The 114,777-nt window shown below is 67.2% G+C and carries 104 protein-coding genes and 6 tRNA genes (1 of these 110 only partly in view); 70 read left to right on the top strand and 40 right to left on the bottom strand.

Annotated elements, in window-relative coordinates; translation table 11 throughout:
• The 7 genes from B5G02_RS03225 to B5G02_RS03190 all read left to right on the top strand — a co-directional run.
• Window positions 1-267 carry the 3' end of a 5-formyltetrahydrofolate cyclo-ligase gene (locus tag B5G02_RS03225; protein WP_241146147.1) on the top strand. The gene continues 429 nt to the left of window position 1, outside the view, so 267 of the gene's 696 nt are visible here — the last part of the coding sequence; its start codon lies off the left edge, out of view; it ends in the stop codon at window positions 265-267.
• Window positions 268-518: 251 nt separating this feature from the next.
• Window positions 519-1,901, top strand: a complete 1,383-nt coding sequence (locus tag B5G02_RS03220; RefSeq protein WP_094335158.1) for a bifunctional folylpolyglutamate synthase/dihydrofolate synthase — start codon at window positions 519-521, stop codon at window positions 1,899-1,901.
• A 96-nt stretch (window positions 1,902-1,997) separates the two neighbouring features.
• Complete coding sequence (locus B5G02_RS03215; RefSeq protein ID WP_019238653.1) at window positions 1,998-2,429, top strand: double zinc ribbon domain-containing protein; 432 nt, start codon at window positions 1,998-2,000, stop codon at window positions 2,427-2,429.
• Between the two features lie 291 nt (window positions 2,430-2,720).
• Window positions 2,721-4,484 (top strand): threonine--tRNA ligase, encoded by a 1,764-nt coding sequence (thrS, locus tag B5G02_RS03210; RefSeq protein ID WP_094335157.1) that lies wholly within the window; start codon window positions 2,721-2,723, stop codon window positions 4,482-4,484.
• Between the two features lie 700 nt (window positions 4,485-5,184).
• Entirely contained in the window at window positions 5,185-7,104 is a 1,920-nt protein-coding gene (tet(W), locus tag B5G02_RS03200) for a tetracycline resistance ribosomal protection protein Tet(W) (RefSeq protein ID WP_000691721.1), read from the top strand.
• 142 nt (window positions 7,105-7,246) lie between these two features.
• A complete protein-coding gene (locus B5G02_RS03195) occupies window positions 7,247-8,374 on the top strand; it encodes a PLP-dependent transferase (RefSeq protein ID WP_094335156.1) in 1,128 nt (375 codons plus the stop codon).
• A gap of 119 nt (window positions 8,375-8,493) precedes the next feature.
• Window positions 8,494-9,066 carry a manganese efflux pump MntP family protein gene (locus tag B5G02_RS03190; RefSeq protein WP_094335155.1) on the top strand — a complete coding sequence of 191 codons (573 nt, stop codon included), beginning with the start codon at window positions 8,494-8,496 and terminating at the stop codon, window positions 9,064-9,066.
• A gap of 51 nt (window positions 9,067-9,117) precedes the next feature.
• Here the strand turns inward: B5G02_RS03190 and B5G02_RS03185 are convergent, their stop codons facing one another.
• On the bottom strand, window positions 9,118-10,119 hold the full coding sequence (locus B5G02_RS03185; RefSeq protein ID WP_094335154.1) for a hypothetical protein: 1,002 nt from the start codon (window positions 10,117-10,119) through the stop codon (window positions 9,118-9,120).
• An 869-nt stretch (window positions 10,120-10,988) separates the two neighbouring features.
• On the opposite strand from B5G02_RS03185, the gene B5G02_RS03180 reads away from it, so the two are divergent.
• The 57 genes from B5G02_RS03180 (at window position 10,989) to hflX (ending at window position 76,223) form a co-directional block, all read left to right on the top strand.
• On the top strand, window positions 10,989-12,503 hold the full coding sequence (locus B5G02_RS03180; protein WP_094335153.1) for an IMP dehydrogenase: 1,515 nt from the start codon (window positions 10,989-10,991) through the stop codon (window positions 12,501-12,503).
• A gap of 190 nt (window positions 12,504-12,693) precedes the next feature.
• A complete protein-coding gene (locus B5G02_RS03175; RefSeq protein ID WP_094335152.1) occupies window positions 12,694-13,518 on the top strand; it encodes a hypothetical protein in 825 nt (274 codons plus the stop codon).
• Between the two features lie 102 nt (window positions 13,519-13,620).
• Window positions 13,621-16,212, top strand: coding sequence for a leucine--tRNA ligase (gene leuS, locus B5G02_RS03170; RefSeq protein ID WP_094335151.1), 2,592 nt, complete (start codon window positions 13,621-13,623; stop codon window positions 16,210-16,212).
• A 200-nt stretch (window positions 16,213-16,412) separates the two neighbouring features.
• Window positions 16,413-16,907: a ribosome maturation factor RimP gene (gene rimP, locus B5G02_RS03165; RefSeq protein WP_094335150.1), complete on the top strand. Its 495-nt coding sequence runs from the start codon at window positions 16,413-16,415 to the stop codon at window positions 16,905-16,907.
• A 1-nt stretch (window position 16,908) separates the two neighbouring features.
• Complete coding sequence (gene nusA / locus B5G02_RS03160; protein WP_094335149.1) at window positions 16,909-18,150, top strand: transcription termination factor NusA; 1,242 nt, start codon at window positions 16,909-16,911, stop codon at window positions 18,148-18,150.
• A gap of 84 nt (window positions 18,151-18,234) precedes the next feature.
• Window positions 18,235-20,886, top strand: a complete 2,652-nt coding sequence (infB, locus tag B5G02_RS03155) for a translation initiation factor IF-2 (RefSeq protein ID WP_094335148.1) — start codon at window positions 18,235-18,237, stop codon at window positions 20,884-20,886.
• A gap of 21 nt (window positions 20,887-20,907) precedes the next feature.
• Window positions 20,908-21,354, top strand: coding sequence for a 30S ribosome-binding factor RbfA (rbfA, locus tag B5G02_RS03150; protein WP_094335147.1), 447 nt, complete (start codon window positions 20,908-20,910; stop codon window positions 21,352-21,354).
• Window positions 21,332-22,411, top strand: a complete 1,080-nt coding sequence (locus B5G02_RS03145) for a DHH family phosphoesterase (RefSeq protein WP_094335146.1) — start codon at window positions 21,332-21,334, stop codon at window positions 22,409-22,411. The genes rbfA and B5G02_RS03145 overlap by 23 nt, the downstream gene beginning before the upstream one ends.
• Window positions 22,412-22,445: 34 nt before the next feature.
• Window positions 22,446-23,372 (top strand): tRNA pseudouridine(55) synthase TruB, encoded by a 927-nt coding sequence (gene truB, locus B5G02_RS03140; protein ID WP_094335145.1) that lies wholly within the window; start codon window positions 22,446-22,448, stop codon window positions 23,370-23,372.
• Window positions 23,369-24,394, top strand: a complete 1,026-nt coding sequence (gene ribF / locus B5G02_RS03135; protein WP_094335144.1) for a riboflavin biosynthesis protein RibF — start codon at window positions 23,369-23,371, stop codon at window positions 24,392-24,394. Before truB ends, ribF begins: the two co-directional genes overlap by 4 nt.
• Window positions 24,375-26,366: a DNA primase gene (dnaG, locus tag B5G02_RS03130; RefSeq protein WP_094335143.1), complete on the top strand. Its 1,992-nt coding sequence runs from the start codon at window positions 24,375-24,377 to the stop codon at window positions 26,364-26,366. The genes ribF and dnaG overlap by 20 nt, the downstream gene beginning before the upstream one ends.
• A 130-nt stretch (window positions 26,367-26,496) precedes the next feature.
• The gene (gene rpoD / locus B5G02_RS03125) at window positions 26,497-27,843 is read left to right on the top strand and encodes an RNA polymerase sigma factor RpoD (RefSeq protein WP_094335142.1); all 1,347 of its coding nucleotides are present in this window, start codon (window positions 26,497-26,499) and stop codon (window positions 27,841-27,843) included.
• A gap of 342 nt (window positions 27,844-28,185) precedes the next feature.
• Window positions 28,186-29,295 carry a hypothetical protein gene (locus tag B5G02_RS03120; protein WP_094335141.1) on the top strand — a complete coding sequence of 370 codons (1,110 nt, stop codon included), beginning with the start codon at window positions 28,186-28,188 and terminating at the stop codon, window positions 29,293-29,295.
• An 82-nt stretch (window positions 29,296-29,377) separates the two neighbouring features.
• Window positions 29,378-29,452, top strand: a tRNA-Asn gene (locus B5G02_RS03115).
• Between the two features lie 339 nt (window positions 29,453-29,791).
• On the top strand, window positions 29,792-30,373 hold the full coding sequence (gene pyrR, locus B5G02_RS03110) for a bifunctional pyr operon transcriptional regulator/uracil phosphoribosyltransferase PyrR (RefSeq protein ID WP_019238636.1): 582 nt from the start codon (window positions 29,792-29,794) through the stop codon (window positions 30,371-30,373).
• 4 nt (window positions 30,374-30,377) lie between these two features.
• Window positions 30,378-31,322, top strand: a complete 945-nt coding sequence (locus B5G02_RS03105; protein WP_094335140.1) for an aspartate carbamoyltransferase catalytic subunit — start codon at window positions 30,378-30,380, stop codon at window positions 31,320-31,322.
• Window positions 31,306-32,595 (top strand): dihydroorotase, encoded by a 1,290-nt coding sequence (locus B5G02_RS03100; RefSeq protein WP_094335139.1) that lies wholly within the window; start codon window positions 31,306-31,308, stop codon window positions 32,593-32,595. The genes B5G02_RS03105 and B5G02_RS03100 overlap by 17 nt, the downstream gene beginning before the upstream one ends.
• Window positions 32,596-32,764: 169 nt before the next feature.
• Window positions 32,765-33,532, top strand: coding sequence for a dihydroorotate dehydrogenase electron transfer subunit (locus tag B5G02_RS03095; protein WP_094335138.1), 768 nt, complete (start codon window positions 32,765-32,767; stop codon window positions 33,530-33,532).
• The gene (locus B5G02_RS03090; protein WP_094335137.1) at window positions 33,532-34,455 is read left to right on the top strand and encodes a dihydroorotate dehydrogenase; all 924 of its coding nucleotides are present in this window, start codon (window positions 33,532-33,534) and stop codon (window positions 34,453-34,455) included. The genes B5G02_RS03095 and B5G02_RS03090 overlap by 1 nt, the downstream gene beginning before the upstream one ends.
• Complete coding sequence (pyrF, locus tag B5G02_RS03085) at window positions 34,449-35,168, top strand: orotidine-5'-phosphate decarboxylase (protein WP_094335136.1); 720 nt, start codon at window positions 34,449-34,451, stop codon at window positions 35,166-35,168. Before B5G02_RS03090 ends, pyrF begins: the two co-directional genes overlap by 7 nt.
• Window positions 35,169-35,378: 210 nt before the next feature.
• On the top strand, window positions 35,379-35,687 hold the full coding sequence (gene mihF, locus B5G02_RS03080) for an integration host factor, actinobacterial type (protein ID WP_019238630.1): 309 nt from the start codon (window positions 35,379-35,381) through the stop codon (window positions 35,685-35,687).
• A gap of 1 nt (window position 35,688) precedes the next feature.
• A complete protein-coding gene (gene gmk, locus B5G02_RS03075) occupies window positions 35,689-36,258 on the top strand; it encodes a guanylate kinase (protein ID WP_094335135.1) in 570 nt (189 codons plus the stop codon).
• 6 nt (window positions 36,259-36,264) lie between these two features.
• Window positions 36,265-36,567 carry a DNA-directed RNA polymerase subunit omega gene (locus B5G02_RS03070; protein ID WP_019238628.1) on the top strand — a complete coding sequence of 101 codons (303 nt, stop codon included), beginning with the start codon at window positions 36,265-36,267 and terminating at the stop codon, window positions 36,565-36,567.
• 3 nt (window positions 36,568-36,570) lie between these two features.
• A complete protein-coding gene (gene thiI, locus B5G02_RS03065; protein ID WP_094335134.1) occupies window positions 36,571-37,800 on the top strand; it encodes a tRNA uracil 4-sulfurtransferase ThiI in 1,230 nt (409 codons plus the stop codon).
• A 324-nt stretch (window positions 37,801-38,124) separates the two neighbouring features.
• A complete protein-coding gene (locus tag B5G02_RS03060; protein ID WP_094335133.1) occupies window positions 38,125-38,847 on the top strand; it encodes a ComEA family DNA-binding protein in 723 nt (240 codons plus the stop codon).
• A complete protein-coding gene (locus B5G02_RS03055; RefSeq protein WP_241146146.1) occupies window positions 38,844-41,207 on the top strand; it encodes a DNA internalization-related competence protein ComEC/Rec2 in 2,364 nt (787 codons plus the stop codon). Before B5G02_RS03060 ends, B5G02_RS03055 begins: the two co-directional genes overlap by 4 nt.
• Window positions 41,208-41,266: 59 nt before the next feature.
• Window positions 41,267-42,223, top strand: a complete 957-nt coding sequence (holA, locus tag B5G02_RS03050; protein WP_094335132.1) for a DNA polymerase III subunit delta — start codon at window positions 41,267-41,269, stop codon at window positions 42,221-42,223.
• Window positions 42,224-42,398: 175 nt separating this feature from the next.
• On the top strand, window positions 42,399-42,662 hold the full coding sequence (gene rpsT / locus B5G02_RS03045) for a 30S ribosomal protein S20 (RefSeq protein WP_019238623.1): 264 nt from the start codon (window positions 42,399-42,401) through the stop codon (window positions 42,660-42,662).
• 185 nt (window positions 42,663-42,847) lie between these two features.
• Window positions 42,848-44,656 (top strand): translation elongation factor 4, encoded by a 1,809-nt coding sequence (gene lepA / locus B5G02_RS03040; protein WP_094335131.1) that lies wholly within the window; start codon window positions 42,848-42,850, stop codon window positions 44,654-44,656.
• Window positions 44,657-44,683: 27 nt separating this feature from the next.
• Entirely contained in the window at window positions 44,684-45,760 is a 1,077-nt protein-coding gene (gene dusB / locus B5G02_RS03035) for a tRNA dihydrouridine synthase DusB (RefSeq protein WP_094335130.1), read from the top strand.
• Between the two features lie 2 nt (window positions 45,761-45,762).
• Complete coding sequence (hemW, locus tag B5G02_RS03030) at window positions 45,763-46,944, top strand: radical SAM family heme chaperone HemW (RefSeq protein WP_094335129.1); 1,182 nt, start codon at window positions 45,763-45,765, stop codon at window positions 46,942-46,944.
• Between the two features lie 140 nt (window positions 46,945-47,084).
• Complete coding sequence (locus B5G02_RS03025) at window positions 47,085-48,203, top strand: DnaJ domain-containing protein (RefSeq protein WP_094335128.1); 1,119 nt, start codon at window positions 47,085-47,087, stop codon at window positions 48,201-48,203.
• Window positions 48,204-48,310: 107 nt separating this feature from the next.
• Window positions 48,311-49,447, top strand: a complete 1,137-nt coding sequence (gene dnaJ / locus B5G02_RS03020; protein WP_094335127.1) for a molecular chaperone DnaJ — start codon at window positions 48,311-48,313, stop codon at window positions 49,445-49,447.
• A gap of 17 nt (window positions 49,448-49,464) precedes the next feature.
• A complete protein-coding gene (locus tag B5G02_RS03015) occupies window positions 49,465-50,787 on the top strand; it encodes a MiaB/RimO family radical SAM methylthiotransferase (protein ID WP_094335126.1) in 1,323 nt (440 codons plus the stop codon).
• A complete protein-coding gene (locus B5G02_RS03010; RefSeq protein ID WP_094335125.1) occupies window positions 50,787-51,788 on the top strand; it encodes a PhoH family protein in 1,002 nt (333 codons plus the stop codon). The genes B5G02_RS03015 and B5G02_RS03010 overlap by 1 nt, the downstream gene beginning before the upstream one ends.
• Window positions 51,788-52,345 carry an rRNA maturation RNase YbeY gene (gene ybeY / locus B5G02_RS03005; RefSeq protein ID WP_094335124.1) on the top strand — a complete coding sequence of 186 codons (558 nt, stop codon included), beginning with the start codon at window positions 51,788-51,790 and terminating at the stop codon, window positions 52,343-52,345. Before B5G02_RS03010 ends, ybeY begins: the two co-directional genes overlap by 1 nt.
• The gene (locus B5G02_RS03000; RefSeq protein ID WP_094335123.1) at window positions 52,342-52,719 is read left to right on the top strand and encodes a diacylglycerol kinase family protein; all 378 of its coding nucleotides are present in this window, start codon (window positions 52,342-52,344) and stop codon (window positions 52,717-52,719) included. Before ybeY ends, B5G02_RS03000 begins: the two co-directional genes overlap by 4 nt.
• A 65-nt stretch (window positions 52,720-52,784) precedes the next feature.
• Window positions 52,785-53,786: a GTPase Era gene (gene era / locus B5G02_RS02995; protein ID WP_094335122.1), complete on the top strand. Its 1,002-nt coding sequence runs from the start codon at window positions 52,785-52,787 to the stop codon at window positions 53,784-53,786.
• 20 nt (window positions 53,787-53,806) lie between these two features.
• Entirely contained in the window at window positions 53,807-54,565 is a 759-nt protein-coding gene (gene recO, locus B5G02_RS02990) for a DNA repair protein RecO (protein ID WP_094335121.1), read from the top strand.
• Between the two features lie 48 nt (window positions 54,566-54,613).
• Complete coding sequence (locus tag B5G02_RS02985) at window positions 54,614-55,387, top strand: transposase (protein WP_094335120.1); 774 nt, start codon at window positions 54,614-54,616, stop codon at window positions 55,385-55,387.
• 171 nt (window positions 55,388-55,558) lie between these two features.
• Window positions 55,559-55,837 (top strand): 30S ribosomal protein S15, encoded by a 279-nt coding sequence (rpsO, locus tag B5G02_RS02980; protein ID WP_019238610.1) that lies wholly within the window; start codon window positions 55,559-55,561, stop codon window positions 55,835-55,837.
• 230 nt (window positions 55,838-56,067) lie between these two features.
• On the top strand, window positions 56,068-58,293 hold the full coding sequence (locus B5G02_RS02975; protein WP_094335119.1) for a polyribonucleotide nucleotidyltransferase: 2,226 nt from the start codon (window positions 56,068-56,070) through the stop codon (window positions 58,291-58,293).
• Between the two features lie 278 nt (window positions 58,294-58,571).
• Window positions 58,572-60,239, top strand: a complete 1,668-nt coding sequence (locus tag B5G02_RS02970; protein WP_094335118.1) for a ribonuclease J — start codon at window positions 58,572-58,574, stop codon at window positions 60,237-60,239.
• A gap of 1 nt (window position 60,240) precedes the next feature.
• Complete coding sequence (locus tag B5G02_RS02965; RefSeq protein ID WP_206383734.1) at window positions 60,241-62,925, top strand: DNA translocase FtsK; 2,685 nt, start codon at window positions 60,241-60,243, stop codon at window positions 62,923-62,925.
• Window positions 62,925-64,154, top strand: coding sequence for a helix-turn-helix domain-containing protein (locus B5G02_RS02960; protein WP_094335117.1), 1,230 nt, complete (start codon window positions 62,925-62,927; stop codon window positions 64,152-64,154). The genes B5G02_RS02965 and B5G02_RS02960 overlap by 1 nt, the downstream gene beginning before the upstream one ends.
• Window positions 64,155-64,185: 31 nt before the next feature.
• Window positions 64,186-64,683: a YajQ family cyclic di-GMP-binding protein gene (locus B5G02_RS02955; RefSeq protein WP_019238603.1), complete on the top strand. Its 498-nt coding sequence runs from the start codon at window positions 64,186-64,188 to the stop codon at window positions 64,681-64,683.
• Between the two features lie 42 nt (window positions 64,684-64,725).
• Window positions 64,726-66,078, top strand: a complete 1,353-nt coding sequence (gene rimO / locus B5G02_RS02950; RefSeq protein ID WP_094335175.1) for a 30S ribosomal protein S12 methylthiotransferase RimO — start codon at window positions 64,726-64,728, stop codon at window positions 66,076-66,078.
• A gap of 10 nt (window positions 66,079-66,088) precedes the next feature.
• On the top strand, window positions 66,089-66,715 hold the full coding sequence (gene pgsA / locus B5G02_RS02945) for a CDP-diacylglycerol--glycerol-3-phosphate 3-phosphatidyltransferase (RefSeq protein ID WP_019238601.1): 627 nt from the start codon (window positions 66,089-66,091) through the stop codon (window positions 66,713-66,715).
• A gap of 10 nt (window positions 66,716-66,725) precedes the next feature.
• Window positions 66,726-67,217 (top strand): CinA family protein, encoded by a 492-nt coding sequence (locus B5G02_RS02940; protein WP_019238600.1) that lies wholly within the window; start codon window positions 66,726-66,728, stop codon window positions 67,215-67,217.
• A gap of 309 nt (window positions 67,218-67,526) precedes the next feature.
• Window positions 67,527-68,642 (top strand): recombinase RecA, encoded by a 1,116-nt coding sequence (gene recA, locus B5G02_RS02935; protein ID WP_019238599.1) that lies wholly within the window; start codon window positions 67,527-67,529, stop codon window positions 68,640-68,642.
• A gap of 11 nt (window positions 68,643-68,653) precedes the next feature.
• Window positions 68,654-69,349 (top strand): regulatory protein RecX, encoded by a 696-nt coding sequence (locus tag B5G02_RS02930; RefSeq protein WP_232385467.1) that lies wholly within the window; start codon window positions 68,654-68,656, stop codon window positions 69,347-69,349.
• A 230-nt stretch (window positions 69,350-69,579) separates the two neighbouring features.
• Complete coding sequence (rny, locus tag B5G02_RS02925; protein WP_019238596.1) at window positions 69,580-71,133, top strand: ribonuclease Y; 1,554 nt, start codon at window positions 69,580-69,582, stop codon at window positions 71,131-71,133.
• Between the two features lie 9 nt (window positions 71,134-71,142).
• Window positions 71,143-72,225, top strand: a complete 1,083-nt coding sequence (locus B5G02_RS02920) for an ATP-binding protein (RefSeq protein WP_094335116.1) — start codon at window positions 71,143-71,145, stop codon at window positions 72,223-72,225.
• 81 nt (window positions 72,226-72,306) lie between these two features.
• Window positions 72,307-72,627 carry a stage V sporulation protein S gene (locus tag B5G02_RS02915; protein WP_019238594.1) on the top strand — a complete coding sequence of 107 codons (321 nt, stop codon included), beginning with the start codon at window positions 72,307-72,309 and terminating at the stop codon, window positions 72,625-72,627.
• A gap of 1 nt (window position 72,628) precedes the next feature.
• Complete coding sequence (gene miaB, locus B5G02_RS02910; RefSeq protein ID WP_094335115.1) at window positions 72,629-73,999, top strand: tRNA (N6-isopentenyl adenosine(37)-C2)-methylthiotransferase MiaB; 1,371 nt, start codon at window positions 72,629-72,631, stop codon at window positions 73,997-73,999.
• Window positions 73,996-74,916 (top strand): tRNA (adenosine(37)-N6)-dimethylallyltransferase MiaA, encoded by a 921-nt coding sequence (gene miaA / locus B5G02_RS02905; protein ID WP_094335114.1) that lies wholly within the window; start codon window positions 73,996-73,998, stop codon window positions 74,914-74,916. Before miaB ends, miaA begins: the two co-directional genes overlap by 4 nt.
• Window positions 74,916-76,223: a GTPase HflX gene (gene hflX, locus B5G02_RS02900; RefSeq protein WP_094335113.1), complete on the top strand. Its 1,308-nt coding sequence runs from the start codon at window positions 74,916-74,918 to the stop codon at window positions 76,221-76,223. The genes miaA and hflX overlap by 1 nt, the downstream gene beginning before the upstream one ends.
• An 89-nt stretch (window positions 76,224-76,312) precedes the next feature.
• Here the strand turns inward: hflX and B5G02_RS02895 are convergent, their stop codons facing one another.
• The gene (locus B5G02_RS02895; RefSeq protein WP_241146145.1) at window positions 76,313-77,074 is read right to left on the bottom strand and encodes a heparan-alpha-glucosaminide N-acetyltransferase; all 762 of its coding nucleotides are present in this window, start codon (window positions 77,072-77,074) and stop codon (window positions 76,313-76,315) included.
• A 7-nt stretch (window positions 77,075-77,081) separates the two neighbouring features.
• On the bottom strand, window positions 77,082-77,720 hold the full coding sequence (lexA, locus tag B5G02_RS02890; RefSeq protein WP_094335112.1) for a transcriptional repressor LexA: 639 nt from the start codon (window positions 77,718-77,720) through the stop codon (window positions 77,082-77,084).
• A 154-nt stretch (window positions 77,721-77,874) separates the two neighbouring features.
• On the opposite strand from lexA, the gene B5G02_RS02885 reads away from it, so the two are divergent.
• The 5 genes from B5G02_RS02885 to B5G02_RS02865 all read left to right on the top strand — a co-directional run bounded on the left by B5G02_RS02885 (window position 77,875) and on the right by B5G02_RS02865 (window position 81,941).
• The gene (locus B5G02_RS02885) at window positions 77,875-78,405 is read left to right on the top strand and encodes a LysM peptidoglycan-binding domain-containing protein (protein WP_094335111.1); all 531 of its coding nucleotides are present in this window, start codon (window positions 77,875-77,877) and stop codon (window positions 78,403-78,405) included.
• Between the two features lie 128 nt (window positions 78,406-78,533).
• Window positions 78,534-78,977: a transcriptional regulator NrdR gene (nrdR, locus tag B5G02_RS02880; RefSeq protein WP_019238588.1), complete on the top strand. Its 444-nt coding sequence runs from the start codon at window positions 78,534-78,536 to the stop codon at window positions 78,975-78,977.
• A gap of 3 nt (window positions 78,978-78,980) precedes the next feature.
• The gene (gene dut, locus B5G02_RS02875; RefSeq protein WP_094335110.1) at window positions 78,981-79,424 is read left to right on the top strand and encodes a dUTP diphosphatase; all 444 of its coding nucleotides are present in this window, start codon (window positions 78,981-78,983) and stop codon (window positions 79,422-79,424) included.
• A gap of 52 nt (window positions 79,425-79,476) precedes the next feature.
• On the top strand, window positions 79,477-80,817 hold the full coding sequence (locus B5G02_RS02870) for an NCS2 family permease (RefSeq protein ID WP_094335109.1): 1,341 nt from the start codon (window positions 79,477-79,479) through the stop codon (window positions 80,815-80,817).
• Window positions 80,818-81,002: 185 nt separating this feature from the next.
• On the top strand, window positions 81,003-81,941 hold the full coding sequence (locus B5G02_RS02865) for an NAD(P)/FAD-dependent oxidoreductase (protein ID WP_094335108.1): 939 nt from the start codon (window positions 81,003-81,005) through the stop codon (window positions 81,939-81,941).
• 203 nt (window positions 81,942-82,144) lie between these two features.
• Here the strand turns inward: B5G02_RS02865 and B5G02_RS02860 are convergent, their stop codons facing one another.
• On the bottom strand, window positions 82,145-82,993 hold the full coding sequence (locus tag B5G02_RS02860) for a DegV family protein (RefSeq protein WP_094335107.1): 849 nt from the start codon (window positions 82,991-82,993) through the stop codon (window positions 82,145-82,147).
• A gap of 167 nt (window positions 82,994-83,160) precedes the next feature.
• Between B5G02_RS02860 and B5G02_RS02855 the strand changes: the two genes are divergently transcribed.
• Window positions 83,161-83,793 carry a DUF1836 domain-containing protein gene (locus B5G02_RS02855; protein ID WP_241146144.1) on the top strand — a complete coding sequence of 211 codons (633 nt, stop codon included), beginning with the start codon at window positions 83,161-83,163 and terminating at the stop codon, window positions 83,791-83,793.
• Between the two features lie 109 nt (window positions 83,794-83,902).
• Here B5G02_RS02855 and B5G02_RS02850 read toward each other — a convergent pair whose 3' ends face one another.
• The 36 genes from B5G02_RS02850 to pyrH form a co-directional block, all read right to left on the bottom strand.
• Window positions 83,903-85,021, bottom strand: coding sequence for a C40 family peptidase (locus B5G02_RS02850; protein WP_241146143.1), 1,119 nt, complete (start codon window positions 85,019-85,021; stop codon window positions 83,903-83,905).
• A gap of 196 nt (window positions 85,022-85,217) precedes the next feature.
• Entirely contained in the window at window positions 85,218-85,751 is a 534-nt protein-coding gene (locus B5G02_RS02845) for an adenine phosphoribosyltransferase (RefSeq protein ID WP_094335106.1), read from the bottom strand.
• Between the two features lie 14 nt (window positions 85,752-85,765).
• Window positions 85,766-86,629, bottom strand: coding sequence for a MerR family transcriptional regulator (locus B5G02_RS02840; RefSeq protein ID WP_094335105.1), 864 nt, complete (start codon window positions 86,627-86,629; stop codon window positions 85,766-85,768).
• 2 nt (window positions 86,630-86,631) lie between these two features.
• Window positions 86,632-87,039 carry an FHA domain-containing protein gene (locus B5G02_RS02835; RefSeq protein ID WP_019238579.1) on the bottom strand — a complete coding sequence of 136 codons (408 nt, stop codon included), beginning with the start codon at window positions 87,037-87,039 and terminating at the stop codon, window positions 86,632-86,634.
• A 97-nt stretch (window positions 87,040-87,136) separates the two neighbouring features.
• Window positions 87,137-87,856, bottom strand: a complete 720-nt coding sequence (locus tag B5G02_RS02830; protein WP_094335104.1) for a CDP-alcohol phosphatidyltransferase family protein — start codon at window positions 87,854-87,856, stop codon at window positions 87,137-87,139.
• Between the two features lie 122 nt (window positions 87,857-87,978).
• A tRNA-Pro gene (locus B5G02_RS02825) sits at window positions 87,979-88,055 on the bottom strand.
• Between the two features lie 91 nt (window positions 88,056-88,146).
• Window positions 88,147-89,334 carry a bifunctional phosphopantothenoylcysteine decarboxylase/phosphopantothenate--cysteine ligase CoaBC gene (gene coaBC, locus B5G02_RS02820; protein WP_094335103.1) on the bottom strand — a complete coding sequence of 396 codons (1,188 nt, stop codon included), beginning with the start codon at window positions 89,332-89,334 and terminating at the stop codon, window positions 88,147-88,149.
• The gene (locus B5G02_RS02815; protein WP_094335102.1) at window positions 89,331-90,059 is read right to left on the bottom strand and encodes a zinc ribbon domain-containing protein; all 729 of its coding nucleotides are present in this window, start codon (window positions 90,057-90,059) and stop codon (window positions 89,331-89,333) included. The genes coaBC and B5G02_RS02815 overlap by 4 nt, the downstream gene beginning before the upstream one ends.
• Complete coding sequence (locus B5G02_RS02810; protein ID WP_094335101.1) at window positions 90,056-90,874, bottom strand: Nif3-like dinuclear metal center hexameric protein; 819 nt, start codon at window positions 90,872-90,874, stop codon at window positions 90,056-90,058. The genes B5G02_RS02815 and B5G02_RS02810 overlap by 4 nt, the downstream gene beginning before the upstream one ends.
• Window positions 90,871-92,046, bottom strand: a complete 1,176-nt coding sequence (locus tag B5G02_RS02805; protein WP_094335100.1) for a cysteine desulfurase family protein — start codon at window positions 92,044-92,046, stop codon at window positions 90,871-90,873. The genes B5G02_RS02810 and B5G02_RS02805 overlap by 4 nt, the downstream gene beginning before the upstream one ends.
• Entirely contained in the window at window positions 92,043-92,723 is a 681-nt protein-coding gene (gene rpe, locus B5G02_RS02800) for a ribulose-phosphate 3-epimerase (RefSeq protein ID WP_094335099.1), read from the bottom strand. Before rpe ends, B5G02_RS02805 begins: the two co-directional genes overlap by 4 nt.
• Before the next feature lie 59 nt (window positions 92,724-92,782).
• Window positions 92,783-93,790, bottom strand: coding sequence for an NAD(P)H-dependent glycerol-3-phosphate dehydrogenase (locus B5G02_RS02795; RefSeq protein ID WP_094335098.1), 1,008 nt, complete (start codon window positions 93,788-93,790; stop codon window positions 92,783-92,785).
• A gap of 3 nt (window positions 93,791-93,793) precedes the next feature.
• A complete protein-coding gene (gene plsY / locus B5G02_RS02790) occupies window positions 93,794-94,456 on the bottom strand; it encodes a glycerol-3-phosphate 1-O-acyltransferase PlsY (protein WP_094335097.1) in 663 nt (220 codons plus the stop codon).
• A gap of 1 nt (window position 94,457) precedes the next feature.
• Window positions 94,458-95,798, bottom strand: coding sequence for a ribosome biogenesis GTPase Der (gene der, locus B5G02_RS02785; protein WP_019238569.1), 1,341 nt, complete (start codon window positions 95,796-95,798; stop codon window positions 94,458-94,460).
• Window positions 95,799-95,834: 36 nt separating this feature from the next.
• A complete protein-coding gene (locus tag B5G02_RS02780; RefSeq protein ID WP_094335096.1) occupies window positions 95,835-97,223 on the bottom strand; it encodes a DUF512 domain-containing protein in 1,389 nt (462 codons plus the stop codon).
• 5 nt (window positions 97,224-97,228) lie between these two features.
• Window positions 97,229-98,080, bottom strand: a complete 852-nt coding sequence (locus B5G02_RS02775) for a 4-hydroxy-3-methylbut-2-enyl diphosphate reductase (RefSeq protein ID WP_094335095.1) — start codon at window positions 98,078-98,080, stop codon at window positions 97,229-97,231.
• 2 nt (window positions 98,081-98,082) lie between these two features.
• Window positions 98,083-98,808 (bottom strand): lysophospholipid acyltransferase family protein, encoded by a 726-nt coding sequence (locus B5G02_RS02770; RefSeq protein WP_094335094.1) that lies wholly within the window; start codon window positions 98,806-98,808, stop codon window positions 98,083-98,085.
• 2 nt (window positions 98,809-98,810) lie between these two features.
• Window positions 98,811-99,488 (bottom strand): (d)CMP kinase, encoded by a 678-nt coding sequence (gene cmk, locus B5G02_RS02765; RefSeq protein WP_094335093.1) that lies wholly within the window; start codon window positions 99,486-99,488, stop codon window positions 98,811-98,813.
• A gap of 72 nt (window positions 99,489-99,560) precedes the next feature.
• Window positions 99,561-100,355, bottom strand: coding sequence for a pseudouridine synthase (locus B5G02_RS02760; RefSeq protein WP_094335092.1), 795 nt, complete (start codon window positions 100,353-100,355; stop codon window positions 99,561-99,563).
• A complete protein-coding gene (gene scpB / locus B5G02_RS02755; RefSeq protein WP_094335091.1) occupies window positions 100,336-101,061 on the bottom strand; it encodes an SMC-Scp complex subunit ScpB in 726 nt (241 codons plus the stop codon). Before scpB ends, B5G02_RS02760 begins: the two co-directional genes overlap by 20 nt.
• A gap of 11 nt (window positions 101,062-101,072) precedes the next feature.
• Window positions 101,073-101,909 (bottom strand): segregation and condensation protein A, encoded by an 837-nt coding sequence (locus B5G02_RS02750; protein WP_094335090.1) that lies wholly within the window; start codon window positions 101,907-101,909, stop codon window positions 101,073-101,075.
• A 62-nt stretch (window positions 101,910-101,971) separates the two neighbouring features.
• Window positions 101,972-102,643: a site-2 protease family protein gene (locus B5G02_RS02745; RefSeq protein ID WP_094335089.1), complete on the bottom strand. Its 672-nt coding sequence runs from the start codon at window positions 102,641-102,643 to the stop codon at window positions 101,972-101,974.
• 8 nt (window positions 102,644-102,651) lie between these two features.
• Complete coding sequence (locus tag B5G02_RS02740; RefSeq protein ID WP_019238560.1) at window positions 102,652-102,948, bottom strand: hypothetical protein; 297 nt, start codon at window positions 102,946-102,948, stop codon at window positions 102,652-102,654.
• Entirely contained in the window at window positions 102,935-104,968 is a 2,034-nt protein-coding gene (locus B5G02_RS02735; RefSeq protein WP_094335088.1) for an ABC-F family ATP-binding cassette domain-containing protein, read from the bottom strand. Before B5G02_RS02735 ends, B5G02_RS02740 begins: the two co-directional genes overlap by 14 nt.
• Window positions 104,969-105,107: 139 nt before the next feature.
• Window positions 105,108-105,182, bottom strand: a tRNA-Val gene (locus tag B5G02_RS02730).
• Window positions 105,183-105,370: 188 nt separating this feature from the next.
• A tRNA-Ile gene (locus B5G02_RS02725) sits at window positions 105,371-105,446 on the bottom strand.
• A 47-nt stretch (window positions 105,447-105,493) separates the two neighbouring features.
• Window positions 105,494-105,566, bottom strand: a tRNA-Ala gene (locus B5G02_RS02720).
• Between the two features lie 101 nt (window positions 105,567-105,667).
• Window positions 105,668-105,743, bottom strand: a tRNA-Ala gene (locus tag B5G02_RS02715).
• A 78-nt stretch (window positions 105,744-105,821) separates the two neighbouring features.
• A complete protein-coding gene (locus B5G02_RS02710) occupies window positions 105,822-107,540 on the bottom strand; it encodes a proline--tRNA ligase (protein WP_094335087.1) in 1,719 nt (572 codons plus the stop codon).
• 189 nt (window positions 107,541-107,729) lie between these two features.
• Window positions 107,730-108,794 (bottom strand): flavodoxin-dependent (E)-4-hydroxy-3-methylbut-2-enyl-diphosphate synthase, encoded by a 1,065-nt coding sequence (gene ispG, locus B5G02_RS02705; protein ID WP_094335086.1) that lies wholly within the window; start codon window positions 108,792-108,794, stop codon window positions 107,730-107,732.
• 13 nt (window positions 108,795-108,807) lie between these two features.
• A complete protein-coding gene (locus tag B5G02_RS02700; RefSeq protein ID WP_094335085.1) occupies window positions 108,808-110,178 on the bottom strand; it encodes a M50 family metallopeptidase in 1,371 nt (456 codons plus the stop codon).
• Window positions 110,179-110,235: 57 nt separating this feature from the next.
• Window positions 110,236-111,387 (bottom strand): 1-deoxy-D-xylulose-5-phosphate reductoisomerase, encoded by a 1,152-nt coding sequence (gene dxr, locus B5G02_RS02695; protein WP_241146142.1) that lies wholly within the window; start codon window positions 111,385-111,387, stop codon window positions 110,236-110,238.
• The gene (locus tag B5G02_RS02690) at window positions 111,384-112,268 is read right to left on the bottom strand and encodes a phosphatidate cytidylyltransferase (protein ID WP_232385464.1); all 885 of its coding nucleotides are present in this window, start codon (window positions 112,266-112,268) and stop codon (window positions 111,384-111,386) included. Before B5G02_RS02690 ends, dxr begins: the two co-directional genes overlap by 4 nt.
• Before the next feature lie 15 nt (window positions 112,269-112,283).
• Window positions 112,284-113,078, bottom strand: a complete 795-nt coding sequence (locus B5G02_RS02685; protein ID WP_019238553.1) for an isoprenyl transferase — start codon at window positions 113,076-113,078, stop codon at window positions 112,284-112,286.
• Window position 113,079: 1 nt separating this feature from the next.
• The gene (gene frr / locus B5G02_RS02680) at window positions 113,080-113,613 is read right to left on the bottom strand and encodes a ribosome recycling factor (protein ID WP_019238552.1); all 534 of its coding nucleotides are present in this window, start codon (window positions 113,611-113,613) and stop codon (window positions 113,080-113,082) included.
• 1 nt (window position 113,614) lies between these two features.
• Window positions 113,615-114,334 carry a UMP kinase gene (gene pyrH / locus B5G02_RS02675; RefSeq protein ID WP_019238551.1) on the bottom strand — a complete coding sequence of 240 codons (720 nt, stop codon included), beginning with the start codon at window positions 114,332-114,334 and terminating at the stop codon, window positions 113,615-113,617.
• Window positions 114,335-114,777 lie beyond the last annotated feature (443 nt).

Here is a 114,777-nt window from a genome sequence, read left to right as displayed (position 1 = left end):
GTGGTACCCGGCCTCGCCTTCGATGCCCGGGGCTTTCGCCTGGGGTATGGCGGCGGCTACTTCGATGCGTTCCTGTCCTCGTTTCGCGGCACTTCGGTGGGGCTCTGCCGCGAGGCGCAGCTCGTCGAGAGCCTGCGGGCACTTGGTGCCGTCGATGCGCACGACGTGCCGGTGGGCCTCGTCGTCACGGAGGCGCGCGTGCTCGCGCCGGCACAACCCGCGCAGATACGGGACATGCGGGGCATACGAGGCATACGGGATGAATGACGCTCGGAGCCAAAATCGAGCACTTCTGCCCCCAAAATGTGCTCGAAATTGGCTCCTATGGCTGAGGGTGCAAGCAGCATCCGAGTTGCGGTACCATCGGCGGGCAGCATGTTTCGGTGCGCGGCCTCCCGCGAGGATGCGCGCGTGCCGCCCATGCCCCGTGCGGTACCCAGCGAAGCGCCCCCCATGCCGCCCGCGCCCCGTGCGCGCCCCATCCCGTCCCGACGATCGACAGAAAGCCCTGTTGCCCGATGACGCATAACTCCCAAGCATCCCCGTATACCCCGCCCTTCGCGGTGCCCGAGCTCCCCTTTGAGGAGGCCGTGCGGCGCGCGGCGGACACGGGGACCATCCCCGGTGACGCCGGCCCCTTGCTCGAGACCGTGGTCGACATGCTCGACGAGCTCGACCGCCCGGACAAGCACTTCGACGTGCTCCAGGTCGCCGGGACGAACGGGAAGAGCTCCACGACGCGCTTCGCGGCGGCGATCCTCGCGGGCGAGGGGCTCCGCACGGCGCTCTACACCTCGCCGCACCTCGTGCGCTACCCGGAGCGCATGGAGGTCTGCGGCCGCGTCGTCTCGGATGCGACCTTCGCCCACGGCGTGTCGGCGGCCTTCGAGGCGGGCCGGCGCGTGAACGCCCGCCGGCAGCACGCGGGGCTTGCGACCTACACCATCACGCCCTTCGACCTGCTCACCGTGGCCGCGCTCGTCATCTTCGCCGAGGCCGAGGTCGATGTCGCCGTGCTCGAGGTGGGGCTCGGCGGCCGCTGGGACGCCACGAGCGCCACGAACCCCGTGGGCGTGGCGGTCACGGGCATCGGACTCGACCATATGCGCATCCTGGGCGACACGCTCGCCCAGATTGCCGCCGAGAAGGCGGCCGTCATCCAACCGGGCCGCTTCGCGGTGCTCGGCGAGGGCGTGCACCAGCCCGAGGTCTGGCCGGTCATGCGCGGGCGCTGCGCGGAGGCCGGCGTCGTCCCGGACGTGCCCGTCTTCCGTGTGCTCCACGAGCCGGCGACGCTCGGCGACGAGCTCCGCATCGAGGTGCGCACGCGCCGCGCCGCCTACGAGGTCGCCCTCGTAAAGCCGCTCTACCAGGCGCAAAACGTCGCATGCGCCATCCAGCTCGCCGAGCGCTACCTCGACCGGCCGCTCGACGCGGGGGCGCTCTCGCGCAGTCTCGCCGCCTGCCCCACGCCCGGCCGCTTCGAGGTCGTGCGCCGCGAGCCGCTCGTGCTCATCGACGCCTGCCATAACCCGCAGTCGTGCACCTCGTTCATATCGTCGGTGGGGGAGATCGAGCCCGCGCGCGCCGAGCGCCCCACGCTTCTCATCGCCGCGCTCGCGGACAAGGACGCCGAGGGCATCGTGCGCGCCCTCGTCCCGGCCTTTCCGCACGTGCGCGTGACGCAGACGGACTCGCCCCGCGCCCGTCCCGTCCGGGAGCTCGCCGCTCTCGTCGCCGACGAGCTCGCGCGCGAGGGGCGCCCGCCGGAAGACCTCGTCGCGACGCATGCCTCGGTCACCGAGGCGCTCGACGCCGTCACGCGCGCGGGCGAGGCCATCCTCGCCGCCGGCACCATCACGCTCGCCGGCGAGGTTGCCGCGCGCTTCGCGGCATGGTGATTTCATCCCGGGTGTTGGATATCCACCGTTTGGTATACAATGCCATATTGGTATACGCCCGTTCGCGTTCGAGCAGCTGAAAGGTATTGATCGCTCATGATGGAATATATCCAGGAGCTCATGACGCCGCAGGTCATGTTCGTCATCTATCTCTTCCTCGCGTTCATCGTCGCACTGTACGTGCTGTCTGTCGTCTACGTCTTCATCGACGCGCGGCGCCGCGGCTCGCAGTACTTCTGGGCGTGGGGGCTGCTCGCGCTCATCCCGTTCGTCGGCCTCATCGCCTACAACGTCCTGCGCCCGAGCACCTACCTCGCCGACCGCGAGGAGCAGGAGCTCGACATGGCGCTGCGCGAGCGCCAGCTCGCCCAGTACGGCACCTGCCCGCGCTGCGGCTCGCCCATCGAGAAGGACTTCGTCGTGTGCCCCGTGTGCAACACGCAGGTGCGCAACGTCTGCCCCAGCTGCCATCGCCCGCTCGACGCGCATTGGAAGGTGTGCCCGTACTGCCGGACGCACATCCAGTAAGGTTTCGGAAGCCCCCGCGCGCGGGGGCTTTCTTTATGGCGCGGGGGTCGGGTTGCCCGTTGGGTATGGGCAACGCCGCCCGGTTGTGGTAAACCTGTACCTGTTCGCGAGGAAAGGATCGAGCGCGTGATTCGCCGCTTGCTTGAACAAGGTATCCGAACTCAGACTATCTAGGCGTCTGTCCATCCCGCTGGCCTCGCGCCAGGGGCAGGCGCCACATGCCGCTCGTGCCCTTCGGCCGGGCGCTTTTTGTTTTCGACCATCCATCATCCGATCATCGAGGAGCGAGCAATGAAGGTTCTATACAACGACGGCCATGTGGACGAGTGCCCGACTGACGAGGTCACCCATGTGGTGCGGCACAGCGCGGCGCACATCATGGCGCAGGCCGTGAAGCGCCTCTACCCCGAGGCGGACTTCGCCTACGGCCCCGCCACGGATAACGGCTTCTACTACGACATCGACCTGCCCGAGGGCCAGAAGATCTCCGAGGACGATTTCCCCGCCATCGAGGCCGAGATGAAGAAGATCGTGAAGGAGAACCTCAAGTTCCAGGTCTTCGAGCTCCCGCGCGAGGAGGCCATCGCCCTCATGGAGGAGCGCGGCGAGAAGTACAAGGTCGAGCACATCGGCGACCTGCCGGATGACGCCCGCATCACCTTCTACCAGCAGGGCGAGTACATCGACATGTGCGTGGGCCCGCACCTCACCTACACCAAGGCGCTCAAGGCCTTCAAGCTCACGGGCGTCTCGGGCGCCTACTGGAAGGGCGACAAGGACAACAAGATGCTCACCCGCGTGAACGGCACGGCCTTCGCCACGAAGGAGGAGCTCGACGAGCACCTGCGCCTCATCGAGGAGGCCAAGAAGCGCGACCACCGCAAGATCGGCCGCGAGATGGACATCTTCATGATGCGCGACGAGGCACCGGGTTTCCCGTTCTTCCTGCCGAACGGCATGATCTTGAAGAACGAGCTGCTCAACTACTGGCGCGAGATCCACCACAAGGCCGGCTACGTCGAGATCTCGACCCCGCAGATCATGAGCAAGAGCCTGTGGGAGACCTCCGGCCACTGGGACCACTACAAGGATAACATGTACTCCACCATCATCGATGACGAGGAGTACTGCATCAAGCCCATGAACTGCCCGGGCGGCGTGCTCGTGTACAAGTCCAAGCCCCATAGCTATCGCGAGCTGCCCATCCGCGCCGGCGAGATCGGCCTCGTGCACCGCCACGAGCTGCGCGGTGCGCTGCACGGCCTGTTCCGCGTGCGCTGCTTCAACCAGGACGACGCGCACCTGTTCGTCCGTCCCGACCAGCTCACGGACGAGATCGTGGGCGTGGTGAACCTCATCGACTCGGTGTACCAGAAGTTCGGCTTCACCTACCACCTCGAGCTCTCCACGCGCCCCGAGGATTCCATGGGCTCCGACGAGGATTGGGAGCGCGCCGAGGCGGGCCTGCGCGAGGCGCTCGAGCGCCTGGGCAAGGACTACGTGGTGAACGAGGGCGACGGCGCCTTCTACGGCCCCAAGATCGACTTCCACCTCGAGGACTCGCTCGGCCGCACCTGGCAGTGCGGCACCGTGCAGCTCGACTTCCAGATGCCGCTCAACTTCGACCTCGAGTACACCGACGCCGACGGCTCCAAGCAGCGCCCCATCATGCTGCACCGCGTGTGCTTCGGCTCCATCGAGCGCTTCATCGGCATCCTCATCGAGCACTTCGCGGGCAAGTTCCCCACGTGGCTCGCGCCGGTGCAGGTGAAGGTGCTGCCCGTGTCCGAGAAGAGTCGCGACTACGCGCGCAGCGTGACCGACGCGCTCGAGGCCGCCGGCATCCGCGCCGTGCTCGACGAGCGCGATGAGAAGATCGGCTACAAGATCCGCGAGGCGCGCAACATCGACCGCCCGCCCTACATGCTCATCCTGGGCGAGCAGGAGGTCGAGGCCGGCAACATCTCCGTGCGCGACCGCTCGAACGAGACGCACGTGCGCGAGCTCACCGAGTTCATCGCCGACGTGAAGGACGAGATCGCCGAGCGCCGCTAGGAGTCATTGGGGACGGGTTCATTTGACTCACTGAGTCAATGCTCATGTACGGTAAAGAAGCAAGCAACCGAAAACAATAGATAGACCGCCAGCACTACACTATTCCGAACCAAAGACCAAAAGATAAGCATTTTGAGAAAATCTAAACTTTTGGATTTTCCTACAATGCCGACTACGGCGGAATCCCTCCCACTCCTTATATATTTCTTTCTGTATACATTGAATTTGTATTTAGTAAAATGCAGACAACACCACGGATCGGCTTTTGGCTGGACAATTCCAACCAAACACCGCAGCAGACAGTAGAAACCATTCTGAACGTTAGGAAGCCGGTATGATTGTTACATATAAGGGGAAGAAAAATTTCTTTTAGATACTTGTTTTCCTAAAACTGATGTGATATAATAATTCAATACCAGAAAAGGAGTAAAAAATATGCGGCAAGGTATTCTTAAATAAAACTATAATCAAATAGTGGGAACAAAGGACTATGATAGTCCCTTTTGTAGGGGCTTAGTTTTTTGTACCCAATTTAAGAATACTTTTGCCTTATCAATTTTGACATATCCCCAAAAACAGCACTCACAAACAGGTGTAAGCTGTATATGTGTATGTCCGCAAATTATCATCCCCAGTGGTAAAAGTATTTTACTGCTGGGGATTTTTATGCCCTTCGGGGCAGTAAAGGGAGGACAATCACATGAAAATAATCAATATTGGAATTCTTGCCCATGTAGACGCTGGAAAGACGACCTTGACGGAGAGCCTGCTATATGCCAGCGGAGCCATTTCAGAACCGGGGAGCGTCGAAAAAGGGACAACGAGGACGGACACCATGTTTTTGGAGCGGCAGCGTGGGATTACCATTCAAGCGGCAGTCACTTCCTTCCAGTGGCACAGATGTAAAGTCAACATTGTGGATACGCCCGGCCACATGGATTTTTTGGCGGAGGTGTACCGCTCTTTGGCTGTTTTAGATGGGGCCATCTTGGTGATCTCCGCTAAAGATGGCGTGCAGGCCCAGACCCGTATTCTGTTCCATGCCCTGCGGAAAATGAACATTCCCACCGTTATCTTTATCAACAAGATCGACCAGGCTGGCGTTGATTTGCAGAGCGTGGTTCAGTCTGTTCGGGATAAGCTCTCCGCCGATATTATCATCAAGCAGACGGTGTCGCTGTCCCCGGAAATAGTCCTGGAGGAAAATACCGACATAGAAGCATGGGATGCGGTCATCGAAAATAACGATAAATTATTGGAAAAGTATATCGCAGGAGAACCAATCAGCCGGGAAAAACTTGTGCGGGAGGAACAGCGGCGGGTTCAAGACGCCTCCCTGTTCCCGGTCTATTATGGCAGCGCCAAAAAGGGCCTTGGCATTCAACCGTTGATGGATGCGGTGACAGGGCTGTTCCAACCGATTGGGGAACAGGGGAGCGCCGCCCTATGCGGCAGCGTTTTCAAGGTGGAGTATACAGATTGCGGCCAGCGGCGTGTCTATCTACGGCTATACAGCGGAACGCTGCGCCTGCGGGATACGGTGGCCCTGGCCGGGAGAGAAAAGCTGAAAATCACAGAGATGCGTATTCCATCCAAAGGGGAAATTGTTCGGACAGACACCGCTTATCCGGGTGAAATTGTTATCCTTCCCAGCGACAGCGTGAGGTTAAACGATGTATTAGGGGACCCAACCCGGCTCCCTCGTAAAAGGTGGCGTGAGGACCCCCTCCCCATGCTGCGGACGTCGATTGCGCCGAAAACGGCAGCGCAAAGAGAACGGCTGCTGGACGCTCTTACGCAACTTGCGGATACTGACCCGCTTTTGCGCTGCGAGGTGGATTCCATCACCCATGAGATCATTCTTTCTTTTTTGGGCCGGGTGCAGTTGGAGGTTGTTTCCGCTTTGCTGTCGGAAAAATACAAGCTTGAAACAGTGGTAAAGGAACCCACCGTCATTTATATGGAGCGGCCGCTCAAAGCAGCCAGCCACACCATCCATATCGAGGTGCCGCCCAACCCGTTTTGGGCATCCATCGGACTGTCTGTTACACCACTCCCGCTTGGCTCCGGTGTACAATACGAGAGCCGGGTTTCGCTGGGATACTTGAACCAGAGTTTTCAAAACGCTGTCAGGGATGGTATCCGTTACGGGCTGGAGCAGGGCTTGTTCGGCTGGAACGTAACGGACTGTAAGATTTGCTTTGAATACGGGCTTTATTACAGTCCGGTCAGCACGCCGGCGGACTTCCGCTCATTGGCCCCGATTGTATTGGAACAGGCATTGAAGGAATCAGGGACGCAACTGCTGGAACCTTATCTCTCCTTCACCCTCTATGCGCCCCGGGAATATCTTTCCAGGGCTTATCATGATGCACCGAAATACTGTGCCACCATCGAAACGGTCCAGGTAAAAAAGGATGAAGTTGTCTTTACTGGCGAGATTCCCGCCCGCTGTATACAGGCATACCGTACTGATCTGGCCTTTTACACCAACGGGCAGAGCGTATGCCTTACAGAACTGAAAGGGTATCAGGCCGCTGTCGGCAAGCCAGTCATCCAGCCCCGCCGTCCAAACAGCCGCCTGGACAAGGTGCGCTATATGTTTCAGAAGATAATGTAACGTCTTGCGCAATGCAAGCGTTCATTGCTGGCTATTGCGAAATATCATTGCGTGCGATCGGTTGCATCGCGGGCCATGTCGTTGGCGGCGGGCGGCGCTTGTCGCTATACTGGTCGAGTCGCGTTTTGGAAAGGGGGAGTGCATGTCGCAGCAACTGAGTGAGCTTTGTGACAGATACGCGGCTGCCCACGGTGCGCGCGCCACGTGGATCGTCCGGGCGGGCGACGCCGCCGATGTGCTCGCGCAGACGGGGATCGTCGGCGCGCACGACCGCATCGTGGCGTTCTGCGGCTCGGGTCGCGCGCGCTGGACGGAGCTGTTCCGCTGGCAGCACCTCTCCTTTGCCGATGAGCTCACTCCTCAGGCGTTCTTCGCCGCCTCCGAGCTGGTCGATGCCGAGCAGGCCGAGCGCGACCGCCTCGTCCCGCAGGGCTCTCCCGCCTCGTATGCGCACCCCGCGGGTATCTCGTCGGGTCGGCTCTTCTGGTTCGTCCCCTCGATCGACGCCGCGACCCTGCGCGTGGCCGATATCCGCGCGCTCGCCGCGGCGGCGCAGACGGTCGGTGCCATCCTCGTGATCGATAACACCTTGCCCACGCCCTTCGGCTGCCGCCCGCTCGCCCAGGGGGCGCACATCGTGGTCGAGGCGCTCGAGAGCGTGGCGCCGGGTATGCTCGCTTCGCCGCTCGTCGCGGTGTCCGTCGCCCGTTCCCAGGTGGCGCATGGCAGGCATCGGTCGGCGAACCCCGTTGCCGAGGACGCCTTCCGCCTCCTCTCCTTCGGGCTGGGCGCACCGGGAACCGCGTCTGCCGCCTGCGCCCCGAGCGCATCCGACGTCGCCGCCCTCAGTGCCGCGCTCGATACCCTCGCCGCCCGCGAGCAGGCGTGTTTCGACCATGCGCGCGCCATCGCCTCCTACCTGTCCTGCCACCCGGCCGTGGGCTTCGTGCGCTACCCGGGCCTCGCGACGCATCCCGACTGCGGCATCGCCGCGCGCACGCTGGAGCACGGGTTCGGCGCGGCCGTGGGCTTCTGCCTTACGGGTAGCTGCGATGAGGCGCCCCGAGCGCGCTGCGAGCGCTTCCGCGCCCTCTTCGAGCATGTCCATGCCGCGCGGCGCAGCTTCGAGGACGCGCGCGCGAGCATCTCGATCGTCGATACGGACGAAGCCTGCTACCTGCAGCTGTTTGCCGGCGTCGATGACCCCATCGATGTCGTCGACAGCCTCGACCAGGCGCTTCGCCTCTTCTGCAATCCCCCCGAGCCGTAAAGCCGGTGCGGGTTCGCCCCGCTTCCCGCTCGATACGCTCATCTTGGCGCGGAGTCTCGGCTCTGCGCCCGTTTCGCGTGCACGGCGCCGTCGTCGTGCCCGGTTCGAAGGGATTCATCATGCTGGGATTCACCCTCGCAAACCTGATCGAGAGCCTGTTTCTGGGCGTCGCGCTCGCCATGGACGCCATGGCGGTGACGCTTTCGAACACGCTCTGCGAGCCCGACATGCCCGCCGGCAAAAAGCTCGCCATGCCCGTGCTCTTCGCGCTCTTCCAGATGGCCATGCCCATCGCCGGCTTCTTCGGCGGGACGCTCATCGCGCCTATCATCGAGGCGTACGCGGGCATCGTCTCGCTCGCGATCCTCGCGTTCGTGGGCGGGAAGATGATCGTCGAGGCCGTGCGCGAGCTGCGCGACCCCGAGGCCTGCTCGACGACGCGCCTCACATACGCCACGATCCTTGCCGAGGCCGTCGCGACCTCCATCGACGCCTTCGTGGTAGGCGTCTCCCTCGCGGCGAGCGGCGCGAACATCGTGCTCTACGGCGGGATGATCGGCATCGCTACGTTCGCCTGCTGCGTCGCGATGCTCATCGCGGGTCGCCGGCTCGGCGCGCGCTTCGGCAGCCATGCGCAGGTCGCGGGCGGCATCGTGCTCATCATCATCGGCCTCAAGGCGTTCTTCGGGTAGCCTCGGCTCAGGGCGCGGGCGACCGCGTGGCGCGCGGGCTTCGCTCGGAGGCTACCGCACGGTGGTTTCCGCGCTGAGCAACCGCTCCCATAGCGCGCGCTGCTTGTTCCGAATCCCTGGTGTCGCAGGGTGCCGGTGGAACGCGCCGTCGCGCTCCAGGCCGTCCATGAGCGCGTTGAGCGCCTCCCATGACGCGAGCTGCCCGTTCGTAATGGACATGAGGCGGACGCCCATCATCTTGAGGGCGTTGATCTTGCGAGCGTCGCGCTCGTGCGCCTCGCGCGTGAGATGGAAGTCGTCGCTGTCGTACTCCAGGACGAGGCCGAGCGCCTCGATGTACATGTCGACCTCGAGGTACGACCGGTCGGCCACGGTGCGCGCGGCGGGCGTGAGCTCGAGCCTGCGGTTGAGTGCAATGCCCGGGATGCCCCAGCCGCCCCACCGGCGGGGGAGGCGCGCGAGTGCGGCGAGCTGCGCCTCGCGGGGCGAGCGCGCGCCCGGGGTGAGAACCTCTAGGATACGCCGGGCGGGGGCTTTGCGGCATGGGGTTGCGGATGCTTCGAAGAACGTGTCGAGCGCGGCGGGCGTCGTGAGCGGTACGCGCCCATGCATTCCGTCGCCCTCGATCTCGAGCGCGTAGCAGCCGACGAGCTCCATGGCGAGCATCCATGCGCGCGCGGTATCGGCGCCCCGGGCGAGCTGATAGTAGACGAGCTCGGGGGAAGCGAGGTATATCGACGGCTCGAGCTCAATGAAGGACGCGACGTGCACGGGATCCGCATCGAGCGATGTGGTGGCGCCGCTGTGCTTCCTGCGGTCGCGGGAGCGCACGACCAGCGTGTCGAGTGGAAGCGGGATGCGATACATCGCGGCGATGGCCTGGCAGGTCTTCGCGGTCGGCGCCGTCGGGCGGGGGAGGCGGGGCGTTGCCCGGCGCGTTCGTTGGTAGAGGAGCCGGGAGATATGCGCCAGCTCCGTTTGGGGGCGGTAGATGTGCAGCGCTGAGCGCCCGCAGATGAAGATGTTTCCCAAGCCGGTTTCGCTCATACCCATGGTCGCTCCGATCCCGCGGACGGGTAGGGAAGCCCATCGTGCTCCGTCGAGCCCCATTGCGCAAGGGGCGTGCAAGGTTTATTCGGTAAAGGGTTTCCGCAGGTACCAGTGGTACAAACCTTGCCAAAATCTGACATGGGGCGCGTGGCGAGCCCTGCGCGATCCGGTGACCATGTGACCTACGAAGGCACGGGTGGAATGGCGGCGTAATTGGTTACGCTTACACCCGTCACGTTATCGCCCAGCGCGTTTCCTCATTCGTCCCTTCTGCGTGGCGATTATTCGCCACGTTGACGTGACGAATTGCAGGCCGAACATGCGAGTGAGAAAATCGCTGATAGACGAGTCGATATTACCAGGCAGATCGCCACATGGAAGGGATGAGTTGCAGGAGCGCCACACAGGGCGGATGAATGGGATGCGAGCGCAGTGTTCGCCACGCTGAGCGGACGAATGGCGCCGCCGAGCGCCCGCGTGCCACGCTGAGCGGACGAATGACGCCGCCGGGCGCCCGCGTGCCACGCTGAGCGGACGAATGACGCCGATGCACGCCTACGCGTCACGTAGGGGGAGGTGAGTGGCGCTGCCGCGTGCTCTTGCGCCACACGAGGTGGACGAGCGCCGCCGCCCTCCATGCTCCGCCCGCCGCACCCCCTCACGCCGCGCGGGGGGAGGGGAACGTCGCCCCTCCGTCGCTCCGTGCAGGTTTTTCGCAGCCCGGCAGGGTCGTGCGAGCCGCGTCCGGCCTGCGCTACAATGGCCAGCGAGGTCGCTCGGTCAGGCGGCCCCATTCGCGAAGACGCGCGACGTGGAGGCGGCGCCGCTGAGCCCGCCCCTGGATCGCGCCCAACCCCAGAGGAGGAGTATCCATGGCCATGTTCTTTCCCGGTGAATCCCACACGTTCTCTGAGTACCTGCTGGTGCCCGGCTACTCGTCCTCGGAGTGCATCCCGGCGAATGTGAACCTCAAGACCCCGCTCGTCAAGTTCAAGCGCGGCGAGGAGTCCGCCATCAGCCTGAACATCCCCATGGTCTCGGCCATCATGCAGTCCGTCTCCGGCGAGGAGATGGGCATCGCGCTCGCCACCGAGGGCGGCATGAGCTTCATCTACGGCAACCAGACCCCCGAGTCCGAGGCCGCCATGGTCAAGGCCGTGAAGGATCACAAGGCGGGCTTCGTCGTGTCCGACTCCACCCTCACGCCCGACATGACGATGGCCGAGGTCATGGACCTCAAGAACCGCACCGGCCATTCCACCATGCCCGTCACCGAGGACGGCACGGCGCACGGCAAGCTCCTCGGCATCGTGACGAGCCGCGACTACCGTCCCAGCCGCGACGACCCGAACATGAAAGTCGCCACGTTCATGACCCCGCGCGAGCAGCTCATCGTGGGCGACAAGAACATCACCCTCAAGAAGGCCAACGACGTCATCTGGGACAACAAGCTCAACGCGCTTCCCGTGGTGGACGAGAACGACCACCTCGTGGGCATCGTGTTCCGCAAGGACTACGACAGCCACAAGTCCAACCCCAACGAGCTCCTCGATGCGAACAAGCGCTACATGGTGGGCGCGGGCATCAACACGCGCGACTACGAGAAGCGCGTGCCGCTGCTGCTCGAGGCCGGCGCCGACGTGCTGTGCATCGACTCCTCCGAGGGCTTCAGCGAGTGGCAGAAGCGCACCATCGAGTGGATCCGCGCCTGCTACGGTGACGACGTCAAGGTCGGCGCCGGCAACGTCGTGGACGGTGACGGCTTCCGCTTCCTCGCCGACTGCGGCGCGGACTTCGTGAAGGTGGGCATCGGCGGCGGCTCCATCTGCATCACGCGCGAGACGAAGGGCATCGGCCGCGGCCAGGCCACGGCGCTCATCGACGTGTGCCGCGCGCGCGACGAGTACTTCGAGGAGACCGGCGTCTACGTGCCCGTCTGCTCCGACGGCGGCATCGTCTACGACTACCACATGACGCTCGCGCTCGCCATGGGCGCCGACTTCATGATGCTCGGCCGCTACTTCGCCCGCTTCGACGAGAGCCCCACGGCGCGCGTGAACGTGAACGGCCAGTACATGAAGGAGTACTGGGGCGAGGGCTCGGCGCGCGCCCGCAACTGGCAGCGCTACGATCTTGGCGGCGCCTCGAAGCTCGCCTTCGAGGAGGGCGTCGACTCCTACGTGCCCTACGCCGGCTCGCTCAAGGACGGCGTGAACGCCACGCTCTACAAGATCAAGTCGACGATGTGCAACTGCGGCGCCCTCTCCATCAAGGAGCTCCAGCAGAAGGCGCGCCTCACGCTCGTCTCGGCCACCTCGATCGTCGAGGGCGGCGCGCACGACGTCGTCGTGAAGGACCGCAACCATCAGACGGTGAGCTACCAGTAAGCGCGCACCGTTCCGCTCGGATCGGGCGGTGGGCGAACTACGACGGCAGCACGGGGCGTCCGGGAGGGCGCCCCGTTTCCGTTCGGCGCCTCAAACGGCCGTTCAGCGCGGCCCCGCGACGCCCGCGCACGCTGCCGGTGGCGGGAGATTTGCTACACTGGGTTCCATCGCATGCCGAAAGGGGGCTGCCATGGAGTGGGATCAGGAAGAGGACGGGCTCGCGTCGCCCGCCGCAGCCGATGACGGCGCGCCCGCTGTAGCGGATGATGGCGCACCCGCCGACGTTGACGCAGACATCGAGGGCGATGACGCGTTCGAGGCCGGACAGCGCGCGCTCGATGACGCCCTCTTCGACGCCGACTTCGTCGACGCCATCCTGAACGACGACCCCTTCGAGCCCGACCCGGATGCCACCCTTCCGGACGACGATTCCGCAGAAGCCGACCCTGCTGCAGACCCTGCCTCCGAGGATGGCGACGCCCCCGCAGCCCTCCGCCGCCTGCGCGCGCTCACCGCCCGGCACGGGACGGCGTCGCTCGTCATCGCCGCCGTGGCCGTCCTCGCGCTCGTGCTCGGCTGCTTCGCCCTCGTGTACGGCGCCGTGCTCTCCAGCGTGACGGTGGAGAAGGACGCGCCCGCCGATGCGTCCGAGGCGCTCCAGCCGGTCGAGAACCACGAGCTCCCGCACCTCGCCCTGCGGGTGACGGACATCTCCGCGAGCCAGTACCCCGTCGTCGCGGTCACCCTCGCCCTCAGCGCGGACGACGGGAGCGCCGTCCCCGCGCTCGACGCGTCGTCGTTCTCCATCGCGGCCAGCGATGCGGGCGGCGCCGAGGTCGAGGCATCCATCGAGGGCGTCGAGGCGGCGGGCGCCGATGCGGTGCGCGTCCTGTGCCGCCTGGGTGCGGCCGCGCCCGGCACGGAGCAGCGCATCGACCTTACGCTCGACCCCTCGTGCGGCTACCGCGGGGGCGTGACGCCGGGATTCATCGTTCCCGGCGAGCCGGCGGCATAGCGCGCAGCCCGCGTCACCGCGCGCTTCGGTTCAAGAGGGCACGTCCCGAGAAAACCTGCTAGAATCTCGAACGTTACCGTTTTTGACCCAAGGAGCGCCCGCATGTGCGATCATTGCAGCGATTCGCAGAAACCCGGCGAGATCCCCGCCTATGATGCCCAGGCCATCGAGGCCAAGTGGCAGAAGGCGTGGGAGGACGAGAACCTCTTCGCCGTGGATGAAGACCCCGCCAAGCCCAAGAAGTACGTCCTCGAGATGTTTCCATACCCCTCGGGCGACCTGCACATGGGCCACGCGCGCAACTACACCATCGGCGACGCCATGGCGCGCCAGGCGCGCATGCGCGGCTTCGACGTGCTGCACCCCATCGGCTTCGACGCGTTCGGCCTGCCGGCCGAGAACGCCGCCATCAAGCACAACACCCAGGCGGGCGAGTGGACGTATAAGAACATGGACCAGGCGCTCGCCACGATGAAGCGCATGGGCTTCTCCTACGACATGGACCGCCTCGTGAAGACCTGCGACCCCGACTACTACAAGTGGGGCCAGTGGATCTTCGAGAAGCTCTGGGAGCGCGGCCTCGTCTACCGCAAGAAGAGCCCGGTGAACTGGTGCCCCAGCTGCAACACCGTGCTCGCCAACGAGCAGGTCACGGAGGGGCATTGCTGGCGCTGCGGCTCGGTGCCCGAGAAGCGCGACCTCGAGCAGTGGTACTTCAAGATCACCGACTACGCCCAGGAGCTCCTGGACGACCTCGAGAAGCTCCCCGGCTGGCCCGAGCGCGTGAAGCAGATGCAGGCCAACTGGATCGGCCGCTCGGAGGGCGCGGAGGTCGACTTCAGGCTCTGCGACGCCGACGGCCAGCCCATCCCCGGCGACGAGGGCAAGATCACCGTCTTCACCACGCGCGCCGACACGCTCTTCGGCTGCACGTTCTTCCTGCTCGCCCCCGAGTACAAGGGCCTTCTCGACCTCGTCGAGGGGACGGAGTACGAGGCCGATGTGCGCGCCGTCATCGCGCGCGCCGAGAAGGTCTCGGCCGTGGAGCGCGCCCAGGGCGCCCTCGAGAAGCACGGCGCCTTCACCGGCCGCTACGTGGTGAACCCGGTCTCCGGCCAGAAGGTGCCCGTCTGGGTGGCCGACTACGTCGTCTCCGATTACGGCACGGGCGCCGTCATGGCCGTGCCCTGCGGCGACCAGCGCGACTTCGAGTTCGCCCGCAAGTACGGCCTGCCCATCGTGCCCATCATCCTCATGGACGACGAGCGCGCCGCCCTCGAGGAGGCGGGCGAGTCCATCGACACCTACCACGCCGAGACCGTCGACTGGGACGAGGCGCATGTGGCGGAGGGCACGCTCGTGCAGAGCGGCAAGTACACCGGCATGCGCGGCGGCAAGCACTCCGAGGGCGAGGCCGCGATCGTGGCCGACCTCGAGGCCGCGGGCACCGGCCGCCGCAAGGTGGAGTACCGCCTGCGCGACTGGCTCATCAGCCGCCAACGCTACTGGGGCAACCCCATCCCCGCCGTCCACTGCGAGCACTGCGGCATCGTCCCCGTGCCCGAGGACCAGCTGCCCGTGATGCTGCCCGCGAACCTCGACCTGGGCGCCGGCGAGACGCTCGCCGAGTGCCGCGAGTTCTATGAGACCACGTGCCCGGTGTGCGGGCGCCCGGCGCGGCGCGAGACCGACACCATGGACACCTTCACGTGTTCGAGCTGGTACTACCTGCGCTACTGCGACCCGCACAACACCGAGCTGCCGTTCTCCCGCGAGGCGGCCGCGCGCTGGATGCCCGTCGACAACTACATCGGCGGCATCGAGCACGCCATCCTGCACCTGCTCTACTCGCGCTTCTTCACGAAGGCCCTGCGCGACCTGGGGATGCTCGATGTGGACGAGCCCTTCACCAACCTGCTCTGCCAGGGCATGGTGAAGGACGCGAACGGCGAGACGATGTCCAAGAGCAAGGGCAACGTCGTGCCGCCGTCCTCGGTCATCGAGCCGTACGGCGCGGACACCATGCGCCTCGCGATCCTGTTCATCGCGCCGCCCGAGAAGGACTTCGATTGGGACGAGGACGCCGTGGCCGGCGCGAACCGCTTCATCAAGCGCGCCTGGCGCATCGTGTGGCAGCTCGCCCAGGCGGGCGACGCCTCCGCGCGCCTCAACCCCGGCTCGCTCGACGCGGCGGCCAAGCAGCTCTACCGCGAGCGGCACCGCACGCTCGCCAAGTGCACCGAGGACTTCGACCGCCAGCAGTTCAACACGGCCATCTCCGCCATCATGGAGCTCGTGAACGCCGCGAGCGCCTACCTCAACGCCACCGAGACCGACCCGGCGTCGCGCGATGCCGCGCTCTCGTGGCTCGTCGCGACCGACATCGTGAGCGTGCTCGCGCCCATCTGCCCGTTCTGGGCGGACGAGCTCTGGCACGCGGCGCTCGGCCACACCGAGAGCGTCTACACGGCGCCGTGGCCGGAGTTCGACCTGGCGGAGGCCGCGAGCGACACCGTGGAGATCGCGGTGCAGGTGCTCGGCAAGGTCCGCGCGCGCGTGGAGGTCTCCACCAACGCGACCCAGGACGAGATGCGCGCCGTCGCGGAGGAGGCCGCCGCGAAGTGGATCGAGGGCAAGACCATCGTCAAGGCCATCTGCGTGCCGGGCAAGCTCGTGAACCTCGTGGTGAAGTAGGTTTTGGCGCGCATGTAAAATAACCCCTGGGGTAATTTTACATGTGGAGCTATTGAGGAGACGGATGCCTCCCCGGGGCGCGCGCAGGCGCAGATGTTACCTGTCTGACCTGCTTGTGCTATAGTTTTACACGGTAATTGACGTGTTGTGAGAGGAGTGCGGGTTTTGCCCGTGCTCCTTTTTCTTGCAAGGAGGTGCACATGGTCAAGAGCAAGACCGAGCAGCTCATCATCGACGAGCTCGAGCGGCTCGCCCCGACCCATGGCGTCGACATCGTCGACGTCGAGATCACCGGTGCCACGAAGGCGCCCTGCGTCCGCGTGCGCCTCGAGGGGGAGGGGGGTGCGTCGCTCTCGCTCGACGAGGTGTGCGCGCAGACCGCCTGGGTGAGCGACGCCGTCGAGGCGCTCGATCCCATCGCGAGCCCCTATACGCTCGAGGTGTCCTCGCCGGGCCTCGACCGTCCGCTGCGTCGCCCGAGCGACTTCATGCGCTTCCAGGGTGAGACCTGCGAGCTCACGACCACCGCGACCGAGGGGCGCCGGCGCTTCAAGGGCGTCATCGCCGCCGCGTCCGACACCTCCGCCACGCTCGAGCTCGAGGACGGGGAGCGCCTCGAGTTCGCTTTCGATGACATCAAGAAATGCACCCTGAAGCCGGTCTTCGACTTCAAGCAGAAGGAAGGGAAGAACTAACATGGCATCCGAGATGATGGAAGCTCTCATGGAGCTCTGCCAGGAGAAGCACCTGAACCAGCTCGCGCTCATCGACGAGCTCGAGCGCTCGCTCGCCGAGAGCTACCGCACCATCCTGCACCTCCCCTTCGGCGCCGAGGTCACCATCGACCGCGCGAGCGGCAAGATCTACGTCTACGAGCTCGTGCCCGTCGAGGAGTCCTACAACGAGGAGACCGACGAGTACACCGAGTTCACCAAGCGCGACGTGACCCCCAAGGACACGAGCCGCATCGCCGCCAAGCACGCGAAGGAGGCCATCAACACCCTCGTGCGCAGGTCCGCTCGCGAGCAGATCTACGAGGAGTTCTCCGACCGCATCGGCGACATCATCACGGGCACGGTGCTGCAGTCCACGCCCGACTTCACCATCGTGAAGATCCGCGAGGGCGTCGAGGCCGAGCTGCCCCACTTCGACCAGCGCCGCTACCCCGAGGAGCGCAACGAGCGCCCCGCGGGCGAGCGCTACCTGCACAACCAGCGCCTGCGCGCCGTCATCATCGACGTCCGCGACCCCAACTCCACCGAGCCCGCCACCAAGGGCGAGCACTCGCGCCCGCCGATCGTCATCTCCCGCACCCACCCGGCGCTCATCCGCTGCCTCTTCGAGCTCGAGGTGCCCGAGATCTACGAGGGCACGGTCGAGATCAAGTCCATCGCCCGCGAGCCCGGCCGCCGCTCGAAGGTCGCCGTCCGCTCGCTCGACGACCGCCTCGACCCCGTGGGCGCCTGCGTGGGCCCGAAGGGCAGCCGCGTGCGCACCGTCGTGTCCGAGCTGCGCGGGGAGCGCGTCGACGTAATCCTGTGGGATGCGGACCCGGCCCGCTACGTGGCCAACGCGCTCTCGCCGGCGAAGGTCTCGCGCGTGCTCATCGACGCCGAGAAGGGCTACGCGGGCGTGATCGTCCCCGATGACCAGCTCTCGCTCGCCATCGGCAAGGACGGCCAGAACGCCCGCCTCGCCGCCCGCCTCACCGGCTGGCACATCGATATCAAGAACGAGCGCCTCGCGGCCGAGATCCTCGGCAACCTCCACATGGGCGACGAGGCCGACGACGACCTCATCGGCGAGGACGACGAGGATAACCGCTGCGCGTTCGTGAGCGCCGACGGCATCCGCTGCCGCAACCAGGCGCGCCCCGGCTCCCGGTTCTGCGGCGTCCATGACCCGGAGGCCGCGGACACCGAGGAGGAGGGGATCTAGCGGGTCGGGTGCCCCGGCACCCCGCATCGCAGACCCGTTGGATGTCACGGCGCGCACCGCGCGCGAGAGGTAGGTGATTGGCACATGGCGAACGTTCGCATCTCAAGCCTGGCCAAAGAATTCGGAATGTCGTCCAAGGAGCTCCTGGAGCACCTGGATCGGTTGATGATCCCGGCGAAGTCGGCGTCCTCCACGCTGAGCCAGCAGTACGTCTCGCTGGTCCGCAAGGAGCTCGCTCCCGTGCTCAAGGCGCGCGAGGCCGAGATCGAGGCCCAGCGCCGCGCTGAAGAGGAGCGCGCCGCCGCGGAGGAGGCCGCCGAGGCGGCCAAGGAAGAGGAGCGGCGCCTGGCCGTCGAGGCGCGCCGCGAGGAGGAGCGCCGCCTCGCCGCGTCCGCCCGCGCCGCGGAGGAGGCCGCCCGCGCCGCCGAGGCCGAGGCCGCCCGCCAGGAGCGCGAGCGCAAGAAGGCCGAGGAGCTCGAGCAGAAGCGCCGCGCCGTCCCCGCGTCGGATTCCGGCTCGCGCTTCCGGTCGCTGCTCGACCAGATCGCCCAGCAGGAGACCGTACTCGAGGAGCGCAAGAAGGCTGAGGCCGCGAACAAGCAGGCCGAGTCCCAGGCGCCGCGCGGCCGCAAGGGCGACCGTCGCGGCAACCGCGGCTCCGAGCAGGAGCGCACGCGCACGCGCCACACCTCGCATGCGCCGTCCATCCCCGCCGGCATGGACGTCCCCGCGCCCGAGAAGGCTGGCAAGGGCCGCAAGGGCCGCAAGGGCCATGACGAGGGCGACCGCTACAGCCGCATGGCGCGTGAGGCCGAGGAGTACAGCCGCGAGCGCGTGCTCGAGGAGGCCCGCGCCGCCGTCGAGGAGGCGTCGCGCGAGTCCACCGGCCGCCGCAAGAAGCGCAAGGAGAAGCGCGAGCGCGAGGCCGCCGAGGCCGCCCGCGAGCAGAAGCTCGAGCAGGCCAAGGCGCAGGGCATCTCCGTCGAGGAGCTCGACGCGGTGCGCGTCTCCGAGGGCGTGACGGTGGCCGAGCTCGCCGAGGCGCTCGACGTCCCCGCCAACGACATCATCAAGCGCCTGTTCCTGCTGGGCAGCCCGCTCACCATGACGCAGTCCATGTCGAACGACCTCGTCGAGCTCGTCGCCGACGACCTCGGTCGCCAGATCAAGATCATCACGCCCGAGGAGGAGAACTCCTTCACGTTCTACGACGACCCCGAGGACCTCAAGCCGCGTCCGCCCGTGGTCACGGTCATGGGTCACGTCGACCACGGCAAGACGAGCCTGCTCGACGCCATCCGCCACACCGGCATCGCCGCGCACGAGGCGGGCGGCATCACGCAGCACATCGGCGCCTCCCAGGTTGAGATCAACGGCCGCCAGATCACCTTCGTCGACACCCCCGGCCACGAGGCGTTCACCGCCATGCGCGCCCGCGGTGCGAAGATCACCGACGTCGTCGTGCTCGTCGTCGCGGCCGACGACGGCGTCATGCCGCAGACGGTCGAGGCCATCAACCACTCCAAGGCCGCCGGCGTGCCCATCGTCGTGGCGGTGAACAAGTGCGACAAGCCCGACGCGAACCCCGACCGCGTGCGCCAGGAGCTCGTGGAGTACGGCGTCATCCCCGAGGAGTGGGGCGGCTCGAACATGTTCGTGAACGTGTCTGCCAAGACCCACCAGGGTATCGACGACCTGCTCGAGACGATCCTGCTCCAGGCCGACGTGCTCGAGCTCAAGGCCAACCCCGACACGTTCGCCTCGGGCTACATCATCGAGGCCAAGCTCGACCGCGGCCGCGGCCCTGTGGCCACGGTGCTCGTGAACCGCGGCACGCTCCATGTGGGCGACGCCCTCGTGGCGGGCACGAGCTTCGGCCGCGTGCGCGCCATGATCGACCAGCACGGCGAGCACAAGACCGCCGCCGTGCCCTCGGACGCCTTCGAGATCCTCGGCCTCGACTCCGTGCCCACGGCCGGTGACGAGTTCCGCGTCTTCGAGGACGATCGCGACGCCAAGAAGCTCGCCGACGAGCGCGCCCTCAAGGCTCGCATCGAGGAGCAGAACAAGGTCAAGCACGTCACGCTCGAGACGCTCTTCTCCGAGATGAACGAGAACGAGCTCAAGGAGCTCAACCTCGTCGTCAAGGCCGACGTCCAGGGCTCCATCGAGGCGCTCGCGGACTCGCTCGCCAAGATGGACCAGTCCGAGGTGCGCATCAACATCATCCACTCCGCCGTCGGCGCGATCTCCGAGACCGACGTCATCCTCGCGGCGGCCTCGAACGCGATCATCGTCGGCTTCGGCGTGCGCCCGCAGGCCAAGGCTCGCGACCTCGCCGAGCGCGAGAACGTGCAGATCAAGACCTACTCGATCATCTACAAGGCGATCGAGGACATCGACGCCGCCCGCATCGGCATGCTCAAGCCCACGGAGGAGGAGGTCCAGACCGGCGTCGCCGAGGTCCGCGAGCTCTTCCGCGTGCCCAAGGTCGGCGTCGTGGCCGGCTGCATGGTCATCGAGGGCGAGATCTCCCGCGACGACCAGGTGCGCGTCGTGCGCGACGGCGTCGTGGTGTTCGACGGCAAGTTCGCCTCGATGCGCCGCTTCAAGGACGACGTCAAGTCCGTCCGCTCCGGCTACGAGTGCGGCTTGGGCATCGAGCGCTTCCAGGACGTCCATGTGGGCGACCAGCTCGAGGCGTACAAGGTCGTCGAGGTCGCGCGCACCGAATAGCGATGGTAGGAGGGCAGAACCGTGAAGCAGACACCCGCTACGCGCCGCCTTTCCGAGCAGCTGCGTGAGAAGCTCGGCTACATCTTGCTCTACGAGATCGCCGACCCCCGGCTCGACCTCGTGACGATCACCGGCGTCGAGGTGGCGCAGGACCGCTCGTACGCGCGCATCTTCGTGTCGTGCGACGCCGACCGCTACGAGGAGGTGCTCGGCGCGCTCGCCCAGGCGAAGGGCCATATCCGCAGCCTTCTGGCGCGCGCCCTCGACTGGCGCATCGTGCCCGAGCTCGATTTCCGCATCGACCGCTCGACGGACGAGGCCATGCGCATCGCCGCGGCGCTCGAGAACGTCCCGCCCACCATCGGGGTGGCGAAGGACGAGGAAGGCTACCCCGTGCAGGGCGAGGGCGCTGCCGAGGACGAGCCCGCCGGCGACGCGTCGTCGGATACGGGTGAGCTCGATGGCTAGCGATGCCGTAGGCGCCGCTCAGGTCATCCTCGACGAGCGCGCCGTGCAGCTCGCCTATGCGGACGAGTACTGGTCGATCTTCGAGGCCATCGACGCCGCGGACACCATCGCCATCTCGGGGCACACCTCCCCGGATGGCGATGCCCTCGGCTCCACGCTCGGGCTCGGCCTCGCGCTTCGCGCGCGCTTCCCGCAGAAGCGCATCGCGTTCCTGCTCGCCGACGAGGCGCCCGTGCCGCGGATCTACCGCTTCCTGCCGGGAGCGGACGAGCTCGTGCCCGCGGCGCGCTACGACGAGGCGCCCGACCTCTTCATCTCGGTTGACTGCCCCGTGCTCGACCGGCTCGAGGATGCTGCCGAGGTCGCCCGTCGCAGCGCCCGGATCGTCTGCTTCGACCACCATCCGGCGCGCGCTGAGTTCGCTTCCATCGTCGTGCGCCGCCCCGAGGCCGCGGCAGCCTCGGTCCTCGTCGAGGAATTCCTCTCGTTCTGCAACATCCCGCTCACACCGGAGGTCGCGAACTGCCTGTTCTGCGGGCTCGTGACGGATACCGGGCGCTTCCAGTACCAGAACACGGACCCGGAGAGCTTCGTCGTGGCGTCGCGCCTCGTCGCGGCAGGTGCCGAGCCCGCGCGCATCTCGCTCGAGGTGTACCAGAGCCAGCGGATCGAGTACCTGCACCTCGAGTCGATCGTGATGGGGCGCATCCGCACGGTCGCGAACGGCAGGGTGGCCTACAGCTATGCCTATGCCGACGACCTCGCGCGCTGCGGGGTCTCGACCGACGAGTGCGACGGCCTCGTCGACCTCGTGCGCTCCGTGGGCGGCGTCGAGGTGTGCGTCTTTTTGAAGGAGCTTGACGACGGGCGCGTCCGCGGCAACCTGCGGTCGAAGTCCGCGATCGACATCTCCGGCGTCGCTGCCGCGTTCGACGGCGGTGGCCATGCGGCGGCGGCCGGCTTCACGTTCGAGGGCACGGTCGAGGAGGCCCTCGCGAGCGTCCTGCCGCTGCTCTCCGCGCTCGTGGACGGCGATTCCGAGCCTTCCGCGCGCTAACACACCTCGCTATACGCTTGCAAAAGGGGGCATCGTGGCTCGACGCAAGGTCGCACAGCTGAACGCGCTCGTCGCGGTCGACAAGCCGCTCGGGATCACCTCGCACGACGTCGTGGCGCGCGTGCGCCGCGCGGTGGGGGAGCGGCGCGTGGGCCATGCCGGCACGCTCGACCCGCTCGCCTCGGGCGTCATGGTGGTCGGCATCGGCCAGGCGACGCGCCTGCTCGGCATGCTCGCCCTCGATGAGAAGTCCTATCTCGCGCAGATCCGCTTCGGCGCGGAGACCGCGACCGACGACGCGGAGGGCGAGGTCACGCGCCGCGCCCCGGTGCGTCCCGAGCTCTTCGACACGGCCTTCGCCGCGCGCGCCGTCGCCGGCCTTGTGGGGGCGCACCTGCAGGTTCCCCCTGCGTACTCCGCGATCTCCGTCGACGGGGTGCGCTCCTATGCGCGCGCCCGCGCGGGCGAGGAGCTCGAGCTCGAGGCGCGCCCGATCGAGGTGCGCGAAGCGACCCTCTTCGGCATCGCCGATGACGCGGGCGCGCCCGTGTGGACGGTCGGCTTCACGGTGAGCAAGGGGACCTACATCCGCGCGCTCGCCCGCGACCTGGGGCGCGCGCTCGATTCCGCGGCCCATCTCGCGGGGCTCCGCCGGACAGCCTCGGGCTCGGTTGATGCCGCACGCTGCGTCGCGCTCGATGACGTCACGGTCGAGGCCGTGCGAGAGGCGGCTCTCGACCCCGTGGCGGCGCTCGGCCTGCCCGCGCTTCCCGTCGATGAGGCCCTCATGGGCGATATCCTCTGCGGCAAGGCGGTCCCCGTGCGCGGCGCGGAGGCCCTCGAGGGCGGACGCGCGGCGCTCACCTGCGCGCAGCGCCTCGTCGCCCTCGCCGACATCGAGTTCGGGCGCGCCCGCCCGCGCGACGTCTTCCCCCAGCCCATCGAGGGAGTGCGCCCATGATGCCCTCTCTCGGCGAGCTGCGCCGCGACCTCATCATCCCGAAACCCGGTGCTACAACGGCGCCCGTCGTCCCGTGGGCGCCCGGCGCGCTCTCCGCGCTCGGCGCCGCCGTCGCCGTGATCGGCGCTTTCGACGGCGTGCACCGCGGGCATCGCGCGCTCATCGATGCCGCGGTCGCAGACGCCCGCGCGCGGGGCATGCGCGCGGTCGCCGTCACCTTCGACCCCGACCCCGATACGGTCGTTGCGCCCCGCCCCGCGCCGAAGCTCACCGCGGCTGCCGACCGCCTTGCGCTGCTCGCCGCATCGGGCGTGGACGCGGTGCTCGTCATCCCCTTCACGCGCGCGCTCGCGCGCCTCGATCACGCCGCTTTCTTCACGGACGTGCTCCTTGCATGCTGCGATGTGCGCGCCGTCCACGTGGGGAGCGATTTTCGCCTGGGGCGCGGCGGCGCCTCGACGGTCGCGGTCATGCGGGGCTGGTGCGCCGAGCGGGGCATCGAGCTCTTCGGCCACGAGCTGCTCCGCAGCGGCGACGAGGTCGTTTCCGCCTCGAACATCCGCGCGCACCTTGCCGCGGGCGAGCTCGATGCCGCTTCGTGCGAGCTCGGCCGTCGCTACCTGCTGCGCGGCACGGTGGTGCACGGGCGCGGCGAGGGGGCGGGCATGGGCTTTCCCACCGCGAACATCGCCTACGACCCTGCCCTGCAGGTGCCCGCCGAGGGCGTATACGGGGGCATCGCGCTCGTGGGCGGCGTCGCCTGGCCGACCGCGGTGAACGTCGGCGTTCCCCCCATGTTCGCCCATAACGCCGCCTCGGCCGCCTTGGAGGCGAACCTCATCGGCTTTTCCGGCGACATCTACGGGGACGCCATCTCGATCGCGTTCGTCCGCCGGCTGCGCGGGCTCGTGAAGTTCTCGACGCGTGATGAGCTTGTCCGCACGGTGCTCGATGATATCGATAGCGTGAAGCGTGAGCTCGGTGAGGACGGGGTGGTGCTCGATGATCTCGGAGGAAGATAAGAACCGCGTCCGCGCCGCGACCGACCTCGTCGCGCTCGTGCAGGAGACCGTTCCGCTCAAGCCGCGCGGCCAGGACCTGTGGGGTTGCTGCCCGTTCCATGGCGAGAAGACCCCCTCGTTCCATGTGATCCCCGCCACGCAGGTGTGGCACTGCTTCGGCTGCGGCGAGGGCGGCGACTGCTTCACCTACGTCATGCGCCGCGAGAACCTGTCGTTTCCCGAGGCCGTCCGCTACCTCGCGGACCGCGCGGGCATCGAGCTTGAGGAAGAGGCGCACCAGGCGCGCCGCGGCACGAAGCGCTCCCGCATCATCGACGTGTGCGAGGAGACCTCGAACTTCTACCATATGCAGCTCATGCGCGGCCGGGATGCGCGCCCGCGCTCGTACTTCTCGTCGCGCCACATGGGCTCGGACGTCTGCCGGAAGTATCGGCTCGGGTACGCGCCGGGGAGGGGAGCGCTCGTGGCGCACCTCAGCGCGCAGGGCTTCACCGCGCAGGAGATGATCGACGCGAACGTCGCCGTGCGCCGCAACGGGGGCAACCTGGCCGACCGCTTCTACGAGCGCGTGATGTTCCCCATCTTCGATGAGCGGGGCGCGTGCGTCGCGTTCGGCGGGCGCATCATGGGCGACGGCCAGCCGAAGTACCTCAACACCGCCGAGACCGCCGTCTTCCATAAGAAGAAGAACCTCTACGCATTCAACTGGGCGAAGGAGCATATCGTCGCCGAGGCGCAGGCCGTCGTGGTCGAGGGCTACACCGATGCCATCGCCTGCCACGAGGCGGGGATCGGCAACGTCGTGGCCACGCTCGGCACCGCGCTCACCGAATACCACGTGAAGACGCTCTCGCGCTTCGCCAAGCAGATCGTCTACCTCTTCGACGGCGACGCCGCCGGCCAGAAGGCGGCGGAGCGCGCGATCCAGTTCATCGAGCAGAGCACGGTCGACCTGCGCTGCGTCGTGCTCCCGGACGGCATGGACCCCATGGAGTTCATCACGGCGCGGGGCGGCGACGCGCTGCGGGCGCTCCTCGCCGAGGCCGAGCCCCTCATGGACTTCGTCTTCCGCAAGCTCGAGGAGCGCAGCGACACCGTCACGCCCGGTGGCCGCGCGGCCGCCCTCGACGAGGCCTGCCGGCTCATCTACCCGCTCCGTGCGAGCTACCTCGTCGATTCCTACTACATGCAGATCGCCGACCTGCTCGGGCTCGACGCCGAGACCGTGCGCTCGGCTGCGCAGCGCGTCTTCCGAACCGTGCAGGGGGAGGAGGCGACGGCGCGCCGGCGCGAGCAGGCGCGCGACGCGGCGCGCGGGCAGCGCGCGGGCGCCATGCGGGGTGCGGGCGAGCCCGCCGCCACATACGCGGACGAGGCGGACGAGGTGCCCTACGACTACATCCCCGACGATGCGCACGGCTTCGACGACGCGGCCGCCCCCGCGCAGGCCGCCGCGCCGGGTGCCATGGCGGCCCCCGCGGCTCCCGTGGTGCTCACCGACCTCGAGCGCCGGGCGCTCGCCTGCGAGCGCGAGCTGCTCACGCTGCTCACGAGCTCCCCGGACGCATTCCGCCCCTTCGCCGAGCGCATCACCGAGATCGACTGGATCGACCCGCGCCACGAATCGATTGCGTGGGCGGTGCTCGCCACGCCCGCGGGGACGTCGGCCGCCGACGCCATGCAGGCCGTCCTCGCCGTGTGCCCCGAGGCGCCGCAGCTCGTGTCCAGCGGCCTCGTCTCCTCCACGAGCACGCATCCGACCGATGTGACGATCGAGTTCCTCATGAACACGCTCGAGCTCTACACCGTGCAGCGCAGGCTCCGCGCGGTGCAGGCGCGGCTGCGCCAGGACCGCTCCCTCGACCGCGCCCAGCGCCGCGAGCTCACCATCCAGGCGACCCAGTTCGCCGCGCGCCAGCGCGAGCTGCAGAAGGCCGTCAGCGGCATCGCCGACCCCTTCGCCGGCGCCTGATCGCGCGTTGCCGCCACGGGTATTTGTCGAAAGCTGGGCGAATAATTTTCCTGGCTACATATTCCCACGTACTGGGTATAGAGAGCTGTGTTAAAGTAATGAGTCCCGTGGACTGAGGAAGGGAGCTTTTGTGCCGAAGAAGACCGAGAAGAAGGATACCGGGCTCGATGCGTATATCAACGCGCTCGTAGACAGGGGCTCTGTATCCGGGTCTGTTTCCGAGGACGAGATCCAGATCGTCCTGAAGGACGTCGATATCGACGATGCACAGCTTACCTCTATCTACCGTTCGCTCCGTGACCGCGGCATCGAGGTGGTCTCCCAAGGGGAGTCCGACGACGACCTGCCGCTCGGCGCGGACGCCGGCTCCGACGACGACCTGGGCGTCGACGACCTCGACGGCGACCTGGATGACGAGAGCATCGAGGACCACGACATCAAGGTCGCCAAGATCGCCGAGTCCGAGATGGGTTCCGCGCGCAAGAAGAAGCCGCGCGCCCGCACGTCGCGCTCGCGTTCCCGCGTGCGCGGCATCGATGCTTCGACCGTCATGCTCACCGGCGACCCGGTGCGCATGTACCTCAAGGAGATCGGCAAGGTCGACCTGCTGACCGCTGCGGACGAGGTCGACCTGGCCATGAAGATCGAGGCCGGCCTCGACGCGACCGAGAAGCTCGAGGCCGCCGATCGCGGCGAGCTCGAGCTCACGCGCGCCGAGATGCGCCGCCTCACCCGCGTGGAGCAGGTGGGTCTCGACGCCAAGCAGGCGCTCATCAGCGCGAACCTGCGCCTCGTCGTCTCCATCGCCAAGCGCTACGTGGGGCGCGGCATGCTGTTCCTGGACCTCATCCAGGAGGGCAACCTCGGCCTCATCCGCGCGGTGGAGAAGTTCGACTACGAGAAGGGCTTCAAGTTCTCCACGTACGCCACGTGGTGGATCCGCCAGGCCATCACCCGCGCCATCGCCGACCAGGCGCGCACCATCCGCATTCCGGTGCACATGGTCGAGACCATCAACAAGCTCGTGCGCGTCCAGCGCCAGCTGCTGCAGGACCTCGGCCGCGACCCAACCCCCGAGGAGATCGGTGAGGAGATGGGCATCAGCGCCGACCGCGTGCGCGAGATCCAGAAGATCTCGCAGGAACCCGTCTCACTCGAGACGCCCATCGGCGAGGAGGAGGACTCCCAGCTCGGCGACTTCATCGAGGACTCCCAGGCGGTCGTCCCGCCCGATGCGGCGAGCTTCTCCATGCTCCAGGAGCAGCTCTCGCAGGTGCTCGACTCGCTCGCCGACCGCGAGCGCAAGGTCATCGAGCTCCGCTTCGGCCTCGTCGACGGCAACCCACGCACGCTCGAGGAGGTCGGCCGCGTGTTCGGCGTGACGCGCGAGCGCATCCGCCAGATCGAGAGCAAGACCTTAGCGAAGCTCCGCCATCCGAGCCGCTCGAGCAAGCTCAAGGACTACATCGAGATGTAGGCGGCGACAGCCTTCCCATATGCGCCTATCCGGGCGGCTCGGGCATCTGCGCCCGGGTCGCCCGTCGTTTTTGCGCCGATCGCGTCCCGGCAGCAAGGAGGACAGGCGCCCCTGTGGAATCTCGGTGGAGCGTTTCGGCATGCAGATACCAGTGGTTCAGACGGCGCGTTTTTACACGTGCCGCCCCACCTGGCGCATCGCGCATGTGCCAGCCGGGTGTCAGGTTCGCGCCAAGGTTTCTGCAAGAAGGAGCGGGAAAGCGGTTGGATGCGCGTGAGATGCTCCGAGCACGGGAAGGCCGGCTCCCGCATGCGCGGGCGGCCTCGATTGCAAGGAGGTCCCATGATCATCTGCGATGGTTCCGCGCTCGATTGGTGGCGCACGCCCGAGGACGTGCGCATGCGGCAGGTGACCGAGGAGGATCTCGCGCGCCTGCCGGAGGACGGCCGGTTGAGGGATTGCTGCACGATTCCGCTCCGCCGCAACGCGAACGAGGCCGTGCGCGCGGTGCACGCCAGGCTCCTCGGTGACCTGAAGGGCGTCAACCTGCCCGTGCAGGCGATCTGCCGTCCGGGGGAGCGGGACACATTGAGCCATATCCTGTACGCGCGGCGCTCGTATCGGGAGATTCCGGCGCGCTATCTCCACGACATCGGGGGCGGCCTTGCCGTGACCGCCCCTGCGCTCACGGTGCTCCGCTACGCGAACAACCTGAGCCTCCTCGAGAGCATCGAGCTCATGTACGAGTTCGCGGGCACGTACGGGGTCTGGTGGCCGACGAGGCGCGCCCGCGCTGCGCAGTTCCTGCTCGCGGAGAACGCGCGGGCGCAGCACCCGCGCCCCGCCCTCGAGGAGCCCGAGGTGTACGAGCGCCCGCCGCTTCTGACCATCGGGGAGCTCGAGCAGGCCGTGGCGGATTTCCCGGGTATGTGCGGCGTGGCGATGACGCGCAGGGCGGTGCCGTATGCGCGCGCCGGGGCCGCCTCGCCCTTCCAGGCGCGGCTCGACATGCTGCTCACGCTGCCCGTGCGTGTAGGGGGCCTCGCGTGGCCGCGGCCTGAGCTGAACGCGGCAATCGAGCTCAGCCCCGAGGCGCAGGCGCTCGAGCGCGAGGAACGCTGCCGCGGCGATTTTGTCTGGCCGGAGCGCAGGGTGGCGCTCCTCGTGCGCGCGCCCGACGATGGTGGGGGAGCGGCAGGCCCCGCCGCGATGGGGGAGTTCGCCGCGCAGAGCGGCCGCGCTCGGGCGATCGAGGCGATGGGCTACACGGTCTTCGAGGCCGCGCCCGAGCAGGTGGTGGACGGGGATGCGCTCGAGGCGCTGCTCTCCAAGATGGCGCTCACGCTCCAAGCGCCGCTGCCGGCGCGCCCGCATGAGCCCAAGCGCGACTGGGACACCCTCGTGAAGCGCCTCTTCAAACCTCTGCCGCGGCCGAGGCCCCGGTGGTTCTAGCCGCGGGAACTTTTTTCGAAAAATCCCCTTGCCATCCGTCGAGAAGTTTGTATACTAATTTCTGTTGCTTGCGAGCAGCCATTCCTCGGTAGCTCAATGGTAGAGCACGCGGCTGTTAACCGCGCTGTTGTAGGTTCGAGTCCTACCCGGGGAGCCATTGATTTCAAGAGACCCTGCCAGTCCCCCTGGCAGGGTCTTTTCGTATGCGCCAAGCCCTTCGCGCGATGCGGAGTCGGAGGGCAAAATATGCAGGCATCGAGATTTTTGATTCATGTTGCCCCCTCGCCGAGAACCCCGGCGGTGCCGGCGCGCTTCCGTGCTACACTAGGCACGACCTTTAAACGTGGTACGAGATACCCGCAAGGAAGCACATAGCACCCAGCTCAAGGAGCTGGCTTTTCTTCGGGATGTCCGTGCCGCGCGGCGGTCGGGCATCTTTTTCTTTGCCTCGGCGGGGCATATGCATCCGCGGGCATCGATGGAAGGAAGGAGTGCGATGGGCACGAAGCCTAAGGCGGTCATCATGGACGAGACCGCCATCAACCGCGCGATCACGCGCATCGCGCACGAGATCCTCGAGCGGAACGAGGGAACCGAGAACCTCGCGCTCGTGGGCATCGTGACGCGCGGCGACCTGCTTGCCAAGCAGCTCGTCGAGAAGATCGAGGAGATCGAGGGGGTGCGCGTGCCGCTCGGTAGCCTCGACATCAGCTTCTACCGCGACGACTACCTCACGAACCTCGCGCCGGAGATCCATGCCACGCACATCCCGTTCGACGTCGACGGCAAGCGCATCGTGCTCGTCGACGACGTCCTCTACACCGGCCGCACCATCCGTGCCGCGCTCGACGCGGTGATGGACCTCGGCCGCCCCGCCGCCATCGAGCTGGCCGTGCTCGTCGACCGCGGCCATCGCGAGCTCCCCATCTGCCCGGATTTCGTGGGCAAGAACGTTCCGTCCTCGCACGAGGAGAACGTGCGCCTGTATCTCAAGGAGGTCGACGGCCGTTCGTCCGTCGAGATTTTCGATGTGGAGCCCGGCGCCCGCGTGGGTTCCGCCCCGCTGGGAGGTGAGTAGGCTCATGGCGTTCAACCATAAGCACCTGATCGATATCACCGAGTACTCGGATACCGATATCATGACCATCCTCGAGACCGCCAAGGCGTTCTCCGAGGTGAACGAGCGCGCCATCAAGAAGGTGCCGACGCTCAAGGGCAAGACGATCGTGAACATGTTCAACGAGCCCTCGACGCGTACGCGCAGCTCCTTCGAGCTCGCCGAGAAGCGCCTCTCGGCTGACAGCCTGAACTTCGGCGGCTCCTCCACGAGCACCGTGAAGGGCGAGAGCCTCATCGACACCGTCATGACGCTCGACGCCTACAAGATCGACTGCATCGTCGTGCGCGACAAGCACGCGGGCGCCCCCTACATTATCACCCAGCACAGCCCCGCGGCCGTCATCGACGCCGGCGACGGCAAGCACGGCCACCCCACGCAGGCCCTGCTCGACCTCTACTCCATCTGGAAGCGCAAGGGCTCCTTCGAGGGCCTCAAGGTGGGCATCGTCGGCGACATCGCGCACTCCCGCGTGTGCGGCTCGCTCATCCCCGCGCTCAAGATCATGGGTGCCGAGGTCACGGTCGTGGCCCCGGGCACGCTCATCCCCGCCGCGCCCGAGGTGCTCGGTGCCGACCATGTGAGCTACAGCCTCGACGACGTCCTGCCCGAGCTCGACGTGGTCTACATGCTCCGCATCCAGCGCGAGCGCCTGGAGGGTGCGCCCTTCCCGAGCCTGCGCGAGTACCATGAGCTCTTCGGCCTCACGAAGAAGCGCGAGCCGCTCATGAAGCCCGACGCGATCATCTGCCACCCCGGCCCCATCAACCGCGGCGTGGAGTTCGATTCCTACATGGCGGACCACCCCGAGCGGTCCGTGATCCTCGACCAGGTGTACGCAGGCATCTGCGTGCGCATGGCTGCCCTGTACCTGCTGCTTGGAGGTGCCGACAATGGCCTTTCTGCTTAAGAGCGCGCACGTCGTCGACCCGGTCGCGGGCATCGACGGCGTCGTTGACGTGAAGATCGACGGCGACAAGATCGCCGAGGTGGGCGAGAACCTCTCCGCCGAGGGCTGCGAGGTCATCGACCTTGCGGGCAAGGTGCTCGTCCCCGGTCTCGTGGACATGCACGTGCACCTGCGCGAGCCCGGCTACGAGCACAAGGGCACCATCGAGAGCGAGACCCGCGCGGCCGCGAAGGGCGGCTTCACGGGCGTGTGCTCCATGCCCAACACCGACCCCGTGACCGATAACGGCACGGTCATCGAGTACGTGAAGTCCGTCGCCGCCCGCGAGGGCCACTGCCGCGTGTACCCGTCGGGCGCCTGCTCCAAGGGCCTCAAGGGCGAGATCATCGCCGAGATGGGCGACATGGTGGCGCACGGCGCCGTCGCGTTCACCGATGACGGCCGCGGCGTCCAGGGCGCGGGCATGATGCGCCGCTGCATGGACTACGGCAAGATGTTCGGCAAGGTGTTCATGAGCCACTGCCAGGACGAGGACCTCGTGGGCGACGGCCAGGTGAACGAGGGCGTCGTGTCCACGCGCCTGGGGCTGCTCGGCTGGCCCGCGGAGGGCGAGGAGATCCAGATCGCCCGCGACATCGCGCTCGCGCGCCTCACGGGGGCGAAGCTCCACATCCAGCACATCTCCACCGCGCGCGGCCTCAAGCTCGTGCGCGCCGCCAAGGCCGAGGGGCTCGACGTGACCTGCGAGGCCACGCCGCACCACCTCTTCCTCACCGAGGACGCGCTCGACGGCACGTACGACACGCGCCTCAAGATGAACCCGCCGCTGCGCACCGCCGCGGACGCCGAGGCGCTCATCGCCGGCGTCGTCGACGGCACCGTGGACGCCATCGCGACCGACCACGCGCCCCACGCCGCCTGGGAGAAGGCACGCGAGTTCGAGCTCGCCCCCTTCGGCACCACGGGCATCGAGTGCGCGCTCGGCCTCGTGCTCACCAAGCTCGTGGAGACGGGCACCATCGACTACGCCCGCATGGTCGAGCTCATGAGCGTGAACCCGCGTCGCATCCTGGGCGTCGAGCCCGCGAGCATCGCCGCCGGCTCCGTCGCCGACATCACGGTCTTCGACCCCGCTGCCACCTGGACGGTCGGCGCGGACGGCTACGAGTCCAAGGCCGATAACTGCGCGTTCGAGGGCGTCGAGCTCACCGGCCGCGCGACCGACGTCTTTGTGGGCGGCGTGCGCACGCTCGCCGACGGCGTCGTGTGCTAGCACGTTCCGTGCGATAATCACAGGCAGGCGCGGCCGGGATGCCGGTGGCGCCTGCCTTTTCGTCTCAGCGATGCGCTCGCGCGGCGCGGCTTCCCGCCCGGCAAGGGAAGCGCCCCGGCGTCCGCGCATCGGGTAAGGAGGGTCTATGCCAACGCCTTCACCGGCTCGCATGCACGATTTCGAGGTCGTGTCGAACGAGCCGATCGCCCGCGACATCTACGCGCTCACCATCCGCGCGCCCAAGCTCGCCGCGGCGATCCGTCCCGGCCAGTTCGTGAACATCGCCGTTCCCGGCAACGCGATGAGCCTGCTGCGCGTGCCCTTGAGCTATGCCTCCGCTAACCCGGAGGCGGGCACGGTCGAGCTGTGGTACGCCGTGGTGGGCGACGGCACGCGCCGCCTGGCCCAGATGCCCGCCGGCAGCCGCTCCGACCTGCTCGGCCCCGGCGGCAAGGGCTGGTCGGTGCTCGAGGGCTGCGAGCGCGCGCTCCTCGTCGCGGGCGGCATCGGCGTGCCGCCGGTGCTCTGCCTGGCCTATGAGCTCGCTGCGCGCGGCATCGCGTTCGATGTGTGCCTCGGTGCGGCGACCGCGGAGTCGCTCGTGGGCGAGCGTGAGTTCCGCGAGCTCGGCGCGGGCGAGGTGCGCGCGTGCACCGATGATGGCACGGCGGGCTACCACGGCTTCTGCACCGACCCGGCCGCCGAGCTCCTTTCGCAGGGCGGCTACCAGTATGTCGCCACGTGCGGCCCCGAGCCCATGATGGCGAAGGTCGCCGATGCGGCCGGGCAGGCTCAGGTATACTGCGAGGCCTCGCTCGAGCGAATGATGAGCTGCGGCTTCGGTGCCTGCTCCACCTGCGCCGTCGAGACCGTGAACGGCATGAAGGGCGCCTGCATGTGCGGCCCCGTGTTCGATGCGAAGGAGGTCGTGTGGTAATGGGCGATGTCTCCATGGCCGTCGATTTCGCCGGCATCCCGCTCAAGAACCCCATCAACACCGCAGCCGGGACGTTTGGCCAGGGCTGGCAGTTCCAGAACTTCATGGACGTCTCCGAGCTCGGCGCGATCACCACGAAGGGGTGCGCCGCCGAGCCCTGGGCGGGCAACCCCAAGCCGCGCATGACCGAGGTCCCGGGCGGCATGATGAACTCCGTGGGCCTGCAGAACCCCGGTGTCCGCGCCTTCGCCGAGGAATCCGGCCCCTACCTCGCTGACCTCACGGCGAAGGGGACGGCCGTCATCTGCCAGGTCGCCGGCCACTCCGTGGAGGAGTACGTCGCGGCGCTCGAGCTCTTCGACGAGCTCTGCCCGTGGGCGGCTGCGTTCGAGCTCAACGTGAGCTGCCCGAACATCGCCTGCGGCGGCGCTGCCATGGGCTCGACCCCCGAGGGCGCCGCGGAGGTCATGCGCGCCTGCCGTCCGGTCACCAAGAAGCCGCTGCTCGTGAAGATGGCGCCCGTGCGCCTGCCCGAGATCGCCCGCGCGCTCGAGACCGAGGGGGCAGACGGCCTCACGGTCATTAACTCCATCCCCGGCATGGCGATCGACGTTCACACGCGCCGCTCCAAGATCTCGCGCCCCACGGGCGGCCTCTCCGGCCCGCTTCTGCACCCCATCGCCGTGCGCATGGTCTGGGAGGTCTGCCAGGCGGTGGACATCCCCGTGTGCGGCGTGGGCGGCGTCATGACGGGCGAGGACGCGGCCGAGTTCATCCTCGCGGGCGCGACCTCCGTGGCCGTGGGCATGGCGAGCTTCATCGACCCGGCGGCCTCCGCGCGCGTCCTGCACGAGCTCGAGGCATGGGCGGCGTCCCAGGGCGTGAAGAGCATCACCGAGCTGATTGGAGCCTTCGAATGCTAGAGCAAGAGGCGCGCGAGCGCATCATCGTCGCCCTCGACTGCGGCCGCGAGGAGGCGCTCGCGCTCGCGCAGGCGCTCTCCGGCCACGCGCGATGGCTCAAGGTGGGCATGACGCTCTACTACGCGGAGGGCCCCTCCATCGTGCGCGCCTTCCGCGACCTGGGGTTCAAGGTGTTCCTCGACCTCAAGTTGCACGACATCCCGCACCAGGTCCGCGGCGCCGCGCGCTCCGCGGCCCTCGCGGGCGCCGACCTGCTCTCCGTCCACGGCCTCGGGTCGGGCGCCATGCTCGCCGCCGCGCGCGAGGGCGTGGAGCAGGCTGCCGCCGAGACGGGAGGGGAGCGCGCCCGCCTCGTGGCGATCACCGTGCTCACGAGCATGGACGAGCAGGCGCTCGCCGAGGTCGGCATCACCTGCCCCATCCCCGAGGAGGCCGCGCGCCTGGCAGGGCTCGCCCGCGCGAACGGCATCGACGGCATCGTGTGCTCGCCCCAGGAGGCGGCCGCCATGCGTCAACTGTTAGGTGAGGACGCGCTCATCGTGACCCCGGGCGTGCGCCCGGCCGGCGCCGCGCTCGGCGACCAGAGTCGTGTGGCCACGCCTGCCTCGGCAATCGCCTCGGGTGCGAGCCATCTCGTCATCGGCAGGCCCATCACCGGCGCGGACGACCCGGTCGCCGCGTACGAGGCCATCGTGGACGAGCTGACCGCGTAGTCCCCGGCTCCCTCAATCACGCCCTGAAGCAGGGGAATCTTCGCGGTCGTTCTGTGAATATGCAGGTCGCAGCCCCAAAGATTCCCCGTTGCACTTGAACTTTGCCACGGTATCGATTAACGTATCACGATGGTTAAACGCCTGCTCATGCGCAGCATGAGGCGAAAACCGTTCATTTGTCTGTATCAACCTTGAATGTAGGAGGTTCTAATGGCGCTTCCCCAGCTCACCGATGAGCAGCGCAAGGCCGCTCTCGAGAAGGCCGCCGCAGCCCGCCACGCCCGTGCCGAGCTTCGTGAGAAGATCAAGAAGGGTGAGGTCTCCCTCGAGTCCGTCCTGAACTCCGATGATCCCATCGCGTCCCGCATGAAGGTCTCCACCCTCATCGAGTCGCTCCCCGGCTACGGCAAGGCCAAGGCCGCCAAGATCATGGACGAGCTGGAGATCTCCGCCACCCGCCGCGTCCAGGGTCTCGGCGTCCGCCAGCGTGAGCAGCTGCTCGCCGCCCTCACCAAGTAAGTTGGGCGAAGCGACGTCAAAGCTCTTCGTCGTCTCAGGGCCGTCAGGTGCCGGAAAGGGTACGCTCGTCGCGCGCGTCCGCGCGGAGCTCCCGAATCTGGGCCTGACGGTTTCCGCTACCACGCGCTCCCCGCGCGCGGGCGAGGTCGACGGGACGAGCTACTACTTCCTCACGCCCGATGAGTTCCAGCGCCGTGTCGACGCGGGCGAGTTCATCGAGTGGGCGCACGTTCACGGCAACTGCTACGGTACGCTGAAAAGCGAGGTCGAGCGCAATCTTTCTGCGGGGTCCTCGCTCATCCTCGAGATCGACGTGCAGGGCGCCCTCCAGGTGCGCGAGCGCATGCCCGAGGCGGTGCTCATCTTCATCAAGCCGCCCTCGCTCGAGGTGCTCGCCGAGCGCCTGCGCGGGCGCGGGACCGAGACCGAGGAATCGCTGGCGCTGCGCCTGGCGAATGCCGAGCGCGAGCTCGCGCTCATCGACCGCTACGACGAGGTCGTCGTGAACGATGACCTCGATGAGGCGGTTCGCGCGCTCATCGGTATCATCAAGAACCATGAAAGGAGCTGAGGCTCCATGTCCGTCATCAAGCCTCATATCGACGACCTGCTCGAGCAGACCGATAACAACCGGTTCCTCCTCGCTTCGCTGGCGTCCAAGCGCGCCTGCGACATCAACAACATGCTGCGCGGCCAGCATGCGCGCGTCCTCTCCGTCCAGGACGTCGACGACATCACCATCGCGCTCTCCGGCAAGGACGCCATCTCTATGGCCATGGAGGAGATCGCCGACGGCGACATCTCCTACGACCACGACAAGTTCGAGGCCGCCCTCGGCCACCAGCCCGCGGAGTACGAATCCGCCGGTTCCGTGGAATAGCGCATGGCGAGCCGCGTCTGCCTGGTCCACTACCACGAGGTCGGCCTCAAGGGGAAGAACCGGGCTCACTTCGAGCACATCCTCATCGATACCATCAAGGCGGCCTGTGCCGCCTTTTCCGTTGCGACCTGCGCGCGCATCTCCGGTCACATCCTCGTGACGTTCTCCGAGCCGGGCGATGCCGAGCGCGCGTTCCCCGTCATCTGCCGGGTGCCGGGCGTCGCCCGCGTCTCGCTCGCCTTCCATACCAACCGGGAGCCGGGCGAGTACTGCCGCGCCGCGATCCGCGCCCTCGGCGAGGTTGCGTCGTTCGAGAGCTTCAAGGTCGCGGCGAAGCGCTCGAACACCGACTACCCGCTCGGGTCGCTCGAGCTCAACGCGCAGGTGGGGGAGGCGCTCTGCGAGGCGTTCCCCGACAAGCGCGTCCAGATGCACAAGCCCGATGCCGTCGTGCACGTGCTCGTGGTGCAGGGGAGCGTGTACGTGTACGCCCGCTCCGAGCGCGGCGTGGGAGGCCTTCCCGTCGGCAGCGCCGGCAAGGTCGTGACGCTGCTTTCCTCGGGCATCGATTCGCCCGTCGCCACCTGGCTGCTCGCCCGCCGCGGCGCGGTGTGCGTGCCCGTGCACTTCTCCGGGCGCCCGCAGACGGCGGACACGAGCGAGTACCTGTGCCAGGACATCATCCGCGCCTATGCGCCCGCCATCCAGATCGGCCGCCTGTACGTGGTCCCGTTCGGCGACGCCCAGCGCCAGATCGCGCTCGCGTGCCCCACGAGCCTGCGCGTCATCATGTACCGCCGCGTGATGTACGCCGTGGCGGAGCGCATCGCGCGCCTCGAGGACGCCAAGGCCATCGTCACGGGCGAGTCGCTCGGGCAGGTGGCGTCCCAGACGCTCGAGAACATCGCCGCGGTGAACGAGATGGTGTCCCTTCCCGTCCTGCGCCCGCTCATCGGCTCCGACAAGCAGGAGATCATCGAGCGCGCGCACGAGATCGGCACCTACGACATCTCCTGCGAGACGGCGCCCGATTGCTGCACGCTCTTCATGCCGCGCGCGCCCGAGACGCACGCGCGCCTCGAAGCGGTGCACGAGGCCTGGGATGCCTTCGACCACGACGCGATGATCGAAGAGCTCGTCGCATCCGTCGAGTACATCGATTTCCCGAGCTCGTCGTACCGGCCGGGCAAGCCGGTGCGCGAGCGGCACGAGGTGCTCGCCCCGCGCGGATGATCGACAGAGAGGGTACGTCTTGACGGCGGCCGTCCCGCGCGAGGGCGCATGGGGCGGGCGCCGTTTTGCGTGCGCGGCGCTCTTGCCCGTTGGCGCACTGGTATGCATATCGTCAGATTCTGTTCGCGGGAATCGATCGGTTATCGCGGCATCTACCTTGGTCTTTGCGCAAGCGGGTGCCGAAGCGGCCACATTCGGTGCATATCCGGGTGCTCTTGTGCCAGATTGCTGCCAGGTTTCTGCAAGGTCGTGCGGGAGAATCTGAGATTCGCGCGGCGGTGCGGTGCGGGCGATGTGATGATGCACCCAAGGGGGTGGTGCGTCATGGCGCAGATCGAGCGCACGGAGCGGGGTGGGCGCATCGCGCGGCGCGTGCGGAGCCTGCTCGCGCACGGGGGCGCGGCGCGCGCGGTGCTCGCGGTCGTGCTCGTGGCAGCGGTGGCCATGGTGTGGCTCGGCGTCGCGGGCGGTTCGGGCAGGTCGTTCGAAATCTCGTCGGGCTCATCCGACGGCGCCGGCGCGGGCTTGTCGGAGTCCATGGGCGCGTCGGGCTCGGATGACGAGGCGGGGGAGCGGGAAGCGGAAACCGGTGACGCCACCGCGCCTGAGCGCATCGTCATCGATGTCGGCGGGGCGGTCGCGCGGCCCGGCGTCGTCGAGCTCGAGAGCGGCGCGCGCGTCGTCGACGCGATCGAGGCGGCGGGCGGCCTTGCGGACGATGCGGACTGCTCGTCCCTGAACCAGGCGCAGATCCTGCAAGACGGGCAGAAGGTCTATGTTCCCCGCGCGGGCGAGGCCGTGCCTGCCGCGACGGGTTCGGGAACGGATGCCTCAGCGGGCGCAGGCGACGTTGGCGCGCTCGTCAACATCAACACGGCAAGCTTGGAGGAGCTCGATGCGCTTCCCGGCGTGGGCCCTTCCACGGCGCAGGCCATCATCGATGATCGCGAGCAGAACGGCCCCTTCGTGAGCATCGAGGACCTCATGCGCGTCTCGGGCATCGGCGAGAAGAAGTACGCGAAGCTCGAGGCGCTGATTTGCATATGAGCCGGGTCGCAGCGCTCGAGGCCCCGCCGCGGCCGCACATCCCCGCTTCCATGGCGGCAGCGGCGGGGGCGCTGCTCTCGGCGTCCGCGGTGCTCGAATGCGGGTGGATGGAATTCAGCTCCGCGTATACCGAGGGCACGACGGCGTGCGGTGTCCCCGCGGGCGCGGTGGCCCTTATCTTCGGCGTCATCGGCGCAGTCATCGCGATCGTCGCGGGGTGCGCGCTCTGGCGACGTGCGTGCCCGTCCTGGCGGAGTGGGAGCGCGCGCCTGGAAGGACGCCGCGCCGTCGTGGCGTTCCTCGGGATCGGGTGCCTGATCGGGGCGTGTTCGGGCGCGTACGGCTGCATGAGCCGTGCGGCGGCCGCCGAGCGCATCCTGAGCGCACCGGCGAGCAGCTTCACGTTCGCGGTATCGGGCGATGCCCGCGCCGGGACCTACGGCGTGCGGCATGATGCGTACGTGTTCGAGGGGAAGACGCTCGTCGGCCGCGTCGAGCTCACGAGCGAGCGCGAGCTACCCGCGGGAACGAGGCTTCGCGCCGTCGGGCGCGTCGAAGCGCTCGAGGCGGACGCATGGGGGCGCTCCTCGTACCTTGAGGGCGCGGTGGCGGGGGTTCGCGTTGTGTCGGTACTCCAGGAGGCGTATGCCCCCAGCCCGGTCGAGGCGGTGCGCGCCCGCGCGCTCGAAGCGATCGACCCGGCGGCGAGCGCGGGGCGCGCGCTCGTCGCGGGCATCGTGTGCGGGCGCACGACGGAGCTGAATACCACAGCCGCCGCGGACGATTTCGCCCGCACCGGGACCTCGCATCTCATCGCGGTCTCGGGAAGCCACCTCGCGCTCGTCGCCGGGCTCGTCGAGGCCGCCGGGCAAGCTCTTGGGGCGCGGCGCGGCTCCCGTGCGGCGGCCCTCGCCGTGCTCATGGGTGCCTACGTGCTCTTCACGGGATGCGCCGCCTCGGCGGTGCGCTCGTTCGTCATGGTCGCCTGCTCGCTGTTCGCAAGGCTCGGGGGCAGGCGGGCGCACGGGCTCTCCGGCCTCGCGCTGAGCGCGGTCGGGCTCTGCGCCATCGACCCGGGGATCGCGTTCGACCTCGGGTTCCAGCTCTCGGCGGCGAGCGTGCTCTTCATCCAGCTCTTCGGCAGCTATCTGCGCTTTCGCCTCCAGCGCCTCGGGCTGCCCCGCGGGCTCGCGGAGGCGCTCGCGCTCACGCTCTGCGCGCAATGGGCGACGCTGCCCCTTGCGGTTCCCGTGTTCGGCAGTTGCTCGCTCGTGGCGCCGCTTGCGAACATCGTGCTCGGCCCCGTCATGACGGCGCTCCTCGTCGCAGGGCTCGCGACGACGCTCGCGGCCGTCGCGCTTCCGCCCCTGGTGGCGCTGCTCGCGCTTCCGGCGGCGCTCGCGCAGCTCGCCATCTTCCTTGTCGCGCTCTGCGCGCGCGTCCCCTATGCCTCGGTCGCGATGGATTTGGATGCCCGCGCCGCCGTCGCGCTCTACGCGCTCGCGGCGCTCGTGTACATCGCGTGGCTGGGTATCCGCCGCGCGCACATCGCCTGCGCGCTCGCCGTCTGCGGCGTCCTCGCGGCGGCGCACGTGCTGCGTTGGGGCGTCTTCGCACCGCCCGCCATCACCGTCCTCGACGTCGGCCAGGCGGACGCGATCCTCATACGCGACGGCTCGAGCGCCGTGCTCGTCGATGCGGGGGTCGATGACGATGTTGGGCGCGCGCTCGCCCGCAACAGCGTCATGCGGCTCGATGCCGTCGTCATCACGCATTGGGATGCGGACCATTGCGGGGGCCTCGATACCGTGCTCGATACGGTGCCCGTGGGCGCGCTCATCGTGGCCGAGGGCGCGGACGACTCCATGCCCGCAGACATCGCCGCGCTCGACCTTCCCGAGCTGCACGCCGTGTCCGCGGGCGACGGGTTCCGCGTCGGACGCTACGCCTGCACGGTGCTCTGGCCGGACGCGCCGGTGGACGGCCTCGATAACGAGGACTCCATCGCGCTCATCGTGGAGTACACCGGCGCCGGGGAGCGCTGCCGCGCGCTGCTGACGGGGGACACCGAGGTGGATGAGGAGCGCGTCTACGCCTCGGGCGCCGGGGACATCGATGTGCTCAAGCTCGGGCACCACGGCTCCGCGGAATCGGTCGACGCGGAGGTGCTCGGCATGCTCGAGCCCGAGCTCGCCGTCGCGAGCGCGGGGGAGGGGAACCGCTACGGGCACCCGAGCGACGTCTGCGTCTCCGCGCTCGAAGTCGCCGACGTGGCCTTCCTCTGCACGAAGGATGTGGGCGACGTGACGATCTCGCCCGCGCGCGGCGGCGTCTCCGTCACCGTCGAGCGCCCGCCGTGATAGAGTGGGGTGGCGGCCGGCTGTCGGCCGATGCCCGCACGCGATCGAAGGAGCGAACCATGGCCTCAGCCAAGCTGCTACCCGCCTACCTCGTGGTCGGCCCCGATGAGGTCAAGCGCACGGCCGCGCAGGACCGCCTCAAGGCGCGGCTCGAGGCGAGCGGGCTTGCGGCCTTCAACCTCGATGAGCGCGATATGACGAAGCCCCAGGAGCCCGACGAGGTCATCGCCTCGCTCAGCACCTATCCCATGGGCGCGGACTTCCGCCTCGTCATCCTGAGCGGCTGCGAGCACCTCCCCAAGGCGATGAGCGAAGCGCTCGTGTCCTACCTCGCGCACCCCGCGCCGGACACGGTCTGCCTCATCGTAGCGGATTCCCTCGCGAAGAACACGCGGCTCTACAAGGCCGTGGCGAAGCTCGGCAAGCAGGCGATCATCGACTGCTCCGCGAAGAAGCGCTGGGAGCTGCCCGCGTACGTGCAGGGCATGGCGGGCAGGCACGGCATCGCGATCACCTCCGCGGCCGCCGAGGAGCTCGTCGCGCGCTCGGGCGAGTCCACGCGCATGCTCGATACCCAGCTCAAGAAGCTCGCCGAGGTCATCGGCGGCGGAACCATCGAGGTCGGGGACGTCGAGCGCTACGTCGCGCGCACGGCCGAGGCGAAGCCCTGGGACTTCCTCGACGCGGTGAGCGCCCGCGACGCCGCCCGCGCCCTCGAGCTCTACCGACTGCTCCCGCCGAGAAGCGAGGTGCGCCTGTTCGCGCTGCTGCTCGGCCGCGTGCGCGAGCTCATCGTCGCCAAGGCGCTCGACGCCCGCGGCGCGGCGCGCGAGCTGGCCTCGACCCTCGGCGTGCGGGATTGGCAGGTGAAGAACCATGTGCGGTGGTCGCGCGCCTTCACCATGGATGAGCTCGTGGGGGCGCTGCGCAGCGCGGAGGACGTGGAGTGCGCGCTCAAGGGGTCGCGCGATTCCGAGACCGCCTTCGTGGGCTGGGTGCTGTCGCTCACGAAATGATAAAAACCAGCCTGTCTGGATTTTATCAGTCCGCTCGCGACCGAACATTTCCACAGCTTTACCACTTCACCTACCTGCACCGGCGTGGTACACTACCTGCTTGTGACCTCAATCGTGTCTCAGAGGCCTGATCAAATGGCGATAGATATCTAGGAACTCGAAAGGAACTCTGCAAGTGGCTAACATCAAATCGCAGAAGAAGCGCATCCGCACCGCTGAGAAGGCCCGCGTGCGCAACCGCGCTGTGCGCTCTGAGCTCAAGACGCTCGTCAAGCATGTTCGCGAGGCCGTGGAGCAGGGCGACGCCCAGGCCGCGCAGGCCGCTGCCAGCCGCGCCTACAAGCGCCTCGATCAGGCTGCCGCGAAGGGCATCATCCACAAGAACCAGGCTTCGAACCGCAAGTCCGGCGTGCAGAAGCTCGTGAACACCCTCAACTAGCCTCACATAGGCATCACGCGTGTTCGGAAGGGCCTCGTTCGAAGAACGGGGTCTTTCTTCATATCGATGCGCCGTGCGCTGACCGCGGTCTGGGGTCTCGCGCCCGAAGCCTGCAGTTGTGAACGCGCCGATGCCGTGCGATCCCCTCGCTCACCCTGTCGCGCCAATCCAGTACAATAACGCTCATGAATACGATTGATACCTCCCACATCCGCAACTTCTCGATCGTGGCGCACATCGACCACGGCAAGTCGACCATCTCGGACCGCATCCTCGAGCTCACGAACACCGTCGAGGAGCGCGACATGGAGGCGCAGCTGCTCGACACCATGGACATCGAGCGCGAGCGCGGCATCACCATCAAGTCGAACGCCGTGCGCGTGATGTACACGGCCGACGACGGCGATACCTACCAGTTCAACCTCATCGACACGCCCGGCCACGTGGACTTCACCTACGAGGTCTCGCGCTCGCTCGCCGCGTGCGAGGGCGCCGTGCTCGTCGTGGACGCCACGCAGGGCGTCGAGGCGCAGACGGTCTCGAACGCGAACCTCGCCATGAACGCTAACCTCGACATCGTGCCCGCGATCAACAAGATCGACCTGCCCTCGGCCCATCCCGAGGAGGTCAAGCTCGAGATCGAGGACGAGCTCGCCATCCCGGCCGACGACGCCGTGTGCGTCTCGGGCAAGACGGGCGAGGGCATCCACGATCTGCTCGAGGCCATCGTCTTCCTCATCTCGCCGCCCGAGGGCGACGCGACCGCCCCGCTCAAGGCGCTCATCCTCGACTCGTATTTCGACGAGTACCGCGGCGTCGTGGCCACCGTGCGCATCTTCGACGGGAGCATCAAGAAGGGCGACCAGCTGCGCATGATGCAAAACGGCGTCGACTTCCTCGTGGACGGCGTGGGCGTGAAGCGCCCGGCGGAGACCACGGTCGACGAGCTCACCGTGGGCGAGGTGGGCTTCGTGGTGACCGGCCTCAAGGATCCCGAGGCCGTGCACGTGGGCGAGACGCTCACCTACCGCGACCATCCCTGCGCGGAGCCCCTCTCGGGGTACCGTGAGGCCAAGCCCATGGTCTACACGGGCATCTTCCCCATCGACAACAAGGACTACGAGAACCTGCGCGACGCCCTCGAGAAGCTGCACGTGAACGACCCCTCGCTCACCTGGAGCCCCGAGACGTCCGTGGCGCTCGGCTTCGGCTTCCGCGTGGGCTTCCTCGGCCTGCTGCACATGGAGGTCGTCAAAGAGCGCCTCGAGCGCGAGTTCGACCTCGACCTCATCGCCACGAGCCCGTCAGTGGACTACCACGTCTACAAGACCGACGGCGAGATGCTCTGCGTGCGCAGCCCCCAGGACCTGCCCGACGTGACGCGCATCGACCACATCGAGGAGCCCTACCTCAAGGCGAAGGTCATCGTGCCGCCCGAGTACACGGGCACGGTCATGCAGCTCGGCATCGAGCACCGCGGCATCATGACGGACATGATCCACCTCTCGAAGAAGTCGGTCGAGATGCGCTTCGACATCCCGCTCGCCGAGCTCATCCTGGACTTCTTCGACCAGCTCAAGAGCCGCACGAAGGGCTACGCGAGCCTGGACTACGAGTTCGCGGACTACCGCCCGAGCGACCTCGTGAAGCTCGACATCCTGCTCTCGGGCGACGAGGTTGACGCGCTCTCCTTCATCGTGCACCGCGACAAGGCCTACGGGCTCGCGCGCGGCCTGTGCGACAAGCTCAAGGAGATCATCCCGCGCCAGCTCTTCGAGGTGCCCATCCAGGGCGCCATCGGCAACAAGATCATCGCGCGCTCCACCGTGAAGGCGCGCCGCAAGGACGTGCTCGCCAAGTGCTACGGCGGCGACATCTCGCGCAAGCGCAAGCTGCTCGAGAAGCAGAAGGAGGGCAAGAAGCGCATGAAGGCCATCGGTTCGGTCGAGGTGCCGCAGGAGGCCTTCCTCGCCATCCTGAAGGTGGAGGAGTAGCGCGGCGCGCGCCGGGACAGGGGAGACATGTCGTTTTCAGATGAGCTGCGCTCGCGCCTCGAGGCCGAGCCCTTCCTCATGGCGCCCATGGCGGGCGTCACCGATGCGGCGTACCGCATCATGATGCGCCGGCACGGCGCCCCGCTCGCGTACAGCGAGATGGTGAGCGTCGCCGGCCTGCATTACGCGAGCGAGCACACCTGGGAGCTCGTGCTGCCCGCCGAGGAGGAACCGAGCATCGCGGTGCAGCTCTTCGGCAGCAAGCCCGACCAATTCGCCGAGGCCGTCGAGGCGGTGGAGGAGCGCGTGGGCGACAAGCTCGCGCTCATCGACATCAACATGGCGTGCCCCGCGCGCAAGGTCATCACCAAGGGCGAGGGTTCGGCCCTCATGGAGCAGCCCGCGCTCGCAGCCGACATCGTGCGCGCGGCGGTCTCGCGCGCCCACGTGCCCGTGACGGCGAAGATCCGCATCGGCTTCGCCACCGGCGACCGGGTGGCGCCGGCCTTCGCGGAGCTCCTCGAGGACGCGGGGGCGGCAGCTGTGGCGGTGCACGGGCGGAGCGCGAAGCAGCTCTACACCGGCGCGGCCGACTGGTCCGTCATCGACGAGGTGGCGGAGCGCGTGTCGATCCCGGTGATCGGGTCGGGCGACGTGTTCACGGCCGAGGACGCGGCGCGCATGCTCTCCGAGACCGCGGCGAGCGGCGTGTTCATCGCGCGCGGGAGCTACGGCAACCCGTGGATCTTCGAGGATGCGCACTCGCTCGCCCTCGAGGGCGCGCCCGTGCCGGAACGCTCGTACGCCGAGCGGCTCCGCGCCCTGCGCGAGCACCTCGCGCTCACGCACGAGCTCGTGCCCCGCGCCATGGCGCGCGCCCGCACGTACGCGACCTGGTACCTGAAGGGCATGCCCCATGCCGCCGCCTGGCGCGGCAGGGTCGTGCGCTGCGCATCCTATGAGGAGTTCTGCGCCCTCGTGGACGAGATCGAGGCGGACGTGCGCGCCGCCGAGGAAGCCATGCGCGCGCAAGCGGAGCACGGTCCGGCGCCCGCCCGGGATGCTGGACACCGCGGCGCGGCCCTGCGCGCGGAAGACGCGTAGCCATGGCGATCGAGGCGCTCTACCTCCATATCCCGTTCTGCCATGCGAAGTGCGCGTACTGCGATTTCGACTCGCGGGCGCTCTGCGGCGCGGCGCTCGACGCGGCGGCCGAGGCATGCGTCGGCGCGCTGTTTCAGCGCATCGACGCCTTCGGCGCACGCGGCGCGCTCGACGCTGTGCGCACGGTCTACATCGGCGGCGGCACGCCCACCGCGCTCGGCGACCGCCTACCGCTTCTCGTGCGCCGGGTGCGCAGGTGGTGCGCGCCCGAGGAGCTCACCTGCGAGGCGAATCCCGAGTCGTTCACGGCGGGCCTCGCGCGCGAGCTTGGCCGCGCCGGCGTGACGCGCATCTCGCTCGGGGTGCAGAGTCTCGACGACGCCGAGCTTCGGCAGATCGGCCGCATCCATACGGCGGACGAAGCGCGCGCCGCGGTGCGCCGTGCCCGCCAGGCGGGGTTTGACGTCTCGCTCGACCTCATGTGCGGCCTGCCGCATCAGACCCCGGAGAGCTGGCAGCGCACGGTCGAGGGGGCGCTCGCGCTCGAAGCGGGCCACATCTCGGTCTACCCGCTTACGCTCGAGGAGGGCACGCCGCTCGCGCGCCGCGTCGAGCGCGGCGAGCTGCCCGAGCCCGACGAGGACTTCCAGGCGCAGTGCATGGAGGCGGCGCGGGAGGCGTTCCTGCGCGCCGGGTTCCAGCCCTATGAGGTGGCGAGCTATGCCCGGCCGGGGAAGGCGTGCGCGCACAACATCGCCTACTGGACGGGCGTGGGCTACCTCGGGATCGGGCGGTCCGCGGCGGGCATGCTCTCGGCGGGGGAGTTCGCGGGGCTCGCCGACCTGTTCTGCGGCATCGAGCCCGCGGCGGGAGCCGCCCGCGTGCGCCTCGTGCAGCGCGACGACGCGGGGACGCGCTTCGAGGCCGAATGTCTCACCGCGCGCGAGGCCGTGGCCGAGGACCTCATGCTCGCGATGCGCATGACGGCGGGCGCGGGCAGCGACCTCGTCGAGCGGGCGCGCGCCGCGTTCGGTCCCGCGTTCGACCGCGCGGCCGCAACCGCGTGCGCAGAAGGGCTCGCCGCCTGGGACGCCGTGACCGGCGCGCTTGCGTCCACCGAGCGCGGCTGGCTCATGGGCAACGAGCTCTTCGGCCTCATGTGGGGTCTCGCGGGAGAAAACTGACCCCCTCCCGCCCGTCGCGTGAGCGCATGGTTTGTGCAGGCGGCATCCAGATGCGTTGCCGGGTTTGAGCCGCGCGGCTTTTCGGTACAATACGCTAAGCCAACGTTGCCGAGCAGGAGGTTACCCCTACCGTGGCGGGAATGAACGATAAAGACTACTATGCGATCCTCGGCGTCTCGAAGGACGCCGACAAGCGCGAGATCCAGAAGGCGTTTCAGCAGAAGGCGCGCAAGCTGCACCCCGACGTGAACAAGGCGCCGGATGCCGAGGAGAAGTTCAAGGAAGTGTCCGAGGCCTACGCCGTCCTCTCCGATGAGCAGAAGCGCGCCCGCTACGATGCCATGCGCTCCGGCAACTCCTTCGCCGGCTACGGCGCGGCATCCGCGCAGAACCCCTATGCGGGCGCGCGCGCCGCGCGCGGCTCCTACTACGGCGGGTTCGGCGGCTTCCCGTTCGGCGGCATGTGGAGCGAGCCGCGTCGGCCGTCCGGCCGGGGCTCCTCCCAGGCGTTCAGCCCCGAGGAGGGCGCGGACGTCATCATCGATATCGAGCTCACGCCCGAGCAGGTGAAGAGCGGCGCGCGCAAGGCGGTCAAGTACCGGCGCTACGAGCCGTGCGAGCACTGCCACGGCACGGGCTCCGTCTCGTCCGAGCATGCTCACACCTGCCCTTCCTGCGGCGGCACGGGCGCCATGGACGTCGACATGTCGTTCCTCTTCGGCGCCGGCGTGTTCCAGATGGTCTGCCCGGAGTGCAACGGCTCGGGCAAGGTCATCACCGACCCCTGCCCCGACTGCGGCGGCACCGGCCGCGAGCAGGTCATGTCCGAAGCGGTCATCGAGTTCCCCCCGGGCACGCACGACGGGGGTACCGTGCGCGTCAAAGGCATGGGGCATGCGGGTACGAACGGCGCGGCCGCGGGCGACCTCATCGGGCGCGCGCACGTGGCGGCCGAGCGGCTCGAGGGCAAGGCGCAGCAGGGCTTCAAGCTCATGGGCTTCGCCGCCCCGTTCCTTCTGCTCGCGCTCCTCGGCGGCACGTTCTCGCTCTTCGCGGCCCTCTGCCTCATCCCGTTCTGCTTCGGAGCGGGCATGGTGCTGCGCGAGGTGCCCTCGCACCGCAGCCTCATCTGGCTCAAGCGCGGGCTCCAGGTGTTCGTGAGCGGGCTTCTGAACGCGCTCTTCTACGTGCTGCTGCTCATGTGGTTCGCGAGCTGCACGCGCGGCATGTACTATTACCGCCCGTTCTATTGGTGGTAACCTCGCGGCGGCCGCGCGGCCGCATCGCGTTTCGATGGATATAGCGAGATGCAGCTCCGGTGCCTGCACGCGCCGGGGCTCGGTTTGAGTTGGGGGAGAGAAGCGAAGTGCCGGGTTCGAGGGATTACTACGAAATCTTGGGCGTCGATCGAGACGCCGATCAGCGCACCATCAAGCGGGCGTTTCTGAAGAAGGCGCGCACGGTGCACCCGGATGTCTCGGACGATCCGCATGCCGAGGAGAAGTTCAAGGAGCTCAACGAGGCCTACTCCGTGCTCTCGGACGAGCAGAAGCGCGCGAACTACGACCGCTTCGGCACCGCCGACGGCCCCGGAGGGTCGGGCTTCGTCGACTTCAACGACATCTTCGGCATGGGCATGGACGACATCTTCTCGTCGTTCTTCGGCGGCGGGCGCGCGCAGGGGGGCGGCCAGGCACGGCGGCGCCGTGGGCGCGACATGGCGATCACCCTCGCCGTCACGCTCGAGGAGGCCGCGCTCGGGTGCGTGAAGACCGTGAGCTACGACCGCCTCGCGCCCTGCGAGGACTGCCACGGCACCGGCTGCGCCGAGGGCGCCCAGGAGACGCAGTGCCCGCGCTGCCACGGCACGGGCTACATCACGACGATGCAGCGCTCCATCTTCGGGCAGATCCAGTCCACCTCGCCCTGCCCCGAGTGCGGCGGCGAGGGGACGGTCATCGACCACCCTTGCGACATGTGCGACGGCCAGGGTCGCACGCCCACGCACGAGAAGATCGACATCGAGGTGCCCGCCGGCATCGCGAGCGGCCGCCAGCTGCGCGTCCGCGGCTACGGCGAGGCCGGGTTCCGCGGCGAGGAGGGCGGCGACTTGCTCGTGACGGTCGTCGTGGAGGAGCATGAGCGCTTCCAGCGCTCGGGCGACGACCTGCTCTGCGCGGTCACCGTCTCCATCGCGCAGGCCGCCCTGGGCTGCCGGGTCACCGTGCCGGGCATCATGCCCGACGAGACGATCTCCTTCGACATCCCCGCGGGGACGCAGTTCGGCGACACCGTCGTGGCCGAGGAGTTCGGCATGCCGCGCATGGACGGCACGACGCGCGGCCGCGCCATCGCGCAGGTGCGCGTCGAGGTCCCGCGCAAGCTCTCCGGCGAGGCGCGCGCGCTCCTCGAGCGCTACGCTGCCGCCATGGACGAGGAGGTGGCGCCGAAGCGCAGCGTGGGCGAGCGCATCCGCGACGCCATCGACGACATGATCGACTAGACACCGAGGTGAGGCTCGTGGCGAACCCCTTCGTTTCCGTCATCAACCTGGGCTGCCGGGTCAATCGCGTCGAATCGGACCGCATGGAGCGCGAGCTCGCGCGCGCCGGGCTCGCGCTCGTCGACCCCGACGACGCCGAGCTCATCGTCATCAACACCTGCGCCGTGACGGGCGAGGCGGAGGCGAAGACGCGCAAGGCTGTGCGCCACGCGCTCGGGCGCGCCCGCCATCCCTTCGTGCTCGCTACGGGCTGCGCGGCGGCCCTGCACCCCGAGTCGCTCTGCGAGATCTCCGACCGCGTCCTCGTCGAGCCCTCGAAGGTCGATGTGGCGCGCCGCGCGCTCCAGGCCCTCGGGTACGAGGCCCGCTCGACGCAGCGCGCATCCGCGCTCGATGCCCCTGTGGGTGAGCAGCCGCTGCGCCGGGCGCGCGCGGGCGTGAAGATCCAGGACGGCTGCAACAACCGCTGCACGTACTGCATCGTGTGGAAGGCGCGCGGCCCCGAGCGCTCCGTGCCCGTGGCCGCCGTCCTCGACGAGGTGCGCGCGGTCTGCGCCGAGGGGCTCCCCGAGGTCGTGCTCACCGGGGTCAACCTGGGCGCCTACGACGGCGCCGACGAGCGCGACGCCCATGTCGAGATTGACGAGCTCATCGAGCGCATCCTGCGCGACACGCCCATCCCGCAGGTCCGCCTCTCGTCCATCGAGCCCATGGACGTGACCGACCGGCTCATCGAGCGCGTCGCCGCCTCGGACGGCCGGGTGGCGCCCTTCTTCCACCTGCCCGTTCAATCCGGCTGCACCCGCACGCTCGAGCGCATGGGCAGGCCGTATACCGCAGAGGAGTTCGAGGCGCTCTGCGGCCGCATCCGCGCAGCGCTCCCGTCCGCGTCGCTCTCCTGCGACCTCATCGTGGGCTTCCCGGGCGAGACCGACGAGGACTTCGAGGCGTCGCTTGCCCTCTGCGAGCGCGTGGGCTTCTCGCGCATGCACGTCTTCCGCTACAGCGCACGCCCCGGCACGCCGGCCGCGGCCATGCCCGACCAGGTTCCGCCCGAGGTCATGGCCGAGCGCTCGCATCGCGCCCGCGAGCTCGCCGCCCGCCTGGCGCGCGCCGACGCCGCACGGCGTCGCGGAACCCGCGAGCGCGCGGTCATCGAGGAGGGGGCGCGCGGCACGCTCGCGTCGTTCCACCGCGTCGAGGTCGACGGGCTCGAGGAGGCGGGCGTGAGCGCGCCGGCGCTCGTCGAGGTCGCTATCATGGAGGTGAGCGCATCGGGCTTGGTGCGGGCGCGCCTCGTGCCCGATGCGACCGTTCCGTTCTCATGCAAGGGGGCTTGATGGATACCGCGAGCGTGAAGCTGAGCATCCCGGAAGACGTCGACGCCGTGCGCGTGCTCGGCGGAGGCGACGCGCTCCTGCGCGTCATCGAGGAGCGGACGGGGGCGCGCATCGCCGCGCGCAGCCGCACGCTCTCCATCTCGGGCACGCCCGAGGAGGTCGAGATTCTGACGCGCCTCTTCACCTACCTCATCAAGGAGGCCCGCGCGGGCGACGCGCCCACCGAGGCCGAGGTGGTGCGGGCACTCCAGACCCTCCGCGAGAGTGTGATGGACATCTCGGGCTTCCGCGACGACATCCTGCTCACGTACCGCGGCAAGGCCATCCGGCCGAAGACCGTGGGCCAGAAGCGCTACATCGACGCGATCCGCTCGAACACCGTGACCTTCTGCCTGGGGCCGGCGGGCACGGGCAAGACCTACCTCGCCATGGCCATGGCGGTCGCCGCGCTCAAGCGCCATGAGGTGGGCCGCGTGGTGCTCACGCGCCCGGTCGTGGAGGCGGGGGAGAGCCTGGGCTTTCTGCCCGGCACGCTCCAGGAGAAGATCGACCCCTACGTGCGGCCGCTCTTCGACGCGCTCTTCGACATGACCGATATGGAACGCGGCGGCGAGCTCATCGAGCAGGGTGTCATCGAGATCGCGCCGCTCGCCTACATGCGCGGGCGCACGCTCAACGACGCCTTCGTCATCCTCGACGAGGCACAGAACACCACGCCCGAGCAGATGAAGATGTTCCTCACGCGCCTGGGCTTCAACTCCAAGTTCGTCGTGACGGGCGACACGACCCAGCGCGACCTCATGGGGCGCCGGGGCGGTCTCACCGAGATCGAAGAGATCCTGGCGGGCGTGGACGACGTCGCGTTCATCCACCTCGACCGCTCCGACGTGGTGCGCCATGCGCTCGTGGGGCGGATCGTCGAGGCGTACGACGCCTTCGACCAGGCTCAGGAGGAGCGGGCCTCCAAGCGCGGCGGCACGCGCGGACGGAAGGAGCGCTGATGGGCGTCTTGCTGTCGAACGATGCGGGGCTGCCGCTCTTGCTCGCCGAGGAGGAGTTCGAGCAGGCGCTCGCGGCCGTGCTCGACGAGGAGGGCATCGCGGGCGCGGCCGAGGTGTCGGTGACCTACGTCGACGACGCGGAGATGCGCGCGCTCAACCGCACCTGGCGCGGCATCGACGCGCCCACGGACGTGCTCTCCTTCGGCTGCGACCTCGATGGCGCGGCGGATGCGGACGACGATGCCGTATGGGGCGCGCCCGCGGATGAAGACGCGGTCATCGAGCTCGGCGACATCGTGCTCGCGCCGGGCGTCATCGCCGCGCAGGCGCCCGACTTCGGTTCCACCCCCGCCGAGGAGTGCCGGCTCATGCTCGTGCACGGTTTGCTCCACCTTCTTGGGTATGACCATATGGAGGAGGACGATGCCGTCGAGATGGAGCGCCGCGAGCTCGCCGTGCTGCGCGCGCTCGCCACCGCGCGGGGCGACGACCCCGACGCCGTCGAGATCGGCCCGGTGACGCGGCATCGCGACGATGATGCGAGGAGGCGCGCATGATTCCCGGTTCCAACCGCGACCACCCGACGTTCGTGCGCTCGTTCGGGTACGCCCTCGAGGGCTTTGTCACCGCGGTCACCACGGAGCGCAACATCAAGGTGCAGCTGTGCGTGGGCGCGGCGGCGGTCGTCGCCGGCGTCGTGCTCAGGATCGACGCGCTCTCATGGGTGCTCGTGGTGCTCTGCATCGGGCTCGTCATCTTCGCCGAGCTCGTGAACACCGCCATCGAGGCCATCGTCGACCTCGCCACGCAGGAGCTGCACCCGCTCGCGAAGCGCGCGAAGGATATCGCCGCCGCGAGCGTGTTCACGCTCTCCATCACGGCGGCTGTCGTTGGCGTCATCGTGTTCGCCCGCGCGATCGCACTCTACTGAATGATAGAAACCAGGCGGATCGGTTGCTTGCGCAGCCGCCGCATCCCTTCGGCGAAAGGCTCGATATGACAGACGAGATGCAGGAATTCGATCCCTTCGAGGGCATGTCCGACGACGAGCTCGACGCGATGGCAGACGATGCCGCGCAGGCCGAGGACGCGCGTCCGGCGGGTGAGCCCGGCTTCCGCAGCGGGTTCGTCGCCCTCGTGGGGCGGCCGAACGCCGGGAAGTCGACCCTCATGAACGCGTGCATGGGCACGAAGGTCGCCATCACCTCGCCGGTCGCTCAGACCACGCGCCGGCGCATGCTCGGCGTCGTGCGCCGCGAGGGGGTGCAGATCGTCTTCGTCGACACGCCGGGTTTGCACAAGCCGCAGGACTCGCTCGGAAGCGAGCTCAACAAGAGCGCGCTCGCCGAGTTCAAGGACGTCGACGTGCTGTGCTTCCTCGTCGACGTCTCGAAGCCCATCGGTCGCGGCGACGCGTGGGTGGCCGAGCGCGTGGCGAAGGCGTCCGCGAAGCGCATCCTCGTGCTCACGAAGGCCGACCTCGCCTCGTCCGAGATGGTGAACGAGCAGCTCGAGGCCGCGCGGGCGCTCTGCGACTTCGATGACGAGATCGTGGTCTCGGCGGCGCGGGGCTTCAACGTCGAGGGTTTCATCTCGCTCGTCTCGAGCTACCTGCCCGATGGGCCGCAGTGGTTCCCGGACGGCGTCTCCACCGACGCGTCGGACGAGATGATCGTCGCGGAGTTCGTGCGCGAGGCGCTTCTGCTGCGCACGCGCGAGGAGGTCCCCCATTCTATCGGCGTCCTGTGCGATTCCATGGAGCGCCGCCGCGGCACGCTCGTCATCCATGCCACGATCTACGTCGAGCGCGAGGGCCAGAAGGGCATCATCATCGGCAAGCGCGGCGAGATGATCAAGCACGTGGGCATCGATGCCCGCCGCAACCTCGAGGCCATCTTCGGGTGCAAGGTCTTCCTCGAGCTCGATGTGCGCGTGAAGAGCCATTGGCGCGAGGACGTGCGCGAGATCCGCCGCCTCGGCTACGCGGCCGACGAGTAGCGCCGCGCGCGGGGCTTGCCATGGCGGGCGGGAGGACATACCGCGAGCGCGCGCTCGTGCTCGATAAGACGAAGCTGCGCGAGACAGACCTCATCTACACCCTGCTCGCCGAGAACGGCCGCCAGATCCGCGCGGTGGGGAAGGGCGCGCGCAAGCCCGGGAGCCGGCTCGCGGCGCGCTGCGAGGTGGGATGCACCGTCGACGTGCTCCTCGCGCGCGGCCGCTCGCTCGACGTCATCGCCGAGGCCACGCTCGACACCGCCCCGCTCGGCGCGTCCCCCGACCTCGAGCTGCTCTCCGCCGCCGCGGCCGTCGCCGACATCGCCCGCGCGTGCAGCTTCGAGGATGCCGAGGACCCGTTCGTGTTCCCCATAACCGAGCGCGCCCTCGCCGTGCTCGGCGGCGCGGCAGGAGCGCTCGACGGGGCGCACCTCGACCTCGTGGTCGCGGCGTACGCGTTCAAGCTCCTCGCGCACCTGGGCTACCGACCCGATTTCTCGGCCTGCGTGCTCTGCGGCGACGAGGAGGTCTCGTATTTCTCCGCGCAGGCGGGCGGCCTCATATGCGCGTCCTGCGCCGCGAGCGTGCCGGGCGCGGAGGCGGTCGATGCGGCGCTCGTGGGGTGGTTCCGCGCGCTCATGGCGCTCCGCTTCGACGAGCTCGCCGCGGCCGCGGTCGATGCCCCGACCGCGGCGCTCTTGCTCGCCTTCGCCCACGGCTGGGCGGCGACCCATCTCGATGCGCGCCTCCGGGGCCTCGAGTTCCTCCTCGGCGTCTGATGATAAAATCCAGACAGGCTGGTTTTTATCATTTTTGAGGAGGCGGCCATGACGACGGGGGTCAGACGGCGCGCGGAATCTGGTTGCTACCACGTCACGCTGCGGGGGAACGGTAAGCAGATCATCTTCGAGGATGATGGGGACCGCCGCCGCTTCCTCACCTATCTCGCCCGGCTTCCCGAGCACGATGTCGCGATCATGGCCTGGTGCTTGATGAGCAATCACGTGCACCTCGTCCTCGAGGACGCCGGTGATGCGCTGAGCGGCGAGATGCAGCGCCTGGCGAGCTCCTACGCGCATTACTTCAACAAGCGCTACGGCAGGTCCGGCCACGTGTTCGAGACGCGCTTCAAGAGCCAGGCCATCGAGGACGACGCCTACCTGCTGGCCGCGGTTCGCTACGTCCACCTGAACCCCGTGGCAGCGGGCGTGGGCGCGCCCGACACCTACCCGTGGAGCAGCTACCGGAGCTATATCGGCCTCGAGGATGCGGGCGCCGTCCCGGTCTCCGTCTCCGCGGTGCTCGAGCTGCTTGACGGGGTCGCGGGGTTCAGGGAGTTCCATGCGCAGCGCATCCCGGGCAAGAACCTGCGCTTCGACGACCCCGACGACGTCTCGCTCGATGACGTCGTCGCGATCGCGCGGGCCGTCGTCGAGCCCTTCGGTTGCGCGTCCGCCTCCGATGCCAAGGCGCTGCCGAAAGCCGAGCGTGACCGCTGCATCCGCGCGCTCAGGCGGCACGGCCTTTCGGTCAAGGACATCAGCCGGCTCACGGGGGTGAGCGAGCCCACGGTCTACCGCATCCTCCGCGTCGCGGAATGATAAATTCCAGCCTGTTTGGTTTTTATCATTTTGTGCGGGTTGCGCGGACGATGGACGTTTGTGCTACTATACGCCTGTTAGTTACCCGCACTTGGAGGCGCGCTGCACCGGCGGCTTCCCAGTGACGGGCGCATGGGCCGGGGGATCCCGGCACGAGAGAAAGGTGTTCCCATGACCATCTCCAAGGAGCGCAAGGCTGAGCTCACCGCCGAGTTCGGCAAGAACGCGCAGGATACCGGCAACCCGAAGGTTCAGGTCGCCATCGCCACCGAGCGCATCCGCGAGCTCACCGAGCACATGAAGACCCACCCGAAGGACTTCCACACCCGTCGCGGCCTGCTCATGATCGTCGGCCGTCGCCGTCGTCTGCTCTCCTACATCAAGAAGAACGACATCGTCGAGTACCGTGAGCTCATCGCCAAGCTCGGCATCCGCGACAACATTCAATAGAGATTCGCGCTTTAGGCATAGTGCCGGCATCGGGGCGTCGCGCATGCGGCGCCCTTTTTCATGCGCAGCGCCGCCCGTCCGCGCCATATGCGCCCAACCTGTGGCTTCTCCGCGAATCCGCTGCTCCGCCGTGCCGTCTCATGCGCTTTTGTGCTATCGTGGCCACGTTTGTGAAGGTTGACGAAAGAGGATACCGCGCGCAACGGGGCGCGCGGGGACAAAGGAGAACCATGTCACTCGTTAGCAAAACATTCGAACTCTACGGCAAGACCTATACACTCGAGGCCGGCGAGCTGGCCAAGCAGGCCACCGGCGCCACCCTCGTCAAGCAGGGCGACACCACCGCGCTCGTGACCGTCGTGGTCTCGAAGGAGCGCAAGAACTACGACTTCTTCCCGCTCACGGTCGACTTCAACGAGAAGCTCTACGCGGCCGGCCGCATCCCCGGCGGCTACCTCAAGCGCGAGGGCCGTCCCACCGAGAAGGCCACGCTCACCGCGCGCATGATCGACCGCCCCATCCGCCCGAGCTTCCCCGAGGGCTTCCGCAACGAGGTCCAGATCGTGGCGACCTCGCTCGTGGCCGACCAGGTGAACCCCATCGACGTCATCTGCACCATGGGCGCCTCGCTCGCCCTCACGCTCGGCGGCGTGCCCTTCGAGGGGCCGCTCGCCTGCGTGCGCATCGGCCGCGACAAGGAGACCGGCGCGTTCATCGTGAATCCCACCTATGAGGAGCGCGAGAACTCCGACCTCGACCTCGAGCTCGCCGGCACGCGCGACTTCATCTCCATGGTGGAGGCGGGCGCCGAGGAGGTCACCGAGGACGACATGCTCGCCGCCATGCAGTTCGGCCAGGAGGCCATCGGCGCCTTCTGCGACGCGCAGCTCGCCTTCGTCGAGGAGTGGGAGCGCGTCAACGGCCCCATCGTGCCCAAGGAGTACATCCTCGATGAGCCCGTGCCCGAGGTGGAGGAGCGCATCTTCGCCCACTACGACGAGATGTACGCCGCCCTCTCGGACGCCGACAAGCTCTCCCGCATCGCGCACGTCGAGGAGCTCAAGGAGCGCATACGCGCCGAGTTCACCGAGGAAGAGCAGCTCATGTGGGAGCGCGAGATCCCGGTGAACCTCAAGAAGCTCGAGAAGAAGGCCATGCGCACCATGGTCGTCGAGACGGGCGAGCGCGTGGACGGCCGCGCGGCCGACGAGATCCGACCCATCATGGTGAAGGACGCCTACCTGCCGCTCGTGCACGGCTCCGGCCTCTTCCAGCGCGGCCAGACCCAGGTGCTCTCCGTGCTCTCGCTCGGCATGCTGAGCGAGGGGCAGCGCCTCGACACCATCGAGCCCGTCGAGGGCAAGCGCTACATGCACCAGTACAACTTCCCGCCCTTCTGCACGGGCGAGACCGGCCGCATCGGCGCGCCCAAGCGCCGCGAGATCGGCCACGGTAACCTCGCGGAGCGCGCCCTGCTCCCCGTGCTGCCCGATGAGACCGAGTTCCCCTACGCCATCCGCGTGGTCTCCGAGGTCATGGAGTCGAACGGCTCCTCGTCCATGGCGTCCACCTGCGCGAGCTGCCTTGCGCTCATGGATGGCGGCGTGCCCCTCAAGCGCCCCGTCTCCGGCATCGCCATGGGCCTCATCCAGGAGGAGGGCAAGACCGTCGTGCTCTCCGACATCCAGGGCATCGAGGACTTCCTCGGCGACATGGACTTCAAGGTGACGGGCACCGAGCGCGGCATCACGGCGCTGCAGATGGACAACAAGGCCACTGGCCTCACCTTCGAGATCCTCGCCCAGGCGCTCCAGCAGGCCAAGGAGGGTCGCGCCTTCATCCTGGGCAAGATGCTCGACGTCATCCCCGGCCCGCGCGAGAGCCTGCGCTCGAGCGCCCCGCGCATCGAGACGATCAGCGTGCCCGTGGATAAGATCCGCGAGATCATCGGCAAGGGCGGCGACACCATCCGCGCCATCCAGGACGAGACCGGCTCCACCATCAACGTCGAGCAGGACGGCACCGTCACCGTGGGCGGCGTGGGCGAGGCGGCCGACCTGGCCATCGCCCGTATCAAGGAGATCGTCCGCGAGCCGGAGGTCGGCGAGGTCTACACCGGCCCCGTCGTCACCATCCAGCCCTTCGGCGCGTTCGTGCGCCTCTTCGGGAACAAGGACGGGCTCCTGCACATCTCGCGCGTTGCCGAGGGCCGCGTCGACAAGGTCGAGGACGTCCTCAACGTGGGCGACACCGTCACCGTCAAGGTCATCGAGATCGAGGACGGCGGCAAGGTGAAGCTCGACCGCCTCGACAAGCCGAAGGCGCCCGAGGGCTCCGGCCACGGCTCCGGCGAGGGCCGTCCGCGCCGCGAGAGCCGCGACCGCAGCGAGCGCCCGCGTCGTCGTCCCGGTGACAACGGCCGCGGCCGCGCCCCGCGCCGTCACCACGAGGGCTAATCTATAGGCGAGAGCTGCAAAAGCCGAGCTGTCGGATGCTCCGATCCAACTATTCCTGAGCAACCCAGGTGCTCCCCGTATCCGGGGCGTGCCTGGGTTTCGTTATCGCCATGCATGCTTGCGCTATTCCTGTGGGTGGGCCGGTCGCTGCATACCGCGGCGAAAGTATGCGTACAATGTACTCTGTATGCTCATGCGCATCGCATGACGAAGGTGTACGTTTTCGCGCCCAGCGCGTCTCATAGCAGAATCCGAAACGAAAGGAACGCAACATACCCATGGCAAAGAAGAACCCGCCGCTTCGCATCATCCCGCTCGGTGGCCTCGACGGCATCGGCAAGAACATGACCGTCGTCGAGTGCGGCCAGGACATGGTGCTCATCGATGCCGGCCTCATGTTCCCGGACGACTCGCAGCCCGGCATCGACCTCGTGCTGCCCGATTACACCTACGTTCTCGAGAACGAGGACAAGCTCCGCGGCATCATCGTCACGCACGGCCACGAGGACCACACGGGTGCCCTGCCGTACCTGCTGCAGGACCTTAACAACAAGGTGCCCATCTTTTCGAGCAAGCTCACCCTGGGCTTCATCGAGGGCAAGCTCGCCGAGTTCCGCATCCGCTCGCCGAAGTTCCGCGAGGTCAAGAGCGGCTCGCACATCAACCTCGGGTGCATCTCGGTCGATTTCTTCTCGATGACGCACTCCATCCCCGGCGCGCTCGGCGTCTACATCAAGTCGCCGCAGGGCACCGTCATGCACACGGGCGACTTCAAGCTCGACCAGACGCCCATCGACGGCGTCACGCCCGACTACGCCGCCATCTCGCGCTTCGCCAAGCAGGGCGTCGACCTTCTGCTCTCTGACTCCACGAACGCGACCGTCCCGGGCTTCACCAAGTCCGAGGCCGAGGTGGGCCCCACGCTCAACGAGGTCATCAAGAACGCGCCCGGCCGCGTGTTCGTCGCCTCGTTCTCGAGCCACATCCATCGCCTCCAGCAGATCTGCAACGCCGCGAAGGCGAGCGGCCGCAAGATCGTCGTGACGGGCCGCTCCATGCTCACGAACACGCGCGTCGCGCGCGAGCTCGGCTACCTCACGATCGACGAGTCGGACATCATCGACGCCTACGACGTGAACGGCATTCCGGACGACCAGATCGTCGTCATGTGCACGGGTTCCCAGGGCGAGCCGCTCTCCGCGCTGTCGCGCATGGCCAACGGCGAGCACAAGACGCTCTCGATCCATTCGGGCGACACGGTCATCATCTCCGCCACGCCCGTCCCCGGCAACGAGAAGGCCGTCCAGCAGGTCATCAACAGCCTGGCGAAGCTCGGCTGCACCGTCGTGGACAAGTCGACGAAGCTCGTGCACGTCTCCGGCCATGGCAGCCAGGAGGAGCTCAAGCTCATGCTCACCATGGCCAAGCCCACCTACTTCATGCCCGTCCACGGCGAGGCCGTGCACCTGCGCGCGCACGCCAAGCTCGCCCGCAAGGTCGGCATCCCCGAGGACCACATCTTCGTGCTCGACAACGGCGACACCCTCGAGGTGCGCGGCGGCGTCGTGAAGGTGGGTCCCACGGTCGAGAGCGGCATCGTCTACGTCGACGGCCTGCGCATCGGCGACACCGACCCCATCGTGCTGCGCGACCGCCAGAAGCTCGCGAACGACGGCATGGTGACGGTCGTCGCCGTCGTCTCGATGAAGAAGAAGCGCATCGACGCCATCGACTTCTCCACGCGCGGCGTCTCGTTCTCCATCGACGAGGAGTTCGGCGCGGACGCCGAGGATGCCATCCGCAAGGCCGTGGACAAGGGCTCGTTCGACTTCACGAGCAGCAGCACCGGCGCGCTCCGCAAGGTCGTGCGCGATGCGCTGTCGAACTTCATCTGGAATCGCACGCGCACCCGTCCCATGATCATCCCGGTCGTCATGGAGGTCTAGCGTGGCGGCACGGCAGGGGACAGCGAAAAACGCGAAGGGGCGCGCCTCCGGGCGCCCGGCGTCCGCGAAGCAGAAGAAGGGCTCGTCCCAGCTGCGCGCGGGTGCCCCGGCGCAGCGCGCGCCCGAGCCGCTGCTCGCCGGTGGCTCGGGCCGTGACATCGCGGGGGTGGCGCTTGCCGTCTTCGCGGTGTGCTCGCTCATCGCGGTCGTGGCGCCCGCGACGGCGCCCATCACCGCAGCACTCGCGGGCTTCTACCACCTGGGCTTCGGGCTCGGGGCGTACGTCCTGCCGGTCGCGCTCCTGCTCGTGGCCGCCCTGCTCTTCGTCCGCGGCGAGGGCGTGCTCACGGCGCGCACCTGCGCCGGCGCGCTTATCATCTTCCTCGCCGCGATCGCCCTCATCGCGCTCGTGGGGACTCCTGAGCACATGGTGCTCGGCGTCACCGTGGGCGAGCCCGAGCTCGCCGCGACCGGCGGGTACGTGGGCTTCGCGATCGCCTCGACGCTCGCCGGCGCCTTCGGCAAGCCCATCGCGGGCGTCCTGCTCGTGGGCATCGGCATCGCGGGCGCGATCCTCATCGGTTTCTCCGTCTCCCGCCTCGTCGGGGCGCTGCGCGACGGTGCCGAGCGCCTCCGCGAGCGCCGGCACGTCGAGGTGAACGAGAGCCCCTGGGGCGACGACTCCGCGCTCATGCCGCGCGCCCCGCAGCGGCGGCCGCGCGAGCCGCGCCAGCAGGAGCTCTTCGATGCGGACGGCACCATGGAGACGAGCTACCTGGGCGACCGCGCGAAGACGACCCTGCTCGAGCAGGATCCTGACGAGGTGGACGAGGATCCCTTCGTCGACCTCTCGAGCCAGCTCGAGGCCGAGCGCGCCGCGACGACGCTCATCCCCATCGAGGACCGCTACGTCGACGGCGCGAAGGCTGCCGCGACGGGCTCCGACGCCGTGCAGGAAGAGTTGCCTGGGGCAGGGGAGCGGGTCGCGCCCGCATCCGAACCCGACCAGGTCGCCGAGCCCGCACTCGTCATCCCGGAGTTCCTGCGCCATCCCCGTTCCGAGCGCGCGGATGCGCCCGAGGCTGCCGAGGCCGCGGCGGAGGCTTCCGAAACCGCTGCGACGCAGCCGCGCGAGACGCCGAAGCCCGCGCCGCGCTCGGGCACCGCTGCAGCCGCCGCTTCCGCTGGGGACGGCTCCGAGCGGCTGCTCCCGCCCGTCTCCATGCTCCGCCACAGCCCCCAGGCCAAGGCCGGTGCGTCCTCGAGCAAGGAGCTCCAGCAGACGGCCGAGTCCCTCCAGTCGACGCTCCAGGAGTTCGGCCTCCATTCCCGCGTGGTCGGCTGGATCTCCGGTCCCACGGTCACGACGTTCAAGGTCCAGCCCGGCGAGGGCGAGCGCGTGAGCCGCATCGCGAGCCTCGAGGACGACATCGCGCTCTCGCTCGCCACGGATTCCGTGCGCATCTTCGCGCCCATCCCCGGCACCACGCACGTGGGCATCGAGATCCCCAACCGCACGCGCCAGACCGTCGCCTTCGGCGATATCCTGCCCTATGTGACGGGCGGTCCCCTCGAGTTCGCGCTCGGCCGCGATTCCGAGGGCCAGCCCATGGTCGCCGACCTCGCCAAGATGCCGCACCTGCTCATCGCCGGCACGACGGGCTCGGGTAAGTCGGTCGTCATCTCCTCGATCCTCATGAGCCTGCTCATGCGCACCTTCCCGGAAGACGTCCGCCTCATCATGGTCGACCCCAAGCGCGTCGAGTTCGCGCCCTACGACGGCCTGCCGCACCTCTACGTGCCGGTCGTCACGGAGCCCAAGCAGGCTGCGAGCGCCCTGCAGTGGGCTGTCTCGGAGATGGAGCGCCGCCTCAAGGTGTTCGAGCGCGTGGGCGTGCGCAAGATCTCGACCTTCAACGAGAAGCAGGCGGCCGGCGAGTTCGAGAAGTACGACAACCCGCCGCAGAAGCTGCCCTACCTCGTGATCGTCATCGACGAGCTCTCCGACCTCATGATGGTCGCGGGCAAGGACGTCGAGGCCTCCATCGTGCGCATCGCCCAGCTCGGCCGCGCGGCGGGCATCCACATGATCGTCGCCACGCAGCGCCCGAGCTCGAACGTCGTCACCGGCCTCATCAAAGCGAACATCACGAACCGCATCGGCCTCACCGTGGCGACGGGCATCGATTCGCGCGTCATCCTCGACCAGACGGGCGCCGAGAAGCTCATCGGCCAGGGCGACATGCTCTTCTCCCGCGTGGATTGGGGCAAGCCCAAGCGCATCCAGGGCTGCTACGTCTCGGACGAGGAGATTTTCAGCGTCGTCGAGTTCGTGAAGGAGCAGTCGCCCGCCGAATACCATGAGGAGATCCTCTCCGCGGTCGCGCCCGCCGCGATGCAGGGCGCCGGCGGCGGGGGAGGCGTCTCGGCCGACGACCCGCTCATCTGGGAGGCCGCGCACCTCGTCGTGGAATCGGGACTCGGTTCCACCTCGAGCTTGCAGCGCCGCCTCAAGGTGGGCTACGCCCGCGCCGGCCGCATCATGGACATGCTCGAGGAGAAGGGCATCGTGGGGCCTCCGGACGGGTCGAAGCCCCGTGAGGTGCTCCTCGATGAGCAGGGTCTCGCCGAGCTCGAGGAAGTTGAGGCGCGTATGTCCGCAGACGATGGGTTGGGAGGTTTCTGATGTCCGCACGCTTCGGCGATATGCTGCTCGAGCGCCGTCGGCAGCTCGGGCTCTCCATCCACCAGGTCGCGACGACCATCAAGATCCGTCCGCAGATCATCGAGTACTTCGAGCAGGGGAACTTCTCCGCCATGCCCCCGCGCGGCTACGCGCAGGGCATGATCTCGAGCTACGCGCGCTACCTGGGCCTGAATCCGCGCACGGTCATGACCGCCTATTTCGAGGAGCTCGACGCCTACGAGCGTGCCACCTCGCACGCCGGCGGCCGGCTGCAGGACGCCGCCGGCTTCGTGAGCCCGCGGTCTGAGAACCCCACGGGCCGCTTCATGGCCATCAACGGCGGCTCGCGCTACGCCCAGCGTCCACCGCAGGCCGGGTACGTCTCCGAGTCGCAGTCGGGCCATGAGCCCATCCGCGTCCAGAACAACCCCTACCACCAGCGCCCGTCGGGCGCGACGCGCCTGCGCGGTGCCGGCAGCGGCGCGGCCGCCTCGAGCCGGCGCTCCACCCCGGGCGGTACCGGGCGCGCCCCGCAGGGCGGCAGGTACCCCGTACGTGGGGGAAGCCCTGCCGGTCGCACGGGCTCGCTCCCGCCGCGCGGCGGGCGTCCGGCAGGATCGGGTCGCGTGCCGCCCCGAGACCCGCGTCGCCGCGGCGGAGCGCCGTCCGGCAGGAACGGTGGCACCGACCCCCGCGTCCTCATCGTCGGCCTCGTCATCATCATCCTGCTTCTCATCGTGATCGCCCTGCTGCTGTTGCGCGGGTGCGCGCCGGCGTCCTCGACCGACTCCGACGAGCCGGCCACCACGACGGTCACGACCCAGCAGGCGCCGACGGGAGCGGACGACGATGCCACGGCCGCGACGACGAACGCCGCCACGAGCCCGGCGACGACCGCGACCACGCCCGCCGTCCCCGATGAGACGGTCGTGGGCGTGAGCGTGGCCGACGGCGGCACCTCGTGGGTCGAGATCAAGCTCGACGGCGTCTCCGTCTTCGCGGACAACGTAATCGGCCCCTTCGAGAAGGAATACACGGTGGAGGAATCCATCGAGATCACGGTGAGCAGCCCGGCCGATGTGAGCGTGACCGAGAACGGCGAGACCGTGGGCTGGGACACGAAGACGGCCGGCGTCGCCAAGGTCACGATCACCGCCCCGCAGCCCGCCACGCCCGCAAGCGACGCGTCCGCCGCCACGGATGAGGACGCCGCGTCCGCCGCAGCATAACGACCCGCATACCCAGACCTAGGAGGTACCCATGGCCAAGGAATCGAGCTTCGACGTCGTCTCGCAGGTTGACATGCAGGAGGTCGACAACGCCTACCAGCAGACCGCGCGCGAGATCTCGCAGCGCTACGACCTGAAGGATTCCGGCTCCACCATCGACCTGTCCAAGGGCGACCGCACCATCACCATCGTGGCGCCCGCCGACTTCGTCTCGAAGCAGATCACCGATGTGCTCAACTCGAAGCTCATCAAGCGCGGTATCGACATCAAGGCTGTCCGCTGGGATGCGCCCCAGGCCGCGTCCGGCGGGAGCGTCCGCGTGGTGGGTCGCATCATCGACGGCATCGACCAGGAGACGGCCAAGAAGATCAACCGCGACGTCAAGGCGCTCAAGCTCAAGTGCAAGATCACGATCGAGTCCGACAAGCTGCGCGTGACGTCCGCCTCGAAGGACACCCTGCAGGAGGTCATCGGCTTCTTGCGCGACCAGGACTACGGCCAGCCGCTGCAGTTCACGAACTACCGATAGCGAGCCTTGCGCCCGGTGCGGGCGAAGATGAGGATGGAGACCATGGCAGAAGAGATGCGCGATGCGCTCGGCGCGGTGTACTACGTCACGCTCGGGTGCGCGAAGAACGAGGTGGACACCGACCGCATGCGGTCGCTTCTCCGCTCGGCTGGCTACGAGGAGGCGTTCGACCCCGGTGATGCGGACATCGCGCTCGTGAACACCTGCTCCTTCCTCGCCTCGGCGACGGAGGAGAGCATCGAGGCCACGCTCGCGCTCGCCGAGGAGTCCGCCGACGGCGTACGCTCCCTGCCCATCGTGATGTGCGGGTGCGTCCCCTCCCGTTACGGCGACGACCTCCCGCCCGAGCTGCCCGAGGTGGCAGCCTTCGTCAAGACCGACGAGGAGGACGCGATCGTCTCGGTCGTGGACGGCGTCCTCGGCGTCGAGCGCGCCACGCCGCCTTTCGTGCCGGATGTGAAGCGCACGGTCGAGGGCTCCGTGGCCTACGTGAAGATCTCCGACGGCTGCGACCGCTTCTGCAGCTTCTGTGCGATCCCCTACATCCGCGGCCGGTATCGCAGCCGCGCTTGGGAGGACATTCGCTCCGAGGTAGTCGACCTGGTGGGGGAGGGCGTCCGCGAGATCGTGCTCATCGGCCAGGACACGGGCATCTGGGGCGAGGACTTCGCCGAAGACGTCGCCGGTCCGCGCACGCTCGCGCAGCTGCTCGTCGCCGTCGCGGAGGCGGTGCGCCCCGAGCGCGTCTGGGTGCGCGTGCTGTACCTGCAGCCCGAGGGCATGACCGACGAGCTCATCGCCGCGATCCGAGACACGCCCGAGGTCGTCCCCTATATCGACATCCCCGTGCAGCACTGCTCGGCCCGCGTGCTCAAGGCCATGAACCGCACCGGGTCGGAGGAGGAGCTCGACGCGCTCTTCGCGCGCCTGCGCCGTGAGATCCCCGGCATGATCCTGCGCACGACCTACCTCGTGGGCTTCCCGGGTGAGACCTTCGAGGAGCATGAGCGCATGCTCGCCTTCATGGATCGCAACGGCTTCGACTACACGAGCGTCTTCGCGTTCTCGCCAGAGGACGGCACGCGCGCGGCGAAGATGGACGGGCAGCTCGACGATGACGAGAAGCTCGAGCGCACCCAGGCCGCCCAGGACCTCGCCGAGGCCCTTGGTTTCGCCGCGACCGCCGCGCACGTTGGCGAGCGCGCCGAGGTGATCGTCGACGGCATCGAGGAGACCGACGAGGGCGTCGAGCTCATCGGCCATGCCTGGTTCCAGGCGCCCGATTCGGACGGCGCCGTCCATCTCGATGCGACCGAGGCGACCGTTGGTGATATCGTAGAGGTCGAATTCACAGACAGTTTCTGCTACGAGCTCGTCGGGCACGTGGTGGGATAGCGAGGGGAACATGGAATCGAAGACCACCGCGCCGCAGGCGGACCAAGCGGGCATCTGGACGCCGGCGAACATCGTCACCTGCGTGCGCATCGCGTTCATCCCGGTGTTCATGGTGCTCGCGAAGCTCTCCTGCGTGCAGGCGGGCGCCGTGTACCTGCAGGCGCCCGCGATCGCCGCGTTCGCGCTCTACGTGCTCTTGAGCTTGACCGATAAGCTCGACGGGTACCTCGCCCGCTCGCGCGGCCAGATCACGGATTTCGGCAAGTTCCTCGACCCCATCGCCGACAAGCTCCTCGTCTTCTCGGCGCTCCTCGTCCTGCTCGAGCAGGGCTTGGTGAGCGTGTGGTTCGTGTTCATCATCCTGCTCCGCGAGTTCCTCGTGAGCGCGCTGCGCATGGTGGCGGGCGCCAAGGGCATCGTCATCGCCGCGGACACGCTCGGAAAATGGAAGACCGCGGTGACCATGGTGTCGCTGTGCGGCTACTTCCTGGCGATCGCGTTCGCCGCCTCGGGCGGGGTGTACGTCGCGGCATGGATCCTCATCGCGGCGCAGGTGCTCATGGTCGTCGCGGTGGTTCTGACGGTCGTCTCCGGTATCCAGTATTTCTGGAACGGCCGGGACGTCATCTTCTCGTAAAGGGGCGCACATGTCCGATCTTGAAGCCAGGGCAGAGGAGCGTGCGCGCGAGCTCGTCGAGCGCTGCACGGCGCGCGGGGTGACCGTCGCCACGGCGGAATCGTGCACCGCGGGCATGGTGGCCTCGACCATCGCCGACATCCCCGGTGCGTCGTCGGTGCTGCGTGGCGGGGCCGTGACCTACGTCGACGAGGTGAAGCACGAGCTCATCGGCGTTGCCACCGAGACGCTCGAGCGGTTCACCGCCGTGTCGGATGTGTGCGCCGCCGAGATGGCGCAGGGTGCGCGCGAGCGCTTCAAGGTGACGTGCGCGGTGAGCACGACGGGCTATGCGGGGCCGGACGGCGGTACCGCGGACGATCCGGTGGGCACCGTGTACTTCGGCCTCGCGACGCCCGACGGGGTGCGCACCGACCGCCGGTGCTTCGAGGGCGGTCGCCAGGATGTGCGCCGCGCCGCGTGCTGCCACGCGCTCGAGTTGCTGCTCGACGCGATCGGATAAGGCGGTCGCTGTTTTGCGTGCGCATCGGGGAGCGCTTCGGCCTCTTGTCGGCCTCGCCTGCCGTGCATGATGTGCTTGCGCTGGAGATTTCGCCCGGGTGGTTCGCACTGGTATGGGTTCCTTGACGCGATAAGGCTCCGTTTGCCCAGGATCGTGCCGGTGTGCCAGCCCCGTGCAAGGTTCGGGCAAGGTTGGTGCAAGGCTTGTGCCAGGTTCCTGTCAGGTCGCCTGTGTATGATGCACGTAATCCGCTTGACGGCGAACAGCTGTTCGCGTATGATGGCAGCGGCAACCTAAGAGGAGGATTCCATGGCGAAGAGCTCAGGCCCGGTCAAAACCATCCACGAACGCACCTATGGCGAGGAGCGCGATAAGATGATCGACGCCACGAAGGCGGAGATCGAGAAGAAGTTCGGCACCGGGTCCATCATGCGGTTCGGTGACGGCGGCCCGGAGATGGAGATCGAGGCCATCCCCACCGGCGCGCTCTCCCTCGATGCCGCGCTCGGCATCGGCGGCGTCCCGCGCGGGCGCATCATCGAGATCTACGGCCCCGAGTCCTCGGGCAAGACCACGCTCTCGCTTGAGATCCTTGCCGAGGCCCAGGCTGCGGGCGGCGTCGTGGCGTTCATCGACGCAGAGCACGCGCTCGACCCCGCCTACGCCGCGCGCATCGGCGTCGACATCGACGAGGTGCTCATCTCTCAGCCCGATACGGGCGAGCAGGCGCTCGAGATCTGCGACATGCTCGTGCGCTCCGGTGCCATCGATGCCGTCGTGATCGACTCCGTCGCCGCGCTCGTCCCGCGCGCCGAGATCGAGGGCGAGATCGGCGATTCCTCCGTCGGCCTGCAGGCGCGCCTCATGAGCCAGGCGCTCCGCAAGCTCGCGGGCTCGCTCGCGAAGTCGAACACCACCTGCATCTTCATCAACCAGCTGCGCGAGAAGATCGGCGTCATGTTCGGCAACCCCGAGACCACGACGGGCGGCCGCGCGCTCAAGTTCTTCTCGTCGGTCCGCATCGAGATCCGCCGCATCGAGAGCATCAAGGTCAAGGATGACATCGTCGGCAACCGCGTGCGCTGCAAAGTCGTCAAGAACAAGGTCGCGGCGCCGTTCAAGACCGCTGAGTTCGACATCATGTACGGCACGGGCATCTCGAAGGAGGGCTCGATTCTGGACATGGGCGTGGACTACGGTATCGTCACGAAGTCCGGTGCCTGGTATACGTACGATTCGGAGCGCTTGGGCCAGGGCCGCGAGGCGGCGAAGGAATTCCTCAAGATCCATCCCGAGCTGAGCGACGAGATCGAGCACAAGGTGCGCATCGCATGCGGCCTCGACTTTTCCGACGAGTCCACGGGGGATGCCGTGATCGTCGACGAGGACATTGACGCGGCCGATACCGCGTCCGCGCGTAGCTGAGCCTGTTAGACATGGAACAGCCCGTCTCGGACATCGCGTTCCATTTCCCCGATCGCCGCGAGATAGCAGCGGCCGCGTCGAGCGGTAGGGGTCGTCCACGCGCCCAGGTGATCTTTCATCTTGAAGGTGAAGGGGGGCGCGAACCCGAGCAGCGCGTGCACTGGGTACCCGCGCGCGTCGCCAGAAGCTTTGAACACGACCACCCCGAGCCCCCCTGTCCGTATCGGGAGGCTCGGGAGGCGCTCGAGACCCGCGAGAACAAGCTCTGCCTTGCCGCCCTCACCGAGATGCTCGGTCGGCGCGACTACGGCGCGGAGGAGGCGCGGCGCAAGCTACGCCACGCGGGCTTTCGCGCCTCCGCGATCGATCACGCCCTCGAGCGCGCCCAGGAGCTTCGCTTCCTCGATGAGGAGCGCTTCCTCGTGTCCTATATCGAGGAGCGCCTGCGCAGGGGGTGGGGGAGGCTCAAGATCGAGGCAGACCTTCGCCAGCGCGGCTCGGACCCCCATATGCTCCCGGGGTATCCCGATCGCTTCTTCTCGGCCGAAGACGATCTCGAGCGGGCCTGCGCGGCGCTTGCGCGCAAAGCCGTTCCCGAGCGGAATGCCTTCGAGCGGCTCGTCCGCCATCTCATGGGCAAAGGGTTCCCGTATCGCATAGCCGCGCAGGCAGTTCGCATACGCCTCGATGAGGAGGAATCTGCGTGAGGCGCCGTGTGATCCTTGCGTAAACGCCCCGCGCGCCGATCGCGTCAATTGACAGGTTCTACATAAATTCGTAGGATGAACTTGTCATTTGTCTTGCGATGCACACTCATCTTCGATGAGATGCCGTGTTGATAGCATAACTTCATATTGGGTGTTCAGACCTTGCAAATGTCAGGGGCGCTACACGCGCCCCGCAATCATGATGAATGCAATGTATAGAGGAGTTTGGCATGGAGATCGTTATCGGCATCATCGGCGGCCTCGTGGTGGGCGCCATCATTGCCGTGCTCGCCATGCGCAACGCGAAGAACGGGAGCCTCCGCGAGGCCGACTCGAAGATCGAGTCGGCGCGCCTTGAGGCGGACCAGATGATCGGCGATGCGCAGCGCACGGCAGAGACGCTCAAAAAGGAAGCGCTGCTCGAGGCAAAGGAAGAGATCATCCAGAACAAGCAGGCGGCCGAGGCGGAGGAGAAGCAGCGCAAGCGCGAGCTCCGCACCCTCGAGAACCGCATCATGCAGCGCGAGGAGTCGCTCGACCGTCGCAACGACGCCCTCGACAAGCGCGAGCACCAGCTCTCGAGCCAGGCGGGCCAGGTCGAGAAGCGCAGCCGCGAGCTCGACGAGCTCATCGGCAAGCAGACCAAGGAGCTCGAGCGCATCTCCGAGCTCACGCGTGACGACGCTCATCGCGAGCTGCTCGACAAGGTGCGCGGTGAGGTGACCCACGAGGCCGCCACGATCATCCGCGACTCCGAGCAGCGCGTGAAGGCCGAGTGCCAGAAGACGGCGCAGCGGATCCTCTCCACGGCCATCCAGCGCTGCGCGGCGGATCACACCGCCGAGGTCACTGTCACCTCGGTGCACATCCCCTCGGACGACCTCAAGGGCCGCATCATCGGTCGCGAGGGCCGCAACATCCGCACGTTCGAGCAGGTGTCCGGCGTGAACCTCGTCATCGACGACACGCCCGAGACCGTCGTGCTCTCGAGCTTCGATCCCGTGCGCCGCGAGACCGCCCGCGTCGCCCTGGAGAACCTCATCGCCGACGGCCGCATCCATCCCGCCCGCATCGAGGAGATGTACAAGAAGGCCTCCGAGCTCGTGCAGCAGCGCGTGCGCGAGGCCGGCGAGCAGGCCGCCTTCGATACCGGCTTCCATGACCTGCATCCCGAGCTCGTGAAGACGCTCGGCGCCCTGCGCTACCGCACCTCGTTCGGCCAGAACGTCCTCAACCACTCCGTCGAGGTCGCCGAGCTCGCCGGCATCATGGCCTCCGAGCTCGGGCTCGATCCCGTGCCCGCCCGCCGTGCTGGCCTCCTGCACGACCTCGGCAAGGCGATCGACCATGAGGTCGACGGCCCGCATGCCGTGATCGGCGCGGACCTCGCCCGCCGCTACGGCGAGAAGCCCGAGATTGTCCACGCCATCGAGGCGCACCACACCGATGTCGAGCCTAACACGGTCCTCGACATGCTCGTCATGGCGGCCGACGCCATCTCGGCCTCGCGTCCCGGCGCGCGCCGCGAGTCCTTCGAGAACTACGTCAAGCGCCTCGAGCAGCTCGAGGCCATCGCGAACGCCCACGAGGGCGTGGAGCGCACCTTCGCCATGCAGGCGGGGCGCGAGGTCCACGTCATGGTGCAGCCCGAGAAGATCTCCGACGCCGAGGCCACCGTGCTCGCGCACGACATCGCCCATCAGATCGAGGAAGAGATGGAATACCCCGGTCAGGTGCGCGTCGTCGTGATCCGCGAGAGCCGCGCCGTCGATATCGCGAAGTAGCAGCGTCCTATGGCGGAGCAAGACGATCTCATCTCGTTCATCGCCTCGATGACCGGCGAGGGGAACCTCCGGGTGGAGGAGAACCTCGGTGAGGGCTATGTCCGCCTGCGCGTGGCCGAGGCCGAGCGCAGGCAGGCAAAGCATGATATCCAGCATGTCGAGGACATCGTGATCGAGATGCTGCGCAACGCCCGCGACGCACATGCCACGGCGCTCTATGTCGCCACCGTGAAAGAGGGGGGTCAGCGCACCCTCCTCTTTCTTGATAACGGCTGCGGCATCCCGCGCGATATGCATGAGCGGATCTTCGACGCCCGCGTGACCTCGAAGCTCGAATCCATGAAGATGGACCGCTGGGGTGTCCACGGCCGCGGCATGGCGCTCTACTCCATCCGCGAGAATACGCAGGAGGCCTGCGTCATGACCTCCGCGCCCGGTCTGGGCTCCGCGTTCCGCGTCCTCGTCGACACGAGCGAGCTGCCCGAGCGCGCCGACCAGTCTACCTGGCCGCAGGCGGCGCGCGACGAGGAGCGCAAGTGGGCCTGCGTGAAGGGGCCGCACAACATCATCCGCACCGTCTGCGAGTTCGCCCTCGAGGAGGAGCCGGGCTGCGAGGTGTACCTTGGGAGCCCTGCGGAGATCGCCGCGACGCTCTATTCCCATGCGTCGGGATTGCTCGACACCCAGCAGCTGCTCTTCGTGGATTCCGAGTCGTCGCTGCCCGTCGTCTCACGGCTTGCGTTCGCTGCCGATGCCGCGGATTTCATGCGCATCGCCGCCACGCTCGGCATCCAGATCTCGGAGCGCACGGCGCACCGGATCCTGAGCGGATCCATCAAGCCCGTCCGCAGCGTCTCTTCCCGGCTGCTTCGCCGCCGGAAGCCCCAGACAGCCCCCGCGACCGTCGATCTCAGCCGTGACCGCCGCGGCCTCAAGATCGCCCCGGACGACCTCGGGTCGTTCTCGCGCGCACTCGAGCGCGATTTCGGGGACCTCGCCGAGCGCTACTACCTCACGCTGTCCGCCGATCCCAAGATCCGCGTCGGACGCGATGCGATCACCGTGACCTTCCCGATCCAAAACGCCGAATAAGCTGGATAGCTGCTTGCTGCACATACGCCGATACGGTAAAGTCAATTTGCTGCACATTTGTACCATACACGCAGGAGAACCATGGAATATCTCAAAGTCTCGAGCAAGTCTTCGCCCGCTTCCGTCGCGGGCGCCATCGCCGGCATGGTGAAGGACGGGGTTCCCGTCAACATGCAGTGCGTGGGCGCCGGCGCGGTCAACCAGGCCATCAAGGCGATGGCCATCGCGCGCGGGTTTCTCATCCCCACGGGGTTCGATATCTCCTGCTCTCCCACGTTCTCGGACATCCTCATCAACGGTGAGTCGCGCACGGCGATCCGCCTTGCGGTGCTCGTGCATGCCATCTCGGTGAACAGCATGGATGTTCCCGAGTATTCCGGACACACGGTGGCGGTGCGATAACATGGCTTCGAATACGACCCGATCCATCCTTACCGGCAAGACCTATTTCATCCGCACGTTCGGCTGCCAGATGAACCTGCACGATTCTGAGCGCGTCGCGGGGCTCCTCGACTCATATGGGTGCTTCGCTGCGGCCGACCCCGCGGGTGCGGACATCGTCATCTTCATGACGTGCTGCGTGCGTGAGGCGGCCGACCAGCGGCTCTACGGCCAGTGCTCCTCGTGCAAGAGCCTGCCCACCCCGCCTTCGGGAAAGCGCGTCGTGGCCGTGGGCGGTTGCATCGCGCAGCGCGACGGCGAGCGGCTCGTCTCCCATGTCGATAACGTCGACGTCATCTTCGGAACGCAGGCCATCGCGCACGTCGCCGACCTCATCGCCGATGCGTTCGAGGACGGCGGGCGCCATGTTGACACCGAGGAAGGCGCCGCCCCCGCCGCCACGACCCTCCCGTGGCACCGCGAGCAGCCCTTCCATGCCTGGGTGCCCATCATGACGGGCTGCAACAACTTCTGCACGTATTGCATCGTGCCCTACGTGCGCGGTCGCGAGAAGAGCCGTCCCTTCGAGTCCGTGGTCGACGAGGTGGCCGGTCTCCTGCGCTGCGGCGTGCGCGAGGTCACCCTGCTCGGCCAGAACGTGAATTCCTATGGTCGAGATGCCTACGGCGCGCCGCGCTTCGCCGAGCTGCTCCGTGCGGTGGGGGAGACCGGCATCGAACGGATACGCTTCACCTCCTCCCATCCGAAGGACCTCCTGCCCGAGACGATCGACGCCATGGCCGAGGTGCCCGCGGTCATGCCGCACCTCCAGCTTGCCGTCCAATCGGGCTCCACGCGCGTGCTCAAGCTCATGAACCGCCGCTACACCCGCGAGGACTACCTCGGGCTCGTCGACCGCATCCGCGAGCGCATCCCCGACATCGCGCTCACGACCGACATCATCGTCGGCTTCCCCGGTGAGACCGAGGAGGACTTCGAGCAGACGCTCTCGCTGGCCGAGCGCGTGGGCTATGCGCAGGCCTTCACCTTCATCTACTCGCGCCGTGAGGGAACCCCCGCCGCGCGCATCGAGGACCCCACGCCGCGCGAGGTCATCCAAGACCGCTTCGACCGCCTGGTCAAGGTCATCGAGCAGACCGCTCACGACTTCAACCAGCACGACCTCGGGACGACCGTCCCCGTGCTCGTCGAGGGCTCCTCGAAGAAGGATTCCCGCGTCCTGCAGGGCAAGAGCCCGAAGAACCAGACCGTGCACGCGCCGATTCCCGCTGGGATGGACATCGAGAGCCTCGTCGGCCGCATCGTCGATGTCGATGTGGACACCGCGCGGACATGGTACCTCTCCGGCACGGTCGTCGGCGACCCCCGATGAGCGCGCCCATCATCGCGATTGTCGGACCCACCGCGGTCGGCAAGAGCGCCGTCGCGGATGAGGTCGCTTTGGCGCTCGGGACGGATGTGCTCTCGGTTGACGCCATGCAGGTGTATCGCGGGATGGATATCGGCACGGCGAAGACTCCGCCTGCCGAGCGCCGCGTGCCCCTGAGGCTCGTCGATCTCGTTGGTCCGGAGGAACCATATTCCGCGGCCCTCTTCCAGCGCGATGCCCGCATGCTCATCGACGAGCACGTCGCGTGCGACCAGGCGTGCGTCCTTTGCGGCGGCACGGGCCTCTATCTTCGGGCCGCCCTCGATGACATGCGATTTCCCGCGGGCGAGTGCGCCTCGCCCGCACGGGAGCGCTATGAGCGCTATGAGCGCGAGCACGGGGTGCACGCCCTGCATGAGCTGCTCGCCGAACGCGACCCTGAAAGTGCGGCAGTGATTCATGAGCATAACGTGCCCCGGGTCATCCGAGCGCTCGAGATGTGCGACGAGGGCGTTTCCTATGCCGCGCAGAAGGCTGCGTTCTCCGAGCCCACGCCTTGCTATGACGCGCGGTATTTCGGGCTCATGATGGATCGCGCGCGCTTATACCAGCGCATCGACGAGCGCGTAGACGCTATGATGGAGGAGGGCCTGCTCGATGAGGTGCGGCACCTCGTCTCGACGGGCGCCGGCCCCGCGCTCACGGCACGCCAGGCGATCGGATATAAGGAGCTCATCGAGTACCTGGATGGCGCCCTCTCGCTCGCAGAGGCTGTAGAGCTCATCAAGCGCCGCTCGCGCCGCTATGCGAAGCGGCAGCTCTCGTGGTTCCGTCGCGACCCCCGCATTGAATGGATCTCGATGGATGAGCAGGGCGTCGATGGTGCCGCGCACCTCATTCTGGAAGGGGTCGATGCCTGATGCCGCGCTTTCCCTTCGTCTCGACCGATATCGAGCCCGAGCGCGCCCTGCTCGTCGGCGTCGAGCGCCGCGATGCGACATGGCCGGTCGACCGCTCGCTCGATGAGCTCGAGCGGCTTGCGGAGACGGCGGGCGCCCGTCCCGTCGCGCGGGTGACGCAGCGTCTCGATCGCCCGCAGCCAAAGACCTTCATCGGATCCGGTAAGGTCGAGGAGATCTGCGGCATGGTGCATCGCATGGACATCGATGTCGTCATCTTCGACGATGACCTCACGCCCTCGCAGCAGACCAACCTCGAGCGCGCGGTGGGGGAGCCGGTGAAGATCATCGACCGCACCGCGCTCATCCTCGACATCTTCGGCCTGCACGCGCAAACGCGCGAAGGGCGGCTCCAGGTGCAGCTCGCCCAGTTGCAATACCTGCTCCCACGGCTGCGCGGCATGTGGAGCCACCTTGCGAAGGAGCAGACGCGCGGCGGCATCGGCAGCCGATTCGGTCAGGGTGAGAGCCAGCTCGAAGTCGACCGACGGCTCATCCGGAGCCGTATCGCGTCCGTCCGCCGCGACCTCGAGACCGTCGAGCGCCGGCGTCGCGTGCAATCGAAGGAGCGCACGGCTTCACCGGCGTTTCGCGTTGCGCTTGCGGGATATACGAATGCGGGAAAGTCGTCCCTGCTCAATCGCTTGACGGGATCGTCGGTCCTTGCACAGGACAAGCTGTTCGCCACGCTCGATCCCACCACGCGCTCCTACCGGCTTCCGGGCGGCAGGCTCCTCACGCTCACCGATACGGTTGGTTTCATCCAGAAGCTCCCCCACGGTCTCGTCGACGCGTTCAAGTCGACGCTCAGCGAGGTGCGCGAGGCCGATCTGATCCTCAAGGTCGCCGATGCCTCCGACGAGAACCTGTTCCGCCAGCTGCAAGCCGTCGACAAGGTCTTGGACGAGATCGGCGCCGGCACCACACCAGCCATCGTCGTGCTCAACAAGATCGACTGCATCGACGACCTGCTCCGATGCGACCTGTGCCGCATCTATCCCGATGCGAGCCTTGTCTCCGCGCTCACCGGGGAGGGTATCGATGCGCTCGTTGAGGCCATCTCGCAGGAGGCGGCTGCGCGCGACCGCATCGTCGACCTGACCATACCCTATGCCCATAGCGCAGCGAGCGCCCTCGTGCATACATACGGCCAGGTGATGGTCGAGGAGTTCGGTGCCGATGCGGTGCACATCGTTGCCAAGGTACCCTCCCGTATCGCCGGCCGGCTCGCCCCGTATCTCGAGGACGCTCCGAGCACCGACCGCTAGCCCGCGCATCTGGTGCCGCACCAAGCTACCGGGCCGGTGGTAATCAACGTACCGCATGCCGTCATTGCGGCGCGAGGCGGTACCGCTCGCTATGCGTGCCCGATGAGGGTGAAGAGCACGATGAGCAACGGCTGATGGGCGAGGTAGATGAGAAGGCTATGCCTGCCGATCGCGCTGAGCGGGGCAATCCAGTCGCGGCGCATCCAAGCGGGATAGCCTCCCGGCGAGAGCCGATCGAAGAGGCGCGCCCCGAAGGCGCCTGCCGCGTACAGGAAGCAATAGGGAATGAGCGGATAGTAGTCCCCCGACGCAAAGCCGGGGCCCGGGAACCCGAGCCAAGCGAGGCCGTCCACCGCGTACAGATGTCGGGGGACGGTGTACGTCAGCGCAAACAGGCCTAGAGCGATCAGAAGGCCGAGCAGGGGATGCACGCGCTTGAGGGCAGGGGAGAGCGTGCCCCAACAGAGCGTGCAGGCCGCCATGCAGTACAGGATACCGAAGGAAATGGCGGTGTCGACGCTCGCCACGCTGGTAACGAGCCACACGATGAGCGCCGAGGCTCCGTAGAGCGCCGCACGGCGCAGGTTGTTGCGCGAGAAGCGGGTCATCCAGCCGGCGAGCGCGATGAACACCCAGCTGATCGAGCAGCGCCACACATCTTGTATGACGGGATCGCGGAACCAAGGAAGGTCGAAGCCGTAGATATACACGGCATCGTATGCGGCATGAAAGCATACCATCGATATGATGGTAATGCCGCGCAGGATATCAAAGGCGGCCACGCGCGATGTGATGCGGCTGTTCGCTTCGGGTGCCGCGACGGTGGATGACCCGTGATCTCGAGACGCCATGAGCTGCCTAGAAGCGCCTCATGAGCGCGACGACCTTGCCGAGGATCTGGGGGTTGTCCGCGTAGATGGGCTCCATGGTGTCGTTCTCGGGCTGGAGGCGCACCCGTCCGCGCTCCTTGTAGAACGTCTTCACGGTAGCCTCGTTGTCGATCATGGCGACGACGATCTCGCCGTTCATGGCATTGGGCTGCTCGCGAACGATGAGGTAATCGCCGTTGAAGATGCCGGCATTGATCATGGAGTCGCCATGCACCTCGAGCACGAATGAGGAGGCATCGGTCGCGATCTCGGTGGGGAGCGTGAAGGTGTCCTCGACGTTCTGCTCGGCGAGGATGGGCATCCCGGCGGCGACGCGGCCGACGAGCGGCAGCGTGACCGTGCCGCGGCTCGGGGACTCCTTGACCTCGGCGAGGTTGACGGAGGAGCCGTCCTCGTTGAACAGCTCGAGGGCGCGCGGCTTCGTCGCGTCACGCTTGATCAGGCCGCGCTCCTCAAGGGCGCTCAGGTGCGCGTGCACCGTGGAAGGGGAGGAAAGGCCCACTGCGGCCGCCATCTCGCGCACGCTCGGCGGATAGCCTTTCTCGAGCTGATATTCGCGGATGAAGTCGTAAATCTGCTGCTGGCGCTTCGAGATCTTCCGTGCCATCATACCCTCCTTGAATCCAAACAATTGTTCGATTTTTCTTGACAAGAACAACTGTTCGAAGATAATAGTATACGAACATTCGTTCTCACGCCAGAACTTTTTGTCCGGACGCGACGATATACCTAGTTCCACCACATCGAGGGAAGGGGAACACATGAACATGAAGCGCACACTCACCAACGGCAACCTCGCGCTCTCCTTGTCGCAGCCGTCGCGTCATGAGGCCGCATATCCGTACGAGACGGAGATCATCGCCCTTCCGGTGCGCCCCGCGCAGCGCCGTCGTCCCGCCTCCTCGCAAACCGTGCGCATCGCGTCCGACGCCTCCCGCGTCCAAGCTGCGCGACCCGTCGCGCGTGCAACCTCCCAGCACCGGAGCGCCGCTCGCTCCTTCGTTCGAACGCTCGCGACGGTCTGCGTGCTGCTCGGGGTTATCGGCGTGCTCGCAGCCGCGCTCTTGTCGGTGCTCCATACCGAGTCGAGCGCCTATGCCCAGGCGCTGAACCAGGCGGAGCGCATCACCATCTCGGTCGCCCCCGGCGATTCCCTGTGGTCCATCGCCTCCGAGCATGGCGTCGATACCCTGACGACCCGTCAGACCACCGATCTCATCCGTTCTTGGAATGACTTGGATTCCTCGTTGCTCCAGCCCGGCATGGAGCTGCTCGTGCCCGCGGAATCGTGATCCCGCACCTGGCTCGAATCAGGACGTTTCCCCTGTATTTCGAGTGCATCACAACATGTTGAACTTTTTTCGTTCTCAATCACAATCCGTGCTATCCTTGTGAAGTTCATTTCACGGAGGAGGGTGCCATGCGTTGTCCGCGCTGCGGCGGGGCTGATACGCGCGTTATCGATTCGCGCACGCAGGACGCAAGCAACGCTATCAAGCGCCGTCGTGAATGCCGCGCATGCGGGTACCGGTTCACAACCTTCGAGCGTTGCGAGGACCCCATCGAGGTCATCAAGAGCGACGGCACGAAGCAGCCGTTCGACCGCAACAAGCTCCTGGTCGGCCTCATGCGCGCGACATCCAAGCGCGACATCGACCTCTCGCAGCTCAATGCCCTGATCGACGACATCGAGGCTGAGCTGCGCGCCGGCACGTTCACGAACGTCACCTCGCACGATATCGGCAACATGGTGCTCAAGCGCCTGGAGAAGCTCGATAAGGTCGCCTACATCCGTTTCGCCTCCGTGTACCGGGATTTCAAAGACATCGATGAGTTCCTCGAGGAACTCGATAAGTTGAGGTGAGCTATGTCGACCATCTCCGTCGCGATCAAGCGTCTCGACCCAACCGTCGAGCTTCCGTCCTATGCCTATGCCGGCGATGCGGGACTCGACCTGCGGGCGCAGGCCTCGGTCGACATCGCGCCCTTCGAGCGCGTCCTCATCCCGACAGGGCTCGCCATCGCGCTGCCCGACGGCTACGCCGGGTTCGTGCAGCCCCGCAGCGGCATGGCGCTCAAGCGCGGCCTCTCCATCGTGAACACCCCGGGTCTCATCGACGCGCATTACCGTGGCGAGCTCAAGATCATCGCCATCAACCTCGATGCCCATGAGACCATCCATATCGAGCGCGGCGAGCGCATCGCCCAGCTCGTCATCCAAGCGGTGCCCACCGTGCAGCTCGTCGAGGTCGATGAACTTGACGAGACCGACCGCGGTACCGGCGGATTCGGCTCAAGCGGAGCGGCCTAGCCGCTTCCGAGCACATACTGTTGGCGAAGAACATCCAGAGAAAAGGGGAGAAATGGATTCATTCTTCAAGCTACAGGCGCGCGGTACGAGTACCGCAACGGAATTCCGTGCCGGCCTCACGACGTTTTTGGCGATGGCCTACATCATCATCGTCAACCCGAGCATCCTTTCGGCCGCGGGCATTCCCGAGACCGCCGCGGTCACCGCGACCTGCCTGGGCGCTGCGGTGATGACCATGGCGATGGGCATCTTCTCGAACCGCCCGCTCGCCTGCGCGTCCGGCATGGGCATCAACTCCATCGTGGCCTTCACGCTGTGCCTCGGCATGGGTGTGGGCTGGCCGACCGCCATGGCCGTCATCTTCGTTGAGGGCATCGCGATTCTTTTGCTCGTGCTCTGCGGCCTCCGCGAGGCGATTATGGACGCGATCCCGGTGCCGCTCCGTCATGGCATCTCCATCGGCCTCGGCCTCTTCATCGCCATGATCGGCCTCAAGGACGGCGGCGTCATCGTCGCGAACACCGACACGCTCGTCTCGCTCGGCGCGATCGTCGACGCTGAGGGCGTCCTCAACTTCACGTTCGTCATCGGTGTCATCTCCATCATCCTGACCGTCATCCTCTATTCGATGAACGTCAAGGGCGCGCTCCTCTGGAGCATCATCATCTCCGCCATCATCGGCATCCCGCTCGGCGTGACCCCGCTGCCCGACGGCGTCGTCGCCCCGCTCGACTTCTCCACGTTCGCCGCCCCGTTCCAGGTGAGCGAGCCCTCCGGCGTCATGGGCATCATCGAGGTCATCACCACCCCGACGCTGCTGCTCATGGCCTTCTCGCTCATGATGAGCGACTTCTTCGACACCATGGGCACCGCTATGGCCGTGGCCAAGCAGGGTGACTTCCTCACCGAGGATGGCCGTGTCGAGGACATCAAGCCCATCCTCATCGTCGACTCCACCGCTGCCATCGCCGGCGGCTTCCTCGGCGCGTCCTCCATCACGACGTTCGTCGAGTCCGCTTCCGGTGCCTCCGACGGTGGCCGCACCGGCCTCACCTCGATCGTCGCGGGCATCTTCTTCCTGCTCGCCGCCTTCTTCTCGCCGCTCATCAACTGCATCCCGCAAGCTGCGACCTGCGGCGCGCTCGTCTTCGTCGGCTTCCTCATGATGAGCGAGGTCTCCGAGATCGAGTGGTCGAACCCCATCGAGGCGTTCCCGGCGTTCATGATCATCGCCGGCATCCCGTTCACCTACTCCATCTCGAACGGCATCGGCCTCGGCTTCATCACCTATGTCATCGTGGCCGTCGTTACCGGCAACGTGAAGAAGGTGCGCCCGCTCATGTGGGTCGCTGCCCTCGCGTTCCTGGTGTACTTCCTCATGACCATCATGTAGGGAAGTCCCTGTATATATAGGCTGTTTCGAGGGCACCGGAGCGATTCCGGTGCCCTCGTTTCATGTGCGGTGGCGGAACTCTATACTTAGGTACCTAAACGTTTATGGGTATGAATGTATAGCATGGTTCAAGACTGGGTAGGCGCTACTACATGACACGCCTCGAGAATCGTGAGGAGCAATCGATGGATACCGTAACCCATGTTCATGATGTCGCGATCATCGGCGGAGGGCCTGCCGGCTATTCCGCTGCCATCTATGCAGCGCGCGCGAGCCTCGACGTGGTGGTGATCGAGCAAGGCATGCCGGGCGGACAGATCGCCACGACCGAGACGATTGAGAACTATCCGGGCATCGAGCAGATCTCGGGTTTTGAATTCGGCCAGAACCTGCAAGATCACGCGGCGTCGGTGGGCGTCGAGTGCGCTTACGGGGTGGTCTCGGCCATCACGCGCTGCGAGGACGGGAGCTTCATCGTCGAGGCGGATCCCGGCTCGTATGCCGTTCGTGCCGTCATCGTTGCGACGGGGGCCAAACCGCGCCATATCGGTTTCGAAGGCGAAGAGCGCTTCGCAGGTCGCGGGGTGTCGTATTGCGCTACCTGCGACGGGATGTTCTATCGCGGCAAGGACGTGTTCGTCATCGGCGGAGGTACCGCTGCGTGCGAGGAGGCGCTGTATCTCTCGCGCATCGCGCGCTCCGTCACCATGGTCGTGCGGCGCGACGTGTTCCGCGCGCCGAAGGGCGTCGTCGACCGGATGCTCGCTGCGGACAATATCGAGGTGCGGTTCGAGACCTCGATCACGGCGGTCGATGGTGAGAACGCGATCTCGTCGATCACGTTCCGAGATAACCGCACGAGCGAGGAACATATCGAGGAGTTCCCGGAGGGCTCGGTCGGCATCTTTGTCTTCGCAGGCACGGATCCCACGGTCGACCTTGTGCGCGACTTCGTCGATCTGGGTGATGATCGCGGTGTCGTGACCGACGAGGATATGGCCACGAGAACGCCGGGAATCTTCTGCGCGGGCGATATGCGTTCGAAGCATCTCCGCCAAGTGATCACTGCGGCAGCCGATGGAGCCATTGCCGGCATGTCTGCCTACCGCTATATTGTCGGTTAGCTAATCAAGATAATATATCTTATGTAAAGTTGTTGATAAGACGAAGTTCTGGTGATTATCCAAGCGTCGTAGCGGTTGTCGCCCCACGATGGAGCTACATCCACCCCGCAGTGAAAAGAGTTCACCTACAAAACAAACGACGGCTCGCGGAATTGCTTCTGCGAGCCGTCGCATATTGTGAAGCGTTGTAGACGGTATGCGCGTTACCAGCCGTAGCCGATGATGAGGCCATCCTCCTCGGCATAGTACGAGCACAGGCCGCCGCACGGCATGATCGTGACCTCCGCATCCGGCCAGTCGGCATGGATGCGCGCCTCGAGCTCCTGCGCTGCGCGCTCGTTGAACACATGATCGATGTAGACCGGACCTCCGCTGTACCCATCGGCCTTCATCGTCGCGATAATCTTCTCGAACGCCTTGCGCTGCGAACGAGCCGGCCCCACGACCTTGATGGTGCCCTCGCTGCTCGCGGTGCCCAGGATGCGAATCTTAAGCTTGTTTGCGAGTGCACCGGCCATCTTGGGCATGCGTCCCGCCTTGGTGAGGTTCTCGTAGCTCGAAAGCAAGAACAGCACCGTTGATGCCTGCTCCACGTCGCAGATATGCGCGGTGACCTCGTTGAACGTGGCATCCGGGTGCGCCAAGCGGTACCGGTCGACCTCGACCGCGAGCAGTTCGAGCTTGCCGCCGGCCGCGCGCGAGTTCACGATGAAGATGTTGCGATCGGCATCCTCCTCGAGCACCATATCGCGCGCCATGACGGCCGCCTCATAGCTCCCTGAAAGGTTCGCCGAGATGGTGATCGCGATCACGTTGTCCGCGCTCCGGAACAGATCCGCCCATTCACCGACACTCGGGCAGGCACTCGAGGACGCGGATTCCTCGGCAGAGACCTTGCGATTGAGCTCGGCGACGTCGAGCGAGTCATCATCGATGAACTCCTCGCCCGCGACATTGATCTTGAGCGGCGCGAAGCGATAGATCGTATCGGGTGCCTGCGGCTGGAAGCCGCGAAGGTTGCAACTCGAATCAGCGATTATGGCCCAACTCATGGCTCGATCCTTTCATGAGGGCTCACCCTACGTACATCCTAGCACGTCGATAAACACATCACGTGGTTTTCAAAACAATATGATACTATATCTTACACAAGATGTGGGGTTCGGAGTCCCTGTGACGCGGCAACGCACCCCGATACGACCAAGCGAGGTGGCCGACTATGGCGCAGCATACAAAGGTTATCGCGATGACGGATAACGGCGGTGCGATCACCCGCGACGACGTCACCCCGACCGTCCTCCCCGACGCCTTCCTCACCTCGGAATTCGCCCAGCAGTTCACGGAGTTCCACCTCCCCCGCTACCACGAGCTGCCCACGGTGAACCTCTACCGTGACCAGGTGATCGGCATCGTCGAACAGGCGCTCGCCCCGTTCTCTGACTGCATCGAGGGAGATCTGCTCACGCCCTCCATGGTGAACAATTACGTCAAGGCTGGCCTGATCTCGGCGCCCGTGAAGAAGCAGTACGGGCGCGAGCACATCGCACGGCTCATCGTGATCTGCATCTTCAAGCAGGTCCTCTCAATACAGGCCATCGCACGGCTGTTCCGTATCCAGAAGCTCACATACCTCGTTGACGTCGCCTTCGATTACGTGGCCACGGAGCTCGAGAACGCGGTGCACACAGCGTTCTCGCTGGGGGACGCCCCCATCCCGGACACCGCCTCGCAGGTCACCCGCGAATCGCTCCTCGTGCGCAACGCAGTCATGGCCTTCGCCGCAAAGGCGTATCTCATGGGGTACTTGCACTACCTGGGCTTCGATGAGTCGAACGGCAAGGGCAAGGCCTAAGCAGGTTTCGGGGCCGCACTCAGTGAATATCTTGGGATGAAAACGCCCGCCCATCAAACGTCGGAACGTCGATGGGCGGGCTTCGTGCATAAGCGATGCGAAAAAACGTCTAGATGTTGCCACCGCCGAGCGGGGTGCCGCAGTCGTAGATGCTGCCGTAGCCGATGCCGCGACCGTAATTCCACGCGCCGTAAATCTGCCCGCCGCCTACATAGAAGGCTACGTGACCCGGATAGAAGACGAGGTCGCCGTACTGCAGCTGGCTGATGTCGGTGGTATAGCGGCCGTTGTTCATGACGTACTCGCGCTGCGCGGAGGAGCTGTGCGGCATATAGACGCCGATCTGCGCGTACGACCACGACACGATGCCGGAGCAATCGAAGCCCACGGAGGGGTCGGCCGCACCGTAGACATAGGGCGCACCCGCCTGCGTGAAGGCGTACTGGAGCGCGGCGCTACCGACCGACGAGGTGCCCGAAGACGAGCCGCCGGTATCGGGCACGGGATCGGGGTCGGGCGTCGGCGTGGGCGCCGGGGTGGAATCATCCGTGGTGTCGCTCGCGGGAGGCGTGACCACGGGGCTGTCGCTCGTGGAGGCGCTACCGTCCTCGGCGGACTGCATGCCGGCGGCGAGCTGCTCGTTCTGGGCGGCTTCAGCCGCAAGCTGCTCGCGCATCTCCTCGGAAAGGGAGTTCACGAGCGCCTGGGCATCGGCCTGGTTCTGCTGGACCTCGGAGACCTTCTGCTCCATCGCGGCGATCTCTTGCTCCTGCTGCGCCTGCGACTGCTCGAGTTCGGCCTTGAGCGTCTGGACGTGCTCGATGGCCTCCGCCTGGGCATCGGATACCTTGTTGGCGTAGTAGACGCGCGACACGAGATCATCGAAGCTCGAAGCGCCGAGCACGACGTCGAGCAGCTGCCCGCCACCGCCCTTGTAGTCGTCCGCGGCGCTCTGGGCGAGCGTCTTCTGGGACTCCTGGAGCTGAGTCTCGGTCTCCTCGATCTCGCCCTTGATAATCTCGAGCTCGCGCGCGGCGTCCGCGAGGTCTTCCTGGAGCTGGGCGTATTCGGCGCCGATGGACTCGAGCTGCGCCTGGGCGCTCGCGAGGTCGGATTCAAGGTCTGCGTAGGCCGGTGCAGCGTGAAGCAGCGTCGCGCCAAGGGAAACGGAGAGCACGGCGACAGCGGCACAACGGGTCAGAACGCGTCGGGAATCTCTCAAAGACATAGATGATCCTTCGTTTAGGGTACGATTGGCATGATTATACCGTCGCGCATGCGCGCGGGACACGTTTTACGCCAAACGTAAGCAAAACCTCAAAGTGTTTCGATATAACGTCCGCAAGCACGCCGCAAGCCGCGATGCGCGCATGGCGTGCGCAGGGATTACCGTGCGTCTCTTGTCGTAGCGATCGACGCCGGAGCTACTGCACCTGCACCAGGCTCACGAACCGAACCGAGCCATCCTCCTCGAGGAGCGGACGGGGATTCAGGAAAGCGAGCTCGAGGATGCAGCCATATCCGACGAGCTCGGCGCCCATCTCGCGCACGAGTTTGCCCGTGGCGGCCGCGGTACCGCCGGTCGCCACGAGGTCGTCGACGATGAGGACGCGGTCGCCCGCGCCGAGTGCATCGGCATGGATCTCAAGCGTGTCGGTGCCGTATTCGAGCTCATAGTTCACCGAGACCGTCTCGCGCGGGAGCTTGCCGGGCTTGCGCGCGGGGACGAAGCCGGCTCCAAGCTCGAGCGCGACGGGGACGCCCACCATGAAGCCGCGGGCCTCCGGGCCGATGACCTTCGTGATGCCCGCGTCTTGGAACGGCTTGGCGATGGCCTCGACGGCGCAGCGCATCGCCTCGGCATCGGCGAAGAGCGGCGTGATGTCCTTGAAGACGACGCCCGGCTCGGGATAATCCGGAATGTCGATGATGCGCGATGCGAAGTCGAAGTCAGCCATGGCTCTCCCCTATCCTAGCTGCGGCGCCGCGTGCGCGACGTCCGATTGGTCCCGGTTTGCGCGGTCGTCGGGGCGGCAGCCTGCTCCGACGCCTCCTTATGCGCCGAACGCGCGGCCTCGGCGCGTGCGAGCTCGTCGTCGATGGAGTCGACGTCGGCGTCCTTCACGACGACGTTGAGCGACTCGAACACGCGCGCCTTGAGGAGCGCCGTGTGCAGACCGTCCGTGAGGTCGTGGAGCTTCTTGAAGGCGCGCTCGATCTTGGCGTTGCGGTCCTCGTCGCTATCGTCCAGGCCGAGCATACCCACGAGCACCTGCTCGTACATCGTCGACTCGCGGTTCGCCGAGACCACGTACTGGCGCAGGTTGCGCGGCTCGATGTGGAAGCGCGAGAGCTCGTCGCAGAAGCGGATGATCTCGAAATCGCTGCCATCGATGAGCTCGCGGTTCTTCGGGCTCTTGACGATGCGCACGAGGTCGTTCTGCGCAAGCGAGCGCACAAACGAGATGCTCACGCCCAGAAGATCAGGCACGTCCTCCAAGGGATGAAGCTTCTGCTTCGTCTCCTTGGGCTGCGCCTTCATGGGCACGTCGGACAGCAGGCCAACCTCGTAGGCGAGCGTGTGCAGGTCGTCGGCGCTCTCGAGGCGCTGCTTGATCACGTTGAGCGGCATGTAGCGCGTCTTCTGCAGATGCAGGATGACCTCGAGTCGTTCCACGTCATCGCGGGAGTACTGGCGGTATCCCTTGGGCGTGCGATGCGGCGTGATGAGCCCCTCGTCCTCCAGGAAGCGGATCTTGGAGTTCGAGAGGTCCGGATATGTGCCGCGAAGCAGGTTGACGACCTGGCCGATACTGAGGTAGCTGCGATCGGCCACCGCTATTCACCCGTCTCGATGCGCTCCGGGGTGCGCTCGTGGTAGACCAAGGTGAACGTGCCGATCTGCACCGTGGAGCCATCATGGAGCGGCGCGGCGGTGACGATGGCGCCGTCGACCCAGGTGCCGTTCAGCGAGCCCAGGTCCTCGATGGTCGTACCGAAGGGCGTGCGCACGATCTTGGCGTGCGTGCGCGAGACGGTCATATCGTTCAGGAAGATGGCGTTCGCGGGATCGCGGCCGATGGAGGTCTCCGGATCGATGATCTCGAAGGTGTTGCCGGTCTGGGGCCCCTTGATGATCGAGATGACGGGATCGGTGATGCGCGCGCTCTTCATGAGGTCCGGCGCGGTTGCGTCATCGGTGGGAATGCGGAACACGCGGGTGGAATCGCTTGCGGAATCTACCATGAATTCTCCCAACACACGATAAGCCGAGGCATCCTCGGCCAGACATCATAGCTCTGCGCCTATTCTACCGCACGGGAACGCCCTCGTGCGGGCGAGCTCAGGATACCCCGTCACCCTCCACGATTTCCGGGTTGAGGAAATCCTCGTCCTCATCCTCGGGGTGCTCGATGGCGCGCTTGGCCGCGAGGGCGCCCTTCACCGTGTAGATGACGGCCGTGATGAGCGAGAACGCGACGCCGAGGTACACGAGGTACATCCCGAGGGGCACGGTGCGACCGTCGAGGCCGGGGAACAGCGGCGCATAGGCGCCCAGGATGCCGAGGCCGGGAACCGTCGGCAGGCCGAGCAGCATGAGGGAGAAGCCGGTCATGAGCAGGGCCGTGGCGGCCTTGCCGGTGTAAACGACATCGATGGGGCGCTTGTGGAAGCGGCGCACGATGACGTTGCCGATGGCGAGGTAGACGTCGCGCGCGATGATGACGACGCAGATCCACAGCGGGAGCTCCTGGCGCACCACGAGTCCGAGCACGCCGGTAAAGAGCAGGGCGCGGTCGACGACGGGATCCATGAGCTTGCCGAGCCAGCTCACCGTATGCGTCTTGCGCGCGATGGTGCCGTCGAGCCAGTCCGTGCTCGCAGCGATGGCGTAGATCACGAGGCAGACATAGCGATTGACATCGGTGATGAAGAGATAGAGAAAGACGAAGGTGAGGACGAGGCGGAGCGCGGTGATGAAATTCGAGATCGTGAAGACCTGGTTCGAGGGAAACTCGGACGTGCCGACGAGCTCCCGCTTGACCTTCCTGCGAATTCCCACGATACTCCCCTAGCGAATCAACCTGGCACACACTGCTTTGGATGATACCCAAAGGCAGGAGCGTTAAGCCCGGCCACAGTATATAAAAAGGACGCCGGATTCATCCGGCGCCCTGAATAATCTGGTCGGGACGACTGGATTTGAACCAGCGACCCCTTGACCCCCAGTCAAGTGCGCTACCAAACTGCGCCACGTCCCGTAACCGTGCTGCATCGCACAGCAAAAGATACTTTACTCAAGTCGTGCCCATTATGCAAGCACGAATTCTGAAAACCTTGAAGCGCAGCGGCTTAGCCCGCCATGCGCTGGAGGATCTTGCGCGCGAGCTCATCCTTCGCAAGGACGGGCAGCTCCTCGACGCCGTCCGCCGTGACCCACCAGGCCTTGTCGGTATCGCTCCCGAAACCGGAATCGCTGCGGCTCACGTCGTTCGCGACGATGGCGTCGCAGCCCTTGCGGTCGAGCTTGCGCTGGGCGTACGCCACGGGATCTCCCGTCTCGGCAGCGAAGCCCACCACGACTCGGTCCCCCTTGCGCTCGGAGAGGGCGCGCAGGATGTCCTCCGTGGGAACGAGCTCGATGGAGGAGAGCGGCTCGATGCCCTTCTTGAGCTTATGGTCCGCGGGATGCGCGGGGGTGTAGTCCGCGACCGCGGCGGCGCAGATGGCCATCGTCGCCTGTTCGAACGACGCGAGCGCCGCATCGAGCATCTCGTGCGCCGTCTCGACCCGCTCGACCCGCACGCCGTGGGGCGCCGGCGCATCGCAGGGGCCGAGCACGAGCGTGACCTCGGCGCCCATGTCGCGCGCGGCGCGGGCGAGCGCGATGCCCATCTTGCCCGAGGAGCGGTTCCCGATGAAGCGCACCGGGTCGATGGGCTCATGGGTGGGCCCGGCCGTGATGAGCACGCGCTCCCCTGCGAGCACCTGCGACGCGGCGAGCGCGCGCTCAGCCGCATCGGCGATGAGCTCGACTTCGATGAGCCTCCCCTCGTCGACATCCCCGCACGCGAGGTAGCCCGAGCCGGGACCCACCTGCGCGATGCCGCGCTCCCGCAGGCGCGCCATGTTCTCTTGCGTGACCTGCGCGCGCCACATGTTCGCGTTCATCGCGGGGGCGACCACGATGGGCGAGGTCGCGGCGAGGAGCGTCGTGGAGAGCAGGTCGTCGGCGATACCCGCCGCCATCTTCGCGATGACGTTCGCGGTAGCCGGGGCAACGATGATGACATCGGCTTCCTTCGCGAGCGAGATGTGGTGGATGGGATCGCTCGGGTCGTCGAAGAGGCCGAGCGCCACCGGCTCGCGCGTGAGCGCGCGGAAGGTCGTGGGATCCACGAAGTGCGTCGCGTGCTCGCTCATGAGCGCCTTGGCGCGCGCGCCGCGGCGCTGGAGCTCGCGCACGAGCTCACACGCCTTGTATGCCGCGATGCAGCCCGTCACGCAGACGAGCGCGCAGCGCCCCTCGAGCGCGCTCACGATGCATCCCCCTCGTCGTCCGCATCGACCACGAGGATGCGGTGGCAATAGGGGCATTCGGTAATCTGCCCGCCGCGCTTGACCTCATCGAGCGACGACTCCATGAGCTTCGTGCGGCAGAGGGTGGGCGTGTCGTCGCGGAGCGCCTCGACGCCGAGGCCCTTGAACGAGGCGGCCGCCTGCTCATACGCGCGCTGAAGCTCCTCGCCGAGTGCGGCGTGCAGGCGCTCGCGTTCTGCCTGGGCGGCGGCGATGCGCTCCTGGATGTCGGTCGCGACCTCCCGCGCCCGCACCGCCTGCGCCTTGACCTGGCCCTCAAGGCGGTCGATGGCAGTGGTGCCCTTCGCCTCGCGCTCGAGCACGCGCTCAAGCGCCCCCTCGCGCTCGCGCTGGTCGAACGCGACCTTGTCGAGAGCCTTGGCGAGGTTCGAGAGCTCGATCTCGAGGTCCTGCACCTCGCGGTAGTCCGTGAGCCGCGCCGCCTTCGCCTGCGCGCCCTCGACCTGCTCGCGGTAATAGGCCTCTTCATCGGCAAGATCCGAGAGATCCGTCTCGATATCCTTGCGGGCGCCCTTCACCTTGAGCATCTCCTCGCGGGCGCGCGCAAGGTGCTTGCGCAGGCGCTGCAGCCCGATGAGCTCGGGTAGCTTGGAGAGCTCAAGGCGCAGGCGCTGCAGCTCGAGGTCGGTTTCCTGCAGCTTCAGTAGGCGTGCACCATCATTCATGCAAGTCTTCCTCCCGTGTAGGTCCACCATGGGCGTTCTTCCCTCCGCGTGCGCTCCGCGACCGCGATGCGCTCGGGAGCTATCCCCGCGCGCTCGCATGCGCATGCGAGCACCTGGCAGAAGGGTTCCTCGGAGACGTCGTGCCCCAACAGCACGACACCGAGGCCGCGCGCGGCCAAATCCTGGCACACATGATACCCCGCCTCGCCGCAGACGATGGCGTCCGCCCCCGCGCGGAGCGCGAGGTCACCGAAATGGCCGAGGCTGCCGCCCATGAAGGCGACGCGCGCCACCTTCGCCGCAGGCGCGCCCCAGACGCGCGGGTCGACGTCGAGGGCTTCCGCGGCACGCGCGGCGAGGTCGCGCAGGGTGCAAGGTTCGACGTCTGCGATCGCACCGTAGCCGGGCGTCGCAGGGTCGTCCGCATGCTCGAGCGAGGTCGCGACCGCGATTCCCAGGCGCGCCGGAAGCGCCTCCCGCGCCGCGAGCGAGCGGTCGAGGTTCGTATGGAACGAGAGCACGCTCAGCCCGAGCCGCGCGGCCTCGAAGACCGCTGCGCCCGCCTGGGGGCGGTCGGACGCGAGCGGCGTGAAGGCATCCGGCGCCTCGATGTAGACGGGATGATGCGCGACGAGGACGTTCGCCCCCATCGCATGCGCGGCGCGCACCTCCTCGGCTGTGGCATCGAGCGCCACGCGCACGAGGCGCACCTCGTCGGCGGGGTCGCCGACGGAAAGGCCGACATGGTCCCATGCTTCCGCCTGCTCGCGCGGGAAGGCATCGAATAGGGCGGCCTCAAGCTCGCGCACCTTCATGGACGGCTCCCTTCCACGATATCGAGCAGCGCGTCGGCGAACGCGGTAAGGTCATCTGGATCGACGCGGTCATCGAACGAGATGCGGAGCGACCCGTTCGCCGCCTCGCCGGGAAGCCCCATCGCCGTGAGGACATGGCTCGCCTCCGCGCTCGCACTCGAGCAGGCGGAGCCGGCGGACACGCAGAAGCCGCGCTGGTCGAGGCGGAGGATGAGGTCCTCGGACTCGAACCCGTCCACGTACACGGACACGATGCCGCCGAGGCGCTCGGCGGGCACTGGCAGGCCGAGCGTCGCGTGGATGCGGCTCGAGGTGGTGAGGCGCTCGTAGAGCGTTCCGGAGAGCTCCCGAAGGCGCGCCCAATCGGCCTCAGCGTTCGGGGCGAGCAGGCGGGCGACCGCAGCGAGGGCGAGCGCCGAGCGCACGTCCTGCGTGCCCGGGCGGCGCCCCGCCTCCTGCCCGCCGCCGCGCGCCTGGGGCGTGAACGGCGTCGCGCGCCTGAGGTAGAGCGCGCCCACGCTCACCGGGGCACCGACCTTGTGGCCGGCGAGAGAGAGCGCGTCGACGCCGAGCTCGTCCACGTCGATGGGCACGTGGAGATAGCCCTGGATGGCGTCGGTGTGAAAGCGCGCGCCCCTTGCATGCGCGGCCTGGGCGAGCGCGCGGATGGGCTGGAGCGCCCCCGTCTCGTTGTTCGCGAACATGATCGAGACGAGAGCGACGTCATCCCCGAGCAGCTGCTCGAGGTCATCCGGCTCGATGCGCCCATGGGCGCCCGGCTTCACGACGTCGACGCTGAAACCCGCCCGCCTGAGCGCGGGCAGGTTATCGAGGACGGAATCGTGTTCGATCGCGGAGGTCACGATGCGCGTACGGTTCGGCTCATGCGCGCGCACCGCATCCGCGATGCCCATGAGCGCGAGCACATTGGCCTCCGTGCCGCCCGAGGTGAAGACGACCTCCTGGGGGCGCACGGTGGTACCGAGGGAGCTGGCGACGTCGCGGCGGGCGCGCTCGAGCGCCGCGGCGGCCTCCCTCCCGAGCGAATGGAGCGAGTTGGGGTTCGCGCCCGCGATGCGCGATGCGTCATAGGCGCGCATGGCGTCGATGGCTTCCGGGCGAAGCGGGGTCGACGCGGCGTAGTCGAGGTTCACCATGCGAGTCGGGTTCATGAACGGGCGCCCTCGAGCGCGGCCTTCGCGAGCGCGCGCATGCGGTCGATCTCCGCGTTCAGGTCGGCGGCGCCATACACCGCGGAACCCGCGACGAAGGTGTCCGCGCCCGCGGCGGCAATCCGCTCGATGTTCCCGGCGGAGATGCCCCCGTCGACCTCGATGCGCGGATGCGCGCCGGCGCGCTCGCAGAGCGAAACGAGGCGCTCGATCTTGGCATACGTGCCCTCGATGAAGCGCTGGCCGCCGAACCCGGGGTTCACGCTCATGACGAGCACCATGTCGAGGTCGGCCAGGATGTCCTCGAGCGCGCCCACGGGCGTGGCGGGGTTCAAGACGACACCCGCCTGGGCGCCGCGCTCCTTGATGTGGGAGACGGTGCGATGCAGGTGCGTCGAGGCCTCGGCGTGGACGGTGATGATGTCCGCCCCCGCATCGAGGTACCAATCGATCGTCTCGTCAGGGTTCGAGACCATCATGTGCACGTCGAGCGGGATGTCGGTCACGCGCTTGCAGGCGGCCACGACATTCGGCCCGAACGTGAGGTTGCCGGTGAAGTGGCCGTCCATGACATCGACGTGGATGAGGTCGGCATGCGAGATGCGCTCGAGGTCGCGCGCAAGGTAGGCGATGTCGGCGGAGAGGATCGATGGTGCGATGCGGGGTTCGAAGCTCATGTCGTTCCTTTCAGCGTGTATGTCGGGACTGCGATTGGGGGATGTGCCCGCGGCTACCGCTACCGGTCGAGCCCGTAGAACTCCTCGGTGGGCGTGCGCACGATGAGGGCCTCGAGCGCCTCGTCGAGCGTCATGCCGCGGTAGAGCGCCGCCTCGAGGCAGAACGTGATGGGCGCGTCCACGCCGAGCCGCCGGCAGAGCTCGGCGGTGCTCTTCGCGGCCGCGGCTCCCTCGACCACCATGTGCGTGCGCGCCTGGTAGGCGTCGAGCGATTCACCGTGGGCGAAGGCGACGCCGAAGGAGCGGTTGCGGGAGTGCTCGGAGGTGCACGTCACCACGAGGTCGCCCATGCCGGCGAGGCCCATGCAGGTCATGGGGTCGCCGCCGCGCGCGTGCACGATGCGGCTGATCTCGGCCAGGCCGCGCGTCATGATGAGCGCAAGCGTGTTGTCGCCGTAGCCCGACCCCGCCGCGATGCCGCAGACGATGGCGATGACGTTCTTCACCGCGCCGCACGTCTCGACGCCCACGACGTCGGAGGACGCGTAGAGCCTGAACGCGGGCGAGATGAGCAGGTCCTTGAAGAAGGCGACGACGCCCGGGTGCTCGGAGGCCACCACGGCGGCGGCGAGCGTGCCGCGGCAAATCTCCTCGGCGTGGTTGGGACCGGAAAGCGCGGCGACGCGCTCGGGATGGCCGAGCTCCTCTTCCACGACCTCCGTCATGAGCTTGCCCGTCCCCGGCTCGATGCCCTTCGTGAGGCAGAGCACGGGCACATCGGCGGCGATGTACGGGGCGGCCCCGTGAATGGTCGCGCGGATGAAGGGCGACGGCACGACGACGATGACGCCCTCGGCGCCCTCGAGCGCCTCGCGGAAGTCGCCCGTGGCGCGCACGTTATCGGGCAGCGTGAAATCGGTGAGGTAGAGCGGGTTGCGATGGTGCTCGTTGATGCCGGCGGGCACCGGCTCGTCGTGCGACCACAGCATGACCTCGTCGGCGCGCGCGGCCGCGACGCCGGCGATCGCCGTCCCCCACGATCCGGCGCCGATGACGGTGACCTTCACGGCTTACCCCTCCTTCTTGCTGCCGAAGGACAGCTTCGATTCCGTACCGGCGCGCAGGCGCGCGATGTTCGCCCGATGCGCCCACACGACCGTCCAGCCCAGAAGCGCCCACACCGCGATGACGGCAGGGGAAAGATATGGCACGAGGATGGAGACGGTGAGCGGGACGAGCGCCGCCGTCACGATCGAGCCCACAGAGACGTACCGCGTGATCGCGACGAGCACGATGAAGATCGCGAGGTGGATGAGGGCGAGCGGCCAGAAGAACCCGAACAGGATGCCCACGCCCGTGGCGATGCCCTTGCCGCCGTGGAAGTGCAGGTAGGGCGAGAAGATGTGGCCGTAGAGGCAGGCGAGCGCCACGAAGGCCACCATGAGCTGGACGCTCACCTCGGGCGCCCAGGCGATCCCCCACAGGACGGTCATGGCCGCGCGCATGCAGATCGTGCCCTTGAGCAGGTCGCAGGCGAGCGTGAGCGCCGCCACCTTGGGGCCGGCGACCCGAAGCGCGTTCGTGGTGCCGATGTTGCCCGACCCCTCGTGCTGTAGGTCCTTGTGGCTCATGGCCTTGGCGAGAATCTTCCCGAAGGGAATCCCGCAGATGAGGTAGGACACGAGCATCAAGCCGAGCGTGGCGTAGACCGCCACATCCACTCCGTAGGTCATGTTACTCCCCCGCTTCCTTGCGATCGTGCTTCTTGTGGAAGTACAGGCGGATGGGCGTACCCTCGAAGCCGAACTCGGCGCGCATGCGGTTCTCGACGTAGCGGCGGTACGTGTCGTTCACGAGGTCGGGGTGGTTCACGAAGAAGGTGAAGGCGGGCGGGTTCGTGCCGGTCTGCGTCACGTAGTGCATGCGCAGGCGGCGCTTGCCGTCCACGACGGTATGGCCAAACTCGCGCAGCCCGGTGAGGAAGCGGTTGAGCGCCGAGGTGGAGATGGTCTTGGCGCGCTCGGCGGCCGCGGCGTCGATGAGCTTCCAGATCTTCTCGACCGAGCGGCCCGTGAGCGCCGAGATGCGCAGGATGGGCGCCCAGGGGGCAAGCGTCATGCGACGGTTCACCGTGTCGAGGGCCTGCTCGCGCTTGTAGTCGTCGTCGAGGAGGTCCCACTTGTTGAGCAGGATCACGAGGGCGCAGCCGCGGTCGATGGCGAGGTTCGCGACCTTCTGGTCCTGCTCGGTCATCCCGACGCCGGAGTCCACGACGAGCAGCGCCACGTCGGCGCGATCGATGGCACGGAGCCCGCGCACCATGGAGTAGTACTCGATGTTCTCGTACACGGTGCTCTTCTTACGGATGCCCGCCGTGTCCACGAGGCGGTAGCGGCGGCCGTCGCGCTCCACGTAGGTGTCGATGGCATCGCGCGTGGTGCCCGCGATGTCGGAGACGATGGAGCGCTCCGAACCGATGATCTTGTTGAAGAGCGACGACTTGCCCGCGTTCGGTCGGCCGATGATCGCGACGCCGAGCGCGTCGGGATAGGGATCGTCCTCGTCCTCCCCTTCCTCGGGCAAAAGCGACACGACCTCATCGAGCAGGTCGCCCGTGCCGTGCCCGTGGTGCGCGGAAATGGGACGGGGGTCGCCGATGCCGAGCGAGTAGAACTCCCAGAGGCGCTCGTCCTCGCGGGCGGGGTTGTCGAGCTTGTTCACGAGCAAGAGGACGGGCTTCTTCACGCGCTTCAGCATGCGCGCGACCGATTCGTCCTCCTCGGTGACGCCCACGGAGCCGTCGACGACGAAGAGGACCACATCGGCCTCCTCCGCGGCGGCGAGCGCCTGGTCGCGGATCGAGGTGGAAAAGACGTCATCGCTCTTCATGGGCTCGATGCCGCCCGTGTCGACGAGCGTGAACTCGCGCCCGTTCCAATCCGCGTCGTGGTACGAGCGGTCGCGCGTCACGCCGCGACTCTCATGCACGATGGCGTCGTTCGTGCCCGCAAGGCGGTTGACGAGCGTCGACTTGCCGACGTTCGGCCTTCCCACGATGGCGACGATGGGTTTCATGCGCACTCCTTCGTATCGGTGCCCTCGCACCGGGTGTTAGACGATGTGCTCGCAGGTCGCGAGGAGGTCGCTCGGCATGGTCGACGACACCGCGACCATGGCCCCGCGCCCCTCGAGCTCCCCGACGAGACGCATCCGATGATACCCGTCCAGCGTGACGCCGTCGGCGTTGAAGATGACGTCCGGCACAATCAACATGACCCGCGTGAGGTCGCCGGGCAGCTGGGCGAGGATATCGCGGGCGCAGATGAGGCCCGTGACATCGACGTTGCCGCCAAAGTAGTCGTTCTTGATGGGCAGGACGCGCCCGCCGAGCCCCGGCTCCCCGACGAAGCGCTCGACGGTCGGCGCGGCCGCGGCGCCGCTCAAGACCATAAGCTCCAGGCCCGTCGCGCGCAGGCGCTCGCGGAGGCCTTCGATGCGCGCGGCCTCCGCGGAGCGCAACGCCAGAGCCTCGTCGAGGTAGCTCCGGATCATGCCGATGCCGTCGTAGTACTGCGGATAGCCGTCATAGGAGGCGGCCTCGGGCACGGGCAGCCCGGCGTCGAGGTAGAACTCGTCGGCGAGCTGGAAGACGGTGCGCCCGCGCTCGGCGCGAGCGCGCTCCTGGTAAGGCCGCACCTGCTCGATGACGGCTCGGGCCGATGCGGGGTCGTCCGAATACGAGGCGGTGAAGCGGTCCTGGAAGCGAGTGTAGCCGAGCGGCACGATGCCGAGGCTCGTCACCTGCGCCCGCGCCGCGCACCACGCGAGCGTGTGGTCGAGCTCCACACCGTCGTTCTCACCCGGTACGAGGACGATCTGTGCGTGGATCTCGATGTCCGCCGCGATGAGCCGCTCGAGCACCTCCATGCCGCGCGCGGCGTTTCCGCCCATGAGGCGGCGGCGCACGTCGGGGGACACCGCGTGGAGCGACACGTTCATGGGGCTCAGGCGGTGCGTGATGATGCGCTCCACGTCCTCGTCCGAGAGGTTCGTGAGCGTGACGAAGTTCCCCTGCAGAAAGCTCAGGCGGTAGTCGTCGTCGCGGATGTAGAGCGTGCCGCGCATGTGCGGCGGCAGCATGCGCATGAAGCAGAACGTGCAGGCGTTCACGCAGGTGCGCATGCCGTCGAAGACCGCGCCGTCGAACTCGATGCCCCAGTCCTCGCCGGGAAGCCGCTCGAGGTAGGCGGTGTCGATGAGGCCATCGCGCTCGTCGAGCACCTCGAGCTCGCAGGTAGCGTCGGAGGCCTCCCAGAGCCAGTCGATCATATCGGCGAGCGGCGCGCCGTTCACGCTGAGCACGCGCATGCCCGGCTCGATCCCGGCGTCGTCGACGGGGGACTCGGGCGCGACGGCGGTGACGAGGGCTCCCCGGGCGTCGGCATCGCGCGAGCGGCCGTAATCCGCGCGCTCGCGGGCATAGGGCGGAAGCTCGGGCATCTCGGTCACTCCCCGCTCATGATCTGCTCGATGCGCGCGCGGACGCGGTCGATGTGCTCCTGCGGCGTCGAGGCGCCGGCCGTGATGCCCACCTCGTAGGCGCCCGCGAACCAGGCGGGGTCGAGCTCGTCCTCAGATTCAATGTGATGCGTGGACGCGCACGCGGCGGCGCAGATCTCGGCCAGGCGGCGCGTGTTGCCGGAGTTCTTGCCGCCCACGACGATCATGCAGTCCGAAGCGGCCGCGAGCTCGGCTGCCGCCCGCTGCCGCTCCTCCGTCGCCTTGCAGATGGTGTTCACGACGCGCAGCTCCCGCACGCGCGGGGCGAGCGCGGCGACGATCTCGGAGAGGCGCTGGGCGGTCTGGGTCGTCTGCACGACGACGCCGACCCTCGGCTTGAGCGTGAGGCCGGCGACCTCGGAGGCCTCCCCCACCACCTGCGCGCGCGCCCCGGCATGCCCGAGGATGCCCTCGACCTCCGGGTGACCCGCCTCGCCGATCACGAGCAGCTGGTAGCCCTCGCGCGTGAGCTGGGCGGCCGCGTCGTGCACCTTCTTCACGTACGGGCAGGTGGCGTCGACCACGTCGAGCCCGCGCGCGCGGGCGGCGTCGACGACCTCGGGCACCACGCCGTGCGTGCGGATGATGAGCGTGCCCTCGCGCGCATCGTCGAGCGTCTCGGCGAGCTCGACGCCGGAGCTCGCGAGGTCGCGCACGACGAGCGGGTTATGGATGAGCGGGCCCAGGGTATGGACGGGGGGCGTTGCCTCCGCACCGCAGCGACGGGCGAGCTTGAGGGCGCGTTCGACGCCGTAGCAGGCGCCGGCGTGGTCGGCCACGCGGATGTTCGCGGTCATGCCTACCGCCTCCCCGGATGCTCGGCGCGCAGCTCGTCGCGGACCGCGTACATGCGGCGGATCGATTCGTCCTCGAGCCATTGCAGGCGCTCGCGACGGCCCACGTCCGCAGGGGCGTCGGTGAGCGAGAGGCCCTCGCCGCAGCGGATCCACGTCTTGAGCGGCCGCATGATGTGCGACCCCTCGGGCGTGATGTCGCGGAAGCCGCAGACGGCGATGGGCACGACGCGCGCCTTGGCCATCTGCGCGATGAGGGCGAAGCCGCCGTGCACCTCGACGGGTTGGTCATCCGAGCGGATGCGCGTCCCCTCGGGGTAGATGAGGACGTCCTCGCCGCGCTTCAGGGCGTGCTGGGCGCGACGGAGCGATTTCATGTCAGCGGTGCCGCGGTCCACGGGGATGCCCCCCACGCGCGCGAAGAACCAGCGCACGACGGGGTTCTTGTTGAACTCGGACTTCATGATGGGCCTAACGCGGCGCCCCGTGCGCACGATGTGGCAGACGGTCGCCACCACCTCTCCCATCGACGTGTGGTTCGAGATGATGATGGAGCCGGTCTCCCCCTTCGGCAGCAGCTCCTCGGGGCGCTCGACGCGCCAGCGCCAGAAGACCTTCGTGAACGCGTAGAGGATAGCGATGATGACGAGGTAGAGGGCGCGTATTGCCGGGGGGTTCTCGCGCATGCCGCGGTCGTAGTAGTAATCCTCGTCGTGGAAGAACCGTGCCATGGCTAGCGCCTCTCCTCGATGAGGCGGGCGATGCGGTCGCATACCTCGTCGATGGTGTGTGCGGTGGAATCGATCTCGACGGCGTCGGGCGCCTCGACGAGCGGGGCGACCGCACGGCCGGCATCCGCCGCATCGCGCCGCTCGATCGCAGCGAGGGTCTCCTCCACCTCGCGCTCGAGCGCCTCGGCATCAGGCGCATCCCCTCCATGGCGCTGGAGGACGCGGCGGCGCGCCCGCTCACGGGGATCGGCGGTGAGGAAGACCTTCACCTCGGCGTCCGGGAACACCACCGTGCCGATGTCGCGCCCCTCGGCCACGATGTCATGGCCCTCTGCGACGGCGCGCTGCGGCTCGAGCATGGCCTCGCGCACGCCGGGATAGGCCGCCACCTTCGAGACGGTCGCGTCGACGGCGGGCGTACGGATCTCGCGGCTCACGTCGCGGCCGTCGACGGTGATGCGCAGGGCGCCCTCGACCGGGGCGAAGCGGATGGTGATGGTGCGCGCGAGCGCCTCGACCCCCTGCTCATCGTCCAGGTCGATGCCGCGATCGGCGGCCATGAACGCCACCGCGCGGTACATCGCGCCCGTATCGAGCTTCTCGAACCCGAAGCGCTGCGCGAGCTCGCGCGCGATGGTCGATTTCCCCGAGCCGGCGGGGCCGTCTATTGCCACGATCATGCAAGTAATCCTTCCGTCACACTTCATGCGCGCCCGAGTGGTAAGCGCCGCGGGCGCGGTCTCATCAGGGTATCACGATGCAGTCGCGGGCTCTTCCCCGAAACCCGCGGCGCGGCGGAGCGCGCGCACCTCGGCGTCGGTCAGGTAGCGCCAGCCGCCCTCGGCGAGCCCCTCGAGCCCAAGCGGCCCGAACCGCGGGCGGTGCAGGGCGAGCACGGGGTGCCCGACGGCGCCGAGCATGCGCTTCACCTGGTTCTTCCGGCCTTCGCGCAGATGGATCTCGACCACGCTCGTCGAGCCCGCGCGCCTGAGCACCCGGCACGGGGCGGGCTGGCAGGGGCCGTCGTCGAGCATGATGCCCGCGCGCAGGGGGTCGAGCTCGCGGTCGGCGACCCGCCCGTCGACGCGCGCGATATAGACCTTCTCCACATGGTGCGAGGGGTGCAGCAGCGCCTGGCCGAGGTCGCCGTCAGTCGTGAAGAGGAGCAGCCCCGTCGTGTCGAGGTCGAGCCTGCCCACCGGGAAGAGCCCGGGATGGGCGGCCGTGGGGACGAGCGTGGCCACGCAGGGGCGCCCCTGCGGGTCGCTCATGGTGGTGAGGTGGCCCGCGGGCTTGTTGAGCATGAGGTAGACCGCGCCGCCATCGAGCTTCACGCGCTGCCCGTCCACCTCGACCACATCGCGGTCGACATCGACCTTCGTGCCGAGCTCGCACGCCACCTCGCCGTTCACCGTCACGCGCCCGGCCGTCATGAGGGCCTCGGAGCCGCGACGGCTCGCGACGCCCGCGCGCGCCAGGAAGCGCTGGAGGCGCATCGTGTGCGGGTAGGTGCCCGCCGCCGCGTCGCTAGGCATCGTCGCCGTCATCCGTCGCGTCGCCCACGATCATGAGGTCGTCATCCTCGTCGAATTCGCCGTCCTCGGCCGCGCCGTCGATGAGCTCGCGCTCCTCCTCGAGGTCCTCGTCGGTTTCCTCAAGGGTCGATGCGATGGAGCGCCCGGAGAGGCGCTCGCGGATGAATTGGCGCGATTGCTCGTCGGGCGCGAACTGCTCGAGGTCGGGCAGGTCGCGGGTCGAGCGCAGGCCGAACTTCTCGAGGAAGGCGTTGGTCGTGCCGTAGAGGATCGCCTGACCGCGCTGGGCGTCGCGGCCGACCTCGCGCACGAGCCCCTTGTCGACGAGCGAGGAGATGACGCCGTCGGAGTTCACGCCGCGGATGCCCTTCACGGTCTCGCGCGTCACGGGCTGGTGGTAGGCGATCACAGCGAGCGTCTCGAGGGCGGCCTGCGACAGGCGCTGGGTGTCCCAGGAGAGCACGTAGGCCTCCACCTGGTCGTGGTAAGCGGGGTGCGTGAAGAGCCGCCAGCCGCCCGCGACCTCGCGCAGCTGGAAGCCTCGGTTCGCCTCCTCGTACTCCACCTTGAGCTCGGCGAGCAGCGACGCCGCCTCACCCGGCGTGATGTCGATGGCCTGGGCGAGCGTGCTCGCGCTCACCGGGTCGCTCGACACGAGAAGCAGCGCCTCGAGGGCGCCCTTCGGCGAGAGCGGGCTCAACGGTTCAAGATCGTTCATGCTAGATCCCCTTACCTGCTGGACGCGTCCGGCGCGGAGCTGCCGGCATGGTCGTAGTCGTCCTCGAGCGCCTCGCCCGGATGGTACTCGGGCGCGCCCTCAACGCGGTCGATGCGGATCTCGCCGAAGAGGTCGTCTTGCTCGAGCGTGATGGAGCCGCGCTTCGCGAGCTCGAGGATGGCGAGGAAGGTGGCCACGAGCTGCTCGGTCGTGGAGTCGGCATCGAGGAGCGCGCGGAACGTGGTGTGCTCGTTGACGCGCGTGAAGCGGTCCACGGAGGCGACGGTGAGCTCGATGGGCACGCGTTTCGGCGCCACGTGCTCGGCCTCGAGGAGAAACGTCTCGCGGCGGCTGTCGAGGTCCGCGCAGATCACGGCGAGGCCGCGCAGCGTGATGTCCTTGAGGTAGTCGGGCATGAGGTTCAGGAACTCGGGGTCGGGGCCGGCCACGCGCGGGTGCATGCGGCTCTCGGCCTCCATGCGGCTGCCCAGGGCGGCGGCCGCCCCCTTGAACTGCTTGTAGGCGATGAGCCGTTGGATGAGCACCTCGCGCAGCGACGCGGCGTCGAGCCCGGCGTACTCATCGTCGAGATCGTCGTCATCTGCGTGCACGGGCGCGTCGTCGGGCACGAGTGAGGCCGCCTTGATGTCGAGGAGCGTCGCAGCCACGAGCAGAAAATCGCTTGCGACGTCCAGGTCGAGGGCCTCGATGCGCTCGACCTCGGCGAGGTACTGATCGGTCACCTCGGCGATGGAGATCGCTCCGATATCCACCTTCTGGCGCGAGACGAGCTGCAGGAGCAGATCGAAGGGGCCGGTGAACGCCTGCGTGGTCACGCGATAGGACATCGCCCCTCCCCTCGAATCGCGGCTTCCCGATTACCTAACCCATATAGTGTAGCGTAGATGCGCTACAGGGCGAACGAGAGCAGCGCGTTCAAGATGGGATAGACCGTGAGGTCGAAGTACCAGCCGATGATGTCGATGCCCGTGAGCGAGGGCAGCAGGTAGAGAACGATGATGAGGATCGGCATGGCGTAGCGCTGGACCTGGTAATAGGTGCGGAGCGCGTCGCCGTGCAGGAAGGGCACAAGGATGCTCGACCCGTCGAGCGGCGGCAGCGGGATGAGGTTGAAGAAGGCGAGCGACAGGTTCACCGACATGCAGGTGATAAGGAACGAGGCGATGAGGTTCGAGAGACGGTAGGACAGGCTACCCGAGAGGAGCGCCGGCGATGAGAGGGAGAGCACGAGCGCGGCCAGGCACGCGATGAGGATGTTCGACACCGGCCCCGAAAGCGCCACGAGCACCTCATCGCGCTTGGGGTGCTTGAGGTTGCCGAGGTAGACGGGGACGGGCTTCGCGTAAGCGAACACCGGGCCTCCCGCGAGCACCATGAGCAGCGGGAGGATGACCGTGCCGAAGGGGTCGATGTGGTTCAGGGGGTTGAGCGAGACGCGGCCGCGCGAGCGCGCCGTCGAATCGCCGAGCAGATAGGCGGTCAGCGCATGGGCGCTCTCGTGCACGACGATGCCGATGATGACCGCGAGGGCGGAGATGAGGATGGAGACGAGACGACCCATGTAAGCTCCTATCGAATCGCGCGCGAGATGCGGGCGCAGGCGAAGTCGAGCAGGAAGAGCACGATGGCCACGGCGAGGAAGTCGAAGCGGAATACCCCGCCGAAGGGCGACACGATCACGCCCCAGCCCGCGATGATCGATGGCAGCGCGCGCGAGAGGTCGATGGTGAGGCCCGTGAGCCCCAGCTGGTTCACGACGCCGGGGAAGCACAGCAAGATCACGAGGACGCAGAGGGCGATGCCGAGGATGCGGAACGCATACGCGAGGATGGTGAGCGCGACCGCGGCCGCCTTACGCGCCTCCATGTGCCATCTCCTCCTCGATCGTCTCGGATAGCTCGAGCCATTCGTCCTCGAGCGCGGGCAGTTCCTGCTTCAGGCTGTTATATTCCCCAAGCGCCTCGTTGAAGCGCGCTTGATCGGCATAGAGCTCCTCGCTCGCCATGAGTTCCATAAGCTCGTCATAGCGGGCGCGCTTGCGCTCCAGGTCCCGCTCGACCTGCTTCAGGCGGTCGCGCGTCTTCTTCAGGCGCTTGTTGAGGGCGGCGCGCGCCTCGGCTTCCGCCCGGCGCTGCTCGCGCGTCTTCTTTCCCTCGCGCGGGGCGGCGTCCTCGGCGGCGCGATGGGTGCGGGGCGCCTTGGGCGCGAAGGAGACCTCCGGCGCCGGGGCGGCCTCAGAGGCACCCTCCCCTGCCTGGGCGGCCCGCGCCGCCAGGTCCTCGCGCTTGAAGAGGTAATAGTCGTAATCGCCGTCGATGACCGTTATCTTGCCGTCGCGGATGTCGATCACGCGGTTCGCCACGGCGCGCACGAGGTGCTCGTCATGGCTGATGAGCACGAGCGTGCCCGGGAAGCGCTTGAGCGCGTTCTCGAGCATGTCGACGGAATCGATGTCCAGGTGGTTCGTGGGCTCGTCGAGGCAGAGCAGTGCCTCGGGCGCGACGAGCATCTTGGCGAGCGCCAGGCGCGCCCGCTCGCCGCCCGAGAGCACGCCCACGCGCTTGTCGACGTCGTCGCCGCTGAAGAGGAACGCACCCAGAAGGCTCCGCTGCTGGGGAACCGTCCACGTGGGCGCCACGGAATCGATCTCCTGCAGGACGGTGTTGGACTCCTTGAGGCCCTCGAGCTGGTGCTGGGCGTAGTAGGCCACGCCCACGCTCACGCCGAGCTCGCGCGTGCCCTCGGTGGGCGGCTCGATGCCCGCGAGCATCTTGAGCAGCGTCGACTTGCCCGCGCCGTTGGGGCCCACGAGCGCGACGTGGTCGCCGCGGTAGAGCGTGAGGTCAATGCCGTCGTAGATATGGTGCGCGCCGTAGGACTTCGAGACGCCCTCGAGCTTGGCCACCATGTCGCCCGAGCGCGGCGGGTCGGGGAACTTGAAGTCCACGTGCTTGTGCCCTTCGGGCAGGATCACGAGCTCCCGCTTGATCTGTTCGATGCGGCGCATGCGCTCCTGGGCCTGGGCGGCCTTCGTGGGCTTGTAGCGGAACTTGTCGACGAAGACCTGCATGTGCGCGATCTCACGCTCCTGCGCGGCGCGCTTGGCGCGCATCTGCTCGAGGTTGTCCTCGCGCTGCTTGAGGTAGGAGCTGTAGTTCCCCGTATACACGGTGATGCGGCGGTTCTCGAGCGCGGCGACGTGGTCCACGCAGGCGTCCATGAAGGCGCGGTCGTGGCTCACGATGACGACGGCTCCCTCGTAGGCCGCGATGAAGCCGCGCAGCCACTGCACGCTCTCGAGGTCGAGGTGGTTCGTGGGCTCGTCGAGGAGGAGCAGGTCGGGATGGCGCAGGAACAGCTTGGCGAGGGCGATGCGCATCTGCCAGCCGCCCGAGAACTCGGCGCAGGGCTTGTTGAAATCGTCCACGGGGAACCCGAGGCCGGCAAGGATCTGCCGCGCGTTGCTCTCGAGCTCGTAGCCGCCCAGGCTCTCGAAGCGATCCTGGACGCGGCCGTACTCGTCGAGCAGGCGCTGCGGCACCTCGCCCGTCTCCCCCGCCTCGGCGATCTCGAGCTGGAGCTCCTCGGCGCGCTCACCGAGGGCGCGGATCTCGCTCGCCGCGTTCATGACCTCGTCGATGACGGGCACGTCGGAGGCGAGCTTCGTCTCCTGCTCCAGGTAGCCCACGTTCACGTCCTTGGCGAACGTGATGGTGCCTGCGTCGAGCGCGTCGAGCCCCATGATGATCTTCAGCAGCGTGGTCTTGCCCGCGCCGTTGGGGCCCACGAGGGCATAGCGCTCGCCGGGGTTCACCTGGAACGAGGCGCCGCTGAAGAGCGTGCGCGCACCGAAGCTCTTCTCGATCTTATCAACGGAGAGGATCATGCCTTCCCGATGCCTTCCCGCGGCGTGGCCGCATCCCTGGTCGAAGCGGCGCGCGGGCGGGCGCCCGGCGTGGCCATAGGGTCGCGTTCGACCGACTCATACAAAAAAGGTCCGGTAGAACCGAACCCGTTTCATTCGATGGTGGGCGTTACAAGATTTGAACTTGTGACCCCTTCCGTGTGAAGGAAGTGCTCTACCCCTGAGCCAAACGCCCATCTGCTTTTCAGCGATAGCTATACTAACACGACCGCCGCGCCCTGCCAAGCAGAAATTTTCAATCTCTTCTCGATCGCCGATGATATGAGGTGGAGCAGCTGGTTCACATCATGTTTGGTGAGTGAGATGGTGCTGAAACTTTGGATATGCAAAAGGCCAGACGCATGGCCTGGCCTCGAAAATTGCTGGTGGGCCCTGAGGGATTTGAACCCCCAACCCAGGGATTATGAGTCCCCTGCGCTAACCGTTGCGCCAAGAGCCCGGATATGAAAACAGCCCCTGTTACCAGAGGCTGCGCATTCACGTGGGTGGAGACGAGGGGGATCGAACCCCTGACCTCTTGACTGCCAGTCAAGCGCTCTCCCAGCTGAGCTACGCCCCCAAGCGGTGCGGGAACTACTATAGGGAATTGCCCCCGCCAATGCAAGCAAAAACTTGCGGAAAACGAAAACACCCCGCCGGAGCAGGGTGTCGATGATGCGATGGTGGAGACGAGGGGGATCGAACCCCTGACCTCTTGACTGCCAGTCAAGCGCTCTCCCAGCTGAGCTACGCCCCCAAGCAACGTTGCTATAATACGGAAGTTCCCCCGCGCGCGCAAGCACTTTTTTCGGAAAACTTCGTGAGGCGTCACGTCCTATGCGCGCGCTGTCTCGATGACCTGCGCGAGCCGCTCGACGACGTCGTCGGCGGGCACGTCCTCGCGCTCGCCCGTCGCGCGGCACTTGAGCTCCACGGTGCCGTTCGCAAGGCCGCGCTTGCCCACGATGAGCTGGTACGGGAAGCCCATGAGGTCGTTGTCGGCGAACTTCACGCCCGGGCGCTCGGCGCGGTCGTCGAACACGACCTCGATGCCCGCAGCCGCGAGCTCCTCGGCGATCGCCGCCGCGCGGTCGAACGCCTCGCCCTTCTTGTCGAGAGCGATGACCGAGACCTCGTAGGGCGCCACGGAGACGGGCCACACGATGCCGTGGTCGTCGTGGTGCTGCTCGACGATGGCGGCGAGGGTGCGCGAAATGCCGATGCCGTAGCAGCCCATGTAGAACGGCTGCTCACGGCCGTTCTCGTCGGCGAAGGTGGCGCCCATCTTGGCCGCGTACTTGTCCGGACCGATCTGGAACACCTGGCCGCACTCGATGCCGCGCCCGCCCTTGAGCGGCGCTCCGCAGTGCGGGCAGGGGTCGCCTTCCTTGACGGTCACGAGGTCCTCCCACGCATCGACCGTGAAATCGCGGCCGGGGCAGGCACCCGTGTAGTGGTAGTCGACCTCGTTGGCACCGCACGTCCAGCTCTTCGAGGCCTGGAGCGAAGAATCGCACACGAGGCGCACGCCCGCGGGCAGGCCCACCGGCCCGATGAAGCCCTTGTGCAGGCCCGTCTCATCGAGCTCCTCCTCGGTCATGAGGTGGTAGTCGCCGAAGAGCTTGGCAGCCTTGATCTCGTTGAGCTCGTGGTCGCCGGGAACGATGGCCACGACGGGGTTCCCCTCCCCATCGATGAGGGCGAGCGACTTGCGCGTGCCGTTCTCGGGGAAGCCGAAGAACTCCGCGACGGCCTCGATCGTGCCCAGGCCGGGGGTCGAGACCTTCTGCAGGGTGCCGTCACCCGGGCCCTCGCTCACCGCGACCGTTGTCGACGCGGCCTCGTCATCGGCCGCGAAGCCGCAGTCGCACCACACGAGCGACGCCTCGCCCGCGTCGGCGAGCGCCATGTACTCGATGGAGGAGTCGCCGCCGATCTCGCCGGAATCCGCCGCGACGGGGAGCGCCTTCAGGCCGCAGCGCTCGCAGTAGCGCGCGTAGGCGCCCTTCATGTCCTCGTAGACCTCCTGCAGGCTCTCCTGCGTGGCGGAGAAGCTGTAGGCGTCCTTCATGATGAACTCGCGGCCGCGCATGAGCCCGAAGCGCGGGCGCAGCTCGTCGCGGAACTTGTCCTGGATCTGGTAGAGGGTCACCGGGAGCTGCTTGTAGCTCTTGAGCTCGTTGCGGACGAGGTCGGTGAACGTCTCCTCGTGCGTGGGGCCGAGGCAGAACGTGCGGTCGTGGCGGTCCTCGAGGCGCATGAGCTCAGGCCCGTAGGCGCCGATGCGGCCGGACTCCTCCCAGAGCTCCGCGGGGGTGAGGATGGGCGCGAGCATCTCCTGGGCGCCGATGGCGTCCATCTCGTCGCGGCAGATGTCCTCGATCTTGCGGATGGAGCGCCAGGCCAGCGGCAGGTAGCTGTACAGGCCCGAGGCGACCTTGCGGATGAGGCCGGCGCGCAGCATGAGCTTATGGCTCGCGAGCTCCGCCTCGGCTGGATCCTCCTTGAGCGTGGGCGCATAGAGCGCAGACATCTTCATGACACGGGTGGCCATAGGGGCTCCTCCTTCGCAGCATCCAATAACCGCACGATGATACCACGCTTAGCGCACCCCCTCGCGATGGGTTGGTTGGGGACGTGTTCCCTTCAACCCATCAGGGGATGATCGGGGACTGGCTCCGTTCAACCCATCGCGTCGTCGCCGGGCAAAGGGGTTGAACGGAACACGTCCCCAACCAACCCATCAGAGGCGGTCGATCTCCTCCATGAGGGCGTCGACGATCTCGGACTCCGCGACCTTGCGCACAGGCTTACCATGCTTGAAGAGCAGCGCGCTCCCCCGTCCGCAGGCAACGCCCACATCGGCATCCGAGGCCTCCCCCGGCCCGTTCACCACGCAGCCCATGGCGGCGACCGAAATGGGCTTCGTGCAGCCCGCGAGCCGCCGCTCGACCTCCTGCGCGATGGGGATGAGGTCGACCTGCGTGCGCCCGCACGTGGGGCACGACACGAGCTCCGGGCCCCTGCGGCGGATGCCGAGGCACTCGAGGATGCCCCAGGCGACCGGCGGCTCCTCGACGGGATCGGCCGTGAGGGAGACGCGCAGCGTGTCGCCGATGCCGTCGGCGAGCAGCGTACCCAGGCCGACGGCGCTCTTGATGGTGCCGGCGCGCACGGTGCCGGCCTCGGTGACGCCCAGGTGGAGCGGCACCTGCGGGAGCTCCGCGGAAAGGGCGCGGTACGTCTCGATGGTTGTGGGCACGCTGTGCGCCTTCGCGGAGAGCACGATATCGGTGAAGCCGCGGTCCTCGAAGTGCTCGACGAAGCGCAGCGAGGAGGCCACGAGCTTCTGGGGCAGCGTCCATCCCGCACGTTCCGCGATATCCTGCTCGAGAGAGCCGGCGTTCACGCCAATGCGTATGGCGGCACCGGCGGCTCCTGCGGCGTCGATCACCGCATCGACGCGCTCCCACGACCCGATATTGCCCGGGTTGATGCGGAGCTTCGCTGCACCCGCCTCGATCGCGGCGAGGGCGAGACGGTAGTCGAAGTGGATGTCGGCCACGATGGGCACGGGGGACGCCTCACAGACCGCGCGGAAACCGTCGACGGCATCGCGGTTCGGCAGGGTGACGCGCACGATGTCGCAGCCGGCATCCGCGAGCGCGCACACCTGCTCGAGCGTTGCCTCCCCATCCGCCGTGGGCGTGCAGGTCATGGACTGCACGACGACGGGCGCACCGCCCCCGATGACCACATCGCCCACGTGCACCCGACGCGTGCGCTCACGCGGAAGGGAACCGTCCATTCGAGCCTCCTCGCTAGATGATGAACCGGATGATGTCGTTTCTGAGCACGTAGACGAAGAGCGCGATGAACAGCGCGACGCCCACGTACGAGATGATCGTCTGCGCCTTGAGGGGCACCTCGCGGCGCGTGATTGCCTGGATGATCTCGATGAGAAGCTTGCCGCCGTCGAGCGGTGGGATGGGCAGCAGGTTCATGAGGCCGAGCGAGAACGAGATGAGCGCCGCGAGGGTGAGGAAGGTCGTCGGTCCGGCGGCGGCCGCCTGCGCCGACATGACCGAGATGCCCACCACCGAGGTCGAGCTATCGAGCATCTGGAGCGTCTGCGCGGGGTTGAAGAGCTGCGCGATGCCACGGGCCGTCTCGGCGATGTAGCTCCACGAGAGCCGTGCCGAATCGATCGGGTTCAAGCGCACGCGCTCGTAGGAGACGCTCACGCCGAGCGCCTCATCGGGGTCGAGCGCGACCTCTACCTGCTCGCGCTCACCCTCGTGCCCGAAGACGACCTCGAAGGGCTCCCCGTCCTCGCGGGCGCGGGCGATCGCGTTCACGATGTCCTCCCAGGTCTCCGTTTCGGTACCGTCGACCGAGTAGACGGTGTCGCCGGGGGCGATGCCGACCTCCTCGGCGACGGAGCCCGCCTCGATGCCGCCGATGACGTTCACGTTCTGCGCGACATCGATTCCGACGAGGGAGTAGATGCACATGATGAGGACAAAGCCCGACAGGAGGTTCACGAAGATGCCGGCGACGAGCATGACGGCGCGCGGGAAAAAGCCCTTGCCCATATACGTGCGCGAACGTTCCGCCGCAAGAAATTCCTCATCCGACATGGGCGGATCCCAGGGTTCGCCCTGGACGGTCGCCGACGCGCGGTCGAAGTGCCTGCCGTCGAGCAGGGTCGCCCCATGCGCATCGCGCGGCACAGCAGCGTAGGTCGTGGCATAGCGCGAACCGCCCTCGTACTCCCCCTGTTCCGGGTCGTATACGGGCGCCACAGAGCCCCACTCGGCGAGCTGGATGCAGGCATCGAGCGCCTCGTCCTCGGTGATGCCGAGTTCCTCGGCCAGCTCCCCCACCGTGCAACTGCCGCGCCGATGCACGAGGCCGAGGACGGCGGCGGCGTATTCGCTCGTGGCGGGATCCATGCCGCAGATCATGGCATAGCCGCCCAGGAGCAGCGGAGTCAAGCCGAAGCGCGTGCCGTTGCGCTTCGAGACGAAGCTCAGCCGCCAGCGGCACGGAAGCCCGAGGAAATACTCGGTCACCCGCACACCGAAGGCGCGCGCCGCAAGGTAGTGCCCGCCCTCATGGACGAACACCAAGGCGGACAGGAGCACGAGCCCCCAGAACGCCGTGGTAACAAAGGAGATGAGCGCCTGCATAGCGACCTATCGTTCGATGTGACTAAATATGATAAAAACCAGCCTGTCTGGATTTTATCATTTGATGAGGGTGCGGGCGAAGGAGCGGGCCCAGGCGTCGACCGCGGCGAGCTGCTCGAGCGACTCGACGTCCTCGCGGACGTGCGCATCGAGCGCGCCCTCGACGATGCGGGCGATGTCGTTGAAGCCACAGGAGCCGCCGAGGAACGCCTCGACCGCCACCTCGTTGGCGGCGTTGAGCACCGCCGGGCACGTACCGCCCTCCACGCCGGCGCGCTCCGCGAGCGCGAGGCACGGGAAGGCCTTGGTATCCGGCGCGTCGAAGCTGAGCGAGCCGATGGTACGGAAATCCATGCGCTTACAGGGCGCCTCCCAGCGCTCGGGATAGGACAGCGCATACTGGATGGGGATCCGCATGTCGGAGGTGCCCAGCTGGGCGATGACCGAGCCGTCGGAGAACTCGACCATGGAATGGATCTTCGCCTCGCGCTGGATGAGCACGATGATGCGCTCGAGCGGCATGTGGAACAGGTGCATGGCCTCGATGCGCTCGAGCCCCTTGTTCATGAGCGTCGCGGAATCGATCGAGATCTTCGGCCCCATGGACCACGCGGGATGCCGGAGCGCCCGCCCGGGCGTGACGCTCTCCAGATCGGTATGGCTCATGCCGAAGAAGGGGCCGCCGGAGCACGTGAGCCAGATGGCATGCACGCGGGAGCGTTGCTCGCCCACGAGGCATTGGAAGATGGCGCCGTGCTCGGAATCGACGGGCAGAAGCTGGTCGCGCGCGGCGAGCGGCATGAGCAGGTCGCCGCCCACCACGAGGGACTCCTTGTTCGCGAGCGCGAGGCGCTTGCCCGCGCGGAGGGCGGCATAGCTCGCGCGCAGCCCCGCCGCACCCACGACGGCGTTGAGCACGCAGTCCACGTCGTCGCGCTCGCAGAGCTCGATGAGGCCGTCGGGTCCCACCAAGAGTTCGCAGGAATCCGGGAGCTCGTCGAGGACGGGATCGGCGGCATGGGCGGGGTCGGAGACGCAGACGCTCCGCGCACCGAATGTGCGCGCAGCCTCCACGAGCCCGTCGGTGCTCCCATGCACCGAGAGGGCGACGACATCGAGCTTGTCGGGGTTCTGCCGGCACACGTCGAGGGTCTGCCGTCCGATGGATCCCGTGCAGCCGAGCACGGCGATGCGCATCCGTTCACTCATAGCACGCCTCCGATATGCAAGAGGAGCTGCGCGGTGATACAGCCGAAGATGAGCGAGTCGCAGCGGTCGAGCATGCCGCCGTGACCGGGGATGAGGTGCCCCGAGTCCTTCACCCCCACCGCCCGCTTGATGCGCGACTCGATGAGGTCTCCGATGACGCCGAGCACCGCCACGGCGGCACCGCACACGACAGCGAAGAAGGCATCGAAGGTGAAGAGCCCCGTGGCGAAGAGGATGAGCCACACGATGATGGATCCCACGATGCCGCCGACGAAGCCCTCCCAGGTCTTCTTCGGGCTGATGCGCGGCGCCATCTTATGCCGGCCGATCGCCTTGCCCACGAGGTAGGCGAACGAATCGGAAACCCACAGGGAGGCACAGACGCCGATGGTGAGGACGGCGCCCGCCCAGCCGGGCAGGGCATCGCGCAGAAGCACGATCGACGAGAGCATGAAGCCCGTGTACACGGCCCCCATGAGGGTGGCCGCAACATCCGCGATGCGGGCGCGCGGCGTGTACACGTACCAGAGCCCGAGCGAGAGCATGAAGAGGAAGATGAGCGCCGTGAGCAACACCGAGTCGCCCAGGGCGGCGAGCGGGAAGAGCACGGCCGCGATGTCGCCGATGATCTCGTTGGGCATCTTGCCGTCGCGGCGGACCATCTGGAAGAACTCATGCGCGCACAGGCCGCTCAGAAGGGCGATGAACAGGGCGCAAGGGATGGTGCCCGCGAGGATGCACCCGATGAACAGCACCGCGTACACCGCAGCCGATGCGACCCGGACGGATAGCCCTTTGAACGACCGTCGGTCGGCTGCCTCGGAGGGGGTCACCGTCGTGGACTCCCCGCCCTTTGCCATGTCTTCTTCAGTTGCTGCCATCGTATCGGGTACCTCTTACTCGTGGATACCGCCAAACCGGCGGTCGCGACCCTGGAAGGTGAGGATCGCGTCGATGAGGCCCCATCGGTCGAAATCCGGCCAATAGGTCCTCGTGATGTAGAACTCGGAATATGCAGCCTGCCACAGCAGGTAGTTGGAGAGCCTCAGCTCGCCGGAGGTGCGGATGATGAGCTCGGGGTCGGGCAAGCCCGCGGTGTAGAGCTTGCCCGCCACCGCGCACTCGTCGATGTCCTCGGGCTCGATGGTGCCGGCGGCAACGTCCTCGGCGAGCAGGCGCGCCGCGCGGGCGAGCTCGGCGCGAGCGCCGTAGTTCACCGCGAGCGCGAGCACCATGCCGGTATGGTGCGCCGTCTCGGAAAGGCCGTACTCGAAGACCTCGCGCGTGCGCTTGGGCAGCGCGGAGATATCGCCCAAGAAGACCACGCGAACGTTCTCGCGGCGCAAAAGCGGCAACTCGTCCACGAACGTCTGGGCGAAGAGGTGCATGAGGAGGTTGACCTCGGCCGCGGGGCGCTTCCAGTTCTCCGTGGAAAAGGCGTAGGCGCTCATGACCTCGACACCCAGGCGCACGCACGCGGTAATGATCTCGCGCAGGGCCACGATACCGGCCTTATGGCCCTCGCCGCGCGAGAGCCCCTGCGCCGTAGCCCAGCGCCCGTTGCCATCCATGATGCAGGAGATATGGCGCGGGATTCGCGTGCGGTCGAGGGCGGAGAACTCGAGCCCCGTGGGCGGGTTCGCGAAGAACGTCTCGAAGGTCGAGTCGTCGTAGATGTGATCGGCTGCCACGTCAGATCTCCATGACCTCGGCCTCTTTGGCCTTGAGCATCTCGTCGATCTTCTTGATGTAGGCGTCCGTGTGCTTCTGCACCTTCGCCTGCTCGCGGCGTACCTCGTCCTCGGAGAGCTCCTCGTCGCGCTCGAGCTTGCCGTTCACGTCGCGGCGGATGTTGCGGATGGAGACGCGCGCCTGCTCGGCGATCTCGCGGCACTCCTTCACGAGTTCGCGGCGGCGCTCCTCGGTGGGCGCCGGGAACGGCAGGCGGATGACCGTGCCGTCGCTCGAGGGGGTGATGCCGAGGTCGGAGGCGTTGAGGGCATGCACGATGCCGTTCAGGACGGACTTGTCCCAGGGCTCGATCATGAGCATGTGCGCCTCGGGCACCTTCACGGCGGCGACCTGCGTGATGGGCGTGGGGACGCCGTAGTAGTCGATGGTGATGTCGGAGAGGATGTTCGCGTTGGCGCGGCCGGTGCGCACCTTGGCGAACTCATGCGTCAGGCTCTCGATGGTCTTGTCCATGCGTTCGGTGATCTCGGCCATGTTAGTCCTCCTTGACGACGGTGCCGACGGGTTCGCCCATGAGGGCGCGCTTGATGTTGCCATCGCCCTCGATGTTGAGGACGATGATGGGCATGTGGTTATCCTGGCAGAGCGCCGCGGCCGTGGAGTCCATGACCTGCAGCCCGCGCACGAGTACCTCGTGGTGCGAGATGGTATCGAAGCGCACGGCGTCGGCGTTCTCCTTGGGGTCCTTGTCGTAGATGCCGTTCACCTTCGTGGCCTTGATGAGGCAATCGGCGTCGATCTCGCAGGCGCGGAGCGCGGCGGCGGTGTCGGTGGTGAAGTAGGGGTTACCCGAACCGGCGGCGAAGATGACGATGTCGCCCTTCTCGAGGTGGCGCATGGCGCGACGGCGGATGTAGGGTTCGCAGACCTCGTTCATCTGGATGGCGCTCATGACGCGGCATTCGCAGCCCGCACGCTCGAAGGCATCCTGCAGCGCGAGCGCGTTCATGACGGTCGCGAGCATGCCCATGTAGTCGGCCTGCGCGCGGTCCATGCCCTTCGCGGCGCCGGCCATGCCGCGGAAGATGTTGCCCCCGCCCACGACGACGCCGATCTCGATGCCGTCATCGTGTAGTTCGCGGACCTGGGCGGCGAGCCGATCGGTCACCTCGGGATCGATGCCGTAGCCGCCCTCCCCCATGAGCGCTTCGCCCGAGAGCTTGAGCAGCACGCGCTTGTATCGATATTCGGACAAGGAATGCCTCCTTTTGGTCGTACCTTACGACATTCTAGCAAAGAGCATATGTAGCTGGACATAGAATGAATAACCTCGGAGATATCCCATTGCGCGTGAAAATGTTCTCAAGCTAATACCTGCAGGCACATTGCTCATTCTTGACACTGCAGGACGATTCTCCCCGCCCAAAGAATTATGTTGTTTTTAGTTGTCCGCCCATAACGAAACGCAGTGCCCGACGGTATTCCTAAACCGTTCAAAGTCGTAAGGTAACCATATGTCGAATGCATAAAAATACATGTCAAATCCGAAATAGAATAAAGTTAGATCGCGTGAAGGGAGACCAGCTATATGAAGTCAAGACCTGAAGGCTAGCTTTTCTCATTCCCGGATCTATCGGAACCAGCACCTTGAGAACCGGATACCGAATGCTTTGAAGGGTCCCTCCCGGGCCTTGCCGG

It is taken from the genome of [Collinsella] massiliensis (genome assembly GCF_002161605.1).
GTDB lineage: Bacteria > Actinomycetota > Coriobacteriia > Coriobacteriales > Coriobacteriaceae > Enorma.
Note: the sequence above shows the minus strand (reverse complement) of the source record. Positions and strands in the feature narration are given on the sequence as shown.

What these genes read in the sequence shown, in the direction of transcription:
- B5G02_RS03220 (WP_094335158.1), top strand. Translation starts at nt 519, where the DNA reads ATGACGCATAACTCCCAAGCATCCCCGTATACCCCGCCCTTCGCGGTG.
- B5G02_RS03215 (WP_019238653.1), top strand. Translation starts at nt 1,998, where the DNA reads ATGATGGAATATATCCAGGAGCTCATGACGCCGCAGGTCATGTTCGTC.
- thrS (WP_094335157.1), top strand. Translation starts at nt 2,721, where the DNA reads ATGAAGGTTCTATACAACGACGGCCATGTGGACGAGTGCCCGACTGAC.
- B5G02_RS03195 (WP_094335156.1), top strand. Translation starts at nt 7,247, where the DNA reads ATGTCGCAGCAACTGAGTGAGCTTTGTGACAGATACGCGGCTGCCCAC.
- B5G02_RS03190 (WP_094335155.1), top strand. Translation starts at nt 8,494, where the DNA reads ATGCTGGGATTCACCCTCGCAAACCTGATCGAGAGCCTGTTTCTGGGC.
- B5G02_RS03185 (WP_094335154.1), bottom strand. Translation starts at nt 10,119, where the DNA reads ATGGGTATGAGCGAAACCGGCTTGGGAAACATCTTCATCTGCGGGCGC.
- B5G02_RS03180 (WP_094335153.1), top strand. Translation starts at nt 10,989, where the DNA reads ATGGCCATGTTCTTTCCCGGTGAATCCCACACGTTCTCTGAGTACCTG.
- B5G02_RS03175 (WP_094335152.1), top strand. Translation starts at nt 12,694, where the DNA reads ATGGAGTGGGATCAGGAAGAGGACGGGCTCGCGTCGCCCGCCGCAGCC.
- leuS (WP_094335151.1), top strand. Translation starts at nt 13,621, where the DNA reads ATGTGCGATCATTGCAGCGATTCGCAGAAACCCGGCGAGATCCCCGCC.
- rimP (WP_094335150.1), top strand. Translation starts at nt 16,413, where the DNA reads ATGGTCAAGAGCAAGACCGAGCAGCTCATCATCGACGAGCTCGAGCGG.
- nusA (WP_094335149.1), top strand. Translation starts at nt 16,909, where the DNA reads ATGGCATCCGAGATGATGGAAGCTCTCATGGAGCTCTGCCAGGAGAAG.
- infB (WP_094335148.1), top strand. Translation starts at nt 18,235, where the DNA reads ATGGCGAACGTTCGCATCTCAAGCCTGGCCAAAGAATTCGGAATGTCG.
- ribF (WP_094335144.1), top strand. Translation starts at nt 23,369, where the DNA reads ATGATGCCCTCTCTCGGCGAGCTGCGCCGCGACCTCATCATCCCGAAA.
- dnaG (WP_094335143.1), top strand. Translation starts at nt 24,375, where the DNA reads ATGATCTCGGAGGAAGATAAGAACCGCGTCCGCGCCGCGACCGACCTC.
- B5G02_RS03120 (WP_094335141.1), top strand. Translation starts at nt 28,186, where the DNA reads ATGATCATCTGCGATGGTTCCGCGCTCGATTGGTGGCGCACGCCCGAG.
- pyrR (WP_019238636.1), top strand. Translation starts at nt 29,792, where the DNA reads ATGGGCACGAAGCCTAAGGCGGTCATCATGGACGAGACCGCCATCAAC.
- B5G02_RS03105 (WP_094335140.1), top strand. Translation starts at nt 30,378, where the DNA reads ATGGCGTTCAACCATAAGCACCTGATCGATATCACCGAGTACTCGGAT.
- B5G02_RS03100 (WP_094335139.1), top strand. Translation starts at nt 31,306, where the DNA reads ATGGCCTTTCTGCTTAAGAGCGCGCACGTCGTCGACCCGGTCGCGGGC.
- B5G02_RS03095 (WP_094335138.1), top strand. Translation starts at nt 32,765, where the DNA reads ATGCACGATTTCGAGGTCGTGTCGAACGAGCCGATCGCCCGCGACATC.
- B5G02_RS03090 (WP_094335137.1), top strand. Translation starts at nt 33,532, where the DNA reads ATGGGCGATGTCTCCATGGCCGTCGATTTCGCCGGCATCCCGCTCAAG.
- pyrF (WP_094335136.1), top strand. Translation starts at nt 34,449, where the DNA reads ATGCTAGAGCAAGAGGCGCGCGAGCGCATCATCGTCGCCCTCGACTGC.
- mihF (WP_019238630.1), top strand. Translation starts at nt 35,379, where the DNA reads ATGGCGCTTCCCCAGCTCACCGATGAGCAGCGCAAGGCCGCTCTCGAG.
- B5G02_RS03070 (WP_019238628.1), top strand. Translation starts at nt 36,265, where the DNA reads ATGTCCGTCATCAAGCCTCATATCGACGACCTGCTCGAGCAGACCGAT.
- thiI (WP_094335134.1), top strand. Translation starts at nt 36,571, where the DNA reads ATGGCGAGCCGCGTCTGCCTGGTCCACTACCACGAGGTCGGCCTCAAG.
- B5G02_RS03060 (WP_094335133.1), top strand. Translation starts at nt 38,125, where the DNA reads ATGGCGCAGATCGAGCGCACGGAGCGGGGTGGGCGCATCGCGCGGCGC.
- B5G02_RS03055 (WP_241146146.1), top strand. Translation starts at nt 38,844, where the DNA reads ATGAGCCGGGTCGCAGCGCTCGAGGCCCCGCCGCGGCCGCACATCCCC.
- holA (WP_094335132.1), top strand. Translation starts at nt 41,267, where the DNA reads ATGGCCTCAGCCAAGCTGCTACCCGCCTACCTCGTGGTCGGCCCCGAT.
- lepA (WP_094335131.1), top strand. Translation starts at nt 42,848, where the DNA reads ATGAATACGATTGATACCTCCCACATCCGCAACTTCTCGATCGTGGCG.
- dusB (WP_094335130.1), top strand. Translation starts at nt 44,684, where the DNA reads ATGTCGTTTTCAGATGAGCTGCGCTCGCGCCTCGAGGCCGAGCCCTTC.
- hemW (WP_094335129.1), top strand. Translation starts at nt 45,763, where the DNA reads ATGGCGATCGAGGCGCTCTACCTCCATATCCCGTTCTGCCATGCGAAG.
- B5G02_RS03025 (WP_094335128.1), top strand. Translation starts at nt 47,085, where the DNA reads ATGAACGATAAAGACTACTATGCGATCCTCGGCGTCTCGAAGGACGCC.
- B5G02_RS03010 (WP_094335125.1), top strand. Translation starts at nt 50,787, where the DNA reads ATGGATACCGCGAGCGTGAAGCTGAGCATCCCGGAAGACGTCGACGCC.
- ybeY (WP_094335124.1), top strand. Translation starts at nt 51,788, where the DNA reads ATGGGCGTCTTGCTGTCGAACGATGCGGGGCTGCCGCTCTTGCTCGCC.
- B5G02_RS03000 (WP_094335123.1), top strand. Translation starts at nt 52,342, where the DNA reads ATGATTCCCGGTTCCAACCGCGACCACCCGACGTTCGTGCGCTCGTTC.
- era (WP_094335122.1), top strand. Translation starts at nt 52,785, where the DNA reads ATGACAGACGAGATGCAGGAATTCGATCCCTTCGAGGGCATGTCCGAC.
- recO (WP_094335121.1), top strand. Translation starts at nt 53,807, where the DNA reads ATGGCGGGCGGGAGGACATACCGCGAGCGCGCGCTCGTGCTCGATAAG.
- B5G02_RS02985 (WP_094335120.1), top strand. Translation starts at nt 54,614, where the DNA reads ATGACGACGGGGGTCAGACGGCGCGCGGAATCTGGTTGCTACCACGTC.
- rpsO (WP_019238610.1), top strand. Translation starts at nt 55,559, where the DNA reads ATGACCATCTCCAAGGAGCGCAAGGCTGAGCTCACCGCCGAGTTCGGC.
- B5G02_RS02975 (WP_094335119.1), top strand. Translation starts at nt 56,068, where the DNA reads ATGTCACTCGTTAGCAAAACATTCGAACTCTACGGCAAGACCTATACA.
- B5G02_RS02970 (WP_094335118.1), top strand. Translation starts at nt 58,572, where the DNA reads ATGGCAAAGAAGAACCCGCCGCTTCGCATCATCCCGCTCGGTGGCCTC.
- B5G02_RS02960 (WP_094335117.1), top strand. Translation starts at nt 62,925, where the DNA reads ATGTCCGCACGCTTCGGCGATATGCTGCTCGAGCGCCGTCGGCAGCTC.
- B5G02_RS02955 (WP_019238603.1), top strand. Translation starts at nt 64,186, where the DNA reads ATGGCCAAGGAATCGAGCTTCGACGTCGTCTCGCAGGTTGACATGCAG.
- rimO (WP_094335175.1), top strand. Translation starts at nt 64,726, where the DNA reads ATGGCAGAAGAGATGCGCGATGCGCTCGGCGCGGTGTACTACGTCACG.
- pgsA (WP_019238601.1), top strand. Translation starts at nt 66,089, where the DNA reads ATGGAATCGAAGACCACCGCGCCGCAGGCGGACCAAGCGGGCATCTGG.
- B5G02_RS02940 (WP_019238600.1), top strand. Translation starts at nt 66,726, where the DNA reads ATGTCCGATCTTGAAGCCAGGGCAGAGGAGCGTGCGCGCGAGCTCGTC.
- recA (WP_019238599.1), top strand. Translation starts at nt 67,527, where the DNA reads ATGGCGAAGAGCTCAGGCCCGGTCAAAACCATCCACGAACGCACCTAT.
- B5G02_RS02930 (WP_232385467.1), top strand. Translation starts at nt 68,654, where the DNA reads ATGGAACAGCCCGTCTCGGACATCGCGTTCCATTTCCCCGATCGCCGC.
- rny (WP_019238596.1), top strand. Translation starts at nt 69,580, where the DNA reads ATGGAGATCGTTATCGGCATCATCGGCGGCCTCGTGGTGGGCGCCATC.
- B5G02_RS02920 (WP_094335116.1), top strand. Translation starts at nt 71,143, where the DNA reads ATGGCGGAGCAAGACGATCTCATCTCGTTCATCGCCTCGATGACCGGC.
- B5G02_RS02915 (WP_019238594.1), top strand. Translation starts at nt 72,307, where the DNA reads ATGGAATATCTCAAAGTCTCGAGCAAGTCTTCGCCCGCTTCCGTCGCG.
- miaB (WP_094335115.1), top strand. Translation starts at nt 72,629, where the DNA reads ATGGCTTCGAATACGACCCGATCCATCCTTACCGGCAAGACCTATTTC.
- miaA (WP_094335114.1), top strand. Translation starts at nt 73,996, where the DNA reads ATGAGCGCGCCCATCATCGCGATTGTCGGACCCACCGCGGTCGGCAAG.
- hflX (WP_094335113.1), top strand. Translation starts at nt 74,916, where the DNA reads ATGCCGCGCTTTCCCTTCGTCTCGACCGATATCGAGCCCGAGCGCGCC.
- B5G02_RS02895 (WP_241146145.1), bottom strand. Translation starts at nt 77,074, where the DNA reads ATGGCGTCTCGAGATCACGGGTCATCCACCGTCGCGGCACCCGAAGCG.
- lexA (WP_094335112.1), bottom strand. Translation starts at nt 77,720, where the DNA reads ATGGCACGGAAGATCTCGAAGCGCCAGCAGCAGATTTACGACTTCATC.
- B5G02_RS02885 (WP_094335111.1), top strand. Translation starts at nt 77,875, where the DNA reads ATGAACATGAAGCGCACACTCACCAACGGCAACCTCGCGCTCTCCTTG.
- nrdR (WP_019238588.1), top strand. Translation starts at nt 78,534, where the DNA reads ATGCGTTGTCCGCGCTGCGGCGGGGCTGATACGCGCGTTATCGATTCG.
- dut (WP_094335110.1), top strand. Translation starts at nt 78,981, where the DNA reads ATGTCGACCATCTCCGTCGCGATCAAGCGTCTCGACCCAACCGTCGAG.
- B5G02_RS02870 (WP_094335109.1), top strand. Translation starts at nt 79,477, where the DNA reads ATGGATTCATTCTTCAAGCTACAGGCGCGCGGTACGAGTACCGCAACG.
- B5G02_RS02865 (WP_094335108.1), top strand. Translation starts at nt 81,003, where the DNA reads ATGGATACCGTAACCCATGTTCATGATGTCGCGATCATCGGCGGAGGG.
- B5G02_RS02860 (WP_094335107.1), bottom strand. Translation starts at nt 82,993, where the DNA reads ATGAGTTGGGCCATAATCGCTGATTCGAGTTGCAACCTTCGCGGCTTC.
- B5G02_RS02855 (WP_241146144.1), top strand. Translation starts at nt 83,161, where the DNA reads ATGGCGCAGCATACAAAGGTTATCGCGATGACGGATAACGGCGGTGCG.
- B5G02_RS02850 (WP_241146143.1), bottom strand. Translation starts at nt 85,021, where the DNA reads ATGTCTTTGAGAGATTCCCGACGCGTTCTGACCCGTTGTGCCGCTGTC.
- B5G02_RS02845 (WP_094335106.1), bottom strand. Translation starts at nt 85,751, where the DNA reads ATGGCTGACTTCGACTTCGCATCGCGCATCATCGACATTCCGGATTAT.
- B5G02_RS02835 (WP_019238579.1), bottom strand. Translation starts at nt 87,039, where the DNA reads ATGGTAGATTCCGCAAGCGATTCCACCCGCGTGTTCCGCATTCCCACC.
- B5G02_RS02815 (WP_094335102.1), bottom strand. Translation starts at nt 90,059, where the DNA reads ATGAATGATGGTGCACGCCTACTGAAGCTGCAGGAAACCGACCTCGAG.
- B5G02_RS02810 (WP_094335101.1), bottom strand. Translation starts at nt 90,874, where the DNA reads ATGAAGGTGCGCGAGCTTGAGGCCGCCCTATTCGATGCCTTCCCGCGC.
- B5G02_RS02805 (WP_094335100.1), bottom strand. Translation starts at nt 92,046, where the DNA reads ATGAACCCGACTCGCATGGTGAACCTCGACTACGCCGCGTCGACCCCG.
- rpe (WP_094335099.1), bottom strand. Translation starts at nt 92,723, where the DNA reads ATGAGCTTCGAACCCCGCATCGCACCATCGATCCTCTCCGCCGACATC.
- plsY (WP_094335097.1), bottom strand. Translation starts at nt 94,456, where the DNA reads ATGACCTACGGAGTGGATGTGGCGGTCTACGCCACGCTCGGCTTGATG.
- der (WP_019238569.1), bottom strand. Translation starts at nt 95,798, where the DNA reads ATGAAACCCATCGTCGCCATCGTGGGAAGGCCGAACGTCGGCAAGTCG.
- B5G02_RS02780 (WP_094335096.1), bottom strand. Translation starts at nt 97,223, where the DNA reads ATGCCCGAGCTTCCGCCCTATGCCCGCGAGCGCGCGGATTACGGCCGC.
- B5G02_RS02775 (WP_094335095.1), bottom strand. Translation starts at nt 98,080, where the DNA reads ATGACCGCGAACATCCGCGTGGCCGACCACGCCGGCGCCTGCTACGGC.
- B5G02_RS02770 (WP_094335094.1), bottom strand. Translation starts at nt 98,808, where the DNA reads ATGGCACGGTTCTTCCACGACGAGGATTACTACTACGACCGCGGCATG.
- cmk (WP_094335093.1), bottom strand. Translation starts at nt 99,488, where the DNA reads ATGATCGTGGCAATAGACGGCCCCGCCGGCTCGGGGAAATCGACCATC.
- B5G02_RS02760 (WP_094335092.1), bottom strand. Translation starts at nt 100,355, where the DNA reads ATGACGGCGACGATGCCTAGCGACGCGGCGGCGGGCACCTACCCGCAC.
- scpB (WP_094335091.1), bottom strand. Translation starts at nt 101,061, where the DNA reads ATGAACGATCTTGAACCGTTGAGCCCGCTCTCGCCGAAGGGCGCCCTC.
- B5G02_RS02750 (WP_094335090.1), bottom strand. Translation starts at nt 101,909, where the DNA reads ATGTCCTATCGCGTGACCACGCAGGCGTTCACCGGCCCCTTCGATCTG.
- B5G02_RS02745 (WP_094335089.1), bottom strand. Translation starts at nt 102,643, where the DNA reads ATGGGTCGTCTCGTCTCCATCCTCATCTCCGCCCTCGCGGTCATCATC.
- B5G02_RS02740 (WP_019238560.1), bottom strand. Translation starts at nt 102,948, where the DNA reads ATGGAGGCGCGTAAGGCGGCCGCGGTCGCGCTCACCATCCTCGCGTAT.
- B5G02_RS02735 (WP_094335088.1), bottom strand. Translation starts at nt 104,968, where the DNA reads ATGATCCTCTCCGTTGATAAGATCGAGAAGAGCTTCGGTGCGCGCACG.
- B5G02_RS02710 (WP_094335087.1), bottom strand. Translation starts at nt 107,540, where the DNA reads ATGGCCACCCGTGTCATGAAGATGTCTGCGCTCTATGCGCCCACGCTC.
- ispG (WP_094335086.1), bottom strand. Translation starts at nt 108,794, where the DNA reads ATGGACGGTTCCCTTCCGCGTGAGCGCACGCGTCGGGTGCACGTGGGC.
- B5G02_RS02700 (WP_094335085.1), bottom strand. Translation starts at nt 110,178, where the DNA reads ATGCAGGCGCTCATCTCCTTTGTTACCACGGCGTTCTGGGGGCTCGTG.
- dxr (WP_241146142.1), bottom strand. Translation starts at nt 111,387, where the DNA reads ATGAGTGAACGGATGCGCATCGCCGTGCTCGGCTGCACGGGATCCATC.
- B5G02_RS02690 (WP_232385464.1), bottom strand. Translation starts at nt 112,268, where the DNA reads ATGGCAGCAACTGAAGAAGACATGGCAAAGGGCGGGGAGTCCACGACG.
- frr (WP_019238552.1), bottom strand. Translation starts at nt 113,613, where the DNA reads ATGGCCGAGATCACCGAACGCATGGACAAGACCATCGAGAGCCTGACG.